This is a genomic window from Nocardia fusca NBRC 14340, from assembly GCF_001618425.1.
GTDB classification, from domain to species: domain Bacteria; phylum Actinomycetota; class Actinomycetes; order Mycobacteriales; family Mycobacteriaceae; genus Nocardia; species Nocardia fusca.
This window is the reverse complement of record NZ_BDCU01000017.1, coordinates 1-115,343: the sequence shown is the minus strand read 5'-3', so window position 1 is coordinate 115,343 and position 115,343 is coordinate 1. Positions and strand designations below refer to the sequence as shown.

The following is a 115,343-nucleotide window of genomic DNA, read 5'->3' as shown; positions in this document are numbered from 1 at the left end:
AGTTCTCCAGGATGCCGAGCGTGGCCGCCACCGTGATGCCGCCGGAGGACGGCCCGGGCATCCCGCAGATCTCGTGCGCGCGGTAGCCGGTGCACAACGGGGTGCGCTTCACCGCGCGGTAGGAGTCGAGGTCCGCGGCTTCCAGGAGCCCCGGGGTGCGCCCGCCCGCCCGTGCGGCGGCCGCGGCGACGATATCCTCGGCGATCGGCCCGGTGTAGAAGCCCTCCGCGCCCTCGGTGGCCACCGTGGTGAGGGTCTTCGACAGGGCGGGGTTGGTGAGGACCGTGCCCGCCGCCTTGGGAGAACCGTCCGGGTTCAGGAAGTACTCGGCCGCCGCCGGGTCCCGGGCCAGTTCGGCCGCGGAGTCCGCGATCTGCCCGGCCAGCCGGGGACTGATCTCGAACCCTTGGTCCGCCATCGCCACGGCGGGATCGAACAGTTCCCGCCACGGAATGTGGCCGTGCTCGGTATGCGCCAGCTCGAGCATCCGGACCACCCCCGGCACCCCGATGGAGCGCCCGCTGGCGCGGGTGTCCGGTTTCGGTTCGGTGCGGTCGGTATCGCTGATCCAGCGCAGGTAGTTCTCGGTGGCTGCGGCCGGTGCGGTCTCCCGGCCGTCGTAGGCGTCCAGCGTCTCGTGTTCCGCGTCGTAATAGAGCAGGAACGCGCCACCGCCCAGGCCCGACGCCTGCGGTTCGGTGAGCCCCAGCACGGTCTGCGCGGTGATCAGCGCGTCCGCCGCGGTGCCGCCGGCCCGGAGCACCTCGCAGGCGGCGCGCGTGGCGTGCGAGTTCGCGGTGGATACGGCGTAGCCGCTGGTGCGGACGGCGGTCATCTCGCTGCGGTAGCCCGAGGCGATCTCCGGGTTGGTCGCCAGGTCGCGCGAGGTGGGGGCAGCCGAACCCGCGGCCGGCGCGGCGGTCACCGGGGTGCCGTTCGGTGCCGGGGTACAGGGCCCCGCGGCCCCGGTGTTGTCCGAGCATCCGCTGAGCGAGCCTGCCACGAGCAGCGCCGTCACCGTCAGCGCGTACCGAATCCGTTGTATCGGGCGCATATTCGAACTGTAGCGGGACACGGCGACCGCGGCTGCCGAACTCGCCCCGCGTGGGGGAAGCGGGCCGTGCGGGGCCGGATGGCGGATACCGGCGGCGCCGGCGCACGAGGTGGGCCGCGGCGGGCCCGGCGGCGCCGCCGCGCCGGGTCGCCGGTGTGCGAGCGGCCCGTGCCGACCGGCGGCCGGATGTGTCCGACGCCGCTACTACGCTGGATACGTGGCAGATCCCGCGACGTACCGGCCGCAGCCCGGCTCCATTCCGCTCGAACCCGGTGTCTACAAGTTCCGGGACTCCTACGGCCGGGTCATCTATGTCGGCAAGGCGAAAAGCCTGCGCAATCGGCTCAACTCGTACTTCGCCGATATCGCCGCCCTGCATCCGCGTACCCGCCAGATGGTCACCACCGCCGCGAGCGTGGAATGGACCGTGGTCTCCACCGAGGTGGAAGCGCTGCAGCTCGAGTACAACTGGATCAAGGAGTTCGATCCGCGGTTCAACGTCCGCTATCGCGACGACAAGTCCTATCCCGTACTGGCGGTCACGCTGAACGAGGAGTACCCGCGGCTGTTCGTCTACCGGGGTGCCCGGAAGAAGGGGGTGCGCTATTTCGGCCCCTATGCCCACGCCTGGGCGATCCGGGAGACTCTCGATCTGCTGTTGCGTGTCTTCCCCGCCCGGACCTGCTCGGCCGGAGTGTTCAAACGGCACAGCCAGATGGGCCGCCCCTGTCTGCTCGGCTACATCGATAAGTGCTCGGCCCCGTGTGTGGGCCGCGTCTCCGCCGCCGAGCACCGGCAGATCGTCGACGATTTCTGCGATTTCCTGGCGGGCCGCACCGATCGGATGGTCAAGGACCTGGAACGCCGGATGCAGGCGGCCGCCGAGGACCTCGATTTCGAGAACGCCGCCCGGCTGCGCGACGATGTGCAGGCCCTGCGCCGGGCACTGGAGAAACAGGCCGTCGTGCTGGGCGACGGCACCGACGCCGATGTGATCGCCTTCGCCGGGGACGACCTGGAGGTCGCCGTGCAGATCTTCCATGTCCGAGACGGCCGGGTGCGCGGGCAGCGTGGCTGGGTGGTCGACAAATCCGGCGATGCGGCCGATACCCCGGAGCAGGGCGGTGAGCTGGCCGCGCTGGTGGAACAGTTCCTCACCCAGTTCTACGCGGAGCAGACCGCCGTGGCCGAGCAGACCGCGGGTGACCAGGCCGCGGCGGTGGTACCGCGCGAGGTGCTGGTCCCCGAACTCCCGGCCGATGCCGAGGAGGTCCAGCGCTGGCTGTCGACCCTGCGCGGCGCATCGGTGCGGTTGCGGGTACCGCAGCGCGGCGACAAGAAAGCCCTTGCCGAGACGGTGGCGCGTAACGCGAAGGAGGCGCTGGCCCAGCACAAACTCCGCCGCGCCGGCGACCTGACCTCGCGCTCGGTGGCGTTACAGGACATCCAGGACGCCCTCGACCTCGATACCGCGCCGCTGCGTATCGAATGTGTGGACATCAGCCATGTGCAGGGCACCGACGTGGTGGCCTCGCTGGTGGTCTTCGAGGACGGGCTGCCCAAGAAGTCCGACTATCGCCACTACGCGATCCGGGAGGCCGCCGGCGAGGGGCGCTCCGACGATGTGGCCAGTATCGCCGAGGTGACCCGGCGCCGGTTCGCCCGGCTGCGCCGGGAGCGCGATGCCACCGAGCAGGCCGATCTCGCGGGGTCGGCCCAGGTGCCCGAATTCGGTACGCCGCCGCCGGACGACGGCGCCGGCCCGGCCGGTGCGGAGGCCGACGCGGAGATCGTGACCCGGCCCGGTATCGACCCGAAGACCGGCCGGCCGCGCAGGTTCGCCTATCCGCCCAACCTCTACGTCGTCGACGGCGGCGCGCCGCAGGTGGCGGCCGCGGCGGAAGTGCTCGAGGAGTTCGGCATCACCGATATCGCCGTGGTGGGCCTGGCCAAACGGCTGGAAGAGGTGTGGGTTCCCGGCGAACCCGACCCGGTGGTGTTGCCGCGCACCAGCGAGGCCCTCTACCTGCTGCAGCGGGTGCGTGACGAAGCCCACCGCTTCGCTATCACCTTCCACCGCAGCAAACGGTCGCGGCGGATGACGGCGTCGGCGCTGGACGCGGTCCGCGGCCTCGGGGAGACCCGGCGGACCGCGCTGGTGACCCATTTCGGTTCGGTCGCGCGACTCAAAGAGGCCACCGTCGAGGAGATCATCGAGGTACCGGGTATCGGCCGCGCCACCGCGGAGGCGGTACTCGAGGCCCTGCACGAGCGATAGCCTCCGGCGCGGCGGCCGCGGCAACTGCGCGGCGACCGGCGCCGGTCACGTACGTTTGTTCCTGCGTCCCGCGACAGTTTCCGGGGCGCCGACCTACAGCTGGGTGACCGAAACGCAATTCCCGAACAAGATCCGGGTGGTACATGACTCGCGTCGAATCGAACAACAGTACGACAGTGGTGCCGGGTAGCGATTCCGGCTCGGGCACCCCGGTCGAAGTCGTGATGGTGACCGGCCTGTCCGGTGCGGGGCGGGGCACGGCCGCGCGGGTACTCGAGGACCTGGGCTGGTACGTCACCGACAATCTGCCGCCGGAACTGATCGGCCGCATGGTGGAACTGGGTTCCTCGGCCGATCCGCCCATCCTGCGGCTGGCGATCGTCATGGACGTGCGCAGCCGGTTCTTCACCGGGGACCTGTCCGCCGTCACCGAACAACTGCGCGCCCGCGGCGTCCCCACCCGCATCCTGTTCCTGGAGGCCTCAGACGATGTACTGATCCGCCGGTTCGGTTTCGCCCGGCGCCGCCATCCGCTGCAGAACGACAGCGCCGAGGGGACCTTGTCGGCCGGCATCGCCGCCGAACGGGTCCGGCTCGCGGGAGTGAAGGCCGCCGCCGATGTGGTCATCGACACCACCGAACTGTCCATCCACCAGTTGCACCGGAAACTGGAGGAGGTCTACGGCGGCGGCACGCCCGCTGCGCTGCAGTTGACCGTTCAATCCTTCGGATTCAAGTACGGTGTCCCGCTGGACGCGGACATGGTGCTGGATGTGCGTTTCCTGCCCAACCCGCACTGGGTACCAGAACTTCGGCAGCACAGTGGTCAGGAAACGGTGGTCAGCGACTATGTGCTGTCGCGTCCAGGCGCCGACGACTACCTGCGGACCTGTGATCACCTGATCGAGCTGACCACCCAGGGTTATCGCCAAGAGGGGAAGCGTTACATGACGGTCGCAGTGGGCTGCACCGGCGGTAGACATCGCAGCGTCGCGATCGCCGAGGCCCTCGGCAAGATCACCGGTAGCCGGATCGACGCGGGCGCGGACGGGCCGGTGGACGCGGTACGGGTACTGCACCGGGATCTGGGGCGCGAATGAGTCGCGCGGACAACGGGGCCGCCGACCCGTCCGGCCCCGCGGTCGCCGCGCTCGGTGGTGGCCACGGGCTGTACGCGACACTCACGGCGGTCCGGCGCATTACGCGCCGGATCAGTGCGGTGGTGACGGTTGCCGACGACGGCGGTTCCTCCGGCCGGCTGCGCGCCGAACTCGGGGTGCCACCGCCCGGTGACCTGCGGATGGCGCTGGCCGCGCTGGCCGCCGACGCCGATGGGGTACTCACCCGGACCGTGCAGCACCGGTTCGGCGGCACCGGCGCCCTGGCCGGGCATTCGGTGGGCAACCTGCTGCTCGCCGGGCTCACCGAGGTGCTCGGGGACCCGGTGGCCGCCCTCGACCAGGTGGGTGAGCTGCTCGGTATCAGCGGACGGGTGCTGCCCATGTCGAATATCCCGCTGGATATCGAGGCCGACGTATCCGGGCTGGAAGCCGATCCGCGGGTGAGCCGCTGCATCCGCGGCCAGGTCGCGGTCGCCACGACGCCGGGCAAGGTGCGGCGGGTACGACTGCTGCCCGCCGACCCACCGTCCTGCGCGGAGGCCACCGCCGCCATCGAACGCGCGGACGCGGTGATCCTGGGGCCGGGCTCCTGGTTCACCAGTGTCATACCGCATTTGCTCGTACCCGGGCTCCGTGACGCGCTGGTCCACACCCGGGCGCGTAAAGTGCTGATCCTGAACCTCGCCGCGCAGCCCGGTGAGACCGCGGGGTTCTCCGCCGAACGTCATCTCCATGTATTGTCCCAGCACGCACCGGATTTCGCGGTCGACGAGGTTCTGGTCGACTCCGGGTGCGTGCCGGAGGGGCGGGAGCGTGAGCATGTGGCCAGGGCTGCCGGCCAATTACGGGCGCGAGTAGTCTTTTCCGATGTCGCCGACGCGGGAACCGACCGGCACGACCCCGGAAAGCTCGCCGCCGCACTGGATCAACTGATCCACGGGCCTCGGCCACAGTTGCCGGGGCTTCGAGTCGAGGGACGGCACATGGGTCAGGATGTGCGGTCCGGGTTGGGTGGAAAGGAGCACGTCTCGTGGCGATGACAGCCGAAGTGAAAGACGAGCTGAGCCGGCTCGCCGTAACACAGGTGAGTGCGCGCAAAGCCGAACTGTCCGCCCTGCTGCGTTTCGCCGGCGGCCTCCATATCGTCGGTGGGCGGGTGATAGTCGAAGCCGAAGTCGATATGGGCTCCATCGCCCGGCGGCTACGGCGGGAGATCTTCGAACTCTATGGATACGGGTCGGATGTGCATGTGCTCAGCGCCGGTGGCCTGCGCAAATCCTCCCGCTATGTGGTCCGGGTCGCGAAAGAGGGCGAGGCCCTGGCCCGGCAGACCGGCCTGCTGGACGTCCGCGGCCGGCCGGTGCGCGGACTACCCGCCCAGGTCGTCGGCGGTAGCGTCGCGGACGCGGAAGCCGCGTGGCGCGGCGCCTTCCTGGCGCACGGCTCGCTCACCGAGCCCGGCCGTTCCTCGGCCCTCGAAGTGAGCTGCCCCGGACCCGAAGCCGCGCTGGCGCTGGTCGGTGCCGCCCGGCGGCTCGGGATCTCCGCCAAGGCCCGCGAAGTGCGCGGCACCGATCGGGTCGTGGTCCGCGACGGAGAGGCCATCGGCGCCCTGCTCACCCGGATGGGCGCCCAGGACACCCGGCTCACCTGGGAAGAGCGGCGGATGCGCCGCGAGGTCCGCGCCACCGCCAATCGGCTCGCCAACTTCGACGACGCGAACCTGCGCCGTTCCGCCCGTGCCGCCGTGGCTGCGGCCGCCCGGGTGGAGCGGGCCCTGGAACTGCTCGGCGAGGATGTGCCGGACCATCTGGCCGCGGCGGGGAAGCTGCGGGTGGAGCACCGGCAGGCTTCACTCGAGGAACTCGGTCAGCTCGCCGACCCCCCCATGACCAAGGACGCGGTGGCGGGCCGGATTCGACGATTGCTGTCGATGGCCGACCGGCGGGCGAAGGAGCTCGGGGTGCCGGATACGGAATCGGCGGTCACAGCGGAACTTCTCGACGACGCCTGAGGCAGGTGGCTGCCACGGCCGGACGGCCTGCACCGGTCCGTCCGGCCGGCGCGCGGCGGTGGCCGGGTGTGCGTAGTCGGCGGCCTCAGCGCAGCATGCACCAGGTGCGGGGACCGTTGTCCGGGATCTCCACCTCGGCGCTGACCCGGAATCCGAGATGTTCGTAGAAACGGACATTGGCCGCCGTGGAAGTCTCCAGGAAAACGGGGACTCCGTCGCGTTCCGCTGCGGCCAGGCCCGGTTCGATCACCGCGCGGCCCAGGCCGTGCCCCCGGCGTGCGGGATCGACGCCGACGGTACCCAGGAACCAGACGGGCCCGGCCGGGCGGTGCGGCGCCAGGGCCGCTTCCGCCGCGCTGTGCGCCGCCGCGCGATCTCCGGCCAGTTCGGTGAAGCGTGGCGCGAGTTCGGTGAACACCGCCTCGGCGTCGGTGGCCGGGGTGGTCCAGACGGCTACCGCGTCCCCGGCGTCGGCCACCCACACCCTGCCGTGCGGGAGGCCGATCCGGGTGAGGAAAAGCTCCTGTAAAGCGGCCAGGCGGCGCTCGTGGTCGTCGGCGGCGAGGGTGTGCCGGGTCCACGGATAGTCGGCGAAGGCGCGGGTGAGAGTCCGGACGGCGCGGGATGTGTCGGCGGCGGTGGCGGGGCGGATATGCGGGGTCACGGGAGTGGGTTCGTTCGGCATCTCCGCCATCATTCCGGACGGCCGGCGGAACTGCCGGAGTGTTCCGGCCGGGTGCCCGGATACCCGGTGCTCACCAATACCAGGTGCCTGTCGGGGAGGTGACCGCGAGGCATTAGGGTTGACAGGGCATCGGAACGATCCGCTTGACAGCTGAGGAGCGATAACGTGACTGTCCGGGTAGGTATCAACGGCTTCGGTCGTATCGGGCGTAACTTCTTCCGGGCGGTGGAGGCGCAGAAGGCGCTCGGCACCACCGATATCGAGATCGTGGCGGTCAACGACCTCACCGACAACGCGACCCTCGCCACGCTGCTGAAGTACGACTCCATCCTGGGCCGGCTGCCCGAGGATGTGTCGCTCGACGGTGAGGACACCATCGTGGTGGGCGATCAGCGCATCAAGGCGCTGGCCATCAAGGAGGGCCCGGCGGCGCTGCCGTGGGGTGATCTGGGCGTGGACGTCGTGGTCGAGTCCACCGGTATCTTCACCGACGCCACCAAGGCCAAGGGGCATCTGGCCGCGGGCGCGAAGAAGGTCATCATCTCCGCCCCGGCCAAGGGCGAGGACATCACCATCGTGATGGGTGTCAACGACGACAAGTACGACGGCAGCCAGAACATCATCTCCAACGCCTCCTGCACCACCAACTGCCTGGGCCCGCTGGCCAAGGTGCTGAACGACGAGTTCGGCATCGTCAAGGGCCTGATGACCACCATCCACGCCTACACGCAGGACCAGAACCTGCAGGACGGCCCGCACAAGGATCTGCGTCGTGCCCGCGCCGCCGCGGTGAACATCGTGCCGACGAGCACCGGTGCGGCCAAGGCCATCGGCCTGGTGCTGCCCGAACTCAACGGCAAGCTCGACGGTTACTCGCTGCGGGTGCCGATTCCTACCGGGTCGATCACCGACCTGACGGCCGATCTCGCCAAGAAGGCGACTGTCGACGAGATCAACGCGGCGTTCAAGGCGGCTGCCGAAGGGCCGCTGAAGGGCATCCTGAAGTACAGCGTCGATCCGATCGTGTCCAGCGATATCGTCACCGACCCGCACTCGTCGATCTACGATGCGCCGCTCACCAAGGTGATCGACGACCAGGTGAAGGTCTACTCCTGGTACGACAACGAGTGGGGCTACTCCAACCGCCTCGCCGACCTCATCGGCCTCGTCGGCAAATCCCTCTGAGGAACGGCGTGACTGTCAAAACTCTGGAAGATCTCCTCGCCGAGGGCGTCGCGGGGCGCGGGGTGCTGGTGCGCTCCGACCTCAATGTTCCGCTGGACAACGGGCAGATCACCGATCCGGGCCGCATCGTGGCATCGGTGCCGACCATCCGCGCGCTGGTGGAAGCCGGTGCGAAAGTGGTCGTGACCGCGCACCTCGGCCGTCCGAAGGGCGCTCCCGACCCGGCCCTGTCGCTGGCTCCGGTGGCGACCCGGCTCGCCGCCGAACTGGGCCGCAATGTGCAGCTCGCCGGTGATGTGGTGGGTCAGGATGCGCTGGCGCGGTCCGAGGGCCTGACCGACGGCGATGTGCTGCTGCTGGAGAACATCCGCTTCGATCCGCGCGAGACCAGCAAGGACGATGCCGAGCGCGCGAAACTGGCCGCCGCGCTGGTGGAGCTGGTCGGTGACGACGGCGCCTTCGTATCCGACGGGTTCGGTGTGGTGCATCGCAAGCAGGCGTCGGTGTACGACGTGGCGAAACTGCTGCCGCACTACGCGGGCACGCTCGTCGCGGCGGAGGCCGATGTGCTGGCCCGGCTCACCGAATCCACCGATCGTCCGTACGCGGTGGTGCTCGGCGGGTCCAAGGTGTCGGACAAGCTGGCGGTGATCGAGGCATTGGCCCCCAAGGTCGACACCCTGGTCATCGGTGGCGGGATGTGCTTCACCTTCCTTGCCGCCCAGGGTCTTTCGGTCGGTTCCTCGCTCCTGCAGGAGGAGATGATCGAGACCTGCAAGGGTCTGCTTGATCGCTACGCCGATGTCATCCATCTGCCGCGCGATATCGTCGTCGCCGATTCCTTCTCCGCCGACGCGGAGTCGAAGGTCGTGTCGGCGCACGAGATTCCGGACGGCTGGCTCGGCCTGGACATCGGGCCCGACTCGGTGCAGCGTTTCGCGGTGCTGCTCACCGAGGCGCGCACCGTGTTCTGGAACGGCCCGATGGGTGTGTTCGAGTTCGAGAAGTTCGCGGCCGGAACCCGCGGGGTCGCCGAGGCCATCGCCACGGCCACCGGTAAGGGCGCGTTCACCGTGGTCGGTGGTGGCGATTCCGCCGCGGCCGTGCGGGCGCTGGGTATCCCGGAGGGGGATTTCTCGCATATCTCGACCGGTGGCGGGGCGTCGCTGGAATACCTGGAAGGTAAGACGCTGCCCGGTATCAGCGTGCTCGAGGAAGCGGAGGGAGCGTAGATGGCCCGGAAACCGCTGATCGCGGGCAACTGGAAGATGAACCTCAATCACCTCGAGGCCATCGCTCTGGTACAGAAGATCGCGTTCGCGCTGCCCGACAAGTACTTCGACAAGGTCGACGTCACGGTGATTCCGCCGTTCGTCGATCTCCGCAGCGTGCAGACGCTGGTCGAGGGCGACAAACTGCGCATCACCTACGGTGCGCAGGATGTGTCGGTGCACGAATCGGGCGCCTACACCGGCGAGGTCAGCGCGGCGATGCTGGCGAAGCTGGGCTGCGCCTTCGCGGTGGTCGGGCATTCCGAGCGGCGTCAGTACCACAACGAGGACGACGCCACGGTGCTGGCGAAGGCCAAGCAGGCGCTGAAGCACGGCATCACGCCGATCGTCTGCATCGGCGAGGGACTGAACGTGCGCGACGCGGGCACCCATGTCGAATACAACCTCGAACAGTTGCGGGGTTCGCTGAAAGGCCTTTCCGCCGAGGAGATCGCGAAGGTGGTGATCGCCTACGAACCCGTGTGGGCGATCGGTACCGGCAAGGTCGCGACCCCCGCCGACGCGCAGGAGGTCTGCGGTGCGATCCGCGGCGAACTGGTGCAGCTGGCCGGCGAGCAGGTCGCCGAGACCGTCCGGGTGCTCTACGGCGGTTCGGTGAACGCGAAGAATGTCGGCGAGCTGACCAAGCAGACCGATATCGACGGGGCTCTGGTAGGTGGGGCGTCGCTCAAGGGAGACGAATTCGCCACCCTGTCCGCCATCGCGGCGGGCGGGCCGCTGCCCTGACCGATCGATAACCCGATGAGGCCCGCCGGTTCCCCACCGGCGGGCCGCATTGTTTCCGATCCGTAGAGCGAGGCCCGGCCGGGATCACGGAACGCCGGACGGAGACACCGGTATCGGCTGTGGTTTTTCCGGCGCTGGGACGAACTCGGCGCGGTGGGTGAGAGCCCGATAACTTCTCCGAACCTGACTCCGCCATAAGGTTTTCGGCGTCGACGGTGGGAACGGGTGCGAGTAGTGCCGAGGCCCGTGCGTGGTGTACTGCTGTCGGATGCGGTTCGGATCCACTCGGCAACGATCACGGGGCGTGACACCTGTGCGATGGGTACGGGGCGTTGGATCGGGCCGGTCGCCGACCCCCGCCCGCCGAATTCGATTCGGCGAACAGGCGCGCGGCGGTACCGCGACCGCGGCGGGCGGTACCGCACAGTACGCGAAGGTGTTCGGCCGGACTCCGGCGGCATCGAGCCGCCGGCGATCCCGCCGCGCGGCGGCGCGCGGACCGGTGATTCGACGATGAGATCCGCGTCCGCGCCCGTGGTGTTCGCCGGTCGGGGCGGCCGGTGATGAGGGCGGCGCCCGGTGACTTGCCGGATGAGTGGTTCCGGCGGATGCGGGACGGCATGGTCGAACTGCTCAGCCGGCGGACCGCGCCTCAACTGTCCGACACGCTGGGCGACCTGGCAGGCGAGGTCCGCGTGGCACGCACAAGCATCGGCGGCGCCGAGGAGCACGGCCGCCGACTTCTCGAACAGAGCCTGAGCAGGGTTGATGGAACCGGCCGCGAGTCGAGTGGATCGAACCGCGCGCGGGCTCACCCGTTCGACTCTCGTCGCACGGTCGAGGGTTCAGGTCTTCCGCAGGCTCAGCGCAGTTATCCCGTGGACGACTACATCGCGATGTGGGAGCGCCACCACGGCCGGGAGATGACCGCCGACGAACGGAAGGTGCTGGGCCAGGGGTGTATCGGCATCGTCAAGGTTCGTCTCGGGTTGCTGGAACTCGAGGCGGGACCGCCTGCGAATCTGGCGTTCGCGGATCCGGGTTCGCACGGTGCGATCCAGTCGGTGGAGAAAATTCTGGTGCCGGGAGAGATCGCGAACGCCCGAGTGAGGGGCTGGCAGAAACGGCTCAACAGGGCGGAGGCCCTCGTGGCGGGGCGTGGGACGAGCCGGTCCCACAAGAACAGAGACGGCACCGAGATAACCGCCTGGGAGAATATCGAGAACATCAAGAAGAATCTGAATAGAGCGCGAGCGCAAGCGAGGGAAATATGGTCCGATATCGCCAAGAGCGACATCGGGGATGTACTGGCCGCGCGGCGCGAGGCGAGGATCGAGAGCAACCAGCGCACCTTCGAAAGAGTTTCGAACTATGTACAAAGATTCGAAGCAATTCTTGCCACCGGCCCGAAGGATGTCGGCGAATTCATGCGCCTGGTGAAATCGGACCCCGGCCTGGCCCGATTACGGGACGTGGACCAGCACCTGCCGGCCGGCGATCCATCGGAATGGAAGCCGGAAATATATTCGAAGCACTTCTGGTCCGGTCAGGAAATAGTCCGGGACAGCAAAGGAAACCCGGTGGTGAAGGATGGGATAACCGGTGTCAGGGCCATGCGAACACCCGATCCCACTCTCTTCGAACCGAATCCTGCGACCGGTCAGGTCGATATGTCGGGAGACCACAACCGCGGCAAGCCCGGGTACGGAAACTTCGACTACGCACTGTACGATGCGCCGACCGGTAGTTGGTGGAATGCCAACCACGGAGACTGGAGGACGTATCCGGAATTGGGGAATCCTTTCACCGACCCGATGGCGGTGTATCAGAACACTCCGGAGAAGTTTTTCTCCGGACGTCCCGATTTCGACAGCTCGGTAATCTGTATCGGGTTTTCCGGGGCAGTTCGGTGATCGGGTGGAGGTCACCTGCACTTCGCTCGGCAGACCATCGCCGGGCCCTGGGTAGGATGTGAGCATGGACCTCGCCGACTATGTCGACGACACAGCGACCCTGTTCGGTATCGCCGAGAACGCCGCTCATGGAGCCATCCTTCGATGCGGTGGCGATGCTCATATATATATCGACGGTTTGTCCGTATGGGACGACAGCGAACAGTACGCAGCCTTCGAGGTGACCGGAACCCTCGTCGAGGAAGGCCGTGACGCCGATCTGCGGACGGGGGAGGGTGCTGTCGTGCACGGTATCGGCAGGCGCTACGTGATGAAAAATGCTACCTGGGAGCGTATCTCGTAGCGGCTCGGGCATGCGGGGCCTGCCGGTGGTGCACCGCGTCGACCGGGAAACTCCACCGGGCCCTGCGTGATCACCGATGGAAGGCTACCCGGCGCGCAGGGTCAGACCATGGCCATCGGGGGTGCGCAGGGTGAGGGTGTCGGCATCGACGGTGGCCCGGGCCGAACCCTTCAGGACGGCCATTACCGCGTGTTCGACCTCCATGATCTCGGGTGCGCACATCATTCGCGTCGTCGCCGCGCTGAACGAGATCTCGGCACTCGGCAGGGTATCGGTTACCACGGCGCGGCCGGTGAGACGGTTACATCCGGTGAAGCCGGTGAGCGAATCGTCGGAGCCGATGGTCAGGGTGGGCCGCACCTGGTCGACGGTCTGCGAGGAGATCCGGGCGTCCGGGGTGAGCAAGCCGGTCACCACCCATTCGGTGCCGCGGATCGGGCGGTCCGGTTGCAGCGCTTTCTTGTCGGTGAGGACGACAGTGGTGCCCTTCCCGGTCAGCGTCAGCCGATCCTGATCGAGCTGCCAGGTGGGGTCCGCGCGCAGTAGGTCGCCGACCCAGGTGTCGGAGCCGGCCCGATCGCCCGGACAGCCGACCAGCGTGCTCGCGAGCTCGGACACGTGCAGGATGTGGTCGCGGAGGTCCACCGCACCGCTGTGAGTGTTGCATCCGGCCTCCGCCGAGATCCGGTCGTCGGCGAAGGCGAGGGTGAGGGGGCCGCCGCCGGGGATGGGCGTGCCGGTGACCTCGGTGGATATATAGGTGTGGCCCATGGGAGTGGGTTCGGGTGCGGTCGGCGCCGGCTCGTTGTCCGAGCATGCTGTCGCGGCGAGCAGAAGCAGCGACAGGGCCGCACCGATTCGGAGCGCTGGTCCCGGCATGACGGCGATGCTACCCGGCCCGCGGCCGGGTCCTGTGCGCCGAAACCCGCCCGCTGCTCGAATCTTGCTGATTCCAACGCTTCCTACCTGCGCCGTTGTCCTCATATCCTCGCTCGGCGATCGACGCGGGAGCGAAGGGAACACGATGTCACTACTGGAAACAGGGTCGGCCGCGGCCCACCCGGACGATCGCGCCACAACGCCCGCCGACGGGCTCGGCGCCGCCGACACCAGGAAAGCGGTGGTGGCGAGCCTGATCGGCACCACCGTGGAGTGGTACGACTTCTTCCTCTACGCCACCGCGGCGGGTCTCGTCTTCGACAAACTCTTCTTCCCGAACAACAGCGCGTTCGTCGGAACCATGCTGTCGTTCGCGACCTTCGCCGTCGGCTTCGTGATGCGGCCGGTCGGCGGACTCGTCTTCGGCCATATCGGCGATCGGATCGGCCGCAAGAAGACGCTGGCCCTGACCATGGCGATCATGGGCGGATCCACCGCACTGATGGGGGTACTGCCCACCGCCGCCGCGATCGGCATCGCGGCCCCGATCCTGCTCCTGCTGCTGCGGATGCTGCAGGGGTTCGCACTGGGCGGTGAGTGGGCGGGCGCGGTGCTGCTCGCCGTCGAGCACAGCCCGCGCCGCAAGGTCGGCCTGTTCGGCAGCTATCCGCAGGTCGGACTGGCACTCGGGCTCGCCCTGGGGACCGGTGTGTTCGCGGTGCTGCGGACGACGCTGAGCGAAACGGCGTTCCTGGACTACGGCTGGCGGATCGCGTTCGGCGCCAGCCTGGTGCTGGTGCTGATCGGGTTGGTGGTGCGTCTGAAGATCGACGAGACACCCGCCTTCCGGGAGGTCGACCGGCTCAACCGGATCTCGAAAGTGCCCGTGGTCGAGCTGTTCGGCAAAGCCCGCTCCCGGCGCAACACCGTTCTCGGATTGCTGTCGCGCTGGGGTGAGGGCGCGGCGTTCAACACCTGGGGTGTTTTCGCGATCACGTTCGCGACCGGGCATCTCGGTTTCGAGCAGGTGCCGGTGCTGGTGGCGGTCACCGTCGCCGCGGTGGTGATGGCGGCGCTCATCCCGGTGTCCGGTCTGCTCGCCGACCGCTTCGGGCCGCGCCGGGTCTACATCGCCGGCATCGCGGCCTACGGCGTGCTGGTGTACCCGGTGTTCGCGCTCTTCGAGACCGGGAACATCGTGGTCTTCACCGGCGCGATCATCGCGGTGTTCGGTGTGGCGCACGCAGTGTTCTACGGAGCGCAGGGCACCTTGTACGCGGGACTGTATCCGGCCGAGGTCCGGTACACCGGGCTGTCCTTCGTCTACCAGTTCTCCGGGATCTACGCCTCGGGCCTGACTCCGATGATCGTCACGGCGCTGATCGCGGTAGGCGGTTCGACACCGTGGCTGGCCTGCGGTTACCTCGTGGCGACCGCGGTGGTGAGCGTGATCGCGACCTGGTTCATCAGCGAGGACGACCGGCTCACCGCGTGAGCCCGCGCCGCACCGGATCACGGTTGCGCGTGGAGCCGGTTCGCGGCCCGGCAGGCTCCGGCGCCGGGCCGATGCGGGCCGGCCCTGTGCCCCGCCGGGATACCGATCGCGGGTCCGTTCGCTCGGCGGACCGGTCAGAGCGCGACGCTATGCTGTCCCGAGTGACTACAGCCGCAGCGAAACCAGTTTCCACTTGGGCGCCATTGCGGTCGCGGGTCTATCGGGCGCTGTGGATCGCGCAACTGGTCTCCAATCTGGGCACCTGGATGCAGATGGTCGGGGCGCAGTGGGTGATGGTCGACGAACCCAATGCCGCCGCGCTGGTCTCCTTCGTGCAGACCGCGACGACACTGCCGGTGATGATCCTGGCCATCCCGTCCGGGGTACTGGCCGACCTGCTGGATCGCCGCCGCCTGCTGCTCGGCGCGCAAACCACTATGGCGGTGCTGGCGATCACGCTGGCGGTATCCACCGCCACCGGGCACACCACTCCCTCGGTACTGCTTACACTGCTGTTCCTGCTCGGCTGCGGCCAGGCGGTGGTGGGGCCCGCCTGGCAGGCGATCCAGCCCGAACTGGTGCCCCGGGATCAGATTCCCTCGGCCGCCGCGCTCGGCAGTATGAATATGAACATCGGCCGGGCGGTGGGACCGGCCATCGCCGGTGTCCTGGTCGCCCTGTCGGGTCCCGCACTGGTATTCGCGCTCAATGCCGTATCGTTCGCCGCGATCGTCGCGGCGCTGCTGTTCTGGCGGCGGCCGCGGGTGGCCAAGGAGCTGCCCAGTGAACGGCCGTTGGCGGCCCTGCAGGCGGGGACCCGCTTCATCAAATCCGCGCCCGCGATCCGGCGCGTTCTGCTGCGCACCGCCCTGTTCGTCGCGCCCGCCAGCGCGCTGTGGTCGCTGCTACCGGTAATCGCGCGCAACCAGCTCGGTCTCGGTTCCTCCGGGTACGGCCTCATGCTGGGCGCGCTCGGCGTGGGCGCGGTCCTCGGCGCGCTGGGCCTGGCCCGGGTGCGGGCCCTGCTGTCTCCGACCCAGCAGGTCGCGGTCGCCGCGGTGGTGTTCGGAATCGCCTGCTGCGGTACCGCGCTGCTGCGGGTGGAGGCGCTGGTGCTGCTTCTACTCGTCTTCGCGGGGGCGTCCTGGCTGCTGACCCTGGCCACGATGAACGCGACCATGCAGTTGCTGCTACCCGGCTGGGTCCGGGCCCGGGGACTATCGGTGTACCTGCTGGTGTTCATGGCCGGGCAGGCGATCGGCTCCGTGGTGTGGGGCCTGGTCGCCGGGGCCTACGGCGCGGTGACCGCACTGCTGGTGGCGGCGGTGCTGCTCGGGGGGTGCGCGGTCAGCACGATCTGGCTGCCGCTGCGGCAGTTCACGCCCGGATTCGATCTGACGCCGCACGCGTACTGGCCGGAACCGCAACTGGTGGTGGAACCGGACCCCGACGACGGCCCGGTACTGGTGCTCAAGGACTACGACGTCCCGGCGGACAAGGTGCCGGAATTCCTGGCGGCCATGAGCTTCGTGGGGCGGTCACGGCAGCGCACCGGCGCGATGGAATGGCGGGTGTACCGCGATGTGGGCAGTGCGGACCGCTATGTGGAGGCATTCGTGGTGCGGTCCTGGTCCGAGCACATGCAGCAGCACAAGGTGCGGCTGACGGCCCAGGATCTGATGCGTGAGCGCGCGGTGTCGGAGTTCGCGCACGATGAGACGCTCACCCACCTGGTATCGGTGGAACCGCGGCCATAGGCGTACCTCCGCATTCGCTCCGGCCGTGCGCGTCCTGCGTACCTCGGCATTCGCTCCGGCCGTGCGCGTCCTGCGTACCTCGGCATTCGCCTCCGGCCGTGCGCATGTGCGTAGCTTCGCGTTCGCGGCGGCCGTGCTCGGACGGCGAATGGGATTCGCTCCGTCGCACCCTCTAGACTGTCCGGCATGCGGATGTTCCTGGATATCCTCCTGATCGTCACCAGCCTGCTGCTGGTGCTGCTGGTGCTGCTGCACCGGGCCAAGGGCGGAGGTCTGTCCAGCCTGTTCGGTGGTGGGATGCAGTCGAGCCTGTCAGGGTCGACCGTCGCCGAGAAGAACCTCAACCGCATCACCATCTTCACCGGCATGGTCTGGTTCATCGCGATCCTGGGGATCGGGCTGGAGATCAAATTCGCCTGACCTGCCGGTCAGTCGTGGCGGGGGACTCTCCCGTCCACATCGGTGAACCCGTAGTCGCCGGCCAGATCGGCGACCTTCCAGGCCTGCCCGGATCGTTTCCCGCGTTCGGGGTCGGTGGCGAGGGCCACCACCGCACGGCCCGCGAACCGCGGGGTCTCCGCCTGGTTCAGGTCGAAACTGCCCTCTCCGGGAAGTGTCACCACCCGGTTGCCGTCCGCGTCGGCGGGCACCATCTGCAGTAGTTCGGTGTCGACGATGCCCGGCCAGATCGAGACCGCCGTCACCTCGGTGCCGGCGAGGTCGCGCGCGAAATCGGCGGTCATGCGGTCGAGTGCGGTCTTGGCGACTCCGTACACGGCGTTGTGCATATACCGCTGGGAACCCGGCGAAGAGACATTGACGATCAAGCCGGAGCCCTTCAGCAGCAGCGGCGCGGCGTAGACGGCGGCCGCGTAATGCGAGCGAACGCCCACCTCGAAGGTTTCGTCCCACGCCGCGGGTGGCACCTCCCAGAATTTGCGGCCGAGCCAGCGGGCGGCGGCGGGGGAGTTGTAGACGTTGTTCACCAGGATGTCGAGCCGGTCGTGGTCGTTGCCGATCCGTTCGAAGAGCGCGGCGGTCGCCTCGTCGTCGCGGTGATCGCAGACCACCGGCACGCCGGTGCCACCGAGTTCGTCGATCCGCGCGGCCGTTTCGCCCACGGTGCCCGGGAGCCTGCCCGGCCGCTCCGATCGTCCGGTCACGTAGACGGTCGCGCCGGCGGCGCCCAGCTCGAGGGCGATACCTTTGCCGATCCCGCGACTGGCGCCGGTGACGACCGCGATCCGGTTCTTCAGGGGGTGTGGTGTTCCGCTCACAGTCCCGGGACGTTACCGTGAAACTGTAACGCGTTCTAGTATTCGGGAGGTGCGGTGGAGCCGACACACCGGTTCGTCGACACCGGCGGCGTGCGGATGCATGTCGCCGAACAGGGCCGGGGCCACCCGGTGATCTTCTGCCACGGATTCCCGCACACCTGGTACGTCTGGCACCGCCAGCTCGCCGCGGCCGGCGCCGCCGGATACCGGGCCCTGGCCCCCGACTTGCGCGGCGCGGGCCGGACCGGCGCGCCGGAGTCGATCGACGACTACACCAACGAGGCCGTGGTCGGTGACCTGCTCGCGTTGCTCGACGATATCGACGCCGACCAGGCGGTTTTCGTGGGCGTCGATTTCGGCGCGGCCCTGCTGTGGGAGCTCGCGCTGCGCGCGCCGGAGCGGGTGCGCGGCCTGGTGATCCTGAACAACCCCTTCGCCCCGCGCGCCCCGAAACCGCCCGGGTACTACTGGGGGAAGATGGCCGAGCGGCATTTCCTGCACCTGCAGTATTTTCAGGAACCCGGCGTGGCCGACGCGCATCTGGCCGAACGGCCACGCGAATTCCTTTCCCGGGTCTACTTCGCGCTCAGCGGGGATTTCCACTATCTCGACGTGTGGAAGAACCCGCCGGGAACCCGCTATATCGATGCGCTGCCCGCGGCGCCGCAACTGCCCTGGTCATGGCTTTCGGAGGACGAATTCGACACCCTGGCCGGAGATTTCGAGCGCACCGGGTTCACCGGCGGCCTGAACTGGTACCGGGCCATCGATCGCAACTGGGAACTGACGGCCGAGTATGCCGAGGCGGTACCCACGGTCCCGGTGTACTTCGTCTACGGCGAGAACGACCCCGATATGGAAGGGTTCAGTGGCCGCGACCCGCTCGACACGATGCGCGCGCTGCTTCCGGATCTGCGTGCCGTGCACTCGGTGCCGAGCGCCGGTCATCTGGTGCAATTGGAGGCGACGGACGCAGTGAACGGATTCTTGCTGGGCGCGCTCGGGGAGCTCACCGGAAAGTAGCCATCGGAACGTCCGCCCTGGGGGCTGTGAGTTCGCCGGATAGGCCGGAACTACACCACGCCGTGCCGGATATCGCCGGTCGGTCGTTGTGGGCGGCTGTCGCCGGGCGCCGCGCGTCCGGCATCGTGCAGGACTTCGCGCAGCCGGGCCGTGAATGGGGCCGGATGGGTGGAAAGACTGGAAGGGTCCGGGGTCGGTAACCCGGGCTATCTCTACGACCAGCTGATATCGGCCGGCGCGTGGACCCCGTACCCGGATACGGCGGCCGCATTGAAGGTGGTGGCGGGTCTCGAGTTGCCGGTCGCGGTCCTCAGCAATATCGCCTGGGATATCCGGCCGGCTTTCGAACGCGCCGGAACGGCCGACTACGTGCGCGAATTCGTGCTCTCGTATCGCGAAGGCGCCGTGAAACCGGATCCGCGGCTGTTCGCGTTGGCCTGCGCACGCCTCGGTGTACCGCCGGGCGAGACGTTGATGATCGGGGACAGCGCCGAGGCCGACGGCGCCGCCGCCGAGATCGGCTGCCTGGTCGAACTCGTCGATCCACTACCGACCGATCAGCGGCCGCGCGCCCTGCTCGACGCCCTCGCCACCTACGGAATCGGCTGATCGCGAGCCCGCCGCCGCGCACCACGGCCGCGCCGAGCGATGAATTCCGGGCAGTCGCCGGGTCGGTATCACCACCGGCGAACGAAGGGATATCACATGGAGACACCAGAGGTAGTACTCGAGGGAGTCGTGTTCGGTGAATCGCCACGCTGGCACGAGGGCCGGCTGTGGTTCTCCGACTGGGGCGCGAACCAGGTGATCGCGGTGGACGGCCCGGGACATGGTGAGGTGATCGCCTCTGTGCCCTCGTTCCCGATGTGTATCGACTTCCTGCCCGACGGGCGGCTGCTGATCGTCGATTCGGGCCGGCGGCGCCTGCTGCGGCGCGAACCCGGCGGCAGCCTGGTGACCCATGCCGATCTCGCCGGTGAGACGGATGCACCGTGGAACGATATCGTCGTCGACGCCCGGGGCAACGCCTACGTCAACACCATCGGATTCGATTTCCCCGGCGGGGAGTTCGCGCCAGGGTTCGTCGTGCTGGTGACTCCGGCCGGTACGGTGCGCCGGGTCGCCGACGATCTCGCGTTCCCGAACGGTATGGCGATCACCGCGGACGGCGCCACCCTGATCGTCGCCGAATCCTATGCCGAGCGACTCACTGCCTACGACATCACGCCCTCGGGTGATCTCGCCGGCCGCCGGGTCTGGGCAGCCACGCCCGGCGACCATCCCGACGGTATCTGCCTCGATACCGACGGCGCGGCCTGGTACGCGGATGTGGGCAACCGGCACTGCGTCCGGGTGGCCGAAGGCGGCGCGGTCCTGGGCACCGTGGAATTCGACCGCGGTGCTTTCGCCTGTGTGCTCGACCGTGACCCCGACCGCCCCCGGCTCTTCGTGGTCGGCCAGGAGTACGGCGCGGAGACACCCGAACCCACCGGTCGGGTGGTGGCCTTCCCCGCGCCCGCGCCGGGGGCGGGCCGGCCCTGAGGGCGGAGCGTACTACCGCTGTGCGCAACAGGGTGAATGTCAACGGGCTGCGGCGGCCACCGTTCCCGGTGCGGCTCCCACTCGGACGAACGCGGCCCCGCGGTGGGATCGGTGGTGACAGGGCTCCGTCGCGGGGGCCGGGCGTCACGACCGGTCCGGTCGCGGGTGTGAACCCTCTCGGGTCACCAGGGCAGCGGCACCCACCGGCCGAGGAACCAGAAGCCGTGGCCGTTCGGATGGTTCGGCCCGGGTGTTCTGGTGCCGGTCCCGATGCGGCTGGTTCTGCTGCGGCTGGTTCCCGTGCTGGTCCGGGCCCGGCTGTGCGATCGGGCGGCAGGGCGACACTTATCTCGCGGCGTTCGATCTCGGTATCGACCGGTGACCTGTGGCGCGGTGGATCACCTCGGGGAGAGCGAACGGTCGGCGGCGGCCTCGATATCGGCCTCGCTCAGCAGGACGGTCGCGGCGGCGGGCCCCAGCGGTACGAAACTGTCCGCGCTGGTGACCCGGGCCAGTGTGCCGGTGAAACCGGCGTCCACCAGTGCCGTGCACACGGATTCGGAGACGCCGCCGCTGCGCCGGGTCTCGTCGGCGACCAGGACCCGCCCCGTGGCCTCGGCGTGCTGGATCAGGTCGGCGTGCGGGAGCGGGGCGAGCCAGCGCAGATCGAGGACGCGCGCGCCGATACCGCGCCGCGCCAGGCGGCGGGCCACGCGCAGGCTCATCGGTACCGTATTGGCGAAGGCGACGATCGTCAGATCCGTTCCGTCGCCGTAGACGCGGGCCCGGCCGATCGGCGCGGAGGCGGTTTCCGCGTCGGCCGCCGCCCACTGCCCGTCGTCGGGTTCGTACAGGTCTCGGGTGTGGTAGAGGGCGATGGGCTCCAGGAAAACACAGACCCGGCCGTTCGCGCGGGCGGCGGCGACGCAGGTGCGCAGCGCGGCCGCGGCATCGTCCGGCCGGGCCGGCGACGCCACGATCACGCCGGGTATATCGCACAGCGCGGCAACGGAATTGTCGTTGTGGAAGTGTCCGCCGAACCCGCGCTGGTAGGCGTAGCCGGCGATACGCACCACCATCGGGTTGCGGTAGCGGCCGGCCGAGAAGAAGGACAGGGTCGCCGCCTCGCCGCGCAGCTGGTCCAGCGCGTTGTGCACGTAGGCCAGGTACTGGATTTCCGGAATCGGCACGAACCCCGCGAGTCCGGCGCCCAGCGCCGTGCCGAGGATGCTCTGCTCGTCGAGGAGGGTATCGAACACCCGCCGGGGACCGAACCGTTTGCGCAGCCCTCTGGTCACGCCGTAGACGCCGCCTTTGCGGGCGACATCCTCGCCGAAGACGAGGACATCGGGCTCGCGGGCGAGCAGGTCGGCGAGGGTGCGGTTGATCGCCTGCGCCAGGGTCTGCCGGGGCATGTCCGGCGCGCTGTCCGCTTCGTCCTCGCCTTCCGTTGTGTCACGGGGCTCGTCTTCTGCCGGGTGGGGCGCGGTGGAGAGCCCGGCGGTCGCCGGCGGGCGGGGACTCCGGCGCGGTGTCTCGTCGTCCGGATGGTCCGGGGCCAGCGGTGCGAGTACCTCGTCCGCGGTGGTGAGTTTCGGTTCGCCAGACACTTCGTCTGCGGTTGCGGCCACTTGCTCGGCGAGGCGGTCGTAGTGGTCGAGCAGTTCGCACGGGGTACGGATACCGGCCGTGATCAGGAGTCGCGCCGTAGCGGTGACCGGATCGCGCGCCAGGCCGGCCTCGATCGCGGCGGTGTCGCGGTAGGCGCTCTCCACATCGGATCCGGCGTGCCCGAACAGTCGCACCGTACGCAGGTGCAGAAACGCCGGACGGCGGTGGGCGCGTACCCAGTCCACCGCCGCCACGGCGCCGGCCACCGCGTCGCGGAGATCGCAGCCGTCGGCCCCGAACCAGCGCAGTCCCGGCCGGTGCCCGTAGGCGTGCTCGATCCAATCGGGCGGGGTGGGCACACTGATCCCGATTCCGTTGTCCTCGCAGACGAACAGCACCGGGACGGGAACGCCGAGATGCGCGGTGTGGACGGCGGCGTTGATCGCGCCCGCCGCGGTCGAATGATTGGCCGAGGCATCCCCGAAACCGCAGAGCACCACCGCGTCCGACGGCCACGGACAGGGCACTCCGAGCCGGTCGGCGCGCTCGAGAGCGAACGCGAGCCCGACCGCACGCGGCAGCTGCGAGGCGATGGTGGAGGTCTGCGGGACGATATTGGCCACCGCGCTGCCGAACACCTTGTGCCGGCCCCCGGAAATGGGGTCGGTCGCGGCGGCCACCACGCCCAGCAGGATATCGCGCACCGGGTCCGGCACGCCGGCCCGGCGGGCGCGATGGACGAAGAAGGCGCCCGAACGATAGTGCGGCAGAGCGGGATCGGTGATCCGGCTCGCCGCCGACAGCGCGACATTGCCCTCGTGTCCCGACGAACCGATGCTGTAGAAACCCCGCCCGCTCGCACCCAACCGCCGCGCGGCGAAATCGGCCTGCCGGCTCAGCACCTGGGCCTCGAACAACTCCACGAAGTCCTGTCCGGTGAACCCCGGAGGCAGGGCCTGAACTGAGGGCGTCGGCGCGGGGGCGCGCAGCGCTGCGATCTCCGCGCGGAACCGCTGGTCGGGGTCCTGGATACTCACCGGGTCCTCACTACACCAGCCTAGGGCGCGAAGTCGGTGACCGGGTGGTTACCGGACCGCATCGTGTCGCACCGGCTCGGGTGCGCCGCCGCGGCGTTGCTGATCGTCTGTCCCCGGGCCGCCCGGGAACAGAAGGCTCCGCGGCCGCTGCGCGCCTGGTGCAGGCGTTTTCGCCGGCGCCCGCGCGGTGGGCGCTTCCGGTGACCCCGGCGCCGGGCGATGGCCGGCGCTCGGCCGTGGACTCAGGACGGGAGCATGAAGCCCTCGGGTGGGGTGCCCTCGGTGAACAGCAGTCGTATCCGCATCTTGCCCTCGCGGATCCGGCGGGCTTCGCGATACCCGGGGGAGTCGTACCACTCCCGGATCCGGTCCATATGGGGGAATTCGATGATCACCAGCCGGGGTAGATCCCAGCTGCCTTCGACGGTGCCGGATGTGGGTCCGGCGACCAGGTATCGGCCACCGTATTCGAGTATCGACTGCTGGGCGACGGGAGCGTAGGCCCGGCCTGCCTCCTCGTCGAGGACCTCCACATTGGCTATCACATAGGCGGGCATACCGTTCCGATCTGTGAGTACACGGCGTGTAGTAATGACACGGGTAAGAGTATTGATGCTCTGTATCCTGTCAAGGTGGTCGAGATCGATACGGGCGTGCCGAGCCGCCGGGCACGGCTGCGCGCGGAAACCACCCGGGAGATCGAATCCATCGCGCTGCGGCAGCTGGCCGAGGAAGGGCCGGGCGCGATTTCGCTACGCGGTATCGCCCGGGAGATGGGCATGACCGCACGTGCCATCTACAGCTACTTTCCGACCCGGGACGATCTGATCACCGCACTGATCCGGGGTATCGGCGAATCTTTGGCGGAGTCACTGCGGGTGGCGGTCGACGCCGTGCCCGAGAACGATCCGGCCGGCAGGCTGGTGGCCTGGGGTGGTGCGCTGCGCACCTGGGCGCTGGCGAACCCGGAAGGGTTCCGGCTGTTCTACGGGCAACCCGTCCCCGGCTACCGTCCGCCGGAGGACGGTCCGGTGGATCGCACCGCGCGCCGCGTCTGCCGCCAACTCACCCGGCTGGTGGCCGCCGCCGAACCGCCTCTGTCCGAGAGCAACTCCTGGGCCGAACTGCACCCCGACTATGTGGCGAAGGTTCGCGAGGACATCCCGGAGGTGACCCCGGCCGCGGCTGCGCTGGCGCTACGAGTGTGGGGTCGTATGCACGGTCTGGTGGCCCTGGAGGTCGACGGCCATATCCATCCGGTCGCGCGGGATCCCGCGGCGCTGCACCATGCCGAAATGCTGGACCTCGTGGCATCGCTGGGATTGCCCCGTCCGGGCGCTGCGCCGACCGACTGAGAGATGATCCCGGACCGACGCCCGGGTGCCGCCCGACTCCCGCAGTCGGCGCCCGGCTGCGGCCGCGGCTCGGCAGCTCCGCCATGGTCGCGACGCCCGGTGGCGCGAAACTCGGCGACAGGGTGCGCGGTGTGCTGTCGGCGAGCGATTCCCTTCGCGACCGGGGCGGCCGAAGCGATTCCGTTCGGGACCGGGGCGTCGGCAGCGTCCGGGTTGGCCGGCCGGACGTCGTGCCGAGGGGACGCCGGGCCGAGGTGTGGATTCCGGCGGTTCACGGTCGTGGCGACGGATCCTCGGCGAAGAGACCGGCGCGCGCGGCGGTGAGCGCCACCGCCGCCGCCCGGTCGGCGGTGCGGTCGTCCACCTTTTCGCCGGTGATCGCGACACGCAGGTAGATGGGCGCCACGAGGGCTTTGATCAATTCGGCGGGATCGGTGTGCGGCGGCAGCTCACCGCGCGCGACGGCCCGGGCGACCGGCGGGAGTGCTCGGCGGATGCGGTCCCGAAAGACGTGACGAACGGGATCCGACGGGGTCGGTGCGCCGGTGGGCCCGGTCGGCATCACCGCGAGGACCGCCCGGCCGGCCGGGCTGGTGATCCATTCGACCAGGCCGCGGGCCAGCGCAGGCAGATCGTCGTCAATCGAACCGGTGTCGGGAATGGGGAGTTCCGTGGCGACACTCTCGCTCAGTGCCTCGGCGATCAGGGTGTCGCGGTCGGGCCAGCGGCGGTAGACGGTGGTCTTGTGCACGCCGGTGCGCCGCGCGACGTTCTCGATGGTGAACGCGGCGTAGCCGTGCTCACCCAACTCGGCGACGGTTGCGGCCAGGACGGCGGCGCGAACCTTGGGCCCACGGCCGAGGGATGCGGCATTCATTGCAACTCCTTGTTGCGATATTTGCGAGAGGCGGGCATGCTGACGATAACGCAACTCGATGTTGCGATATCGAAAGGGAGTTCCGATGTGGTCGACACCCGCACGCGCGGCAGCGCTGCTGTTTCCCGGATTGCTGGCCGGGGCCTTCGGATACGGCGCGGTGAACGTGCTGTACGCGTTCCGAGCGGTCCCCCTCGACGTCCGTTTCACGTTCCACACCGCCCTGATGCAGGTGAACGGTCCGGTCGTGCAGTCGCTGATGGGTCTGGCCGTACTGAGCACGCTGGTGCCGGCCGTGCGCTCGCGAGGGCGGCTGCGCCTGCTCGCCGGCAGCGCGTCGGCGCTGGTGACCACCTCTTTCCTGGTGACCCGATTCGGGAACGTCCCGATCAACCAGCACATCAAGCAGTGGGCCGTGGGAACTCCACCGGCCGATTACGCCGAGATCCTGCACCGCTGGGAGATGTTCCACTTCCTCCGGACCGGTTGCGCACTGGCCGCGTTCATCCTGGCGATCGGCTTCGTCCTCACCACCGCCCGGGCCGAGAGCTCGAAGGCAGCCACCGCTCCCGCGGTTCGCGCGCAACCACCGGCGATCGGCGAGCCGCAGTCAGCCTAGTCCGGCGGCGGCGTCCTCATCGAGCAGCCAGGTGGTCGACTCCGCACCGTGCGCGCCCGCCGCCGGGATCTCCAAGGGGTCTGCCCCGTTCATCGCCGCCGCGACGGGCTCGGCCTTCCCGGAGCCGGAGACCACCAGGACCACGTGGCGGGAGCGGCGGATCGCCGGGTAGGTCAGCGTGACCCGCACCGGCGGTGGTTTGGGGGAATCGGTGACCGCGACGGCGTATTCGTGTTCCTCCCCGACCGTGTCGGTATGACCGGGGAACAGCGAATTGATGTGCCCGTCCGGGCCCATCCCGAGCAGGTGCAGATCGAACGCGCCGTGGGCGGCGAGATGGGCGCGTACGGCGGTGGCGTATTCGGCGGCGGCCTCGACGGGGTCGGGGTATTCGCCGTCGGAGGTGGCCACGGTGTGGATCCGGGCCGGGTCCACCGGGACGTGGTCCAGCAGGGCCCGGTGGGCCTGGAGTTCGTTGCGCTCCGGATCGCCGGCGGGCACGAAGCGTTCGTCGCCCCAGAACACATCGAGTTTCGACCAGTCGAGAGCGCCCGGAGCGTCCCGGACCTTCTCCAGCAGGGTGATACCGGTCCCGCCGCCGGTCACCACCACCGACGCCGAGCCGCGTTCGGCCTGCGCGGCCACCAGGATCTCGACGAACAGCCGGGCGGCGGCGGTGGTCAGAGCGTCACCGTCGGCATGGATTTCGACGGCGGCTGCGGAGCTAGTGGTCATAGGTAACCCCTTCGATTCCGGCCAGGGCCTCGGCATAGATCTCGTCCGCGTCCAGCCGGCGCAATTCCTCGGCCAGGCAGTCGCGGGTCTCACGGCGCGCCAGCGCGATTCGCTGCACCGGGTCACCGGTGCGGGTCAGGGTGGCGGTGACACCGGTCTGCGGGCGCGCGATGGCGATGGACACCGACTTCCGGCGCAATTCCACCCGCAGCTCCCCGGTCTGCCGATACACGGGGCAGCCCAGTCGCCGGGCGAGCCAGCCCGCGAGCATGTCCAGGGCGGGCTCGTCGCGCAGACCCGAGACGGATACCGACTGGACGGGTTCGAACGGTGGTTCGTCCATCGCGGCGGCCAGCAGCGCCCGCCAGTAGGTGATCCGGCTCCACGCCAGATCGGAATCACCGGGCGCGTAGGAGCCGCGACGTTTCTTGATCGTCGCCTGCGGGTCCGGGGCGAAGGTGGCGTCGGTGATCCGCCGGGTCGCCAACCGGCCCACCGAATCCCGTGACGGGAACTCCGGGGCGCCCCGCGGCCACCACGCCACCACCGGGGTATCGGGCAGCAGGAACGGGATCACCACACTGTTCTCGTGATTCACCAGCTGCCCCTGCAGGCGCAGCACGATCACCTCGGCGGCGCCGGCGTCCCCGCCGACGCGGATCTGCGCGTCCAACCGGGTCGGTGCCGACCGGTCACCGCGCGCGAGAACCACCACCCGGCAGGGGTGTTCGCGGCTGGCGTCGTTGGCGGCGTCGATGGCCTCCTCGGCCTCGGAACTATCCAGTGTGCACACCACCAGGGTCAGCACCCGGCCCATGGTGATCACACCGTTGCTCTCGCGCAGCTGCACCAGGCGTTTGGTGACCGCGCCGGTCGTGGTGTCGGGGATATCGATGATCACGGCCGCCGCCATTCCCGGCCGGTGCGGGCCAGCATCGCGTCGGCGGAATCCGGGCCCCAGGTCCCGGCCTCGTACTGTTCGGGTTTTCCGTCGGCGGCCCAGTGGGCCAGTACCGGATCCAGGATGCGCCAGGACAATTCGACCTCCGCGTTGACCGGGAACAGGGAGGGCTCGCCGAGCAGCACGTCCAGGATCAGCCGCTCGTAGGCCTCCGGGGACGATTCGGTGAACGCCTCGCCGTAGCTGAAGTCCATGTTCACATCGCGCACTTCCATCGACGACCCGGGCACCTTCGACCCGAACCGCATGGTGATGCCCTCGTCCGGCTGCACCCGGATGACGAGCGCGTTCTCGCCGAGCTCCGCGGTCATCGTCTGATCGAACGGCAGATGCGGGGCGCGTTTGAACACCACCGCGATCTCGGTGACCCGGCGGCCCAGGCGTTTCCCGGTGCGCAGATAGAACGGCACCCCCGCCCAGCGCCGGGTATCGACCTCGAGGGTCAGCGCGGCGTAGGTCTCGGTGCGCGACTGCGGATCGAAACCCTCCTCGTCCAGCAGGCCCACCACTTCCTGGCCGCCCTGCCAGCCGGCCGCGTACTGGCCGCGGGCGGTGGTCTCGTCGAGCGGTTCCACGAGTTTGGTGGCCGAGAGGACCTTGATCTTCTCGTTCTGCAACTGACGGGGTTCGAAGCTGATCGGCTCCTCCATGGCGGTGAGCGCGAGCAACTGCAGCAGGTGGTTCTGGATCACATCGCGGGCGGCGCCGATACCGTCGTAGTATCCGGCCCGGCCGCCCAGACCGATGTCCTCGGCCATGGTGATCTGGACGTGGTCGACGTAGTTGGCGTTCCAGATCGGATCGAACAGCTGGTTGGCGAAACGCAGCGCCAGGATGTTCTGCACCGTCTCCTTGCCGAGATAGTGGTCGATCCGGAAGACCGTCTCCTCGGGGAACACCCGGTTCACCAGGGCGTTCAACTCGCGTGCGCTGTCGAGATCGTGTCCGAACGGTTTCTCGATCACGACCCGCCGCCACGGCGCGCGGCCGAGCGCGGCCGCCGAACTGGTCAGCCGGTGGCGGTGCAGCTGATCCAGCACCACCGGGAAGGTGTTCGGCGGAATCGACAGGTAGAAGGCGTGGTTACCGCCGGTGCCGCGCTCGTCGTCGAGCCGGGCGAGGGTTTCGGCGAGGCGGCCGAACGCCTCGCCGTCCTCGAAGGTGCCCTGTACGAACCGGAATCCCTCGGCCAGATGGTCCCAGACCTCCTGGCGGAACGGGGTGCGCGCGTGTTCGCGGACGGCCTCGTGCACGATCTCGCCGAAATCCCGGTCCGACATCTCCCGGCGGGCGAATCCGACCAGCGCGAAACCCGGGGGCAGCAGCCCCCGGTTCGCCAGATCGTAGATGGCCGGCATGAGTTTGCGCCGGGACAGATCTCCGGTGACCCCGAAGATCACCATGCTGCACGGGCCCGCGATCCGCGGAATCCGTTTGTCCCGGCCGTCCCGCAGCGGGTTACGCCAGGGGGTGCCGGATGCCGTCTGTGTGCTCTCCGGAGCGCCGGCCATCTGAGTCAGTTACCTCCTGCGGCGGACTGGAGTTCGGCCGTGGTGGCCTCCAGCAGTTCCTCCCAGGACTTCTCGAACTTGTCCACGCCCTCGCGTTCGAGGACGGCGAAGACGTCGTCGAGATCGATACCGGCCGCCCGCAACCGATCGAAGACCTCGGCGGCCTCGGCGGCCCTGCCGGAGACGGTGTCCCCGCGGACCTCGCCGTGATCCGCGACGGCCTCGAGCGTCTTCTCCGGCAGCGTGTTCACCGTGTTCGCCGCGACCAGTTCGGTCACGTAGAGGGTGTCCGGGTAATCGGGGTTCTTCACGCCGGTCGACGCCCACAGCGGCCGCTGCCGATTGGCGCCGGCCGAGGCCAGCTGATCGTAGGTGGAGACGTGGTTGCCGCCGGGGGCGAAAACGTCCTCGTACTCGGCGTAGGCCAGGCGGGCGTTGGCCACGCCGGCCTTACCGCGCAAGGCCAGCGCCTCCGGGGTGCCGATCGCCTCGAGGCGTTTGTCGATCTCGGTATCCACCCGCGAGACGAAGAACGAGGCCACCGAATGGATCTTGGCCAGATCGTGCCCCGCGACCCGCGCCTTGCGCAGCCCGTCGAGGTAGGCGCCCATGACCGCGCGGTAGCGCTGCACCGAGAAGATCAGCGTGACGTTCACGCTGATGCCCTCCTCGAGCACCGCGGTGATGGCGGGCAGGCCCGCCTCGGTGGCCGGGATCTTGATGAACAGGTTCGGCCGGTCGACGATCTTCCACAGTTCGACCGCCTGGGCGACGGTCTTGTCGGCGTCGAAGGCCATCCGCGGATCCACCTCGATGGAGACCCGGCCGTCCACTCCGCCGGTCCGTTCGAACACGGGGGCCAGCACATCACAGGCCGCGCGGACGTCATCGGTGGTGATGGTGCGGATCGCGGCGTCGACATCGGCGCCGCGGGCGGCCAGCTCACGGACCTGTTCGTCGTAGGCGTGGCCCTTGCTGAGGGCGCCCTGGAAAATAGTGGGGTTGGTGGTGACTCCGACGACCCCGCGGGTAGCGATCATTTCGGCCAGGTTGCCGGAATTGATCCGATCGCGGGACAGATCGTCCAGCCACACCGATACCCCGGCCGCGGCCAGGGCGGCGATGTTCTCGTTCTGTGCCATGGGCCCTTATCCCTTCACATTGTCGAGCGTGCGCTGCGCAGCGGCGACGACAGCCTCCGGCGTGAAGCCGAACTCGCGGAACAGGGTCTTGTAATCGGCCGAGGCGCCGAAATGCTCGATCGAGACGATCTCGCCCGCGTCGCCGGTGAACCGGTACCACGGCATCGCGATACCGGCCTCGACGACGACTCGAGCGGCAACCGCCGGGGGCAGCACCTCGTCGCGATATGCCTTGTCCTGCGCGTCGAACCACTCCACGCACGGCATCGAGACCACCCGGGTACCGATGCCCTGCTCCTCCAGCGTAGTGCGGGCGGCGACGGCGAGCTGGAGCTCGGAGCCCGTACCGATGAGGATCACCTGCGGTACGCCGGTGGAGGCCTCGGCCAGGATGTAGCCGCCCTTGGCGACACCGTCGAGGCTGGTGCCCTCCAGTACCGGCAGGTCCTGGCGGGTCAGGGCGAGTGCGGCCGGGCCGCCGGTGCCCACGGCGTCGCTGGAGACGAACGGGGAATTGTGTTTACCGCTGTGCTTCTCGATCACGGTGCGCCAGGCGTACGCGGTTTCGTTGGCGTCGCCGGGACGGACCACCGAAAGGCCCGGGATGGCGCGCAGCGCGGCCAGGTGCTCGATGGGCTGGTGGGTCGGGCCGTCCTCGCCGAGACCGATCGAATCGTGGGTCCAGACATAGGTGACCGGCACCCGCATCAGCGCGGCCAGGCGGACGGCCGGGCGCATGTAATCGCTGAACACCAGGAAGGTGCCGCCGTAGGGCCGGGTGGGGCCGTGCAGGGCGATGCCGTTGAGGATGGAGCCCATGGCGTGCTCACGGACGCCGAAGTGCAGGGTCCGGCCGTAGGGGCTCGCCTTCCACATACCGGTCGAAATGGCCTCGGGGCCGAAGCTGAGCGAATCCGGGATGGTGGTGTTGTTCGATTCGGCGAGGTCGGCCGACCCGCCCCACAGCTCCGGCAGTACCGGACCCAGGGCGCTCAGCACCTTGGCCGAGGCCTTCCGGGTGGCCAGACCCTTGGCATCGGGTTCCCAGGTGGGCAGGCCTGCGTCCCAGCCCGCGGGCAGCTGCCCGTTGAACAGCCGGTCGAACAACGCCTTGGCCTCGGGCGCACGCTGGGCCCAGGCGTCGAATTCGACGGTCCAGTCCGCGTGCGCCCGCGCGCCGCGTTCGGCGGCCTTGCGGGTGTGCGCGATGACCTCGTCGGCGACCTGGAAGCTCTGTTCGGGATCGAAACCGAGGGCGCGCTTGGTGGCGGCCACTTCGTCGGGGCCGAGCGCGGCGCCGTGCGCGGCACCGGTGTTCATCTTGTTCGGGGCCGGATAGCCGATGATCGTGCGCAGCAGAATCAGCGACGGCTTACCGATCTCGGCCTTGGCCGCCGCCAGCGCCGACTCGATCGCGACGACGTCCTCGCCGCCCTCCACCACCTGCACATGCCAGCCGTAGGCCGCGTACCGGGCCGCCACGTCCTCGGTGAAGGCGATGGTGGTGTCGTCCTCGATGGAGATCTCGTTGTCGTCGTAGATCACCACCAGGTTGCCGAGCTGCTGGGTGCCCGCCAGGGAGGACGCCTCGGAGGTGACGCCCTCTTCCATATCGCCGTCGGAGGCGATCACGTAGATGTGGTGATCGAACGGGCTGGTCCCGGCCTCGGCGTCGGCGTCGAACAGGCCGCGCTCACGACGGGCGGCCATGGCCATACCCACCGCCGAGGCCAGGCCCTGGCCCAGTGGGCCGGTGGTGATCTCCACGCCCTTGGTGTGCCGGTACTCCGGGTGGCCGGGGGTCAGCGAGCCCCATTTGCGCAGGTTGCGCAGATCGTCGAGTTCCAGGCCGAAACCGGCCAGGTACAGCTGGATGTAGAGGGTCAGGCTGGAGTGTCCGCAGGACAGGACGAACCGGTCGCGGCCCACCCACTCGGGGTCGGCGGGGTCGTGCCGCATGGTCCGCTGGAACAGTGTGTAGGCCAGCGGAGCCAGGCTCATGGCGGTACCGGGGTGGCCGTTGCCCGCGGCCTGCACCGCGTCGGCGGCCAGAACCCGGACGGTGTCGACAGCTTTGGTGTCCAGATCCGTCCAGTCGTCCGGAAGGTTCGGCTGGGTGAGGGCGCGGATGTCGTCTGTCACTGACACGACCGTGTTTCTCCTGACATTTCGAGGCGTCGAAATTGGGGGCGGGCGGGGTGGCGAACCGGTGCGGCGCGGTGACTGTGGCGCCGCATACACCCCCTACCCTAATTGCGACCGGCCGCCCCCGTGCAGGCCCCCCGGCCAGTCGCGCGAGCCGGTCGTTCCCCCGATGGCCGCCGTGTCCGGCCGCGCCCCGGCGCACGGCGGAACGCGGCGCCCCGGTAAGCGCACAGGGGCGAGCGGCGGCGGGCACCGGGCGTGGGTCTACCATCGTGTGTAGTAGTAGCCGCGTCGCAGCCGCGCGCTGCTCCTTCCCAAACCGGATGCGAAGCACAGCGTGCGAGGAGAGATAGTGCGGATCGGTCATGACACGGGGGTCGGCGGCGCCCATGATTCCGCTCCGGCACCCGCGGACCGCGTCCTCGGCAGTGAGAAGCTCGCCCGCGTCGCCCGCCGCCCGCTCGCCTATATCGCGCTGACGAAACCGCGCGTCATCGAACTGTTGCTGGTGGCCACCATCCCCACGATGCTGCTGGCCGACCGCGGCGCGGTCGATATCCGGCTGATCCTGGCGACCCTGTTCGGCGGCTGGATGGGCGCGGCCAGCGCCAATACGCTCAACTGCGTCGCCGACGCCGATATCGACAAGGTGATGAAGCGGACCGCCAAACGGCCGCTGGCCCGGGACGCGGTCCCGACCTCGCACGCCTTCGTCTTCGGGTTCGTCCTGGGTATCGGCTCGTTCGCCTGGCTGTGGTGGCAGGCCAATCTGCTCAGCGGTGTGCTGGTCGTCGCGACCATCCTGTTCTACGTTTTCGTCTACACCCTCGGCCTCAAACGGCGTACCTCGCAGAACGTGGTCTGGGGTGGCGCGGCCGGGTGTATGCCCGCGCTCGTCGGCTGGTCGGCGGTCACCGGCACCATCGGCTGGCCCGCCCTGGCGCTGTTCGGCGTGATCTTCTTCTGGACGCCGCCGCACACCTGGGCGCTGGCCATGCGCTACAAGGAGGACTACCGCGCGGCCGGGGTGCCGATGCTGCCGGTGGTCGCCACCGAACAGACCGTCACCAAACAGATCGTCGTCTACACCTGGCTGACCGTGCTCACCACGCTGGCACTGGTCCCGGCCACCGGGGTGATCTACACGGCGGTGGCCCTGGTCGCCGGCGCCTGGTTCCTGCTGATGGCCCACCAGCTCTACGCCGGGGTGCGCCGGGGCGAATCGGTCAAACCGCTGCGGTTGTTCCTCCAGTCCAACAACTATCTCGCGGTGGTGTTCTGCGGCCTGGCCGTCGATTCGGTACTCGGCTGGACCACGCTGGGCGACGTCTTCTTCGGCTGAGCCCCCCGGCGCCACCCCGGTGGGCCACCCCGGGCGCGGTCAGATCTCGGACGACGAAGCGGTGGCAAGCCTGACACGCTTCGTCTACCGCGGCTTGACCGGGCGCGACTACTGAGACCGCGCCCGGGTCGAACGGATCAGGGCAGCAGCACGATCGAACCGGTGGTCTTACGGCTCTCCAGATCGCGATGTGCCTGCTCGGCCTCGGCCAGCGGGTAGGTGGCGCCGACCCGGACGGTGAGCGAGCCGTCGGCGACGGCCTCGAGGATATCGCCGGCCCGCCAGTCCAGTTCGGCGCGATCGCGGGTGTAGTGGGCGATATTGGGACGGGTCACGAACACCGACCCGGCCGCGTTGAGCCGCTGCAGGTCCACCGGCGGCACCGGGCCGCTGGCCGCGCCGAACAACGCCAGCGTGCCGCGGACCCGCAGTGCGGCGAGGCTGGCGTCGAAGGTGGCCGCGCCCACGCCGTCGTAGACCGCCGCGACACCCTCGCCGCCGGTCAGTTCACGGACCCGTTCGGCGAGATGGTCGCCGTAGCGCAGCACTTCCCAGGCGCCGGCGCCGCGCGACAGGGTCTCCTTCTCGTCGGTGGACACCGTGGTGATCACCCGGATATCGCGCGCCGCGGCCAGCTGGGTGAGCAGCAGCCCGACTCCACCCGCACCCGCGTGCACCAGGATCGTCTCGCCCGGTTCGGGGCGGTAGACCGATTCGATCAGATAGTGCGCCGTCATACCCTGCAGCAGGGCCGAGGCCGCCACCGCTGGGTCGATATCGCCGGGCACCGCCACGGCGACCGCCTCGTCCACCACCGCGCGCGGGGCGTAGCTGTTCGGCCCCGCCGCCCAGGCCACCCGGTCGCCGACCGCGAATCCGGTGACCTCGGAACCGATTTCGGCCACCACTCCGGTACCTTCGGAACCCGGAATGTAGGGCACCGGGCGCGGATAGGTCCCGGTGCGGAAATAGGTGTCGATGAAATTGACTCCCACGGCATCGATATCGACCAGTAGCTGATTCGGTCCGGGCTCCGGATCGGGAACCTCGACAAGGGTCAGCACTTCCGGACCGCCGTGCCGGTCTACCTGGATCGCGCGCATGGGTCCAGTTCTACACCGGTGCCCGCACCCGGAACACGGGGGTCCGCGGCAGCGGTGCCGAGTGCCGCCGCCATGGCGACCGGGTGGTTCGGACCGGGTCCGGGGGCGCCGACCTACTCGCCGGTAAACTCCTCGGCATGAGTGCAGATTCCGCCACCGCCACCGTCGCCGCTCCCCGGGAGATCGTCGAGTCGGTGCGCAAGTTCGTCGCCGCGCACGGAGGGTCGGCCGAGGCCGTGCCGCAGCCGGTGGGCCGCCGGGGCGTGCGGCTCACCCTGGTCGGTTCCGACGGTGTCCTCGGGGATCGGATGGTCGCCGATACCGCCACCGCGCAGGCCGTGATCGACGCGGTGGACGGGCTCACCGCCGCCGAGGGCTGGGAACGCGATCTGGTGGCCCGTACCACGCCGCGGACCGGGCACTGGGCGAAGATGGCCGGCTGGGTCGCCGGTCAGACGCGATTTCCGAAGGCTCGCAACGAGAACTGACACCTGTGGGTGCTCACAGGTCGCACGCCCCGGTCGCAGGTAGCTCGAACAGTTTCCCGACCAAAAACTACTGACGAGTAACCGGTTCGCGCTACCGTTAGTGCCTCGAGCGTCAGCCCCGGGGTAGAAGGAGCCGATATGACGGTCAGCAGTCCGACCCGTTCCAGACTCACGGTGTCCGGCCGTCCGATCTCGAACCACCTGCGGGACGTATCGACCCTGTCGCGTCAGATGGTCGGTCATTTCGTCGAGCACGTGGCACCGTGCGGGACGCTTCCGGGAGACGCGCTCCAGGGCGATGTCACCGCGGTCACCCGGCTCTGCCTGGAACTCACGGTGAGCCGGCTCGACGGCCGCGAGCTGCCGGAAAAGATCGAACAGGTCCGGGAAGCCGCCGCCGAATGGGCCCGCGAGGGCATCCCGATCGACACGATCAACCACGCCATCCACGAGGGTTTCAAACTCGGTTTCGACCGCATCATGGCCACCGCGGGGCCGGCCGATTCGGCGACCCTGGTCGACACCGCCCGCCGGATGCTGGAGATCCTGGACACGATCACCTCGGAGGTGGCGCTGGCCTATGTCGGCGAATACCGGGGGGTGGTCTCCGAACACCACACCGCGGTGCACACGCTGACCTCGGCGCTGCTCGGCGGGCACAGTACCGCCACCATGGCCCGGGAGTGCGGGATCGAGATCGCCGAGGCCTATCAGGTGCTGGCGCTGGCGCTGGCGCCGCATCCGGACGAATCCGCGCCGCAGGTCGACGGCCGGATCGTCGCCCGGCGCAAGCTGCGCCGGGTCCAGGCCGAGCTCGCCCGCAGCTGCGGGGAGAAGGCGCTGTCGCTGCTCAGTATCGACGGCGGCACGGTGCTGTTGCCCGCGGACGCTTTCCCCGAGGACACCTTGGACGAGTTGATCGCGCGCCTGGCGCAGGCGGCGCAGGTGCCCGTCACGGGCACCGTGGTCACCGCGGCCACCGCCGAGATCCCCGATGCCACCGACCGCGCCCACGAACTCCTCGACACCGTGCAGCGCATCACCGACGGCGGCGGCCTGCATCGGTTCACCGATCTGGCCCTGGAATTCCAGATCACCCGGCCGGGTCCGGCCCGCGAGCACTTGAGCGCCATCCTCGATCCGCTCGACGAACATCCCGAACTGCTGGAAACGCTGCGCCAGCACATCGCCAACAATTTCAATCGCCAGCGCACCGCCCGGCTGATGCATATGCACACCAATACGCTCGACTACCGGCTCAAACGGGTCCGGATGCTCACCGGATTCGATCCCGCGATCCCCACCGGGCTGTGGTATCTGACCTCGGCGCTGGTCGCGCGCAGCTATCAGAACGGGCCGAGCGCGACCTGAGTCGGGTCAGGCGGGCTGGGCGCTCGGTTCCACTACCTCGGCGGGCAGGGGTTCACGGCTACGCAGGGAGGCCCATAGCGCGGCGGTGGCGGCGGTGCACAGCGCCGCGCCGCCGACATGGATGGCGACCAGCGCCGCCGGGACGTCGGTGAAGTACTGGACGATGCCGACCAGCGACTGCGCGAGCACCAGCCCGAGCAGGACGAACAGGCGATCCCGCACCGGTTTGGTGATACCGGTCGCGAAGAGCCCGAAGGCGAGACCGACGAGCAGGGCGAGGTAGCCGACCAGCAGCTGCGAATGCAGATGCACCAGCGTGACGATCTCCACCTCGAGCCGGGCCACCGGACGTTCGATGCTCTTGTCGCCGGCATGGGGACCGGCGGCGGTCACCAGCGTGCCCGCGATGAGGACCCCGGCCAGGGCGACTCCGCTCAGCACGGTCAGCCACCGTAGGGGCGCGGGTGCGCGGACGGTGTCGACACCGTCGTCGGGGGAGGCGACCTTCGCGTACATCACCGCGGCCACCCACACCATGAGCATCGACGCCAGCAGATGGAGCGCGACGGTCCACCAGAGCAGGCCGGAAAGCACCGTGATACCGCCGATGCCCGCCTGAAGTACGGTGCCGGCGGGCATGAGCCAGGCGTAGATCAGCACTTCGCGCCGCCGCCGGGCCCGGGTGACGGCCAGGACGATGAGCGCCGCGCACAGCGTCACCACGAAGGTGAGCATGCGGTTGCCGAACTCCACCGCTTGATGGAGCACGGCCACTTCGGAGACCCCGATCGGGGTGAAACTGCCCGGGAAGCACTGCGGCCAGGTGGGGCAGCCCAGACCGGACGCGGTGACGCGGACGATCGCGCCGGTCACGGCGATGCCGGCCTGGGAGGCGATCACCGCCAGCGCGATCAGCAGCTGGGTGCGCCGCGAGGGTAGCGGCAGCCGGTCGACGAGTCGCAGGAATGCGCGATACAGCACGTCCCGATGGTAGCGGGCGGCCACCGCCGGCCCGCACCCGGACTACTACAACGTGTCGTGGAAGATCATTCGAAGCGGAACCAGCGGGCCGCGAGCAGGCCCGCGCCGGTACCCCAGACGATCAGCGCGCCCACGCCCAGCCAGTCGACGCCCCCGCTCAGCGCGTGTTCCAGCGCGACCGCCAGCGCACCCGAGGGGACCAGTCGCACCAGAGTGTGGACCGCGGCGGGCAGTTCCTCGGAGGCGAAGACCACGCTGGCGATACCGAGCATGACGAACCAGAGGATATTGGCCAGCGCCAGTACCACTTCGGCCTTGAGTGTGCCGCCGAGCAGTAGGCCCATCGCCGCGAACGTGGCGGTGCCCAGCGCGATCAGCACCGCGCCCAGCAGCAGCCCCAACGGTGTCGGCCGCCAGCCCAATGCCATCCCGATCAGGCCCAGCAGCACCGCCTGCAGGATCACCACCAGCAGGACTGCCCCGCTCTTACCCGCGATGATCCCCCAGCGTGGCAGGGGAGTGGCGCCCAGTCGCTTGAGCGCGCCGTAGCGGCGGTCGAATCCGATGGCGATGGCCTGACCGGTGAACGCGGTCGACATCACCGCCACCATCATCACGGCGGGCACGATCTTGTCGATCTTGTCCGGACCCATGTCGCCGAAGGGCAACAGCGCCAGCCCGATCAGCAGCGTCACCGGAATGAACATGGTGAGCAGCAGTTGTTCGCCGTTGCGCAGCAGCAGCACCAGATCGAGCCGGGTCTGCGCGAGCAACATGGCCACCCGTGGCGCCGGCCGGGGCGCGGGCGCGAAAGTACCCGGCTCGAACCGATTGGCCGTCAGTTCAGGCTTGGTCATCGAGCCTCCCTCGAAACTGATCGATGCGGTCCGCGGAGGGGGAGTGAAGGTGGAGGTATCGCATCACTCGGCCTTCCCGAAGTTGGCAGATGCGGTCCGCGGAGGCCGGAGCGAAGGCGGAGGTATCGCACCTCATGCGCGCAGATCCCGTCCGGTCAGTTCCAGGAAGACGTCCTCGAGCCGGCGCTGGTCGATCCGGATATCGGTCGCGAGCACGTCGACCCGGGCACACCAGGCGGTCACCGTGGCCAGTACCTGCGGGTTGATCTCGCCCTCCACCAGATACGAGCCGGGGCTGGTCTCCTTCGGCGCGAAACCCTCCGGCAGCGCCGACTGCAGCAGGTCCAGGTCCAGATGCGGTGGCGCGGCGAAACGCAACTGCCCGGCCGCACCGTGCGCGGTGACCTCGGCCGGCGTACCGGAGGCGACGATGCGTCCGTGGTCGATGATCACCAGGTGATCGGCCAATTCCTCGGCTTCGTCCATGAGATGGGTGGTGAGCAGGACGCTGACACCGTCGCGCCGTAGCGCGTCGATCAACTCCCACACCAGGATCCGGGCCTGCGCGTCCATCCCCGCGGTGGGTTCGTCGAGGAAGACGATCTCCGGGCGGCCGACCAGCGCGCACGCCAGCGACAGCCGCTGCTGCTGGCCACCGGAGAGCCGGCGATAGGGGGTGCGGCGGTGGTCGGCCAGGCCCAGCATGCCGAGCAGCCACGCGGGGTCCAGCGGGTTCGCCGAATAGGAGGCGACCAGATCCAGCATCTCCCCGGCACGTGCGCCCGGATAGGCGCCGCCGCCCTGCAACATCACTCCGATCCGCGGGCGCAGCCGCTCGGAGTCGGCGATCGGGTCCAGGCCCAGGACCCGCACCTGCCCCGAATCCGGGCGGACGAAGCCCTCGCACATCTCCACCGTGGTGGTTTTACCGGCGCCGTTCGGACCGAGCAGGGCGAAGACCTGTGCGGGTTCGACAGTGAAACCGATACCGTCCACCGCGGTCGTCTCGCCGTAGCGTTTGGCGACGTGGTCCACCTGTACGGCGGGCACCCGGGAAGCGGTCACGAGGTCCCACCGTAGGCCCCGGCCGGCTGTGACGGGGCCGACACCCCCTGCTGCGCCCGCCAGGGCAGTGAGTTCCGGGTGACCACGATGAACAGCAGCGACACGATCACGGTGGCCACCGCCGACCCCACGATCTGGAACACCTCGAGGTCCGCGCCGCGTGGCATGAGGATCACACTGACCACCGCGGAGATACCGATCGCCGGGCCGCGGAACACGGGCCGGGTGGCCCAGGCCGCCATCGGCACGATGGCCCACAGCAGATACCAGGGTTGGACGACCGGGAACAGCAGCACGATCGCGCCCAGCGAGACCCCCAGTGCGCCCACCGGATGCAGGCGCCCGGTCCAGGTGGCGACCAGCATTCGCACGGTGATGAAACCCGCCACCACGGCGGCGATGGGCCGGGTGATGCTGAGCAGCGCGGTGGTGTGGTCGCCGAGGCCGAGCAGGACGCCGCCGAATCCGGTGACGATGCCCAGGGCGGTGGGCAGCGACATCCAGCTGCGCACCGCGTTCGCCGTGTTCAAGGTGTAGAGCCAGCCGAAACCGAGGCCACTCGCCGTGCTGATCACCACGGTTACCACCACCGCGAGCAGGCCGAGCAGTCCGGCCGCGGCCAGGATCGGCCGCAGCCCCGGCCCCCAGCGGCGGGCCAGGGCCATTCCCGCGAAGCCCAGCGCGATGATCGAGGTGACCTTCACCGAGGACGACAGGCTGATCACCACCGCGCCGCCCACCAGCAGGGTCCAGCCGCGGCCGTCCAGCGGGGGTGGCCCGCCGTCACCGGGGACCCCGTGGATCGCGCGCAGCATGAACTCCAGCCCGGCCAGCATCAGGCCGAGCATGAGCGCGTCGTTGTGCACCCCGCCGATCAGGTGGAACAGCACGAGCGGATTCGCCACACCCAGCCACAGCGCGCTCACCGGTGCCACCCCGCAGCGCACGGACAGCCGCGGCAGCGCCCAGACGATCAGCGCCACCCCGGCAAGGGCCAGCAGCCGGTGCACCCAGACCCCGGCCAGAATGTTCTCCCCGGTGAGCCCGGCGATCCCGTGGCCTATCCACAGGAACAGCGGTCCGTAGGGCGCGGGTGTCTCGCGCCAGATATTGGGGACATTGTTGGTGAGCACATTGTCGATACCGAGCCCGGCGACGGGCCCCTCCTGGTACGGGTCGATCCCACGGGCGGCGATCTCGCTCTGTGCCAGATAGGAGTAGACGTCGTTGCTGAACATCGGCGGCGCCACGCACAGCGGGATGATCCACAGCAGCAGTGTCCGGTCGAATTGGCGCCGGGTGAGCCGGTGCCGCGGCGAACCGCCGATCCCGCCGACGGCGAACCGCCCCAGCAGCAGCCAGGCCAGCACCACGGTCACCGTGCCGACCATGCACATGGCCAGTGATCCGGTGTGCGCCCGCGCGAAAATACCCAGGACCCGCATGCCCGAGGTCGGATTCTGGTGCACCGGCTGCGCGCCGATACCGAGGGCGCTGATCGCCATGAGCACGGTGCCCGTGGCACCCATCAGCCGGATCCGGTCCAGTTGTGCCCGCTCCCGGCGGTCGAGCCCCGGAACCTCGGATTCGTCGCTGTGCAGAATGGCGATGGTGTGATCCGAGGGCGGGACATCGAGTCCGAGGGCGCGCCGCACCAGTTTCAGTGCGCGCTGCCCGCGCGACGCCACTGCGCCCGGGGCGCCTGCCTGTCCTGCCACGGTCACCGAGACTAGTTCGCCGGGGGCGCTGCCGGTGCCCGGGCCGTGGCATCGCGCGGCGGGCCGGAGGCGCAGCGACCGGTTGCCGGGGTGCCGGTTCCGGGCCGGACATCTTCTGGCTACCGTGGGTGTCCGGTGCCCGCGCGTGGTGTCCGACGACGGTGGATCCGCGAAGGGCTTCCGGGCGCGCGGTCCGGAGAGCCCGGCGGCTCGTCCGGCCGGCGGAGCGCCGGGCGTGGGTGCAGCCGGGCAGCAAATTCTCCGGCGCGAGGTCGCGTGATCGGCCCGGCCCTCCGGCGCAGTGAAGCACATCACTGCACTGATCCGGCAGGGGAGGCGCGAGCGCCACTTTCTCGCCCGAACAGGCGATTTCGGCGTTTTCGGCCGGATCGGGCGACCCGCCTGCTCAGGGCACCCTTATTAGATTTCGGGAACGAATTCCGCCACACTGATGTTGTGAAAACTATGGGTTTGCCGAATGTGGACGAAAGGGCTGGTCACCGGGCCGGTACCGGGTCCGTCGGCGTGCCCGCGACCGGCGGCGAAGGCCATACCCGCGCCGCCATCGTCCGGCTGCTGCTGGAGGAGGGACCGATCACCGCGACCGCGATAGGCAGTGCCCTGGGCCTGGCGCCCGCGGGGGTGCGCCGGCATCTGGACGCGCTCATCGAATCGGGTCAGGCACGCGCCGGGCGGTCGGCGCCCTGGCAGCAGAAGGGTCGCGGACGGCCGGCCAAGCAGTACCAGCTCACCGCGGCCGGGCGCGGCATGCTCGGCCACGCCTACGACGATCTCGCCGGTGCGGCCATCCGGCAGCTGCGCGAGATCGGCGGCGAGGAAGCGGTCACCGATTTCGCCCGTAAACGCGCACGCACCCTGGTCGACGGGATCGAACCGCTCCCGGGTCACCGCGCGGAGCCGGCGGCGGAAGAGCCCGACACCGCGGACGATTCCGGGCGATCGGGTACGGCGGCCAAGGCCGAGGAGATCGCCACGGCGCTATCGGACGCGGGGTTCGCCGCGAGTACCCGCCGCGTGGGCGCGGGTGTACAGATCTGCCAGCACCACTGCCCGGTCGCCCATGTGGCCGAGGAATTCCCCGAACTGTGCGAGGCCGAACTCGCGGCCTTCCGGGAGGTTCTCGGTACCCATGTGCAGCGCTTGGCCACCATCGCCAACGGGGACTGTGCCTGCACCACCCACGTACCACTGACGGTGCTGCCCACGGCGGCCGCCGATCGACCGAAGCACGCTTCACCTGCAACCGTTGCACAGCCCGCAACGGACGCACCGAACGACTCCGGAAGGAGCGCCGAATGACGACCACCACCGACCAGGTGCCACCGCTCACCCAGGAGGAGGCCATTGCCTCGCTGGGTAAATACGGTTACGGCTGGGCCGACTCGGATGCGGCCGGAGCCAGCGCGCAGCGTGGTCTCTCAGAGGAGGTCGTTCGCGATATCTCGGCCAAGAAGGACGAGCAGGCCTGGATGCTGGAGAACCGGCTCAAGGCGCTGCGCATCTTCGACCGCAAGCCCATGCCGAACTGGGGTTCCAACCTCGACGGTATCGACTTCGACAACATCAAGTACTTCGTGCGCTCGACCGAGAAGCAGGCCGAGAGCTGGGAGGACCTGCCCGAGGACATCCGTAACACCTACGACAAGCTGGGCATCCCGGAGGCGGAGAAGCAGCGGCTGGTCTCCGGTGTCGCGGCACAGTACGAGAGCGAAGTCGTGTACCACCAGATCCGCGAGGACCTGGAACAGCAGGGCGTCATCTTCCTCGACACCGATACCGCGTTGAAGGAGCACCCGGAGATCTTTCGCGAGTACTTCGGCACGGTCATCCCGGCCGGGGACAACAAGTTCTCCGCGCTGAACACCGCGGTGTGGTCGGGTGGCTCCTTCATCTATGTGCCGCCCGGCGTGCACGTCGACATCCCGCTGCAGGCCTACTTCCGGATCAACACCGAGAACATGGGCCAGTTCGAGCGGACCCTGATCATCGTCGACGAGGGCGCCTACGTGCACTATGTCGAGGGCTGCACCGCGCCGATCTACAAATCCGATTCGCTGCACTCGGCGGTCGTCGAAATCATCGTGAAGAAGGGCGGCCGCTGCCGTTACACGACCATCCAGAACTGGTCGAACAACGTCTACAACCTGGTCACCAAGCGGGCCAAGGCCGAGGCGGGCGCCACCATGGAGTGGATCGACGGCAATATCGGCTCCAAGGTCACCATGAAGTACCCGGCCGTCTGGATGACCGGTGAGCACGCCAAGGGCGAGGTGCTCTCGGTCGCCTTCGCCGGTGAGGGACAGCACCAGGACACCGGCGCCAAGATGTTGCACCTGGCCCCGCACACCTCCTCGACCATTGTGTCCAAATCGGTGGCTCGTGGCGGTGGCCGTGCCTCCTACCGCGGCCTGGTGCAGGTCAACAAGGGCGCGCACGGGTCCAGGTCGACGGTGAAATGCGATGCCCTGCTGGTCGACACGATCAGCCGCTCCGATACCTACCCTTACGTCGATATCCGCGAGGACGACGTGACCATGGGGCACGAGGCGACGGTGTCGAAGGTGTCCGAGGAGCAGCTGTTCTACCTCATGAGCCGCGGGATGACCGAGGACGAGGCGATGGCCATGGTGGTGCGCGGCTTCGTCGAGCCCATCGCCAAGGAGCTCCCGATGGAGTACGCCCTGGAACTCAACCGGCTGATCGAACTGCAGATGGAAGGAGCCGTCGGCTGATGGCATTGGACAACGTTGCCGAGGCCGCCGAGGCTCGCCAGCCGGCGATCAACAAGGGGGAGGTGTTCACCTCCTTCGATGTGAACGCCTTCGAAATCCCCTCCGGTAAGGACGAGGTGTGGCGGTTCACCCCGCTGCGCCGGCTGCGCGGCCTGCACAACGGCACCGCCACCGCCGACGGGCGGGCCGGGGTCGAGATCGGGCAGGTCACCGGTGTCACCGTGGAGACCGTGGGGCGCGACGATTCCCGCCTGGGGCAGGGCGGTACCCCGTCCGACCGGGTCGCCGCCCAGGCGTACTCCGGCTTCGAACAGGCGACGGTCATCTCGGTGGGTAAGGAGATCGAGGTCGCCGAACCCGTCGTCGTGCGGATCACCGGACCGGGTGAAGGGAAGACCGCCTACGGTCACCTGCAGGTGCGGTTGGCCGAATTCGCCGTGGCCACCGTCGTGATCGATCAGCGCGGTAGTGGAACCTACGCCGAGAACATCGAATTCGTGCTCGGCGACAGCGCCAAGCTGACCGTGGTGGCGGTCCAGGACTGGGCCGACGATGTCGTGCACGCCACCGCGCACCACGCCCTGGTGGGTCGCGACGCGGTACTGCGGCATACCGCGGTCACCCTCGGCGGCGAACTGGTCCGGCTCACCGGCAATGTCCGCTACGCGGGCCCGGGCGGTGACGCCGAACTGCTGGGCCTGTACTTCGCCGATGCCGGCCAGCATTTCGAACAGCGTCTGCTGATCGATCACGCGGTGCCGCACTGCAAATCGAACGTGCTGTACAAGGGCGCGCTCCAGGGTGATCCCGATTCACCCAAGGGGGACGCTCGCACGGTCTGGGTCGGCGATGTGCTGATCCGGGCCGCCGCCGAGGGAACCGATACGTTCGAGATCAACCGCAACCTGGTCCTCACCGACGGCGCCCGCGCCGATTCGGTGCCGAACCTGGAGATCGAGACCGGTGAGATCGTCGGCGCGGGCCACGCGTCGGCGACCGGCCGGTTCGACGACGAGCAGCTGTTCTATCTGCGTGCCCGCGGTATTCCGGAAGACGCCGCCCGCCGCCTGGTGGTGCGTGGTTTCTTCCACGAGATCATCCACAAGATCGGGGTCGGTGAGGTCGCCGAGCGGCTCGAGGCGGCCATCGAGGCCGAACTCGCCGCGATCGGCGTCTGACCGGACCACCCAGCCCACAGCCCACCGAAGGAATTCGACACCCTTATGACCACCCTGGAAATCAAGGATCTGCACGCCGAGGTCGCCACCCCCGACGGGGACACCGTCAAGATTCTCAACGGTGTGAATCTCACCGTGAAATCCGGCGAGACGCACGCCATCATGGGCCCGAACGGCTCCGGTAAGTCGACGCTGTCCTACGCCATCGCCGGGCATCCCAAGTACACCGTCACGTCGGGTTCGATCACCCTCGACGGTGAGAATGTGCTGGAGATGTCGGTGGACGAGCGGGCGCGCGCCGGACTGTTCCTGGCCATGCAGTATCCGGTGGAGGTCCCCGGCGTCTCGATGTCGAACTTCCTGCGTACGGCGGCGACCGCGGTCCGCGGTGAGGCGCCGAAGCTGCGGCACTGGGTCAAGGAGGTGAAGGAGTCGATGAACGAGCTCGATATCGACGCCGCCTTCGCCGATCGCAGCGTGAACGAGGGCTTCTCCGGTGGCGAGAAGAAGCGGCACGAGATCCTGCAGCTGGGTCTGCTCAAGCCGAAGATCGCCATCCTCGACGAAACCGACTCCGGCCTGGACGTAGACGCGCTGCGTATCGTCTCCGAGGGCGTGAACCGCTACAAGGAGCGGGAGAACGGCGGGGTCCTGCTGATCACCCACTACACCCGCATCCTGCGCTATATCCGGCCGGAGTTCGTGCACGTCTTCGTGGGCGGGCGCATCGTCGCCGAGGGCGGCCCCGAGTTGGCCGAGGAACTCGACGCAGGCGGCTATGTGAAGTTTACCCAGACCGCTGGAGCCGGAGCCTGAGATGACCGCGACCCTTCCCGCCTTCGACGTCGCCCGGATCCGGGCCGACTTCCCGATCCTGAACCGTACGGTCCGGGACGGGAAGCCGCTGGTGTACCTGGATTCCGGGGCTACCGCGCAGCGGCCGCTGGCGGTACTGGACGCCGAACGCGACTTCCTGCTGGCGAGCAATTCCGCCGTCCACCGCGGCGCGCATCAGCTGTCGGAGGAGGCCACCGATGCCTACGAGGACGCCCGGGCGCAGATCGCACGCTTCGTCGGCGCCGCCGCCGACGAGCTCGTGTTCACCAAGAACGCGACCGAATCGCTCAATCTGGTGACCTACGCGTTCTCCGACGACCGGTTCCCGTACCACGTGGGCCCGGGCGACGAGATCGTGATCACCGAACTCGAGCATCACGCGAATCTGGTGCCCTGGCAGGAACTCGCGCGCCGGACCGGCGCCACGCTGCGCTGGTACGGCGTCACCGACGACGGCCGTATCGATCTGGACTCGCTCGACCTGTCGCCGGCCACCAAGGTCGTGGCCTTCAGCCACCAGTCCAATGTCACCGGTGCGGTGGCGCCGGTCGCCGAGTTGGTGCGCCGGGCCCGCGCCGTGGGCGCGCTGGTGGTCCTCGACGCCTGCCAGTCGGTACCACACGCCCCGGTCGACTTCCGCGCCCTGGATATCGACTACGCGGCGTTTTCCGGACACAAGATGCTCGGTCCGTCCGGGGTCGGTGTGCTGTACGGAAAACGCGCGCTGCTCGACGAGACTCCGCCCTTCATCACCGGCGGTTCCATGATCGAGACCGTCACCATGGAGCAGACCACCTACGCGCCGCCGCCGCAGCGTTTCGAGGCCGGGGTGCCGATGACCTCGCAGGTCATCGGCCTGGGCGCCGCCGTGCGCTATCTGGAGGAGATCGGGATGGACGCGGTGGCCGCGCACGAGCACACCCTCGTCGACGCCGCGCTCGCCGGGCTGGACGCCGTACCGGGTGTGCGGATCATCGGCCCGACCGAGAACGTCGACCGCGGTGGCGCGGTCTCCTTCGTCGTGGAGGGGATCCACGCCCACGACCTGGGCCAGATCCTGGACGACGAGGGGGTGGCGATCCGGGTGGGTCACCACTGCGCCTGGCCGCTGCACCGGCGTTTCGGCGTCGCCGCGACCGCCCGCGCCTCGTTCGCGCTGTACAACACGGTGGACGAGGTGGACAAGATGGTCGCCGCGGTGCGGAAGGCCCAGAGCTTCTTCGGGGTTGCCTAGAACATGCGCATGGAGCAGATGTACCAGGAAGTGATCCTGGATCACTACAAGCATCCGCACAACCGCGGCCTGCGGGAACCGTTCGGCGCCGAGGTGCACCACGTCAACCCCACCTGCGGTGACGAGGTGACGCTGCGGGTGCGGCTCGGCGACAATGGCGAGGTCGAGGATGTGTCCTACGACGGCCAGGGCTGCTCGATCAGCCAGGCCTCGGTCTCGGTGCTGACCGATCAGGTGATCGGACTGCCGGTTCTGGAGGCGCTGGGTGTGGTCGATTCCTTCAACGAGATGATCGGCAGCCGGGGCACCGTCGAGGGCGACGAGGACGTTATCGGCGACGGGATCGCTTTCGCCGGTGTCGCCAAATACCCGGCCCGGGTGAAATGCGCGCTGCTGGGCTGGATGGCATTCAAGGACGCGGTGCTACGGGTCGACGGCGCGGCCGATTCCGCCGCGGGACCCGGTGCGTCCGCTACCGACCGCTCACGGAACGGGGAAACAGCATGACCGATACTTCTGCCACCGAGGCCACCACGCCGGAGCCGGCGGCCGGCCCCGACGCCGAACTCTCGGCCGAGGATCTGGCGCAGCTCGCCGATCTCGAGGAGGCCATGCGCGATGTGGTCGACCCGGAACTCGGTATCAATGTCGTGGATCTCGGCCTGGTCTACGGAATGCGGGTCGAGGAGACCACCGCGGTGCTGGATATGACGCTGACCTCGGCCGCCTGCCCGCTCACCGATGTGATCGAGGATCAGTCCCGTAATGCCCTGGTGCGCAGCGGGCTGGTCGACGATCTGAAGATCAACTGGGTCTGGATGCCGCCGTGGGGTCCGGACAAGATCACCGAGGACGGCCGGGAACAGTTGCGGGCGCTCGGCTTCACGGTCTGAGGCCCGCGCACCCACCGTGCGCAGTACTTCGCGACGGCGACCGACAGGGTCGCCGTCGCGTTCTGGTCTGTACCCGAATTGGTGCGGACGGAAGACCGGGGAGTGGGCCGCTGGTACGGACCGGTCGGCCGTTCCGGAGCCGCGGTCGCATTTCGCCCGGTAATGCCGGGGCTTTACTGGAATGCGGCTATTCCATGTCTCCGCGGTGATCGTCGCGCCGCCTGGCGGGAGGCGCGCATTGGGCATTTAGGCCCGGGCCGGGCGTCCGATTCGAGTGGGCGCGGGCAGTATTGGACCTGTCTTGATATCAATTTTCCGGGCCCGCCGCCAATCACCGACCGGTCGGTCTTCTTTCGGTGCTCCGCCCCTGGTGATAGGGGATGCGATCGCGGTGTGCCTTGGAGCACGCCCCGCCGCACGCGCAGTCCCCGCGGCGCCCCGCGGTCGTGATCTTCACGGTCGCAATACCTTTCCGCATTCTGCGAGGTCGCGGCCCTATCACGGAAAGGTGACAATCGATTATCGGCCGTTATTGAGAGAGTTCACCACAATGCTGCTACTGTGAGCGAGTCGTCGGGTTCCGGGCCATCGGAGGATGTGCTCCGATGGTCATCGATCGGCCGAATGACTTGTCCCTTAGTTACTTTCGGGTAGTCGAAAGTAACTAAGGGATATGTCACCGACCGTTACCGCGGTGCCCGGCACGGACCCTCATCCGGCCAGGGGCGAACATGGTCGGCGTCGCGAGGAAGGCGAGACGAAGCGCCGTGGCATGCCACGGCACCGCGTGGCGCACCTCGAGCCCCGTCAACGACGAGAAAGCTGATGAATCTGAATACCGCCGTGCTGCTTCCCTGGATACTCGCCCCCATATTGGTGCTCGGCGTGGCGTGGTACGCCGTTCGGGCTGTGCGAGACCAACAGAAACGACTCGATGTGCTCGAGCGGGAACTAGCCGTGCGCGAGGATGCGCTCGAGCATCTCGCGGCCAGCACGTTGCCCGCCCTCTCGGAGTCCGCCCGCCGGTTCGACCAGACCGCCGTGGCACCCGAAGTACCCCCCGGACTGGAGAATTCGCGCTTCGCCCAATGCCTGCGCTGGATCGTCGACCGGGTCACCGAGGACCTGCGGACCGTCCAGAGCGAAACCCGCGAAGCCGTCACCCGGGAGATGGAGGAGCAGGTCCGTACCGCCGTCTCGGCCGCCGAGCGGAACGTGCGCACCGAGGCCGACGCCGGCCGCGAACGCGCGGAAACCCTTGCCCGTGAGGCGACCAGCGCCGCGGTCCGCTCGTTCGGCACCTCCGTGGTGAGCCTGGGAGCCGACGTTTCCCAGGTCGTGAGCTCCGCGCTGCGCGAACACCGCGACGACCGCGTCTACGAGACCCTCATCCGTATCGACCACACCGTGCAGCAGATGATCCGCCAGGCGCAGTCCTACGTGATCGTCTGTGGTGGTCTGCCCGGCCGCCGCTGGCCCGCCCAGTCGCTCACCGACGTCGTCGGCGGCGCGACCGGTCGTGTCCGTGACTACCTGCGGGTGCGCCCGTCCCAGCTCGACCGCATCGTCATCAGTCGTGCGGTGGAACCGCTGGTGCACACGCTGGCCTCGCTCATCGACAACGCGCTGCGCTACTCGCCGCCGACCTCCTTCGTGGATGTGACCTTCCAGGAAGGTCATCACGGCGTGACCGTGATCGTCGACGACGCCGGTGTCCGGATGAACGCCGAGCAGATGGAAGAGGCCCGGCAAGTCCTGGCCAACGAACGCTCGATCGACATCCACCAGCTCGGCCCGGCCCCCAAGGTCGGTTTCCCCGGTATCGCCGCGCTCGCCCGTCGCTACGGGTTCACCGTCTACATCGACGGACCCAACGCCTACGGCGGTATGCGCGCCATGGTCTACATCCCGGAGGCACTGCTGGTCGCACCGAAGGCCAACCAGGACAACGACGCCGTGTCACCGGCCGGCGTCCCGGCGCCGCGGGAACTCGCCGCGGTCCCCGGCGGCCAGACCTCGTCGGTATCGGGAAGCTCCGGTAACGCTCTGGTCGGTAACGCCGTATCGTCCGGTATCGGAGCGCATTCGGCGACGAGCACCGGCGCGCACGCCGCGATCCCGGTCGTGTCCGAGAGCTCCCGGCCTGTCGAGCGGACTTCGGCGGCAGGTGGCATCGACGAGACCGAGAGCGAGCAGCGTACGACAGTCCACGACATCACCAGCGGCGGTCTGCCCCGGCGCCGGCGCCGTGCCGCGGCCGTCCCTGATGACATCAACGATCGCGTGTCCGGACAGGACAGGACCGAACCGGGGCAGCCCCGCCCCGATATCGCCGCTGCCTGGCAGAGCGGCTCCAAGAGCGGCCGTGCCGCCGCATCCGAACACACCGAAGGGATGACATCCTGATGGGTTCACCGAGGACAGTGGTATCCGACAGCACCAACAAACTGGGCTGGTTACTGGACGATCTCGAGGTTCCCGGCGTCCGATTCGCCGTCCTGTTGTCCGAGGACGGGCTGCGTATCGCCCATTCGGCGGGTATTGCGAAAGACGATGCCGAGCGGTTCGCCGCCGCCGCCTCCGGCCTGCGTTCGCTCGGTAAGGCGCTCGGCGAGTTCTGCGGTAGCAACGGAAACGATGTGCGGCAGAACATGACCGAATACGACCAGGGCATGATCATGATCACCGCGGCGGGCGAGGGCGCGCTCCTGGGTGTGGCGACCATGACCGATATCGATGTGGGCCTGATCGCCCACCGGATGAACGAGCTCGCCGGCCGGGTCGGCCACGAGCTCGGGAGCGAACCTCGCAGAGGCGCACACGGCGGCGATCTGCAATGAGCCGGTCGCGGCGTGATCCAGACCTGGTCCGCGCGTATGTGCGGACCGGCGGACGCTCCCGTCCGACCCGTGAGCTCGGCCTGGTCACCCTGGTCGTCGCCGTCGGAGATCCGGCGCCGGGCTCCACACCGGATGCGCGCCGGGTGGTCGATGTCTGCGCCCGCGGCGCCCTGTCGATCGCGGAGGTCGCCGCCTATCTCGACCTCCCGCCTTCGGTGGTGACGATCGTCGTGTCCGACCTGCTGGACAGCGGACATCTGAATATCCCGACCCCGGCGGAAATAATGCCGGAGATCGCCCTGCTCGAGGAGGTACTCAATGGGCTCCGTGCTCTCCCGGCCTGATCGGTCCGCGGAATACGGCCGCGCGGTCGACTATGTGCCGGAGACGGTGACCCGCTCGGTGAAATTGCTGGTAGCCGGTAATTTCGGCGTCGGCAAGACCACCTTCGTGAGCAGTATTTCCGAGATCAAACCGCTGCGTACCGAGGAGACCATCACCGAGGCCAGCGTCGGTATCGACGATCTGGGCGGACTGGGATCGAAGACGCAGACCACGGTCGCGATGGACTTCGGCCGTATCACGCTCAACCCCGAACTGGCCCTGTACCTCTTCGGTACGCCGGGCCAGCAGCGGTTCATCCCGCTGTGGGAGGAACTGGCCAAGGGCGCACTCGGTGCCCTGGTCCTGGTGGATACCCGGCGTATCGAGAAGGCCGACGAGGTACTGGCCGTACTCGAGGAGCGCGGTGTGCCGTACGCGGTCGGGGTGAACGAGTTCGAGGGTTCGAACCGCTTCCCGCTGTCGGAAGTGCGCGAGGCACTCGACCTGACCGACGACACTCCGCTCATCGCCCTCGACGCCCGTGATCGACGCACCTGCCTGCAGTCGCTGATCACGCTCGTCGAATTTCTGTTCCACCGATTGGAGTCTCGTCTTTGACCACGCAGTTCTCTCCGGTTCCGCAACAGCAACCTCCGTTCACCGGCTGCCCGGTCGTTCACGGAGAACCCACCGGAGGCGTCGGTGATCGCTTCAGCCTCTTCTCCGAGGAATTCGCCGGTGATCCGCATCGCGCCTATGCCGCGATGCGGAGCCGGTACGGATCGCTGGTTCCCATCGACCTGGCCCCGGATGTGCCCGCCACCCTGGTGATCGGCTATGACGCGGCCGTGCGGATCCTCAACGATCCCGACCGGTTCCCGGCCGATCCGCGGACCTGGCAGACGAGTATCCCGCCCGATTCACCGGTCAAGCCGATGATGGAGTGGTACCCGAACGCCCTGCGTAACAGCGGTGAGCTTCATCAGCGCTACCGCCAGGTGTATGTGCACGCGATCGATGGCATCGACCTGCACGAACTGCACCAGACGGTGGAGCGGCTCGCGGTTCCACTGATCAACTCCTTCTGCGAGACGGGTAAAGCCGACCTGGTCACGCAGTACGCGTTTCCGCTGGTGTTCGAGGTGATCAACCAGATGGTCGGTTGTTCACTGGAACTGGGAGAGCGCGTCGCCAACGGGATGGCCGCGCTGTTCGACACGGTCAACGCCGAATGGGGAATGACGCATCTCAGCGAAGCGCTGATGGAGCTCGTCTTCCTGAAGCGCTCCGATCCGGCCGACGATGTGACCTCCCGGCTGGTGCACCATCCGGCGAAACTCGACGACGAGGAGCTGCTGTCCAATCTGATCAGCTTCTACGGCGCCGGGGTGGAGCCGCAGCAGAACCTGATCAACAACACACTGCTGCTGATGATGACCGACGAGCGGTTCGGCGGGAACATGCTCGGCGGTGCGCTGTCCACCCGCGACGCGCTGGACGAGGTGCTGTTCAACGACCCGCCGATGGCCAACTTCTGCACCACCTATCCGCGGCAGCCGATTCTCGTCGAGAACACCTGGTTGCCCGCCCACCAGCCGGTGGTGATCAGCCTCTCGGCGTGCAACAACGATCCGGCCATCCGGGGCGCCGACCACACGGGCAACCGCTCCCATCTGGCCTGGAGTATCGGACCGCATACGTGCCCCGCGCAGTCGCCGGCGTTTGTTGTGGTCCAGGGGGCGATCGACCTGCTGCTCGACGCGCTGCCCGAACTGGAACTCGCGGTGGCACCCGAAGAACTCGTCTGGCGTCCAGGGCCGTTCCACCGGGCCCTGGCCGCCCTGCCGGTCGTTTTCCCGCCTTCTCCTCCGTTGCGTCTTGTCTAAGGAGTCAGTCGTTGGAACGCCAACCCATCGTCCTGGATATGGCCGGTGCCGATACCCAAGGGGAAGCGGCGAGGTTGCGTGCGCAGGGGCCCGCCGCACTGATCGAGTTGCCGGGTAATGTGCCCGCCTGGTCGGTCACCGACGCGACGGTCCTGAAGAGCCTGCTGGCCGATCCGCGGGTGTCCAAGGATCCGCGCCAGCACTGGACGGCGTTCGTGAACGGTGAGATCACCGAGGACTGGCCGCTGCTGCCGTGGATCGCGGTGGAGAACATGTTCACCACCTATGGGGCCGACCATCGCCGGCTGCGCCGGCTGGTGTCCCCGGCGTTCACCCACCGGCGGACCGTGGCGCTGCGCCCGCGGGTGGAAGCGCTCATCGCCGACCTGCTCGACCGGCTGGCCGCCGTACCCGCGGGCCGGGTCGTCGACCTGCGCGAGGGCTACGCCTATCCGGTGCCGATCCAGGTGATCACCGAACTGCTGGGGGTTCCGGAATCCCTCGGCGTGGGTCTGCGCGTCTGTGTGGACCGGTATTTCGACACCACGATCGATCAGGCGGGGGCGCAGGCCAACTTCGTCGAGATGTACGGTCTGGTGACCGAATTGGTCGCCTATCGGCGCGACAATCCCGGGGACGACATCACCAGCGTGATGATCGGCAGTCGCGACGAGGACGGTTCGCAGCTCACCGAGAAGCAGATCGTCGAAACCCTGATGCTGGTCATCAATGCCGGTCATGAGACGACGGTCAACCTGCTCGACCAGGCCATCGTCGCGCTGCTCACCCATCCGGAGCAGCGCGCGGCCGCCCTGGCGGGTGAGGTGAGCTGGTCGGAGGTGGTGGAGGAGACCCTGCGCTACCAGGCTCCGGTGGCACATCTGCCGCTGCGGTACGCCGTGGAGGACATCGAGATCGAGGGGCTGCGGATCGGCAAGGGCGAAGCCATCCTGGCTTCCTATGCCGCGGCCGGCCGCGACCCGAAGATCCACGGCGCCACCGCCGATCTCTTCGACGTGACCCGGGCGGTCAAGGATCATGTGTCCTTCGGCCACGGGGCGCACCACTGCATCGGTGCGCCGCTGGCCCGGATGGAGGGCGAGCTGGCGCTGCCCGCGCTGTTCCGGCGGTTCCCGGACATCCGGCTGGCCGTGGAGGTCTCCGAATTGAAGCCGGTGGTGAGCTTCGTTTCCAACGGTCACCAGGAATTGCCTGTGTACCTGGGCTGAAGCCGGTAGCGTAAAAGGTTCTGGTTACTACAACTTCATGCTGATGGCTCGTCGCGGACGTCGCTGAGCGGGATGTTGGGTCGGCGGATAGGTCTGCGAGAACGCACTATTCGCCGATTCATACGAACCTCGGAGTGTGATGTCTTGACCACAGCACAACATGATCAGTACCGCGTTTCCGATCCACACCTCGTAATCCACGGCTCCCCGGTGGATCCCATCGGCCCGTACGTTCCCCTGTACTCGGAGGAGTTCGCCGCCGATCCGCACAAGGTGTACCGGGAGATGCGGCAGCGTTTCGGGTCGCTGGCTCCGGTAGAGCTGGCCCCGGGCGTCCCGGCCACCCTGGTGATCGGCTACCACACCGCCCTGCGAATCCTCCACGACCCCGACCATTTTCCCGCCGACCCACGGGTATGGCAGCGCGGCGTAGCCGAGGACTGCCCGGTGCTGCCCATGATGGAGTACCGGCCCAATCCGATGCGCACCGTCGGCCAGGAGCAGATCCGTTACCGGTCGGCCGCGGTCTCGGCAATCGGCGAGATCGATATGCACAAATTGCGTCCCACCATCGAGCAGATCGCGGTCACGCTGATCAACTCGTTCTGTGCCGACGGCTACTGCGATGTGGTCGGGCAGTACGCCTCCCCGCTGATCTTCGCCACTCTCAACGCGATGCTCGGCTGCCCGCCCGAACTCGGGCACCGCGCGGCCCGCGGCCTGGCAGCCATGTTCGATACGGTGGACGCGGCCGAGGGCAATGCCACCCAGGCCGACGCGCTGCTGGAACTGGCCCGGCTCAAACGGGTGCAGCCGGGTGACGACATCACCACGCGGCTGGTCCGGCATCCGGTGCAGTTGAGCGACGAGGAGGCCCGGCAACAGCTGGCGCTGCTGTACGGCGCGGGTACCGAGCCGCCGCAGAATCTGATCGCGAACACGCTCCTGCTGATGCTGACCGATGAGCGCTTCGCGGCCAATGTGCTGGACGGCAGCCTCTCCACCCGTGACGCTCTCGACGAGGTGCTGTTCAACGATCCGCCGCTGTCCAACTACTGCATCAGCTATCCGCGGCAGCCGATGCTGATCGACGGTATCTGGTTGCCGGCACACCAGCCGGTGCTGATCAGTATGACCGCCTGCAACAACGATCCCGCCATCAAAGCCGATGGGCCGACGGTCAACCGGTCGCATCTGGCCTTCAGTGCGGGCCAGCACAGCTGTCCGGCCCGTTCGGTGGCGCTGCTGATCGTCCAGGACGCCCTCGACCAGTTGCTGGACGCGGTGCCGGAGATGGAACTGGCGGTACCGCAGGCAGATCTGCGATGGCGGCCCGGCCCGTTCCATCGGGCGCTGGTATCGCTGCCGGTCACCTTCCCCGAGTCCCCGCCGATCCGGTAAGCGGGCGCTGAACGTCGCACGATCATGCATGTGCTCGCCCACCTGTGGCGCTGCGAAACCCGGTCGCCCGCGCTGGGTTCCCGGTAGAGTCGCGAACTCAGCCCGGCGGCCGGATCTCCGGCCGCGAGACCCTTCGCGCAGGAACCACAGACGGTGAACAACGACAGCACACTTCTATCGCCCGCGGGACCCCGGGATTTCGACGGTCCGCGAGTTCCGCTGTACTCGGCGGAGTACGCAGCCGATCCGCACCGGGTCTACCGGGAGATGCGGCGACGTTTCGGCGCCTTGGCTCCGGTGGAGCTGGCGCCGGGCGTCCCCGCCACCCTGGTGATCGGCTACCACGCCGCCCTGCAGATCCTGCACGATCCGGACCATTTCCCGGCCGATCCGCGTGTCTGGGAACAGAATATCCCCGCCGACTGCCCCATCCGCCCGATGATGGAGTGGCGGCCCAACCCGATCCGCAGCGCCGGCAGTGAACACACGCGGTATCGTTCGGCGGCCGCGGCGGCGCTCGGCAAGATCGATCTGCACCGCCTGCACACCACTGTGGAACAGGTCGCGGTCCCACTGATCAATTCGTTCTGCGAAGTCGGTTACTGCGATGTGGTCGGCCAATACGCTTTGCCCCTCGCCTTCTCCACCCTCAATGCCACGCTCGGCTGCCCGCCCGAGATCAGCCGGCGCGCGGCCACCGGGATGGCGGCGATGTTCGATACCGTCGATGCCGAACGCGGCAATCAGATGCTGTCCGAAGCGCTCTTGGAGCTGATCCGGCTCAAACGTGCCGAACCCGGCGACGATGTCACCAGCCGGCTGGTCGAACACCCGGTGCGACTGGACGACGAAGAAATGATGCACCAGTTGGTGACGCTGTACGGGGCGGCGATCGAACCACCGCAGAATCTCATCGCCAACACCCTGCTGCTCATGCTGACCGATGAGCGGTTCGCGGCGAATGTGCTGGACGGCAGCCTGTCGACCCGGGATGCGCTGGACGAGGTGCTGTTCAACGATCCGCCGATGGCCAACTACTGCATCAGCTATCCGCGGCAGCCGATCCTGATCGACAATGTGTGGTTGCCCGCGCATCAGCCGGTGGTGATCAGTATGGCGGCCTGTAACAACGATCCGGCGATCCGCACCGGGAACGTGACCGACAACCGCTCCCATCTGGCCTTCGGTACGGGCCCGCATGCCTGTCCGGCGCAGCCGGTGGCGGTGCTGATCGTGCAGGACGCGATCGAGCAGCTGCTCGATGCCCTCCCGGAGATGGAGCTGGCGGTGCCGGCCGCGGAGTTGCAGTGGCGGCCGGGCCCGTTCCACCGGGCACTGTCCGCACTTCCGGTCACCTTTCCGAAGAGCCCACCGATCAGCGTGGCCGGTTTTCACTAGTTCGGCCGTTCAGTCAGGAGTTTCCGATGCAGGACCCCACCGCCCCGTTCGTCCTGGATCCAGGTGGTTCGGATATCCAGGGTGAGATCGCCCGTATCCGCGCGCAGGGCCCGGTCTCCGCGGTGGAACTTCCGGGTGGTGTGCGCGCCTGGTCGGTGACCGACGCGGCCCTGCTCGAGGAGATCCTGGCCGGGCCACAGGTTTCCAAGGACGCCCGGCAACACTGGCCCGCGTTCCGCAACGGCGAGATCTCCGCCGAGTGGCCGCTGCTGCCCTGGGTGGCGGGTTTCGTGCTCGGTGAGATCGAGATCAGCAAGGGCGATGCGATCCTTGCCGGGTACGCCGGTGCGAGCCGGGACCCGAAGATCCACGGTGCCACGGCCGACGAGTTCGATCCCACGCGCGCGGTGAAGGACCATCTGGCGTTCGGATACGGCGCGCATCACTGCCTCGGCGCATCGCTGGCCCGGCTGGAGGCGGTAGTGGCCCTGCCCGCGATCTTCCGCCGATTCCCGGATATGGAACTCGCCGCGGCACCGGAGGAACTCGGTGTGGTGCCCAGTTTCATCTCCAACGGCCACCACCGCCTGCCGGTGTACCTGAACGGGAAATGAACCGCGCGCCCGCCCGGTCGGTATGCCGAGCCGGGTGCGCCCGAGAATGTTCCGGCGGTCGCGGACCACTCAGCCGCCGCGATGCAGTTCCAGGAAATCGGTGACGGTGCGCCGTGGTGTCGGCGGTTGTGCCGCCGCGGTGGGCGCGGTGCCCACCCGGATGACGACCTGCGGAATCGCGGGCTCGGGCAGGAGATTCGCAATGGCGCGCCGGCTCACCGGGACCTCGGTGATATGGGTCAGCGGACAGGTCGCCAGCCCGGCGACCGTGCAGTCCAGCAGTACCGCGGACAGCGCTTCCCCGGCTCGCAGCCAGTCCAGGGGATTGTCGGTGGCCGAACCGAGCACCAGCAGCCGTGACGCGTCGGTCAGCTCACCGCGCCGCAGCGAGGGCGGCGCGGTAGGAAAGGCCCGGCCCACCCCGACCTGCGCCGCTTCCGCCGCCGAGATCAGCGCGGAGATCGGCACCCCGTCGGCGGGGGAGTTGTTACCCGCCCACCAGTGCAGCTCGTTCAGATATTGCGGATCGTATTCGCGCAGCGCCGCCGATCGAGCCGACGCGGCGGCCAGGCGCAGCCGGGCGGAATCGCCCAGTATCTCGAGCTGCGCCCCGCGGGCGCCGGCCGCCGCGCGCAGGCCCGGCTCGACCCGGTCCCAGTCGCGGGGCGGCAGCATCGGCAGCCGGTCGGTGTAGCGCTGCTCGATGGCCGCGGCGCGGGCCCGGACGGTATCGGAGACCTCGGTGGCCGGCGCGAAGTCGACGGTGGCGAGATGGTCGGGCGCGGTATCGGGCAGCCGGATCACCTCGGTGTTCCAGCCCGCCGCCTCGAACGCGGTCCGGGTGTGGTCGAGGATGGCCCCGCAGCTGATGGTCAGCTGTCTGCCCTGCGGATCGGCCGAGAACAGTTGCCGGCTGGTGTCGCGGTGCAGATGCAGCCGGTGACCGTCGAACACCCAGCGCCATGGTTGCGTATTGTGCACCGACGGCGCCCGCCGGGCGAGGGACAGCGCGGCCTGCACTGTCGGATGATCGGGCACCCGGGCCGTACCGATGGCGTCCATCTTCCGAGTCTGCGCCTCGGGAGGGCGCCGGACCACCTCGTTCGCCGATCCCGGCCGAATCGTGGCACTCAGGGCATGGGGCCGATACCGGTGATCAAGGTCCGGTCACCGATTCGCATCGTCGTGACCAGCTGCGGGTTGTATCCCAGCGGCGCCGATCCGGGCCGGTACTCGGTGACGGTGACGGTGTACTGGCCGACGAACGCGCCGGGAGCGATCCGGACGCAGTAGGTGGTTCCCTCCGGGATGGTGTCGATACCGCGCTGGATATCGGCGGCCGGCGGGACGGCGGCGTCCGCCGCGACCAGCGCGCGGGCCTGCTCCCCGGACCGGGCGACGTAGTAGGCGTGCTGGAATCCGAAGATGGCCGAGGGTCCCGAATCGGTGCCGCCCGGTTCGTTGCCCTGCACGGTGTTGCCGACCCGCTCGGCGACGCAGTGCGGGTCGGTGCCGGGGGCGGCGGGCACCGTGACGCCGGGCGCCGCAGTGGGGGCGTGCGGTTCGTCCCCACCGACGATCGCGAACTGCACATACGCGGCCGCGCCGAGAGCCGCGACCCCCGCGACCCCCAGCAGCACCGGAAGCACGCGGCTCCGGCCGGAAGTGGGGGCCGTGGCGCGGAGTGGCGGCGCGGTGGTGTGGTCGGGTGGCGTCAACCGCCGACGCAGGCGTTCCCGGGCGCCCGCGGGAGAGGTGTCCGCGGTGGGCGCCACCGGCTCGGCCTCGGTCGCGACGGTGGCCTCGGCCGCCGCGGCGGCTCCGGACGAGGGCCGGGTATCGACGGCGGGAGGCGGGACCACACCGGGATCCTCCGCCGCGGCGCCCTCGGACTCGGCCGCGTCGGCGCTCGCCCGCGCGACCCAGTCCGACCACGAGCCCTCGTAGCGGGCGTTACCGCTGTCCCACCCCGGCAGCCGGAGCACCGGTATGGGTTCGGTGGGCGTCGAATCGGCCGGTACCGCCGGATCGCCGTGGTGCGGGCGGTAGAGGTCGGCGCGCGGGGCAGCGGGATCCTGGTTGGCGTATCCGGGTGCGGGTGACGGGTACGGGGGCCACGGCCCGGGTGGGTCGGTGTGGCCCCGGGGCGGGTCCGGATTCGCGTATCCGGGTTCCGGTGACGTGCGTGGGTCCCGCTCCCCGGGTGAGCCGGTGTGGTCCCGGGGATACTGCTCCCCGGCGGCGGGACCCGAGGGCGGTCGATCCATGGCGCGGCCCCCTTCATCGGTTCACGACGCGCGATCGCTCTTCATTGTTCTAGTGGATCGGCGGCCGGACCGCAGCGCGGGGGCGGGCACCGGGCGCGGCAGGCGCGCCCGGTGGCCCGATCACCAGTGGATGTTCACGGGATCGCCGATACCGACGTTCTCGTAGTACCACGAGGCGTCGCCGGGAGCCAGATTGATACAACCGTGACTCACATTGGAGTTGCCCTGCTGATCGACCGACCAGGGCGCGGAATGGACGAAGACACCGCCCCAGGTGAGCCGCTCGGCCCATTCCCCGTCGATCAGGTAGCCCTCCGGGGAATCCAGGGGGATACCGATGGTCCGGGAATCGAAGATGATGTTGCGGAACTTCTCCAGCACCGGGTACGTGCCGGTGGGCGTCTCGTAACCGGGTTTGCCCATGGACGCGGGCATGATCCGTACCACCACACCACCCATGCTGACGGTGAAGGTGTGGGTGGACATGTTCGCGTCGGCGATCACCCCGCCGTTGGTCTGGAACTGGGTACGGCGGTCACCGAAATTCACGGTGAGCGTGCTGTTCGCCGGCAGGTATCCAGTGGGCGTCCAGGTCAGTTCCCGGTCACCGCGCCAGGTGTAGGAACCGGGCAGCCGATCGCCGGCGGTGACCGATAGCGACTGCTCGGCGCGGGCCCGATCTGTGACCGCGTCGGAGAACCGGACGGTAACCGGATGGGCGATGCCGACGAGAGCACCGTCGGAGGGAGTTACCGAGGCCACGGGTGCGGGGCCGGGCGGATCGATTGTCATGGCGTTCGCCCCCGCGGGGGCGACGGCCAGCGAGAGCGCGATCGCGATCGCTAGAAAAAGATGCCGGGCAACGATATTCATGGTTCCACCCCTTACGGACGACTGGTGGACAGACGTCCATCCTAAGGGGCCATGATCAACTCAACCACCCAAGATATCGTCCCGGCACCCGTTCGCGATGTAGACACACCGCGCGATTGCTATTCGGTGACGAGTTTCCAGTCGTCGGGCAGCCCGTGGACGTGCATGGTGGAGCCCTCGGCGTGGATGCTCACCGTGGCAGAGCCCAGTCTCAGGTCCGTCAGGCCCACCTTGCCCCATTCCCGGGGCAACTGCGGGGTCACCCGCAGGACACGATGCGGTACACACGGCGAGAGTCCGAGGAAGGAGCGCACCAGCAGCAGCGGTGCCGCGCTCGCCCACGCCTGCGGGGAGCAGGAGGTGGGGTAGGGCACCGGCGAGCGGAACTCGGTCCGGGCGAAACCGCAGAACAGTTCCGGCAGCCTGCCGCCGAAGTCGATGGCCGCGTCGAGTAGCCCGGTGGTGAGGCGCTCGGCCAGGTCGGAGGCGCCGGCGATATGCCGGTACCGCAGCAGTCCGGCGACCGCGATCGCGGTGTCGTGTGGCCACACCGAGCCGTTGTGATAGCTCATCGGGTTGTAGGCGCCCATTCCGGCAGCGAGGGTGCGCAGGCCGAAACCGCTGTCCATACACGCATCGGCCAGTCGTTCGATGAGTTCGGCGGCGCGCTCGTCGGATACGATGCCGGACCACAGGCATTGAGCGGCGTTGCTGGTCAGCGCGTCGACCTGGTTCTTCTGGCCGTCCAGGGCCACGGCGTACCAGCCGTTCTTGGCGACCCAGAACGCCTCGTCGAACCGGTCCTTGAGGTTTTCGGCCTGTTCGCGCAGCCGGGCGGCGGTGCCGGTATCGCCGAAATGATCGGCGAGCTGGGCACGGGCCATGCGGGCCGCATACACATAGCCCTGGACCTCGCACAGTGCGATGGACGGTTCGGCCGGGTGGCCGGAGGCGTCGTTGATCGCGTCGAAACTGTCCTTCCAGCCCTGGTTGCTCAGGCCCCGATCGGTTTTCCGGCGGTATTCGACGAACCCGTCGCCGTCGGCGTCGCCGTATTCATCGATCCAGGCCAGGGCCGCGTCGGCGGCCGGGAGCAGTTCGCGGACCACCTGGTCACCCGCCCCCCAGCGCCAGCATTCGGCGAGCAGCATCACGAACAGCGGCGTCGCGTCGACCGAACCGTAGTAGACGGTCCCCCCGAGTACCTGGCCGCTGGCCGGGCCGTGCCGCATCTCGTGCATGATGCGCCCGGGCTCCTCCTCGGTGATCGGGTTGACCTTCGTACCCTGCAGATCCGCCAGCCGGCGCAGGGTGCCGACGGCGAGCGCCGAATCCAGCGGCAGCGCCATCCACGACGTGAGCAGACTGTCCCGGCCGAACAGCGCCATGAACCAGGGGGCGCCCGCGGCCACATACGCCGGAGCGCCGTCGGTGCTGCCGTCGATGCGCAGCGCGCCGAGATCGCTCTCGGTGCGCTGCAGGACCTCCGACAGGGCCGGATCGGTGGCGGTGAGGTCGGTGGCGGTGGCCCGCCACGCCTTCAACCGGCTGATCGGGCTGTCCTCGTCGTCGCCGAACGCCATCGGCACCCGGCGGTGCGACATGACCGGATGGGCCAGGATCTCGGTATCCCAGCGCCCGCGGGCCGGCACCACCACCTGCCAGGTGATGGTGCCGGGCAGCATGACCGCCCCGGCGGTGGCGCTGATGGTCAGGCCGCGTCCGGGTTCGGCATGGTCGGTCAGGTGCAGATCGCCGTCGACGGCATTGTGCTCGGCGCCGCCGCCGTGGTTACGGCCCTCCTTGACCGCGAACAGATCCGCGAAATCGGAATCGACGAACAGGGTGATGGTCATCGCCGTGTCCTCGTGCCCGAGGTTGCGCACGGTGATCGTTTCTTTGAGCCCGTTGCCGATGAGCCGCCGGCGCACCACCAGCACGGTGCTGTCGGCGACTCCGGCGCGCGGGGGTTTGCGCAGGATGAAGCGGCCCTTGAAGGCTTCCGGTGTGAGCACCGTCAGGTGTTCGGCCGGTTGCCCGTCCAGGCGCAGCTCCCACCGTGAGATCACCCGGGAGTCCCGGTAGAACAGGCCCTGCGAGGTGCCGGAATGGATATCGCCGAGGGGGTCGGACAAGCAGAAAGTGCTCGCCTCGACCAGGGTCACGGTCCCCCCGCCGCCATTGATGGCGGCGGGTTGGCCGGAGTTGAGAATTCTCGGCGGTGCGTTCATGCCCTACTCCATACCGGTGTCGTGCCTGGGCGCTGCTGTGGGCTTCGTCCCACGCATCGAGTATGCGGTAGTAGGCCGTCTCGTACCCGGCACCCAGCTGATCCACGCCGAAATAATCTTCGACGCGGCGCCGGCACGCGTGCGGGTCCAGCTCGCCGGCGCGGGCGATGGCCGCGGGCAGTTCGTCGGGGTGATCGCAGATGAAGCCGGTGACACCGTGCTCGATCACTTCCTCGACCGCGCCGCCGCGCAGCGCCACCACCGGGGTGCCGCAGGCCATGGCCTCGATCATCACGATGCCGAACGGCTCTTCCCAGCGGATGGGGAACAGCAGGCAGCGGGCGCCCGCGAGCAGTTCCCGTTTGGCGACCGCGTCGGCTTCCCCGAAGACGTGGTCGGTATCGGTGAGCAGGGGCTCGATCTCCTGGGCGAAGAACGCCTTCTCCGGCGGCTCGTTGCATTTACCGGCGAGGATCAGCTTGATCCCGGCCTCGTGCGCGGCGCGTAAGGCGAGATGGGGGCCCTTGTAGGAGGCGTAGCGGCCGAGGAACAGCGCATAGTCCTCCTTCTCGGTCCGGAAGGGCCATTCGCTGGGCCGCAGCGCATTGTGCACCCGGCCGATCCAGTTGAAACTCGGCGCCAGTTCACGCTGCCGGTCGCTGATCGCGACGAGGCGGGTGTGTTCGTCGAGGGCACCGTAGTACTCCCACATATCGTTGTCGACCGGTCCGTGCACGGTGACCGCGGTCGGAATGCCCAGCGCCTCGTAGGCGGGGGCGTTCAACGGGCCGGCGAAAGTATGGTCGTGGATGATGTCGATATGCCGGGAGCGGGCCAGTTTCTCCACCACGCGCCGCACCTTGAGCGCGTTGACCACTTCCGGGAAGGGGTCGCCCAGCCGCTCGGCCTGCGTACTCTCCCAGACCGGGACGAATTCGGCCTCGGTACCGGGCTTTCCGGCGCCCAGTAGCGTCACCCGGTGACCACGGGCGATCAGGGTATCGGCGAGTTCGGCGACCACGGCCTCGACGCCGCCGTAACCGGCCGGGGGGACATCGAAATAGGGCGGGGCCACCAACACGATGTTCAGCGGGTGGTTCCGGCCGTTACCACCGAAGCGGGCGCGCCGCGGTTTTCGTGCCGGAGTATCCGATTCGGATTCCGCATTCGTGAATATGGTGCTCAACTCTTCCTCCTCTACTAGTGGCCGCGCGGCATACGCCAATCGCCACCCGGCCAATGGGTGGAGCTGCTAGAGAACCATTCGGTGCGAGTTCGTACCGCTATCGAAAGCGCGCCGGAATACCCGGCGCCGGAAGAGGCGTGACGGGCAGCTGTTTCCACCCGTCACGCGGGAATCAATCGCCGTAGTGCGCGGACCGCCCGGGCGAAATGCCGAACGTGGGGCGATCCGGGGCGGCCGAAGCGATGGCCAAGGTGAGACGGGCCCGTCTGCGGACCTGACATTCGGGAGAACAGAGCCGGTGGATATCGTGTGCGCGCCGGGCCTGGCCGAGCGTCAACACTCCTGGATCCGCCGAACAGTCGGCGATATTGGATACGACTCCGTGTTCGGTGATGACATCGATACCTGGGTCGGGGAGTTCCGCCGCGACCGGAGCCGATGTGTACCCGATCCTCACCGTTACCTCCTGCACTCGTCGAGCTGGGGCAAACAGTTCCCCGGCCGCCGGTGCCCCGCCGGCCGGTCTAGCTGCTCGAGCCTGGGTCGAGCGGTGGAGCAGTGTGAATATCAGGAACGAAGCCCATTCTACGCGTGCTCCGTTCTGCACTTGATCTCGAAAAATCCCAGTTCGGCATAAACCTGGTTAATTCCCGCGTGCTGATATGAGTACCCGAATCATCCGCCACGAACCGCCTGAAGCACCTCCTGGTGCAGTGTTTCGGCGCGGTCGGTGATTTCCTCGATCCGCGCCGGCACCTCCGTGAAAGCGGCGGCGTGTTCTTCCGGAAGCGAGACGACATTGATCTCGATATTCAGTTGGGAGGTCACCACGGCGGCTCGCGCCGCCGCGGCGGCCGCGCCGATATCGGTGACCACGTTCGGGTTTCCGATCGGCAGCAGTTCGGTTGCCAACGCGAGGATTTCGTCGGCCGCGTCGATCACCGCGGCGGGGACCCGGGCGGCCTCCAGCAGCGCGTCGTGGATCGCCGCCGTCCGTGTGGTGGCTTCGCTGTCGCTGCCCTTCGGGAGCTTGTAGGCGGCACCGACGGCGGTGAAGGCGGCGGCGTCGGCGTCGGCCAGTGCCAGCGCGCCCTCGCGGGCGATGTCGGCGGCCGCGATGATGCGGTCGATCACCGGCCGGTGGTCGGCGTCCTTGGCCCGGGTGGTGTAGCGCGCGACCATGGCGACCAGGGCGGCCGCCTGCGCCGCGTGCAGCGCGGCTACCGCGCCGCCACCCGGCGCCGGTATCTTCGCCGCGAGTTCGCCCAGGTAGTCGCCGATCGGCGAACCCGCGAAACCGCTGGCGGTGTGCTGTGGCGATTGGGTGGGCTCCGACACGATTCGGCCTTTCTCGATCAAATTTGCCAAAAGTTAGCTGCAGTGTTCGCTGTGCTATCGGGTTCAACCTACCGCGTCGCCCGGCGTGGCCGGTGCGTGGCCACCCCGTAGCCGGGATTATGTTGAGGGCATGCGGATCGGATTGAGCATCAACTACTCGGGTGGCTTCACCGAGGCGGCGGCCGAAGTGGCCGATCTGGAGCGCGCCGGGCTGGACATCGTGTTCGTGCCCGAGGCGTACTCCTTCGACGCGGTGAGCGCGCTGGGCTATCTCGCCGCCAAGACCTCCCGGCTGCAGCTGGCATCGGGGATCCTGCAGCTCTACACCCGGACCCCTACGCTGACCGCGATGACCGCGGCGGGGTTGGATTTCGTCTCCGACGGCCGGTTCGTGCTCGGCCTGGGTGCCTCCGGACCGCAGGTCATCGAAGGTTTCCACGGCGTCCCCTACGATGCGCCGATCGGACGGACCCGCGAGCTCGTGGAGATCTGCCGTAAGGTCTGGCGCCGGGAACGGCTGGACTACCAGGGCAAGTACTACCAGATTCCGCTACCCGAAGGGACCGGCACCGGTCTGGGCAAACCGCTGAAGCTGATCAATCATCCGGTGCGCGAACGTATCCCGGTGCTGCTCGCCGCACTGGGTCCCAAGAACGTGGCACTGGCCGCCGAGGTCGCCGAGGGCTGGCAGCCGATCTTCTTCCTGCCCGAACGCGCCGACGCGGTCTTCGGTGACGCGCTGCGGGCCGGAAAGGATCGGCGCGACCCCGAACTCGGGCCGCTCGACATCTACGCCGGACCGGCTCTGGCCATCGGTGAGGACGTGGAGCCGCTGCTGGGCTTCGTGAAGCCCATGCTGGCGCTCTACATCGGCGGAATGGGCGCCAAGGGCAAGAATTTCTACCACACCCTCGCCACCCGCTACGGCTACGGCGCGGAGGCCGACCGGATCCAGGAGCTGTACCTGGCGGGCAAGAAAGAGGAAGCGACACAGGTGGTTCCGGACGCGCTGGTCCGCGATATCTCGCTGATCGGTCCGGCCGGATATGTGAAGGAACGGGTCGCCGCGTTCGCCGAAGCGGGCGTCACCGTGCTCAATGTCGCGCCGCTGGCCGCGACACCCGCCGACCGGGTCAAGCTGATCGAACAGTTCCGCGCGATCTGCGACTGATCCCGCCCCGGAAACGGCTCGGGCCGGGCCGGCGGAGCGCTCCGCCGGCCCGGCCCGAGCCGTTTCCGGGTTCAGCCCGCCCGGAGGCCGGCCAGAGCCGCTTCCAGCGTCGTATGCAGGGCGAAGACCTGGTCCAGAGCCGTCATCTTGAGCTGCCGACTGGTGGCGGGCCCGTCGGCCACCAAGGCGATCGTGGTCTTGTCGCCGGCCCGCTGATGGGCGGCGACCAGCGCGGCCATGCCGGCCGACGCCAGGAAGCTCACGGCGGCCAGGTCGACGACCAGGCCCGCCGGTTCGGCGTCGAGGGCGGCGTCGATCGCGGTCTCCAGGGCAGGAGCCGTGGCGAGATCGACCTCTCCGGTCACCGTGAGCACGGTGACACCGTCGTGGTCGGCGACCGCGGTCGTCATCGTATCCGTGAGCGGGTTCGCGTCTGGAGGAGTATTGGTCACATCATCACAATCTGCCATGAGTCTCTCGATCTCGCTGCATCGTATCCCCGCCGGACCGATTACCGGTCCCGCGCAGGGCGCTGGCCACCGGGAACGTGATCGCCGGAAGCGTGACCGACATCCGTACCCGGGTTCCGGGTCCCAGGTGGTGATCTATTTCGAGTTCTTCGGTGAGCGCCCGCATCATATCGATGCCGCGACCTCGCGGTCCCGGATCGGCCGGACGCGGACGCCAGGTCCCGGTATCGGTGGTCTCGATGACCACCCGGTCGCCTACGCATTCGGCGGTGAGCACCACCCGTTCGGCGTCACCGCCGCCGTTGCGATAGGCGTGCTCGATACTGTTGCTGCACGCCTCGTTGGTGGCGGCCACCAGATCCGAGGTGAGGTTGTGCGGTACCGCCGCGGACGACAGCCATGCTGTCAGCGTACGACGCAGCATGGCCAGCCGGTCCGGGCGGGCCGGTACATCCAGCCGGAGCGGGGCGGGCGGCTGCCGGTAGACCACCATGGCGATATCGTCGTCGTATCCGCCCTCGGGCCGCAGCGCCGACAGCACCGAGTCGGCGACCTGGCGCGGCAACTTCTCCGCGGTATCGGCCAGGATGGTGGCGATCTTGGTGAAACCCTCGTCGATATCCTCCCCGCGGCGTTCCACCAGACCGTCGGTGAACAACACCAGGGTCGATCCGGGCGGCAGCGGTGTGGTGGCCTCCGGCCGGCGCGGAATCTCGAAGGTCGCCAGCGGTACCGACCGGCCGCCCTCCAGCATCCGCCCGGTCTTGTCCACATCGGCCAGGATGGGCGGCATATGGCCGGCGTTGCTGTACCGCACCAACCCGCGCACCGGATCCAGCACCGCCGCGCAGACGGTGGTGCACAGCGCCCCCGGAATCCGGGCCGCCACCGGGTCGAGTTCGGTGAGCAGCTGGGCCGGCCCGGCGCCGCGCAGCAACAGCGCGCGGGCGGCGGTACGCAACTGACCCATCACCACGGCCGCGGACAGGCCACGGCCCACACAGTCGCCGACCACCACGCCGATGGTGCCGTCGGGTAGCGGGACCACGTCGTACCAGTCGCCGCCGATCTCGAGCGGCGGCAGAGCCGGTTCGTAGTGCACCGAGAACCGCGGCGGGAGTTCGATGGGACCGAGCATGGCGCGCTGCAGGGTCAGTGAGGTGGAGCGCGCCTGATCGAAGTTGCGGGCGCGCTGGACGGCCAGGCTGAGATGGCCGATGAGCAGCGAGAACAGCGTCCAGTCGGCGGCGTCGACGACCCGCGGGACGGCGAAGCGCAGCCACAGCGCGGCATCGCTCTTCTCGCCGAGCGGCGCCACGATGCCCTGTGCGCTGCCCGCGCCCTCCGGGACTGCGATGAGCGTGCGGCCTGGCCGCACCCGGGCACGTTTGAGAATCGCCTCCGTCGCCGGTTCGAGCCGGGAACCGGTCGCGGCGGCCGGGGGATTGCCGGAAATATAGACCTCCGGCGGGGTGAGACCGGCCCAGACCGCCACCACCGCGGTCTCCGCGCCGACCGTGCGCCGCAACTCGTCCAGCCCCACCTCGAGGACCTCGGCGACCGTGGTGGCTGCGGCCAGCGCGGTCGCCAGCCGGTTCGCGGCCTGGTCGCGCGCCTGGGCGTCGTGTTCGGCGGTGACATCCCGGACGGTGCCGACGAAGATGTGCTCCTCGCCGTCGGGTTTGACCAGCGCGCTGGTACTCACCGCGATCCAGCGGCGGCGACCGTCCCGATGCTGGACCGGTACCACGAAACGGGACGCCTCGGTACCCAGGTCGGGGTAGCGCGGGCCCTCCGGGATCGACCAGGGATGCGGCAGCGGATAGGGCACACCGGCCGCGCCGTAGCCGGTGAGCTCGCCGAACGCCTTGTTCACTTCGATGATGGTGCCGCGGGCGTCGGCGACGAAGAACCCGTCCTGCAGCGATTCGACCAGGGCGGTGCGGAATTCGTCGCGCCCGGCCAGATCGTCGGCCCGGGACCGCTGCTGCTCGTACCGGCGGGTGCCGTCGAGGTAGCCGCGGGTGGCGACATCCAGCGTGATCAGGGTCTGCAGCAGGAATTCGAGCGCGTTCTCGGCGAGCAGATTCTCCGTATGGCCGGCATCCTGCGGCCCGGCCGTCTCACCGGCCTCGGCCTGTACCTGTTTCGCCACCCGGAAGTGGTGCTCGGTGAGATCGAGCAGGCTGATGCCCTCGACCAGCGCCCGGCGGCCCAGCTCGTGCCCCTCGGCCAGGCCGTCGCCCTCCGGGTCGGCGAGATGGCGGCGCAGCGCGTCGGCGTAGGCGTCGAGGAACGCCGCGAGCACGGTGCTCATCGCCGGCCTCGCCGGATCACGACTCTTCCCGCTGGGCGGGTCCGTTCGACACGCCCCGCACCCGTGCCGCGAGCACCAGGGCGTCGTCGGTGTCCTTGGCGTGCCGGCTCAGCAGCTCCTGGACGATATCGGCGGTCGATTTCGCGAGGTCCACACCATGGCCCGGTTCCGCCTCCACCCCGTCGGTGGACATCAGCAGCAGATCGCCGGGCCGGACCGGAACGGTGTGCGGTTGCAGGGTGGACGGCAGCCGGTATCCGACGATCCCCCCGCTCTGTAGCGCGGTGGCGCTGACCTGCGGGCCGGTGGGGCCCGCGGTCAGCACGATCGATTCGATATTCCCGACACCCAGCCACTGCGTTTCCTCCGCGCCGAACAAAGCCAGGGTGACCGCGGCACCACGAGTATCGGACATGGCCCGATGACACAGCACCATCAGCACATCCAGTGGCTCGGCACGGTTCTCGGCGAGTACCCGGGTCGCGCGATCCACCGCGGCGGCCGCGGCCGCTCCGTGGCCGAGACCGTCGAGTACAGCGAACAATACGGTGCCGGTACCGGTGTCCAGGACGACACACCGATCCCCGGACACATCCTGTCCGGGGAGGGGGCGGCCGGCCATCGCCCATTCGATCCGGCCGATGAACCCGTCCTCATGCACCGTGGGGTACCCACTTCCACATCTCCACCAATGTGCCTCGGCCGGGCGCGGATTCGATGGCCATACCGTCCATCAGCCGTTTGGCACCGGGGAGACCGAGCCCCAGGCCCAGTCCGGTCGAATAACCGTCCTCCATGGCCCGCGCGATATCGATGATCCCGGGACCCTGATCCTTGGCCTGGACCACCAGGGCGCGGCGGCCGTCGCGCTCGTCGACCTGCAGCCGGATCTCGCCGCTACCGGCGTAACTGGTGATATTTCGCGCGACCTCCGAGATGGCCGTGGAGATCATGGTCCGGTCGGTGAGCGTGAAGCCGAGTTCCTCGGCCAGCTCGCGCCCGGCCTGACGTGCGGTCACGATGTCGTTCGACATCTTCACCGCGATAACCACCTGTTCAGCGGGCACTGTCACGACCATCTCGGTGCTGGCGCCGCGAAGCCTTGTGGTTCAGCCAGGCCAGGCCTTCCTCGAGATCCAGTGCGGTGTGCATGTCCTCGAAGGTGAGGCCGAGCTGCACCATGGCGAACGCGACCTCGGGTTGCAGGCCCACGATGACGGTCTCGGCACCGCGCAGCTGGGTCATATGCGCGATGGTGCGCAGTGATCTGGCCGCGAAGGAATCCATCACATCGATGGCCGTCACGTCGACGATGATGCCCTGCGCGCGGTATTTGCTGACCTGCTTCATCAGGTCGTCCTGCAATCGCTCGGTATCGGCATCGGTCAGCGCCGACTGCACCGACGCGATCAGATAGGTGCCCTGTTTGAGTATCGGTACTGGCATAGTAGTTTCCGGTCAGCGCGAATCGCGTTCGCTGCGCTCGGTCACTCTGGACACTTCGTAGCCCAGTAACCGCTCCGCTTCCTCGATACCGCCCTGCAGATCGCCGACCGCGTTCATCTTCGACAGGTCCAGACCGATGGTGACCAGTGTCAGCGCGATCTCCGAGGACAGGCCTGTCATGATGACGCTGGCGCCCATCAGGCCCGACGCGTCGACCGTCTGGACCAGGTGGTTGGCCACCGTGGAGTCGATATCGGGCACACCGGTGATATCGATGACCACGACCTTGGCGCGATTGTTGCGGATGGCGCGCAGCAGTTGTTCGGTGAGCTGCCGGGCCCGCTGACTGTCCAGTACGCCGATTATCGGCAGGATCAGCAGTTGTTCGCGCACCTGGAGCACCGGAGTGGACAGCTCTCGAATGGCTTCCTGCTGCTGTCGGATGACGCGCTCGCGTTCCTGCACGAACGAGATGGCCACGGTGTTGGCGATCCGATTCGCTGCCGGTTCGTACGCGTCGAGGACGGCATTGAGGAGATCGAAATTGGATTGGTACTTCTCGAACAGCGAACGGGCCAGCACGTCGCGCAGGAGCAGCACCATGCCGAGGACCTCGTCGGTCTCCACCCCCCGCGGAATGATGCGTTCGGAGAGATCGCGGGCGTAGGCCTGCAGCGCCTCGACGCTACCGGTTTCCAGCACCTCGACGTAGTTGTCGTACACCGACGTCGCCTCGGAGAAGACCTCGTCGGGTGTCATCGCGGTGAGCAGGCGGGCCTCGGTGATCCGGCGGGCCCATTCCTCTCGGAGCGCAGTGCGGTTCTGGCGTAGATGTTCGACAAGCTGTGGGAGCAGATTGTCAACGGCTCCCGCCGCCAATGAGTCCGCCGAAAGGCCCATGGACACCTCGGACATGTAACTTGTGCCCCTTTCGACGGCGGTCGGATACATCATAGATTTTCCGGCGGTCGTGCCGATACCGAGCCTAGTCATACCCCCGCGCCCATACTGGTGAAACCTGCCGGTCCGGTTCTACCGCGCCGGTGTGAGCGGCGTCGCGCCGGGGGTGGCGAAACCCCGTTCCAGCGCCGCCAGCGCCCGATCGAGGTACGCGGTGAGATCCGCGTCCGCCCGGGCCAGCCACGCGTCGAAGGCCGCACGGGCGGCGGCCAGCGTGGTGCGGCCGACCGCCATCGGGAGCAGCGAATCGGCGGGTTCCCCGAGCCGGCCGGCGGCGAACTCGCCCACCGCTCGCTCCCACGCGTCGTAATGGGTGCCGGCGGTGGCGGCCAGCGCCGGCACATCGGCGACCAGTTTCATCCGCATGCGCAACTCGGGGACATCCTCGGCGCGGTACCGGTTGGCGTTCACCACCACCCGCCGGACCGCCGCCATCATGGGTTCGGCGTCGGGCACGGTGGCGAACGCGGCACGGAGCGCGGCGACCTCGTCGTCGAACGAGTACCAGAGCACCTCCGCCTTCCCCGGGAAATAACGGAAGAAGGTGCGACCGCTGATTCCGGCCGCGGCGGCGATCTGCTCCACGGTGGTCTCGTCGAAACCCTGCTCACTGAACAACCGCATCGCGATCAGCTCGAGCTCGCGTTTGGTGGTTCCCCGCGGGCGGCCGCGGGAGTGCTGTGGTGTCACGCGGTAATACTGCGCTGCTGCCACCGTGTTCGGGGGCGGTACCCCTATGTTTTTCGGCCCCGCCGGCGGCGTCGCGGGGCCGGGCCTCGGGTTCCGCCGACTCGTACGGGTTGCGCCGGTACCCGATCCCCGGCCGGGCGCGGCCCTCGCGGTCCGGGACGCGGGCCGCGGCGAGCGGCCCCGCCGGGAGCGGACCTCTCACTTCCGGGTGGCCGGTCGGAGTCGTACTCTGCGGGCCACTCCCGAGTGCGGGCCTATTGATTATGTCAGTGACTGACGTTAATCTCGGCCCATGATGGTGGCGGACCTCACATCGCCCGACGTGGACGCGCTGCGCGCCGCCGCGCCGGTGCTGGTGGTGCCGGTGGGCGCGACCGAGCAGCACGGACCGCATCTGCCGCTGTCCACCGACACCGATCTCGCCGCCGCGCTGTGCGCGGGTGTGGCCGCGCGACGGCCCGATGTGCTCGTCGCCCCCGCGATCGCCTACGGCGCCAGCGGGGAGCACGCCGGATTCCCCGGCACGCTGTCGATCGGGCTGGCGGCCCTGGAACTGCTGATCGTGGAACTGTGCCGTTCGGCGACCGCGACCTTCGAGCGGATCGTGCTGGTCAACGGGCATGGCGGCAATATCGAGGCGCTGCGCCGGGCAGTGGACCTGCTGCGGCGCGAATCCCGCGATATCCGGCTGTTCCTGCCACGCCACGACGGCGACGCGCATGCCGGACGAACCGAAACCTCGCTGCAGTTGGCCCTGGACCCGGACCGCGTGCGCGCCGACCGCGCCGAACCCGGTGATACCCGGCCGCTCGCCGAGATCCTGCCGCGGCTGCGGGCCGGCGGGGTCGCGGCGGTGAGCGCCAACGGTGTGCTCGGCGATCCCACCGGTGCCACCGCAGCCGAGGGCGCCCGGTTGCTCGACCTGCTCATCTCCCAGTTGTACGACCAGATCCGGCAGTGGTGGCCGGAACCAGTGGAAAGGATCCGACCATGAATCCGTGGTTCGAAACCGTCGCCGAGGCGCATCGGCGGGCGAAGAAACGGCTGCCGAAATCGGTGTACGGCGCGCTGGTGGCCGGTTCGGAACGCGGGCTGACCATCGACGACAACCAGGCCGCCTTCGGCGAACTCGGCTTCGCCCCGCATGTCGCCGGGCCCATCGGCGAACGCGACCAGTCGACCACCGTGCTGGGTCAGCGGATCTCCATGCCGGTGATCATCTCGCCCACCGGCGTCCAGGCGGTACATCCCGACGGTGAGGTCGCGGTGGCCCGTGCCGCGGCGGCCCGCGGCACCGCCATGGGGCTCTCCTCGTTCGCCAGCAAATCGGTCGAGGAGGTCGTCGCCGCCAACCCGGCCACGTTCTTCCAGCTCTACTGGTGCGGCAGCAAGGACGATATCGCCGGGCGGATGGCGCGCGCGAAGGCAGCGGGCGCGGTGGGCCTGATCCTCACCCTCGACTGGTCGTTCTCGCACGGCCGCGACTGGGGCAGCCCGGTGATTCCGGAGAAACTGGACCTGAAGACGATGGCGAGTTTCGCGCCGCAGGTGGTGGCCAAACCGCGCTGGCTGACCCGCTACCTGAAGTCGGGCTCGCTGCCCGACCTGACCGCACCCAATATGGCGCTGGGCGAGGCGCCCGCGCCGGGTTTCTTCGGCGCCTACGGGGAGTGGATGGGTACGCCCCCGCCGGACTGGGCCGATGTCGCCTGGGTCTGTGAACAGTGGGACGGGCCGGTCATGCTCAAGGGTGTGATGCGCGTGGACGACGCGCGGCGCGCGGTCGACGCCGGTGTGGCCGCCATCTCGGTGTCCAACCACGGCGGGAACAACCTCGACGGCACCCCGGCCTCCATCCGGGCTCTCCCGGTGGTGGCGGATGCGGTGGGCCACGAGATCGAGATCCTGCTCGACGGCGGGATCCGCCGCGGCAGTGATGTGGTGAAGGCCGTGGCGCTCGGGGCGCGGGCGGTGATGATCGGCCGCGCGTACCTGTGGGGTCTGGCCGCCAACGGACAGGCCGGGGTGGAGAACGTGCTCGATATCCTGCGCGGTGGAATCGATTCCGCGCTGCTCGGGCTGCGCAAGACCACGGTCACCGACCTGGACCGGTCCGACATCGTGATCCCGGAGGGTTTCGAGCGCCGGCTGGGCGTCGACGCGGCGGCGCAGCTCCGGGTTCCGGAATCGGCCTCGGAAGCGGTGTAGCGCTGTCGCCGTGCGTTTCGTGGTCTGGGTGCGCTGGATTCGGACGGTCGCCCACCGGAGCGGCCGCCGGGTTACGATTTAGGTTTGCCTAACTCCAGGTGGGGCGGCCGCCGGTCGCTACGCTCGCTGTGCCAGACCCCCGGCGCAGTGGCCTTCACCGGCGGCTGCGTCGTGTTCGACCCGCAGCCCACTTCCAAAGGAGTGCGATCGGTGACCGCGCCCGAGTTCCGCTATTCAGACCTGCTCCCGATCGGCGCCGACGACACCCCGTACCGGCTGCTCACCACCGAGGGTGTCAGCACCTTCGAATCCGGCGGCCGGACCTTCCTGCAGGTCGACCCCGAGGTCCTGCGATTGCTGACCGCCGAGGCGATGCACGACATCAGCCATTACCTGCGGCCCGCGCATCTGGCCCAGCTACGCCGGATCATCGACGATCCGGAGGCCAGCGGTAACGACCGTTTCGTCGCGCTGGACCTGCTCAAGAACGTGAACATCTCGGCCGGCGGCATCCTGCCCATGTGCCAGGACACCGGTACCGCCATCGTGATGGGTAAGAAATCGGAGGGCGTGCTCACTGGTGTCGACGATGCCGAATGGATCAGCCGCGGCGTGTTCGACGCCTATACGAAGCTGAACCTGCGGTACTCCCAGCTCGCGCCCCTCACCATGTGGGACGAGAAGAACACCGGCTCCAATCTGCCCGCGCAGGTCGAGCTGTACTCCACGCCCGGCGATCCCGCGCAGCCGTCCTACAAGTTCCTGTATATGGCCAAGGGCGGGGGTTCGGCCAACAAGTCGTTCCTGTACCAGGAGACCAAGGCCATCCTGAACCCCACCCGGATGCTGGAGTTCCTCGACGAGAAGATCCGCTCGCTGGGTACCGCGGCCTGCCCGCCCTACCACCTCGCCGTGGTGATCGGCGGTACCAGCGCCGAATTCGCGCTCAAGACCGCCAAGTACGCGTCCGCGCACTACCTGGACAACCTGCCCACCGAAGGGTCGATGACCGGGCACGCCTTCCGCGATCTCGAACTCGAGCAGGAGGTCTTCAAACTGACCCAGTCCTTCGGGATCGGCGCCCAGTTCGGCGGTAAGTACTTCTGCCACGACGTCCGCGTGGTCCGGCTGCCCCGGCACGGCGCGAGTTGCCCGGTGGCGCTCGCGGTGTCGTGCTCCGCGGACCGGCAGGCGCTGGCCAAGATCGCCCCCGAGGGTGTGTTCCTGGAGCAGCTCGAACGCGAACCCGCGCAGTATCTGCCCGAGCAGACCGACGAGATCCTCGGCGGCGATGTGGTGCAGGTCGATCTGAACCGGCCGATGGCCGAGATCCGCGCGGAACTGTCGAAATACCCGGTGAAGACCCGGCTCTCGCTGTCGGGTCCGCTGGTGGTTGCCCGCGACATCGCGCACGCCAAGATCAAGGAGCGGCTGGACGCGGGCGAGGAGATGCCGCAGTACCTGCGCGATATGGCCGTGTACTACGCGGGGCCGGCCAAAACCCCCGACGGCTACGCTTCGGGTTCCTTCGGCCCGACCACCGCGGGCCGGATGGACTCCTACGTCGACCAGTTCCAGGCGGCCGGTGGGTCGTTCGTGATGCTGGCCAAGGGCAACCGGTCGGCTCAGGTCACCAAGGCGTGCAAGGAACACGGCGGCTTCTACCTCGGCTCCATCGGCGGTCCCGCCGCCCGGCTCGCCCTGGACTGCATCAAATCGGTGGAGGTCCTGGAGTACCCCGAACTGGGTATGGAAGCGGTCTGGAAGATCGAGGTGGAGGACTTCCCGGCGTTCATCGTGGTGGACGACAAGGGCAACGATTTCTTCGCCGAAACCCAGAAGCCGATCGCGCTGCGGGTGCGCACCAGGTCCAAAGAGCGCGTCTGAGCCCTCGGGCACCGAGTGCGCCGCGACCGGCGTGGAATATCGCGGCTTCGAGCGCGGGCCTACGGAGTGTCGAGTTCGTAGGCCTGGGCCGCCCCGAATCTCACTCGTCCGGCCGGGACAGGATCTCGACGTACCCGTCCGTCCCGTTCACCCGGATCCGCTGTCCGTCCCGGATCAGCCGGGTGGCATGCTCCACACCCACCACGGCGGGCAGGCCGTACTCGCGGGCGATCACCGCGCCGTGGGTCATCAGCCCGCCCACCTCCGTCACCAGGCCCGTGATCGCGACGAACAGGGGAGTCCAGCTGGGATCGGTATAGGCGGTGACCAGGATATCGCCCGGTTCGAGATCGGCCTGCGCCATATCCGGGACGACCCGGGCGCGCCCTTCGACGGTCCCGGCGGACACCGGCATTCCGGGTAGCGCGCCGTCCGGTACATCCGCGCGCCGATACGCACCCGTGACGGCCTCGCCGTCCGAGGTGAGCACGCGGGGCGGCGTGAGCGCCCCGTACGAGCGGAATGCGTCCCGCCGCTCGCGGATGAGTTCCGCACTCACCCGGTGCGTGCGCACGACCTCGCGGAGTTCCTCGAATGTCAGGAAGAAGATATCGTCGGGCTCGTGCAGCACCCGGGCCCGCACGAGACGCTCGGCCTCGCGCGACAGAGCTTGTTTGTAGACCCAGTAACGGCTGACCATGCCGTATTTCGGATACTCCCGGTACCCGGAGAAGGTGCGGACCCGGTCGATCATCCGCGTGGTCTCCTCGGCCTTCCGGTCCCCGTCCGGTAGGGCGCGCAGCCGCTCCAGCAGTTCATATGCTTTCCGCTCGGCCTGGAGCCGGCCGTCCTCGAAGCGTCGTGCGCCGGCGCCCGGTTCGAAACTCCTGATGTTGTTGACAATCGTCGGCACGAGCGCGGCGGGGTGTTCGCTCCAGCGCGGCCGCGTGATGTCGATTTCGCCGGCGCAGCGCATGCCGTACCGGTCGAGATAGGCGTCGATGGCCGCGCGTGCCGCACGACCGCCCGGCAGCTGTGCCAGTTCGTCCAGGAAACCGGTTCCTTCGGCACCCGTATCCTCGATGTGCCGTAGGAAGGCCACCACCTCCGGGTGCGGCCGGATCACATCGGCGACATCGAGCAGCGCCAGACCCATCTCCGCGGTGACGTTGTGCGGAACCGATTGCGCGAGGATGTCGGCCGCGTTCTTCTCACCCAGCCATTCCTGCAACTGATCGTTGAGCCACCAGGTGGCCTCCATCCCCGCCTTGATGGCCTGCTGGCTGCGTGGGTGGAACAGTACCCGGCGCAGCTCTTGGATATCGGCCAGGACGAAGTCGACCAGCTCCGGCCCGGATTTGGTTCCGATATCGCGTTTCAGGGTCTCGAGGGAGGCCTCGCTGTCCGCGATCAGCTCGGCGACCACGGCCGGATCGGCCTCGATCAGGGTGGAGCCGGCGCCGGCCAGCGGACCGCCGGGCTCCTCGTCCGGGGTCGGCGGGAGGAAGTCGTCACGCTCGAGGACGGTCCGCAGCGCGTCCCCGGTCAGCGGATCGGATTTGCCGAAACCCTCGACCATGGCCGCGCGGGTCGCGGGCGTCGCCAGCCCCCTGGTGGCATCGACGAACAACCGGCCACCCGCGTGCCGCATGGGCGCCGGGCTGGTCAGCTGCCATACGGAGATTCCCAGTGGCTTCATGGGGTCGGTCATCATCTGCTGATGACCGACGGAGATGTATACGTGGTTTTCGTCGTCGTCGGCCTCGGGAATCGGGAACAGTGTGGTGATCGGCCGGCTCTGCACGATGCGGAACCCGTCGTCCACCAGGCACCATTCGATATCCTGCGGACTGCCGAAATGCGCTTCGATGCGGCGGCCCAGCTGCGCGAGGCGCACGATCTGTGCGTGGGTGAGCACCGGCCGGTTCTGCCGTTCCGGCTCGATCTCCTCGACCCGCGTGCCGCCCTCCGGTGCGGCCTCGACAGCGACCCGTTTCGTGGCGACCGTCTCGGAAACGACTTCGCCGTCCCGCACCGTGTAGACATCCGGGTTCACCAGGCCGGAAACCAGGGCTTCGCCGAGGCCGAACCCGGCGTCCACGGAAACGACCTTCCGGTTGGACGTGAGGGGGTCCGCGGTGACCAGAATGCCGGCCGCCTGCGGAAACACCATCCGCTGCACGACCACCCCCATCCGCACTTTCCGCTGATCGAAGCCGTTGCGCAGGCGGTAGGTGACGGCTCGCTCGGTGAACAGCGACCCCCAGCACCGGCCGACGTGCCGCAGCACCGCCTCCGGTCCCACGATGTTCAGGAAGGTGTCCTGCTGCCCGGCGAACGATGCGGTCGGCAGATCCTCGGCCGTCGCGCTGGATCGGACGGCACAGGCGTCCTGCGCCCCGAGCCGGGCGAGTGCGCCGGTGATCGCCACCGCCACATCGCCGGGAACAGCGCATTCTTCGATCGCCGCGCGGATCTCCGCACTCAGCACCCGGATCGACTCCCGGTCCTCCGGTTCGAGCTGCGACAACCGGTCGATCCGGTCGTCGATCGCCGGCACTTCGGCAACGACTCGCTGGAAGGCGGCCGTCGTCACGCAGAAACCCTCCGGTACCGCGGTACCTTCGATCCGCGACAGCTCGGCGAGGTTCGCGCCCTTGCCGCCGACGGTCGCGATCTGCGTCCGGTCGATCTCTTCGAAGCCCAGCACATAACTCATCCGCCGCTCCTCACCTGGTGGTTTGCGCATCAGTGGGCGATTATGGACCACAATTCGGCGTCTCATGAGGGCCGCGGATCGTGTATAACGTGGAAGGGGGATGGGGCAAGCCGGCTGGGCCTGCGCCCATCGGCCGGGATCTACTGAACACTCTCGAGCAGCTACCGCGGTCGGGGGCCCGTCAACTCTTCCGCCACCGCGGTCACGGCGGCCAGGCCGGCGGCGACGAGGGGATGTCCGCGGCCCCGCGGCGTGTGGCGGCGATGATCACGCGGGTGGGTCGCGTGGCTCCGTGCAGCGGTATCCGTACCACCCGATGGTGGTCCGGAACGGGCACCATGCGCGGCAGCAGGCACACACCGAAACCGTGTGCGACGGCGGCGGATACGGCGAACCACTCCTCGAGGTGGTGGGTGATGCGCGGCGTGAAACCGGCCGCGGCGCACGCGGCGACGAGCACCTCGTGGAGTCGTTGTGTTCGGGTTTCACGATCCAGGTCTCGGTGGCCGCGTCGGCCAGTTCGACCGCGTCGCGCCGGGTGAGCGGGTGTTCTTCGGGGACGAGCAGGTCCTGGGCATCGTCGAAGACCACCGTCTGCTCGAATCCGGGGATCGTCGACCACCCTCGGGCATTCGGCCCTGGGGATCGCCCTGCCGGTGGCCGCGTGCCTCGGGTTCCCCGCCGGGGTCGCGAGCAACGGCATCACCGTGTTCCAACCGCAGATCCTGGTCCTGGGCGCGACGGTCGCGATCCTGTCCGCCGTGATCCCGTACTCCTTGGAAATGACCGCGCTGAAGCGTATTCCGGCCGGTACCGCGGGAATCCTGCTGAGTCTGGAACCCGGCGTCGCGGCGCTGGCCGGTCTACTCGTTCTCGGGCCCGTCGAGCTGATCGCGACCCGGGTCTGTCACGAGTCGTTCGCGTCGCGCTGTTCTCCGAGTCGATCTCACCGGCCGTCGCCATCAGAGCGACGCCTCCGGAAAGTCTTGCTTACAGGCCATTCACCGGCTTGCCGGGTCGGTAGGTAAGAGGCTGAAGAGCACTGAGTCGCGACGGCCTCCCTTGAACGGGAGGTGGGACCTCAGGAGCCCTTCGCGCGTGAATCCACTTCGTTCAGCGACCTGTTGCGAGGCCGAGTTGTCCGGGCCGCAGGTCAGCTCCAGTCGCGCGACGGCGAGGTCGTCGAAAGCCCAGCGGGCCAGCAGCCGCACGGTTCGTGTGGCACTGCCACGGCCGCGTGCGTGGCCGGCGAGCCAGTATCCGACCGCGGCCCGCCCTTCAGCGACCGCGACGTCGTAGATGCCCCACCCCACACCCGGCCGGGGTCGCCGGCGTCGACGATCGCGAAACCGATCGCCTCGCCGCGCAACCGAGCCGATTCTTCCCCGCCTCCTGCCAGCTCAGCTGGTGCTGTTCGGTGAAGGGCTCGCTCGATCCCCATGAGAACCGCTGACACAGGGGGTCGGAGAAACCGGCGAATCTCTGTGCGTGATCGCTCGGACGCCAGGCGCGCAGGCTCACGACTCCGTCGGTGAGTTCGGGATCGGGAAACAGCAACTCGGGCATGGACGAAAACTACGAGACGATCCACGAGGGTGTCGCTTCGTTTTCGGCCGGCGCCGACGCCGGAGTTCGCCGCAGAGACCCGGCTGTCGAGGACCTGCCGTCTTCGAAATCACCCCCGCTGAGCGTGCGCTACCTCACCCTTTCGGGAGCGGCGGCCGATCTATGGCATGCTGGTAGGCGAGCACGGGTTGTTGAAGTGATCGCTCGGCTCGCAACAGGAAGTAAAATAACAGTATGTCGCAAGGCAGTGTGAAGTGGTTCAACGGCGAAAAGGGCTTCGGGTTCATCGCGCAAGACGGTGGCGGTCCTGACGTTTTCGTCCACTACTCCGCGATTTCCGGCTCCGGCTTCAAGTCCCTCGACGAGGGACAGCGTGTCGAGTTCGAGATCGAGCAGGGCCAGAAGGGCCCGCAGGCTCAGAGCGTCCGCGCCATCTAGGAGCCGACCAACAAAGAAACCCGCGCCACGGCGCGGGTTTCTTGCTGTCCGGGCACCGTGCCGGGGCTGCGGTTCGGCCGGTCACCGGCGAGGATTCGACCGATGAGCAGTCCGGCCGGGCCCGTTCCGTGCACACCCGACGAGTCGGTGTCGCCGGTGGCGCGGCCGCCGGGATTTCGCCGAACCATGCTCTGGAAGTCACCGGGCACCGGGCCGACCGCGACGAACGGAGTCCCCGGCGCGGCCGTGTGGTTTCCGCCGGGTGGTGGCGGGTAAGCGGGGCTCAGTTGGAGCGGCCGCGGGTAGGGGGCTCGCTGGAGCGGGAGGAGAGCCGCAGTGAGTGTGATGACACCGGATCCGGAGCGGAGCGGTGATGGACCGGATGGTCTGTTTATCGAAATGGATCTCCGGACGGCGCCGGCGGCGCGGGTGCGGGCCGAGGTGCGCCACCTGGTGGGTCGTTGCCCTGGTATCGAGGTCTGCGACGCGGTGCAGGTGAGCGATGAATTGGTGAGCAACGCCCGCTGCCACGCCCGCTCGCCGCGCAGCTGCCGGCTGATGGTCGACGGCCGCGGTGGGTTCCGTATCGAGGTGGACGACGCCTCGCCCGCCCCGGCGCGGTTCCGGCGGCCCGACCACACGGGCGGGCGCGGGCTGCTGCTGGTGGCCCAGCTCGCGACCCGGTGGGGGACCGACTACCGCGACGGCGGCAAAACCGTGTGGGCCGAACTCGACCGGTCCGGCGGCAACTGATCCAGCGGCGACCGGCCGCGGAGGGGGGGCCGACCGCTCCGAGGCGCTACGGCCACGATCCGCGCGGGGCGGGAGATTGTCCTGGCATCGCCGGTCCGCGATCCGGCTCACGGCCACGTCCACCGGCGGTAGTGCGCGCCACTTCGGCCCTGGCGGGTCCCGTGGCGCCGGGGAACGTCTCACGAAGCGCCCTCGCGCCGCCGATTCACGCGGGATCCCGACCATGTCCGCGGCCGGGCGATCGAGTCACGATTCGGGGCCGGGGCTCGCAGACTCCGGCATCGCGGTAACAGCACGCTCACAAGCGCTGATATCGGCGGCCGAACCCTTCCGGGGGCGGACCGGCCGGTCTAATCTTCAACGTCATGACCGCCTTCACCGGAAAGGTCGTACTCATCACCGGCGCCGCCCGCGGTATCGGGGCGGAGCTCGCCCGGATGCTGCGGGCGCGTGACGCGCGGCTGGTACTCACCGATATCGATCCACCCCCGCTGGGGGAACTCGCCAGGGAACTCGGCGGCGACGAGTACGTCGTGGCGGTCACCGCGGATGTACGCGATCTCGCCGCGATGGAGGCCGCGGTCGCGCGGGGAATCGAAAGGTTCGGCGGAATCGATGTCGTCGTGGCCAACGCCGGTATCGGCAGCTACGGATCGGTTCTGGGGGTGGACCCCGCTGCCTTCCGGCGGGTGGTCGACGTGAACTTCGTCGGATGTTTCCATACCGTGCGCGCCGCTCTACCCGCGGTCATCGAACGGCGCGGCTACGTGCTGGTCGTATCCTCCGTCGCCGCCTACGTGGCGATGCCGGGCCTGGCGGGTTACGCCGCGACGAAGGCCGGGGTCGAGCATTTCGCCAACGCTGTGCGAGCGGAGGTCGGCTACCGTGGCGTCGCGGTCGGGTCGGCGCATATGTTGTGGATCGACACCGCGCTGGTGCGGGAAACGTTCACCGATCTGCCGGCGGCCGTGCGGGCGCTCGCCTCGTTGCCGGGCCTGTTCCAGAAAACCGTCTCGGTGCGGGAGTGCGCCGCCGCGTTCGAGCGGGGCATCGAGCGGCGCGCCGAGCGGATCAATGTGCCCGGGTGGTCGGGCGTGCTGCGCTGGCTGAAACCGGTGCTGCAGACTCCACTGATCGAGCGATTCGTCGGCACCGCCACCCGGACCTGGCTGCCCGAGATGGATGCGGAGGTGAGCGAGCTCGGCCGTTCGCTGAGCGCTCGCACCCAGGCGCTCGTCGAGGACAACTAGGGCAGGCGTCGACTCCGGCCGTCGTAGCGCGAGTGCTTACCCGTGGACGCAGTGGCCAACTCGACGGTCGGCGCGTTGACACACTCTTGGACAACAAATAGCCCGGGATCAGGTCACCGAGTTCGGCATGGGTCGAGCCGTCCGGCGTGGTGAGTGACCCGAAGACTCCGACCGAGCTGCCGGCCCGGCGCGAAGCGGGTATCGAGTCGGTCCCGTCGGCGTTCCGCTGATCGAGCCGAAGAGCAAGCCGGGGCGCACGGGTGCGTCGGCCGGATGCGGAAACGACTCGGTCGCCGTCACGACCCCTTCTCGAGGCACCTGCGGCGACCGGGCGACCGGCCTCACGCCGGTGTTTCGTTGGTCAAGGGCTACGGCCGGTCGAACCCTCCGGACCTCTCGGCCGCCAGGAAGACGTCCCACTCACCAGGTGTGAAGATCAGAGCCGGGCCGGTCGGGTTCTTGGAATCGCGCACGCCCACATGCCCGTTTTCCAGATGTGCCGCCTCTACGCAGTCTTTACCGCCATGGCTGCGGCTGCTTTTGAACCACTTCGCGGCCGTCTGGTCGATCACGGTTGCCACTCCTTCAATGCCTTCAGCATCAGTTCTCTGGATGCTGACCTGGGCAACGCTACCTGCCGGATGCATTCTGCCTCTCGGGAGAACCGCTTCACTTCGGCCTCACGTTCCAGATACAGGTCGCCGGCCAGACCTTCGACGTAGGCAACTGGGGGTTCCTGGAGCTTGGATGTCAGTAGCGGCGGAAACGAGAACAGTACGAATGGGGAAGCGATGAGGCCGCTCGGGTTCTTGGCCCGGAACGGGACTATGCGAATCTCGACTCGCTCGGATCTGTTGACCAGGGTTTGGATCTGCGTTGCCATGATCTGCGGGTTTCCGACCTGGTAATGGAGTACGCCTTCGGCCAGCAATGCCTCGAAACGGAAGTCTCGCTGGTCGAGCATGGCCTGTCGCTTGGCGGCCATGTCCAACATGTGGTCGACCTCTTCCGCAGGGGTGTCATGAGACGTCGCCCATGTGATGGCGCGTCGGTACTCGCGGGTCTGGAGGAGCCCGGGCACCAGGGTCGTCTGCCAGGAAGTCACCCAGTCGGCCGCATCCTCGAGTGACAGGTAGTGGTCGAAGTTGGTGGCCAACGAGTCCGCGTAGGCACGCCACCAACCACCACCAGTTGCTGCTGAGGTGCGGATCTCCTGTGCCAGTGCGAGTAGCAGCCGACGTTCCGAATCGGTGGCTCGATAGGCGTTGGCCAACGTATTCAGCAGCATGTCGGTGACTTTGGTGATGCGCCCGTCTTCGAGCCGACCGTAGGTCTGGGGACTCGTTTCGGCGATGCGGGAGGCCGCGGCCGCCGTAAAGCCGGACCGCTCGCGGAGTTTTCTCAGCTGTCGGCCCAACGCTCGCCGCGGAAGGGTGGATCCAGAGGGCATCTCTTTACCTTTGCTAACCGGATCGACGAAATATGGAGGCGTCCATGGAGAAATACTGTGGGTTCTGCCATGGAAGTTCCACGGTAGCTCTTCCGAACTCGTTGTGGCGGCGGTCTACTGAGGACGCACCCGGCGCAGGCCACCCCCTCGGAATCGCCGGGGGACACCAGGTCAACGCCAGGAGCGCCGCGAACTGGTGGTCCATCGTTCACAGTGTGGTCGCTGATGCCCTGTTGGACCCTGCGCCGGGTGCTCTCCAAGACTAGCCAGGAGCAGGGGATTGCCCATGTATGCCAAAGAATTACGGTGCGGTCGGCCGAGCGAATTCCCTTCGGGGCGGCTACCCGCTCGTACGCCCGTGGTCACGCGGATACCGGATGGACCGGCGGCGGTGCTGCCGTCGATCGAACGGCTGGAGTTCATCGCTCACGCGATGCGGCGCTGGTGTGCCGACGCGGGAGGTCCGCGTGGTCACGGCTGAGAGTCCTGCCGCGATCGGGCAGGTCAGGCGGGATGTTCCCATGTCCGGCGTGGACCTGCACGAGCTGGCGCGTCGGCACGGGTATCGGCTCGTGTACACCGTGTACACCGACGCACGTCCACTGGTGACCGTACTGGCGCTGGCCCGGCACGCGAGCGAGTTCGACGCGCGAGCAGTGGTCGTACCCGGTTTCGAACACGCCGAATCGGTGCGGCAGCTGGTGACCGAGCATGCGGCACTGATCACTCCGATGCGGCTCTACCCGCGCGGTCACCGCTGGGCCACGTCCGAGGGGTCGCCGGGGCGGCCGGGAGATGGCTGATCTGGCGCTGATGCACCTGGCGCTGGGCCTGCTCGGGCTCACGGTCGCGCTCTGGTGGCCCGGGCCCTGAAACCGGGGATACCCCCACCTTGGCTCCGCGCAGGTGGGGGTATCCCCGATTACGGCCGAACGGGCTGATGGCCCGCTGAGGCGTATCTCAGGCCTCGCCGTTGCGGTAGGCGTCGAGGCGGATGGTCGCGGTCGCCTCGTGAGCGGCCATACCTTCGTACTGTGAGATGGTTTCGACGGCCCCGGCCGCCTCTGGGTGGCCGACCGCTCCACGCGCCGGTAGGTGAGCGGTTCGAGGAAGCGGGAAACCGAGAGGCCCGCACTGTGTTTGGCGCCACCGGCGGTCGGCAGTACGTGGTTGGTGCCCGAACTCGCGCGGTCCGGCGGGCGCGACCGCAGTGCGGCCGACGAACATGACCAGATGATCGGCGTGCAGCAAGGTACCGTGCGCGCTGGCGATCTCCACGATTGCGCTACTCGCCCCCGCGGCGGTGGTGCCGGGTGCCGGGACCGTGGCTACCCATGATGGAGACCTTCCGAGTCGAGCAGGATCCGAAAACAGTCACACGTAGCCCGTTCAGGATTTCCGCCTGCGCTTCCGCTTCTGCTTCCGTTTTCGGGGCAGATCGCCCGGGTTGTACCTCGCGGCGGGGTCGCCGGTGTCGGCAGCCTTCCGCCACCGGGTTTCCACTTCCGCGACCTTATCGCGCTCCCAGAACAGTTTACCGAGTTCGAATCTCGCAGCGAGATACCCGGCGGCGGCAGCCTTCCGCCACCAGGTTTCCGCTTCCGCGTCCGCGCTCCGCTCACGGAGCAGAACACCCAGGTTGTACATCGCGACGGGGGCGCCCGTCCCGGCGGCCTTGCGGTACCAGGTTTCCGCTTCCGCGACCTCGCCCCGGTTCCAGAGCAGAACACCCAGATTCACCATCGCGGCGGGGTCGTCGGTGGCGGCGGCTTTCCGGTACCAGGTTTCTGCTTCCGCGTCTTCGCCCCGGTCGCGGAGCAGAACGCCCAGGTTGTACATCGCAGGGGTGTACCCGGTGGCGGCGGCTTTCCGGTACCAGGTTTCTGCTTCCGCGTCTTCGCCCCGGTCGCGGAGCACAACACCCAGGTTGTACATCGCGACGGGGGCGCCCGTCCCGGCGGCTTTCCGGTACCAGGTTTCCGCTTCCGCGTCGTCGCCTCGCTTCCGAAGCAGATCACCCAGATTCACCATCGCGGCGGGGTCGTCGGTGGCGGCTTTCCGGTACCAGGTTTCCGCTTCCGCGTCTTCGCCCCGGTCGCGGAGCAGAACGCCCAGGTTGTACATCGCGGGGGTGTACCCGGTGGTGGCGGCTTTCCGGTACCAGGTTTCTGCTTCCGCGACCTCGCCTCGCTTCCGGAGCAGAACACCGAGATTCACCATCGCGGCGGGGTCGTCGGTGGCGGCGGCTTTCCGGTACCAGGTTTCCGCTTCCACATCCGCGCCCCGGTCGCCGAGCAGAACACCCAGGCTGAACATCGCCCTGGAGTCGTCGGCGGCGGCGGCTCTCCGGTACCAGGTTTCCGCTTCCGCGTACTCGCCCCGGTCGCGGAGCAGAACACCCATGTTGTACAACGCGGGCGGGGACCCGGTGGCGGCGGCTGTCCGCCACCAGAATTCCGCTTCCGGGACCTCGTCCCGCTCGCGGAGCAGAACACCCAGGTTGTACATGGCATCGGAGTTGCCGGCGATGGCGGCTTTCCGGTACCAGGTTTCCGCTTCCGCGTACTCGCCCCGCTCGTAGAGCAGAACTCCCAGGTTGGCCATCGCGCCGAGATGGCCGATAATCGCCGCACGACGCAGCAGCGCGAGCGCGCTGGTTGTATTGGCGCGCGTGTAGGCAGTGTCCGCGACCGATATCAGCACGCCGAGGTCGGCATCCTGAGTCGCGTCCTCCCAGAAGGTGTCCGGAATGAAGCGCGGGGGGCGGTGATCTTGTCCGTCGTCGGCGGCAACGAGATAGTCGAAGGGCCGGTATCCACGGGTTCCCTCGCCATCGAGGAAGCCGGTGTGCAGCGCAGCGGCACGCCCGGCCCCGGTTGGCGGTGTACGGGCAGCGGCGATCGCCGCACGGACCGTCTCGCCGGTGATGTCGATCTCCGGCCGGTTCACTCGGATTCTGCGCATAGTGAGATCGGTGAGAACGGGCTCGGTGATCGGATCCGGTCGTCCGATACGCGCCCAGTCGACCGCGACCGCGATCACGCTGTGCTGTACCGGGTCTGTGGCTTTGGCGTCGTCATAGCGTGCCAGCAGCTCCGGCGCCCCCGCCAGTGCTTCCCCCAGGCCGTATCCGGCCGAGATCTGGCCGGGGTAGGCGAGGATGGCAGCGGCCTGCTCGTCGGGGTCCTCACTGGTGGATACCAAGTCGATCAACAGTGCCTGATCGAGCAGCAAGCGGGTGTCGCGCCGCAGTTCTCCCTCGCCTTTGAGCTGGGCGCGCATCTCCGACCGCAACGTCGCCACCACCACCGTGCGTCCGGCGCGCGCGGTCAACCGCGATAGAACCGCCGGGGTGAGTGGCCGGGCACCTGTCAGGTACTCGTGCAGGTCGTCCAGCCACACTACTACGGTGTCATCGGTGCTGTTCACTCGCTCGTGGGCGACCAGATCTTCCAGGCCGTCGAGAACCGGCCACAGCACCCGGGCCGTTGGCTCGAACGCATGGACTGCTTCGAACAGGGTGCGGGTCTTGCCCGCCTTCGACGGGCCGACCACAAGCACCATCCGGGTACCTGTCAGCGCTCGGGCGAGCCGGGCATCGACCTGGTTGGCAGTGCGCGCCAGATATCGGTCCCGCCCACCGTAGGTGTCGGGACCGCCGAACGCCGAACTCGTTGCCCCCATCAGGTACGGGTTCACAGCCGCGACCTCGGGGAGGTCGGTGTCGCCGAAAATCCGGACCAGGTCACGCAACGACCGCCGTGGCTCATCACGTGGCTCGATCGAGATGTTGAGGTCGCGGAATTTGTTCCCGGTGAGGGCGATGTGTCCACCACCCATGGATGCCGGAGCATCAGGCGCGGGAGTGCCGGGGTTCAGGCCCGCGCCGATTCGGGGTCCTGCGGCTCGCCGAGTTTCGCGCGCACGCCCCGTATCTCCGCCGTACCGGCAATACGGCTGTTCTTTACCCGCACACCGTCACCAGCGGATTCGACATCGGAGATATGCAACGCCGCGGCCACCAGGCCTTCCACGTCGACACCGATTACCGCCTGCGGAGCATGCTGCCGCACGGCCTCCAGCAGTACCACCGCAGCTTCACCGAGCTCTGAATCACCGGCCGCGCCGGCGTCTTCGAGGTCTTCGGCCAGCGATGCTCGCTTCGACTCCGAGTCGGGCTTGCGCTCAACGCCCGATACGTCCACATCGCCGTACTTACGCGAGATCAGACTCTTCAACCCCGCGTACGCATCCTTCACCGCTTGCGCCCCGGTCTCGGTCAGCCCCGTCGCTGCACCCAGCGCGACTGCGGTAACCACCACCGTTATCGGATCCATTCGTGGACCTCCCGTTTCCGACGTCCCGGCTACCGCCGGTGAACCCACAAAGCTAGCTGAAAACCCAGCGCTGGACAGCTGTTCCGGCTCACGACGATCGGGAAAACACGCAATAAGAAACGCTTACCGGAATCGGATTCGGCACTCTGAAATCGGGACGCGACCAGCCGGATCGCGCGGCCGTCGCTGGGCCGAGAGCTCGCGGGGCCGCCGCCGGATGGCTGATCTCGCGCTGGTGCACCTGATGCTGGGTCTGCTGGGACTCACGGTCGCGCTCTGGTGGCCTGGGCACTGAAAGCGGAACTGCCCCCGCTGCGTCCGCGCAGGTGGGGCAGTTCCGGTTGGCGCCGGGCGAGCTCAGAGGGCGAGCGCCGCGGGGATCGTCAGTACCGCGACGTAGTAACCCATGAACAACACTCCGGCGTGGATCTTGAAGAACCGGCACAGCAGGCCGCCCACGAGACCGACCGTGAGCGTCACGGCGAGTCCCAGAATCCCGCCCTCCCACACGCTGATCACCACGACGAGTCCGGCGAAGGCGGCGATGATGGCTTCGTGGCTTACGAACCGCACGACGACGGTCGCGGCCCGATGGGCGAAGTTCATCGCGAAGGGGTAGGCGATGAGGCCGGCCACCGCGACGGCAGCGAGTCCGTACAGCAGGAATTCGGTGCTGGTGAGTGCGGTGGACAGGTTGTCGATATTGCCGTTGCCGTCGTCGGTGGTGAAAACCGGTGGTGCGTTGAACAAGGGGGCGGCGGGCCCGGCGGCGACCGGGCTCAGCGGCAGTCCGAAGGCGATGAGGGGGATCAGGGCTTCGGCGATATAGGTGGATTCGGTCGTGCCGTTGCGGGCGGCGATCACCGAAGTGAGCCGGCGGTAACCGTGTTTGATGCGGCTCCCGACCACTTCGCCCATCAGGACCGTCATGGCGACCGGGCTGAAAACGAAGGTGGCGCTGGAAACGGTGGCGGTGGCCGCGACATAGCCGGTCTGTCCACGGTCGAGGATCCGGAAGGGATTGGGAAAGTAGCCCTTCCAGGTCTTGACGTCGGGTGCGAGCCATACCGTCGCCGGCTCCTTGCGCGCCATCTCGGCACGTCCCTGTGGCCCCAAGGACAAGAAGAGGTCGGCGATGAGCGGTCCGACGGCGATGCCGAGGAAATAACTGATGTTGAGTGAGACATCGTAGGACGCCGTGAGCTGTTTGAGACCGAGGATGAGGACCACGAACGGTACGAGCGCGAGCACGCCCGCCCATTTCCCGGGCGACGCGTAGGCGATGCCGATGGCGGCCAGCAGGAACAACCACGGGGCGGCGGACTGGACCGTATCGGCGACCGGGGCCAGCAGCACGGCGAACAGCACGGCGGCGGGGACGGCTATCACAGCGGCGATGAGAGCGGCGGAGATCGCTTTGCGGAGCGCGATATGGGGCACGCCCAGTGCGCGCAGCATCCGCGCTTCGCGCATGAGTGGGACCGCCATCGTATCCCCGGGTATGCCGAGGAGTGTGGTCGGCGCCGCATGCGTCATATGTTTGGCCACGGCTCCGGCGAGGAAAAATGTGAACACGCCTGCCGGGGGAGCACCGAGCAGAATCACCAGCAGGGTCAGCGGGGCGATGGTCGCGGTTTCGTCGGTACCCGAAACCATTCCGATCAACGAGAAGACGATTGCGCCGACCACGGCGAGCATGATGGCCAGCGCGATATCGCTGGTGAGGATCGAACTCATGACACTGTCCCGGTGGTGGAGTGTTCGGCTTCGGTGAACCGCCGGCTCAACCCGAGTTCGTCGAGTTCACGCCGGGTGTGTGCGGGCAGATCGTCCAGCGAGCCCAGCCCCTGTCGTTCCTCGCGCAGTGCGGCGATGACCTCGCCGACGGCCGCGTCTTCGGACACCTCGGTGACCACGATCCGCTTCGGACGGAAAAGTCGCCCGCAGATCAGACCGGCGATCACACATCCGGCGATCCCCACGAGGAGCGCGTAGGCGTCGGCGAGCGAATCGTTCGCCACGAACGAAGAGAATGCTCGCTCCGACAGCAGAAGTGCGGACAGGCTCACGCAGATGCCTATGACCACGGATACGGCCAGGTGGCGACCGACGACGGTATCACCCCATACCTCGAGGTACTGCGGATGTTCGCGGCCGGAGGCCGGCTCTGCGGTGGGCGGGTCGACCGGTGGCACTGCCGCGGTCAGCGGGGGTTGGGTGGGCATGGGTACTCCGTCGGCGTCGAGGGGGTCGGGCAGGTCAGGATGTCGAGGCGGTGAGGGCGCGGACCACTCGCGAAGGGCTGGGCCGACCGATGACGGTGGACATCCACCGGGAAGTCGCGGTGAGCGTGTCCAGATCGATACCGGTGGCGATTCCGAGGCCGTGCAGCATCCACACCAGGTCCTCGGTGGCCAGATTTCCGGTGGCTCCGGCGGCATACGGGCAGCGACCCAGGCCGCCGGCGGCGCTGTCGAACTCGGTGATCCCGGCGCTCAGGGCGGCATAGACGTTCGCGAGCGCCTGGCCGTAGGTGTCGTGGAAATGCATCGCCGTGATCTCCGGGCGGATACCGCGGTCGAACAGGGCTTCCAGCAGGTCGAGGACGTGTCCGGGCGTGGCGACCCCAATGGTGTCGCCCAGCGAGATCGAGGCCACCCCCATGTCGAGGAGGCGTTCGGCGATATCGGCGACGGCCGAAGTGTCGACAGCGCCCTCCCAGGGGTCCCCGAAACACATCGAGATGTATCCGCGCGTGGCAAGCCCCTGTGCTCCGGCACCGCGCACTACGGGGCGTGCGGATTCGAGCGCGCCGTCGATGGTGGTGTGCAGGTTCTTGTCCGCGAAGGTCTCGGTCGCGCTCACGAATACGGCGAGTTCCGCGGCGCCGGCGGCCAACGCCCTGTCGAGCCCGCGGCGGTTCGGTGCCAGCACCACCCGGCGGATATCGCTGGGCAGGTCCAGGACGGCCAGCAGCTGCTCGGCATCGGACAGCTGTGGGATCCATCGCGGTGAGACGAAGCTCGTGAGCTCGAGCGCCGGCACCCCCGCGGCGGCGAGCCGCCGGCAGAATTCGGCTTTGACCGGTGTCGGAACCACAGTGGCTTCCGCCTGGAGACCGTCGCGGGGGCCGACTTCGTAGACCCGGACCGCGGCCGGCAGATCCGGCCTGCGGTGGACGTGCGGTGCGGGCCGGCGGACGGCCCCGGTGTCGGGCGCCACCTCAGCTCCGGTTCCGCAGGTCGGCGAGCACCCTTTCGGCGTGCTCGACGCGAATGTTCCTGTCCTGGATGAGCTGTGCGACGACAGCGTCGAGCTCCGCGGTGCGCGCTCCGGCGGTGACCGCGACGGTACGGGCGTGCAGGCTCATATGGCCACGCTGGATGCCTTCGGCCGCGAGGGCGCGGCAGGCGCCGAGATTCTGGGCCAGTCCCACCGCGACCACGACCTCCGCGAATTCGGTGGCCGACTCCACGCCGAGGATCTTGATCGCTGCCCGCGCGACGGGATGGGCCTTGGTGGCTCCGCCCACCAGACCGACCGCCATCGGCACCTCCAGCGTGCCGGACAGATGTCCATCGGCGGTCTTCTCGAAGTGCGAAAGAGCCGTGTACCGCCCATCGGGACCGACGGCGTGGGAGTGACAGCCCGCTTCGACGGCGCGGGTGTCGTTGCCGGAGGCCAGTACCGCGGCGGTAATGCCGTTCATGATGCCCTTGTTGTGCGTGGCGGCACGGTATGGGTCGGCTTCGGCGAGCGCGGAGGCGTGCACGATATCGTCGACGACCTGCTCGCCGCCCAGCAGATCACGGTCGAAGACGGCGCGGGCCCGCACGATTCGCCGGTCGGCCATATTGGTGAGGATGCGGAGCAGGGGCCGCCCGCCGGCGATGGCCGCGAGCCGGGGCGCGATGGCCTCGGCCATGGTGTTGACCGCGTTGGCCCCCATCGCATCGCGCACATCGACCACCAGATGCGTGACGACATGTGTGCCGGTTCGCGTCGGCACCAGGCGCACCTGTAGGTCCGTCGCGCCGCCGCCGAACCGGACCAGGGTCGGGTCCTGCTCGTTGGCGAGGTCCACGACGGTCGAGCGTTGTTCCAGAATGCGCAGGCGCGCGGTCTCGGGATCGGGTAGGTCCAGCAACTGGATCTGCGCCTGCATCATCGGACCGGTGCCGGAGGTGAAGAATCCGCCTCGCTCGCGGGCCATGCGTGCGGCATTGCTCGCCGCGGCGACGACCGACGGCTCCTCGGTGGCCATGGGGACCAGATAATCTCGGCCGTTGATCCGGAAGTTGGTGGCGATGCCGACGGGAATGCCCAGCACCCCGATCACATTTTCGATCATGTGATCGGCATGCTCGGTGTCCAGGCCCTGCGCAGGTTCGAGAACGTCCAGCTCCGCGACAGCTACCCCGGTCCGTTCGGAAACCACCGAGCGGCGCTGCTCGACGGACGAGTCCTTGAATCCCGGAATCCTGCTGTTCACGGTCACTGCGCCGCCCTCCACATCGCGGGGCGCGGTATCCGCGGCCCCGATGAACATTTGCCGGGTCCGACGGTACGACCGCGTTGTAACCCGCGACATGTGGGATGACCACATGAACCGGCGGTTTGAGTGTGTTGAGGACACATTTTGCTGTTCATGGCCGGGATACCGAACGCAACTCGTCCAGCCGAGTGGCGAGCGAGATACGGAATAGGTGTTCGTCCTGGCGCCAATCCGCTCCGAGCAGGGCTTTGAGGCGGTCGAGGCGTTGCAGGATCGTATTGGGGTGGTAGTTCAGCGCTCGCGCGGTCTTCGTCGGGCTTGCCTCGTGCCGCACGAAGGTGCGCAGCGTGGTGAGCAGATCGGTGCCGTGCCGGGTGTCGTAGTCGACGACCGGCCCGATGGTGAGATCGAGGAAGGACTGCAGGGCTTGCGGGTTGGCGCCGAACAGGACGGTGTACGGGGCGTAGGCGTCGGTGGCGACCGCGCGGTCGTCGATGCCCAGCCCGGTCAACAGGCGCACTGTCTGTTGCGCTGTGCGGAACAGGTCCGGGAGCTCGTCGGGCGCGGCGGCCCGCGGCGGGGCCACGACCAGCACCGGGGCCCCCAGTGTGCCGGTGAGATGCCTTCGCAGATCGTTCGCGAAGGCCATCGGATCGACAGCCGATCCGATCACCGTGATGGTGGTCGCGTGCTCACCCACCAACCCGGCGCGGCCGAGGAAACCCGCGGCAGCCCGTTCGGCCCCGGCCCGCCGGGCCGGCGGCACATCGACGATGAGCAGCGTGCGCAGTTCGGACAACGTCAGGCGGTGGTTGCGCGCCCGCTGGTCCAGACCGCGACGTCGCTCCCGCGATGAATGCAGCAGGTCGGCGATGAGCTCGCCGCGCTCACGGCGGGATGCGTCGGTGACCGCCCGCTGTTGCAGGGCCAGCAGAGCGGCGACCTGAGCCGCCCGTTCGATCGTGCGTCGCTCCACCGGACCGAGTTCCACGCTGCCCGGGCTGAGCAGCAGGGCCCCGAAGTGGAGTTCGCCGGCGGTGACGGCGGCAACCACCTCGACCGATCTGTTCTTGGCGACAGACCGGCAGTGCCCGCTCGAACGACTCAGCGCTATCGCGGCACGCACATCCGGGGACAGGCTCACCGCCGTATGCTCCTGGTCCGCGGCCGCGGAGGCGGCGAGCGCGAAGGAATCGGCGTCGATGATCGTCACCCGCCGGTCCAGCGCCGCCGCCAAGGTGTGCGCGACCTGTGTGAAGCCGCCGCCGGACAGGACGGCGTGGACGAGTTCCTGGTGGACCGCGCTCGACCGATCGCGCGCTTCCAGGTGCGCGGTCAATTTCTCCAGGGCGCCGCGAGTGCGGTCCTGCGACTCCCGGAGTTGCGTGAGGATGTTCGCGGTCTGCAACACCACCGAGGCGTGGTCGGCCAGAGCCGAGAGCAGCGCGATCTCTTCGGGGGTGAACTGGTGTTCCTGCCGGGTCGCGGCGAAGAGCACGCCGAGTACGGTGCCGTCGGAGAGCATGGGCACGCCGAGGATGGAGATGATCCCCTCGGCGAAGACGGCATCGTCGATGGTGTGCTCATGGGTGCCTCCCGCGTACTCGCTGTACCGTGGCACCCACTGCGCCGACCGGGTATCGGCGATCCGGCTCGCCAGTCCCGTCCCGGCGGGGACATGCAGGTCCTGGAATTGCGGGGTCACCGCCCCCATCGTCTTGCGAACGTGCAGGTCGCGGGTGGTGGCGTCGAACTCCGACAAATAGGTCACATCGGTGCCCATCATCTCGTGGGCGCGCGCCACCAACCTGGCCAGCAGCGCATCGATATCACGCACCTCGGCCAGATCGCGGGCACTGGAGAACAGCGCGGTGAGCTCCTGTTCGCGGCGCCGTAGGCGGGTGACCTCGGCCCGGTCGCGACGCGCGTGGTCGACGATATCGCCGACCGTGCCGGTATCGAGTCCCAGTTCGGTCAGCGAGGCCGCCAGCGTGGTGACATCCGGTTCGCCGCGGGTGACGGCCCGAAGAACCTCGTGAACGATATGGGCGAGGTCACTGCTGTTCATGGTTACAGACTGCCCGTGTCCACCGGCCCGGTTCGATGCGCTCCCCATGACCGCTGCCCAGCACGACACCAGGGTGCCGAGGTGTTCCACGGCGGTAATCTCCGGAACCTCGGCGGCGAGCTTGGAGAACAATGCCTACTTCCCGACCCGTGGTGGCACGACCGGCTACGCCGCAACCGCCTCCAGCACCGAAGCGACCGCCAGTGCGCGGGCGTCCTCTGGGCGCGGCATCAATGGGTCAGCGCGATTTTGACGATCACGACGAGGGCGGCGGCGAGAGTGAGCAGTAGCGCGGTGACCACGGTGGCGCGGGTGGGCCGCCGGCCGCGGAGTCTGCCGATGACGAAGACGATCCCGCCGATACGCACGAGGATGACGAGTTCCGCGAGGATCTGCGCGGTGCGGGGTGCGAGCCAGTCAAGCCATCCGGCGGCGAGGATGGCACAGGGTAGGGCCGCGGAGGTGAGGATCGGTGCGGAGTTGCGCAGTGCGCGGACCCGGTCGCCGAGGGTAGGGGTGTGTTGTTCGCGGACGGTGCGGGCCACGGTCTCGGCGAAGCTGTGGGCGATGAACGTGGACAGGGCCGTGCCGAGGACGACGAGGATGCCGAGGTGTTTCTCGGTGGTGACGATGGGCACGAGTGCGGTGAGGACGAGGATGTTGCCGTAGATGTAGGCACTGATCCGGCTGGCCGCGTTATCGCGGTCCAGTGGGTTCCGGGCGGAGAACAGCGGGCCGTGCAGCAGGCCGGCCGGGTCGGCTTCCATGGGATCAGTCGGCGAAGACCTCGCGCAACTTCGCTTCCTGCTCATGGGACAGGTTGGTGGAGACCAGCTCCGCCGACTGGCCGTGGAATGCCTCGTGCACCTTGTCCACCGTGGCATCGGAGGTCAACGCGAACAGTGCGGAGGTGCCGGGGGTGAGCTTGTCGCGCACCTCCTTGATGAAGTCGTCGTCGATACCGATATCGGCCAGCGACCCCGACATCGCGCCCAGACCCGCACCCATCGCGGCACCGATCAGTGGGATGAAGAACAACAACCCGAACAGCAGGCCCCAGAACGCGCCACCCAGTGCACCGAGCCCGGTCAAGCTGTGCAGCTGGCGGGTCTTGGGTTTCTTCGCGTCCGCCGGCCAGCTGACCACGGCCGCGTCCTGCACAGTGATCAATTCCCGGCGTTGCAGATCCTCCAATGTCGAGACGGCGGTATCGGCACCGGTGGCAGTGGGGAACTTCCAGACGGTCAACGTACCGGCCATCTCGGCTCCTTCATCAGGGTGAGTACGCTTCCGGGTCGACCCTAAGGCCGGTCGCATACCGGTTCCTCACCCGTTGGGGGTGAGAGTCCATGTCACCGGGGCCGGGGACGTACCACTCGTCCGTCGCGCTCGTGGGCCACCCGCCGGGAAGACAACAGTTACGTCGTTCGCGAGGTTGCGGTCGGTGCGTTGAGCGGAGTGCGACAAGGGGGTTCGCCGCCGCGGGGACCCGGTTGGGCGACAGATGACAGGAACATGGCTGCGGGGTCACGTTTGTGCAGCTCAGCTCATATTTCAGCGGAATCGGTGGAGCGTCGCCGATAGGATCGTCGCCATGATCGACTCCGCGCGCGTCCTGTCCCGTCGCACCGGTGTGACGGCCGCGATCCTGGCCGCCGCGGCCACCGGACTGATACTGGGCGCCGCGCCCGCCACCGCCGCGCCCGCGTTCCCGGTCCCGCCGCTCACCGAGGTGGCGGCGGCGGGCACCGAAGGCCTGGACCCGCTGCTGGCCCTGGCCTACACCATGGCTGAACAGGAGGCACACGCTCGTGGGGTGCCGATGACGATCAACTCCGGTTACCGCTCGCCCGAGGAGCAGCGGGCGATGTGGGAGGAGGGGCTGCGCACCTACGGGAGCCCGGCGGAGACCCGGCGTTGGGTGCTGCCCCCGGAGGAATCCACCCATGTCACCGGCCGGGCCGTCGATATCGCGCCCCGGGAGGGCGCCGCATGGCTGGAGGCCAACGGCAACCGCTGGGGGCTGTGCCGGACCTTCGACAACGAATGGTGGCATTTCGAACTCGCCACCCTCCCGGGGGCCGCGTGCCCGGCCCGGGTCCCCGATGCCGCGCACCGGTGACGCGGGGGCCTGCGGACTGTGCTGGCCCTTCGACCACCAGTGGTGGCATGTCGAGCCGGTGAGTGGGCGGCCCACGTAGCTCAGACGCCCGACAGCGACCGGAGCTCGTCCAGGAAGGCGCGGGTTCGCGGATCACCGGGGAAGTTCTCCACCAGTTCCTGCGCCACCTCGCTGCCGATGCACAGCAGCGAGGGCAGGGACCGCCGTTTCGCCTCGAATGCCCGCCGCCCCTGCGCCACCGCCAGTTCCAGATCGCGCCCGCGGGCGGCGACCACGGCCAGGGTGAGGTGCGCTTCGGCGACCCGCATCGGATTGCGCACCGAACCGTCCAGAGCGACCGAGTCGGCCAGTACCGCCTGCGCGTACATCTCGGCGCGCGCGTCGTCCCCGACGACCCGGGAGCAGTCCATGGCATAGAAGTCGAACTTCTGCGGATCCACGACGAAATGATTCTCGAGATCGTCGGGGTGGCCGAGCCGGTTCAGCAGGGTGCGGCCCTCGGCCAGCGCCGCGTCCACGGCCGTGCGATCGCCCAGCCGCGCCCACGCCTTCGCCCGCTGGGCGGCCAGTTGCACACCGACCCCGCTGGCCGTGCATTCCGCCGGTACCGCCTCGGCCGCCTGGATCACCCCGCGATGATTGCCCTGGGTCAGCGCGAACCAGGCCGCCAGTTCCGAACTCCAGCCGATGATCTCGGCATGCCCGGCCTCCTGACCCAGCGACCGGGCCGCCCGTCGGGTGGCCTCGGCGCTGCTGCGCCGGCCGAGATCGTATTCGAGACAGCCGAGTAGCAGCGCCACCCACCCGGCCAGCTCCAGGACCTCTTTGTGCTGGGCCAGGGTGAGCCGGCCGTCGAGCAGCGCGGCGATCCGGCGCAGCCAGCCCGCGGCCTCGAGATGGAGTTCGTGCGGATCGGTGGAGGCGTAGTCACAGCACAGCCGCTGCGCGGTGATCCGCACCGCGTCCAGGGTGGCCGTCGAAATATCGGACATGCGAAGGCGTCCCATGAATTCGAGCGTGTCCATGCCGGTGGCGGTGAGCAATTCGTCATCGCGGCTCGGCCGGGCCTTCGGGAAGAACGCCGCGGCCACCGAGTCGAAGGTGGCCGCGATGAGGGGCGCGTAGAAATCGTCGGGTCGTGATTCACCGGATTCCCAACGCCGCCAATTGCGTAGCAGTGTGCTGTCGGTCGGGAGATTGTGGGACGACTTGGCGCGCAGGGCGCGGACGGCGTCCACCTGTGACCACCCACGCGCATCGCGTTCCGAGCGCATCCGGATGGCCCACAGCGGACGATCTTCAGCAGCAGTCACGCGGCCAGTATTGCACCAGCAAACTTTCCGTGGACCCCAGAGGGCATTCAGATGTCCCCGCATGACCTCTTCTGTCGTTGTCGCGGTTGGGTCATCCTCGAATAGGACCGGCTTCGTACCGGTTCAAGCAACACCCCCGCGAATGCGGGGAGGAGATCCCGGAGCAGGAAATGGTTCCCCGCCCCCGTGTGGGGAAGGATTCAGGAGGTTCGGGTGGAAGCGTTGGTATACGGGTATTTACGCGACGATCTGGCCGCGGGTGACGGTGACGATATGGAGGCCGCGCTACGTGAGCTGGCCGAGGCCCGAGGACTGTGCTTCGCCGCGACGTTCCATGAATCGAGTCCCGGTGACGGGACGGCGTTCGCCGAACTGACCCGGGAACTCCAGCGGGCGGACGCCCATCACGTGGTGGTTCCGTCGCTCGATCACCTCACCGGCCAGACGATTCCACGCGAGCTGCTCATCGCGAAACTGGCCAGTGACGCCGCCGCCCGCATCTGGTCGGTGGCCGGCTGAACCGAGGACCCGGCGGCCCGGCGTACCCCCTCAGCGCCCGAAGCCGCCGGGTCCTCGTCTGCGCAGGTACTTCTCGAATTCGGCGGCCAGAGCGTCGCCGTCGATCTTGGCCATCGCCTCGTTCACATCGATCGCGGCGTCGCCGCGCTCCTCCAGCGAACGCACGTATTCGGCGATCTCGTCGTCGGCGACGGTCATCTCGTTCACCGTCGACTCCCACTCCTCGGCCTGCTGCGGCAGCTCCCGCAGCGGTACCTCGATATCGAGGACATCCTCGACCCGATGCAGCAGCGCGATCGTCGCCTTCGGGTTCGGCGGCTGCGACACGTAGTGCGGTACCGCGGCCCAGAACGACACCGCCGGGACCCCGGCCTTCACACACTGGTCCTGGAGCACCCCGGTGATACCGGTGGGCCCCTCGTAGCGGGTCTGCTCGAGGCCGAACTGCTCGGCCGCGTCCTTGCTGTAGGCCGAACCCGTGACCGGCACCGGCCGGGTGTGCGGGGTATCGGCGAGCAGCGCCCCGAGGATCACCACGGTCTGCACGCCGAGCTGATCGATGAACTCCAGCAGATCCGCGCAGAAGCGCCGCCACCGCATATTCGGTTCGATACCGCGTAACAGCACCACATCGCGGTCGCTACCGGGCGGGGAGCACACCGACAGGACGGTCGCCGGCCAGACGATCTCCCGGGTGACGCCCTCCACCTGCCGGACCATCGGCCGGTTCACCTGGTAGTCGTAATAGTCCTCGGAATCGAGTTCGGCCAGCGGCCGCGCATCCCAGATCAACTCCAGATGCTCCACCGCGCCGCTTGCGGCGTCACCAGCGTCGTTCCAGCCCTCGAAGGCCGCAACGAGCACCGGGTCACGCAGTGCGGGCAGTTCCCGATCCACCGGAGATTCACTCGAGCTCACCCCTGCCAGCCTACGGGGCGGGGCCGCCACCGGCGCGCAGTATCGGTCCCCTCGCGCCTGTCGGTGGCGTCGCCGGTTGTGGTCGCCCGCACAGGGCAGGAAGCAGGGCGACACCGTGACAGAGGCGCGCACTAGTCTGGAATCCATGTCTGCCTCCCGCTCCGCCGAGTTCGATACCACGTTGCTCGACACTCTCACCAGGCGTGTCGTGATCGGTGACGGCGCGATGGGCACGATGCTGCAGGCCGTGGACCTGACGCTCGATGATTTCCGCGGGCTGGAGGGTTGCAACGAGATCCTCAACGACACCCGTCCCGAGGTGCTGCGGCATATCCATCGTTCCTATTTCGAGGCCGGCGCCGATGCCGTGGAGACCAATACCTTCGGCTGTAATCTGCCCAATCTGGGCGACTACGGGATCGCCGACCGGATTCGGGATCTCTCGGAGAAGGGGACGCGGCTGGCCCGCGAGGTCGCCGACGAGATGGGGCCGGGCCCCGACGGCGTGCCGCGGTACGTGCTGGGCTCCATGGGCCCCGGTACCAAACTGCCCACCCTCGGCCACGCGCCGTACGCGGCCCTGCGCGACGCCTACACCGAGGCCGCGCTCGGCATGCTCGACGGCGGCGCCGACGCGGTACTGATCGAAACCTGCCAGGACCTGCTCCAGGTCAAGGCCGCCATCACCGGCACCCACCGGGCGATGGAGCGGGCCGGTCGCCGGATCCCGATCATCACCCACGTCACGGTGGAGACCACCGGCACCATGCTGGTCGGCAGTGAGATCGGCGCGGCGCTGACCGCACTCGAACCGCTGGGTATCGACCTGATCGGCCTCAACTGCGCCACCGGGCCGGACGAGATGAGCGAACATCTGCGCTACCTGTCCCAGCACGCGCGCATCCCGGTATCGGTGATGCCCAACGCGGGCCTGCCGGTGCTCGGCGCGCACGGCGCCGAGTACCCACTGACCCCGGAAGAGCTGGCCGCCGCGCTGCGCGGGTTCGTCGCCGACTACGGCCTGGCCCTCGTCGGCGGCTGCTGCGGGACCACCCCGGAACATATCCGCCAGGTGGCCGAGGCGGTCCGTGAGGTCGAGACCGGGCTGGCGCCGATCGGGCAGCGCCGCACTCCCGACCCCGAGCCCAGCATCTCGAGTATGTACACCGCGGTGCCGTTCCGGCAGGACGCGAGCGTGCTGATGATCGGGGAACGCACCAACGCCAACGGTTCGAAGGCGTTCCGGGAGGCGATGCTCGCCCAGGACTGGGCGAAATGCCTGGATATCGCCAAGGACCAGACCCGCGACGGCGCCCATATGCTCGACCTCTGCGTCGACTACGTCGGCCGCGACGGCACCGCCGATATGTCGGAGCTGGCGTCCCGGCTGGCCACCGCCTCCACCCTGCCGATCATGCTCGACTCCACCGAGACGCCGGTGCTGCGCGCGGGCCTGGAACATCTGGGTGGGCGCTGCGCGGTGAACTCGGTGAACTACGAGGACGGTGACGGCCCGGATTCCCGGTTCCAGCAGACCATGGCCCTGGTCGCCGAACACGGCGCCGCGGTGGTCGCCCTGACCATCGACGAGGAGGGGCAGGCCCGCACCGCCGAGCACAAGGTCGCCATCGCCGAGCGACTCATCGCCGACATCACCGGTAACTGGGGTCTGCGCGAGAGCGACATCATCATCGACACCCTCACCTTCACCCTGGGCACCGGGCAGGAGGAGTCGCGCCGCGACGGCCTGGAGACCATCGAGGCCATCCGGGAGCTCAAACGCCGGCACCCCGAGGTGCAGACCACGCTGGGCCTGTCGAATATCTCCTTCGGACTCAGCCCCGCCGCGCGCCAGGTGCTGAACTCGGTGTTCATGCACGAATGCGTGCAGGCCGGCCTGGACAGCGCCATCGTGCACGCCTCGAAGATCCTGCCGATGAGCCGGATTCCGGACGAGCAGCGCGAGACGGCCCTGGACCTGGTCTACGACCGTCGTCGCGAGGGCTACGACCCGCTGCAGAAACTCATGCAGCTGTTCGAAGGGGTGTCCACGGCCGACTCCCGCGCCTCCCGGGCCGACGAACTGGCCGCGCTGCCGCTGTTCGATCGGCTCGAGCGGCGCATCGTCGACGGTGAGCGGGCCGGGATGGAGGCCGATCTCGATGAGGCCATGCGGGAAGTGCCGCCGCTGAAGATCATCAACGAGACCCTGCTCTCGGGGATGAAAACCGTCGGCGAGCTGTTCGGGTCCGGGCAGATGCAGTTGCCGTTCGTGCTGCAGTCGGCCGAGGTCATGAAAGCCGCGGTCGCCCACCTGGAACCGCATATGGAGGCCACCGACGACAGCGGTAAGGGCCGCGTCGTCCTCGCCACGGTCAAGGGCGATGTGCACGATATCGGCAAGAACCTGGTGGACATCATCCTGTCCAACAACGGCTACGAGGTGGTGAACCTCGGCATCAAACAGCCCATCGCGACCATTCTCGACGCCGCCCTGGACAAGAAGGCCGATGTGATCGGGATGTCGGGGCTGCTGGTGAAATCCACCGTGGTGATGAAGGAGAACCTGGAGGAACTCAACTCCCGCGGCGTCGCCGACCAGTTCCCGGTGCTGCTCGGCGGGGCCGCGCTCACCCGGTCGTATGTGGAGAACGACCTCACCGACGTCTACGAGGGCGATGTGCATTACGCCCGGGACGCCTTCGAGGGCCTGCGGCTGATGGACGAGATCATGTCGCAGAAACGCGGTGACGGTCCCGATCCGGACAGCCCGGAGGCGGTGGCCGCGCGCGAGAAGGCGGCCGAACGCAAAGCGCGGCACGAGCGCTCGCGCCGGATCGCCGAACAGCGGCGGGCGGCCGAGACGCCGGTCGAGGTGCCCGCCCGGTCGGATGTGGCCGCCGATCTGCCGGTCCCGGTGCCGCCGTTCTGGGGTACCCGGGTGATCAAAGGCCTCCCGGTACACGAGTACTCCGGGTTGCTGGACGAACGGGCGCTGTTCCTCGGTCAGTGGGGGCTGCGCGGCCAGCGCGGCGGTGACGGCCCCAGTTATGAGGAACTGGTGGAATCCGACGGCCGGCCCCGCCTGCGGGCCTGGCTCGACGAGCTCAGTACTCAGGGCGTGCTCCAGCACGCCGCGGTGGTGTACGGCTATTTCCCGGCGGTGTCCGAGGGGGACGACGTCGTGGTGCTCACCGAACCGGAACCCGATGCGCCGCAACGTCACCGGTTCACCTTCCCGCGCCAGCAGCGCGACCGGTTCCTGTGCGTCGCCGATTTCATCCGCTCGCGCGAGCGTGCCCGCGAGACCGGGCAGGTGGACGTCCTGCCGTTCCAGTTGGTCACCATGGGACAGCCGATCGCCGATTACGCCAACCAGCTCTTCGCCGACAACAACTACCGGGACTATCTGGAGGTGCACGGCATCGGGGTGCAGCTCACCGAGGCGCTCGCCGAGTACTGGCATCGGCGTATCCGCGAGGAACTCACCCTGGAGGGCCACGCGATCGCCGATTCCGATCCGGCCGATATCGCCGACTACTTCTCGCTCGGTTACCGCGGCGCCCGTTATTCGTTCGGGTACGGCGCGTGCCCCGATCTCGAGGATCGCGCCAAACTGGTGGACCTGCTCGACGCCGGGCGGCTCGGGGTGACACTGTCGGAGGAACTGCAGCTGCATCCCGAGCAGTCCACCGACGCGTTCGTCCTGTTGCATCCGGAGGCGAAGTACTTCAATGTCTGAGCCCGGATAAACCTGCGGGCAATGTGATTGTCGTCACTTGCGGGGCGGTCCGGGCGCTCCGGACCGCCGTCGGAGACCGAAAACGCAGGTGATCGAGGTATAACGGGGTCGGTAAACCCCTACTGCCCGCGCGGCTTCCGGGTGCCGGAGCGTAGGATTTCCGGGACTTTCCGCTGAGGTTACCGCCGAATCAGAAGCCGCGACAATGTTGTCGGGCAGTTCGGGCGCGCCGGGCCGGAGCGGAGCCGTAGGCAGCCGCCTGTGACGCGCGGAGTGCTGGAAGACTCGGCGGCGAACAGAAGGGGCCACGACAGAGATGACCAAGGATCGGCTGATCGCCGGACGGTATCGGCTCACGGATCCCATCGGCACCGGCGCCATGGGTGTGGTGTGGCGGGCACTCGATATCCGGCTCCAGCGCACCGTCGCGGTCAAACAGGTGCTGCTCGGACCCAACCTGACCGAACAGCAGACCTCGGAAGCGCGCAAACGCGCACTGCGCGAAGGCCGGATCGCCGCGCGCCTGCACCACCCCAACGCCATCTCGGTGTTCGACGTCGCCGAGGAGGACGGCCAGCCGTGGCTGGTCATGGAATACATGAACGCGCCGAGCCTGGCGAGCCGGTTGAACCTCGACGGCACCATGGGCCCGCTCGAGGTCGCCAAACTCGGCGCCCAGGCGGCCGCCGCGCTCGCCGCCGCGCACGACGCCGGTATCGTGCACCGCGATGTGAAACCGGCGAATCTGCTGGTGGGCGACGACGGTACGGTGAAGATCACCGATTTCGGCATCTCGCGCGCCACCGGGGATGTGACGGTGACGGCCACGGGTTTCCTGGCCGGCACCCCCGCGTATCTGGCCCCCGAGGTCGCCCGCGGTGAGCAGCCGATACCCGCCTCCGATGTCTTCGCCCTGGGATCCACGCTCTACCACGCCCATACCGGCCGCCCGCCGTTCGGCGACGGTGACAATCCGCTGGCGGTTCTGCACGCGGTGGCCGGCGGCCAGGTCGAACCGCCCGCCGGCGCGGGCGCTCTGGGACCGGTGCTGATGCGCCTGCTGGCGACCGAGGTCGCCATCCGTCCCACCATGCACGAGGCGCAGGTCATGCTCGAGGAGGTGGCCGCCGGGCGGGCACCGGAACCGGTCGATCCGGTAGCACCCGCCGCCACGAAGATCCTGCCCGCCGATGCGGCCGCGACCACCCCGCGGCCGCCGGATGATCCCGCCCCGGTGCCGGTGCCGCCGCCGGGCGCAACCCCGCCGGCCTTCCGCGGTCCGCGACAGGCCGCCCCGGCGAGTGGCACCGGCGCCGCCCCGCCCGCGTCCGGGCCCACTCCGGCAGGGACCGGGGGCTCCCGGAAACGCACCGGTGTGGCGTTGCTGGCGGCTGTCTCCGCGCTGATGCTGGTGGTGGTTGTGGGGCTGGTGCTGGCGGATGTCCTCGGCGGTGACAACACCGACGATCCGGCCGCGCTCGCCCCGGGCACGTCACAGGCGCTCGCCCCCGAAACCGCCGAATCCGACACCGAAACCACCGCCCGGCCGTCGAACACGACACCGCCGCCGACCACCGAAACCGGTCCGCCGTCGGCAGCCCGGGTCGAACAGTTCGTCCGCGGGTACTACGGCCTGCTGCCCGGCAATCCGTCCGCCGCCTGGTCCCAGCTCTCGCCCGCGTATCAGGCCACCACCGGCGGCTACGCCGAGTACACGCGCTTCTGGTCGACCATCTCCGCCGTCAGCATCGGCGCGGTGACACCGTCGGGCACCGGCTCGGCCGTCGCCACCATCACCTACACGATGAGCAACGGTTCGGTGCAGTCGGAGAACCGGTCGTTCCAGGTGGTGCCCGAGGGTGGACAGCTGGTGATCACCGCCTCCCAACTGCAGTGAGCCGCCGCCCGGGACCTTCCCGCCGTCCGGGCTGCGGATAGGGTCGGCCGGGGTGCCGGGTCGTCTCCCGGGCACAGGCATGTGATCGACCGCGACGAAAGGCCGTACCTATGAACCGGGTTGCCGGAGTGCTGTGGGATATGGACGGCACCCTCCTCGATTCGGAGAAGCTCTGGGATATCGGTGTGCGGGAGCTGGCGCGCGAACTGGGCCGGGAGATGACCCAGGAGATCCGGCACGCACTCATCGGGGCGTCCGGGGCGAACGCGCTGCGGATCATGTTCACCGAACTCGGTCTGCCCCCGGAGCCCGAGGCCGTGGCGGCGGCCGGACATTTCCTGGAACAGCGCGTGACGGAACTGATGAGCGGGCCGATCCCGTGGCGTCCGGGCGCGGTGGAGGCGCTGGAGATGGTGCGTGCCGCGGGTCTGCCCACCGCGCTGGTGACCAACACCAAACGGTCGCTGACCGAGCTGGCTCTGGAGACCCTGGGCCGCGATCGCTTCGATGTCTCGGTCTGCGGCGACGAGGTCCCGCACGGGAAACCGGATCCCGCCGTGTACCTGCGGGCGGCGGAGCTGCTCGGTCTCGAGCCCGGCGATTGTGTGGCCGTCGAGGATTCCGTCACCGGAGTGGCCGCCGCGGCGGCCGCGGGTTGCGGGGTGCTGGTGGTGCCCTGCGAGATCCCCGTCCCGGTGCACCCGTCGCGGGTGCACCGCGACAGTCTGATCGGGCTGTCGCCTACCGACCTCGACGAGGTGCTGCGGACCTGCCGCGCGGTTGCCGTCAGTGATCCTGGGGCGTCCTGAGTTCCGCCGGCTTCCGGTCGTCGACGACCGACCCGTGGCGCGGGTCACCGTCTCGCGGCGAGACGGTGAGCTCGGGCTCGGGCAGTATCAGCGTGGCGCTCGACGGTGGTCCTGCGCGGGGAGCCGGATACCGGCGGTCCGGAGCCTGTTCTCGAAGAGCACGCCCAGCCGCCTCACCGCCGGCGTCTGCTCTTCGCCGTGGTGTGCGATGAGGGTGTATCGCGCCGCGGTATCGGTGCGTGCCTGCAGGGCGGTGACGATCTTCAGGTGTTCGGGGTGAGTGAGGTAGTGGTCGGCCACGGCGGTGGCGAGTTCGGCGACGCGGGGGTCGTCCGGTTCCCAGGCCGCGGCCGCGGCGGCGCGCTGGATCAGGGCGACGTAGCGGGGGTCGTCGAGGGCGAGCTCGACGTGGCCGAGGTAGTCGTCGAAGCCGTCGGGTACCAGGGCCTTCGCCAGCACCCAGCCTTCACGGGCGGTCGCCACCTCGTCCGCGGGAAAGCCGAGGCGGGTCATCCTCTCCAGCAACGTCACCGCGCGGTCGCCCAGCAGCGCCCGGTCACCGTCGGCGAGCCGGTGCAGCGTGTCACGCCGCGTGACCAGCTCCTCGATCCGTTCGGTGAGTTGCCGCTCGACGCCGGCCAGCGCGGTGACGAAGCCCGCGGGGTCGGCTTCGAGCAGCGGCCCGATCTCGGCCAGCGGCACCCCGGCGGCGGCCAGCGTCCGGGCCTGCACCAGCCGCAACAGCTCCGCGGATCCGTACCGCCGGAAACCGGAGCTGTCGCGTTCCGGCTCTGCCACCAGCCCGATCTTGTGGTAGTGCCGCACCGTCTTCACCGTGACGCCGACGAAGGCGGCCGCCTGCCCGATCGTGACTCCGTTCCTCATCCGTTCAGCCTTCCTTGTCGTGGAGCCCGCAGTGGCGGTCGCCCGGGAGCCGCTCGACCGTGCTCCCGGGGCCGGTGTCCTCAGCGCCGGGCGGGCTCGGAATTCCCCGGCCCGCCGAAGACCTCGTCGACGAGCCGGAGCCGGGCGTTCGAAAACGCTGTCGCAATGGAGAGGCCGGGGTCGTCCACGCAGTTCAGCGCGGCGGTGAGGATTCTGGTGCCGTCGGGTGTGCTGTACATCAGCGCCGCGTGCCCGACGGCGGCGCCGTTGTGGGTGATGAGGGTGCCGCCGCCCTCCGTGTCCTGGACGAATACTCCCAGGCCGTAGGCCATCCCGGGGATACCCGTCGGACGCGGGGTGCACATCTCGGCCAGCAGCGTGGGCGGCAGGAGTTCACCGTTCATCAGCGCGGCGATGAAGGTGTGCAGGTCGCCGGTGGTGGAGATCATGTCACCGCCGGTGGAGACCCAGGTCGGGTTCTGCCGCGTGACATCGATCGTCCGTTCCGCTCCGGCGTCCGCATAGCGGTAGTAGGCGTGCGCGTGCGGCTCGGGGATCTCCGGCGAGGCGTCCGGTACCACAGTGCCCGACAATCCCAGTGGTCCCAGGATCCGCCGCTGCATCTCCGCGGCGAGCGAGCGTCCGGTGACCTTCTCGATCAGCAGCCGCGCCGCCACGTAATTGGTATTCGAATAACTCCAGCCCGCCCCCGGCTCGAACCGCGCCGGCTTCGACAGCGCCAGTTCCACCAGATTCTGCGGTCGATAGATCCCGAACCGGTTTTCCGGCCACGCCGGGCCCGAGGGTCCGTAGGGGATCGGAATTCCCGGCACGACCGTTCCGTCGTCGTGGACTTCGCCGGTGAAGTTGAACAGGCCACTGGTGTGCTGCAACAGCATCCGCACCGTGATCCGCGCGTCGAACCCGAACTCCGGCAGATACTCCACCACCGGGACATCCAGCCCGATCCTGCCCTCACCCACCAGCTGCAACACCAGCGTCGCGGTGAAAGTCTTGGTATTGCTGCCGATCCGGACGTGCCCGTCGATCGGCGGCGGCACCGAACCACCCAGCTCGGCCAACCCCGCGCTGCCGGCCCACTCGCCCCGCTCATCGTGCACCCGCACCGTGATCCCGGTGAAACCGGACGCCACGATCTCCTCCAGCGCTTTCCGCAACCCCGGACGATCGGGTCCGCCGGTCGCCGATCCGGCCTCGTCGCCCGCGGTGGCGGCGGCGTGCGCGCCGGTCCGCGTAGTGCTCTCGTTCTGGTTCGAAAAGGTGATGGACATGGTGGTTCGGTCCTTCGACTCGGTGGTATTCCCTCGGCGTGGTGCCGCTGCGACGAGCTTCCACCCTGACCCGAGGTCAACTTCAACGGTGATCTGCATCACCTCCGCGTGGCCGGCCGGATGCGGGACAGTTCCCGGAACAGGACACCCGCCGGTTTTCCGGCAGCCGCGGTCCGGTAGCCGGGCGACCACCGCGACGGGCCCGGTCCGGCGGCGAGACCGCTTCGTGTCCTTCGGGTTCGGCGGTTTCCGATGCGACGCCGATTGCGTCCGTGCGCCAAACATCCGATGATGGGCTGCATTTCGCGGCCGTTTCCCGTCGTCACCGCTGTGATCAGGGACGACCGGCGATTGCGAACGATGTTGCGGAACAACAAGACCGAACGGTCCGTGACCGGACTCACCCGCTATCTCCGGCAAACACCGGGCGTGTCGCAGACAGTCCGATAACAATATCGCTATGGCCGCCACGGTGACCTTGGACGCAATCGTCGACACATCCCGCTACCCGCTCGCGGAGCCCGGCGCTCCCGGTTGGCGTGCCGCGGTGGCGGCGGCCCGGGCCGATCTCGCCGCGGACGGCTGCACTGTCCTGCGCGAGTTCATCCGGCCCGAATTGCACGCCCTGCTCGCCGAGCAGGGGGAGCGGATGGCGCCGCACGCCTACTACCGCACCGAGCAGGTCAACGCCTACAACATCCCGCTCGACAGCGAATTGCCCGAGGGCCATCCCGGCCGGATCGTATTCGAACGCGGTAACGCCTTCGTGCCGCGCGACCGCATACCCGCCGATGCGCTGATCCACCGGCTCTACACCGACGAGTTGTTCCAGCGTTTCCTGGCCGACTGCTTCGACCGGGATCGGCTGCACGAATTCGCCGACCCCCTGGCGGGGCTGGTCCTGAACGTGGTTTCCCCGGGACAATCGCATCCCTGGCATTTCGACACCAACGAGTTCACCGTCAGCATGCTGACCGCCACCCCCGACGCGGGCGGCGTCTTCGAATACTGTCCCGGGATCCGTTCCCCGCAGGCCGAGAACCTGCCGGATGTGCACGCGGTTCTGTCCGGATCGGGCGAGCACCTCATCCGGCGCCTGGTACTGCGCCCGGGGGATCTGCAACTCTTCCAGGGCCGCTTCTCGCTGCACCGGGTCTCCCCGGTGGCGGGTGCGGCCGCGCGGCATACGGCGATCTTCGCCTACAGCGACCGTCCCGGTGTCATCGGCACCGTGGAACGCACCCGTCAACTGTTCGGACGGGTGCTCCCCGATCATCTCGCCGCGGCCGACGCCGTCCGGGGTGACCGGCTGCTCGATTGATCGACGCGATCGAGTGGATACCGCCCGAGGAGAGGAACACACCGTGCCAGTTCCGTTGCACACCACCGGGAAAGCATCCTTCGACGACATCTACTCGAGGCCCGATCCACGCGGCTACTATGCGCGGATGTCGGAGCTGGACTATCGCATTCCGGAACTGGCGAAACCGCATCTGCGGGGGCAGATCGCCGAATGCGGCGCGGCGAAGGGAGCAGCCCCCAGCGTGCTGGACATCGGGTGCTCCTACGGCGTGAACGCGGCCCTGCTGCGCTGGGACACCACCCTCGCCGAGTTGGCCGGCTCGTATGCGGACCCCGAGGCGGGTACGGAGGAGTTGATCACGCGCGACCGCGCCCGGCTGGCCGGCGCCGACGCGCTGCCCGGGGTGCGGTTCCTCGGTATGGACGCCTCCGCGCCCGCACTGGACTACGCCCGCGCGGCGGGCTTGCTCGATGCCGTGGTGCACGCCGACCTCGAGGCCACCGATCCCAGTGACGAGCAACGCGCGATTCTCGCCTCCGCGGACCTGGTCGTCTCGACCGGCTGTATCGGATACGTCACCGAGAAGACGATTGTGCGGATCGCCACCGCCCATCCCGACCGACGCCCCTGGATGGCCCATTTCGTGCTGCGTATGTACGGTTTCGCACCCATCGAGGCGGAACTGGCGGCCCTGGGCTACCACACCCGGCGGATGCCCGGTGAGTTCGCCCAGCGTCGGTTCGCCTCGCTGGCCGAGCGCGAGCAGGTGCTGAGTACGCTGGCCGGTAACGGCATCGATACCACCGGCCTGGAGAACGAGGGTTGGCTGTATGCCAATCTCTATGTGTCCCGGCCACTTTCGGCGCCCATATCCATCGCTTGACCGCCGGGCGCAACCCGCCGACCGACGACCGAACCGGAGAACGACTTGACCGAACCCACCTTCGCCGCCGAGGACCAGCTCCCGAGGGTCCCGTTGCCGACCCTCGAGGACAGCTGCGCGCGTTTCATCCAGTGGTGCACACCGCTGCTGACCGCCGAGCAGCTGGCCGCCACCGAGGCGGCCGTGGCCGATCTGCTACGCCCCGGCGGCCCCGGCCGCGTGCTGCACGACGCGCTGCGCGAATACGATGAGACACCGGGCGTGGGCAGCTGGCTCGACCGGTTCTGGCCCTCGCGCTACCTGGGCCGGCGGGACCGGATCGCGTTGAACGCCAACTTCTTCTTCCTGTTCCGCGACGATACGGCGCTGGCGAGTTCCACCGCGGCCGACCAGGCCGAGCGCGCCGCCGCGCTGGTCGCCGCCGCGGTCGACTACAAGCTGGCCCTGGACCGGGAGGAGATCCCGCCGGTCACCCAGCGGGGGCAGCGCCTGTCCATGTGGCAGAACAAGTACCTGTTCTCCGAGACCCGGATCCCCGGTCTCGAACAGGACACCGTGCGGGTGCCCTACAGCGAGGCCGAACCGGGCCCGTCCACCGCGCGCCACATCCTCGTACTGCACCGCGGAGCCATGTTCCGGCTGGACGTTCTCGGACCCGACGGCGACCCGTACGCCTTCGAGGATGTGACTGCGGGTCTGCGCTCGATCCTGAAATCGGCCACCGAGCCGGCCCCGGCCGGGACCTCGGTGGGACAGCTGACCACCGCGGCGCGCGCCGACTGGGCCCGCGCCCGCGCCCGGCTGCTGACCGATCCACACAATGCCGAAGCGCTCGACACCGTCGAAACGGCGCTGTTCGCCGTCTGCCTCGAGGATTTCGCCCCGCGCGACGACCTGCACGCCGCCGACACCCTCCTGCACGGTGACAGCGCCAACCGGTGGTTCGACAAATCGGTCTCGTTCATCGTCTTCGCCGACGGCCGGGCCGGCATCAATGTCGAACACTGCGGCCTGGACGGCACCACCATTTTGTCCTTCGTCGACACCCTGCTGGAGACGCCCGTCGGCGAACACCTCCAGCGGTCCGGGGCGCGGGGGCAGGGGCTGCCGCCGGCCGAGCAGATCGAGTTCCGGCTCGACGCGGAGCAGCAGGCCGAAGTGGTCGCGGCCGGGGTGGCGTTCGCGCAGTACGCCGCCGACAATGCCACCACGGTCGTCTCGTTCTCCGATTTCGGCACCGCCCGGGCCAAGCAGCTCGGTATCTCCCCGGACGCCTTCGCGCAGCTCAGCTACCAGCTCGCGCACCGGCGCAGCAAAGGCCTCACCGGCGCGACCTACGAATCCATCGCCACCCGGCAGTACCGCAACGGCCGTACCGAGGCGATGCGTGTGGTGACCCCGGAGATGGTGACCTTCGCCGACACCATGACGGACCCGGCGGCCGATACCGCCGCGAAACTGGCCGCTGCCCGCGCCGCCGCCACCGCGCACGTGGAACGGGCGAAACAGTGCCAGTCCGGTGCGGCGCCGGAACAGCATCTGTGGGAACTCGAATGGATCCAGCGGCGCCGCGGCGCCGAACTCGGCGTCACCGACCCGATCCCGCTGTACTCCAGCCCCGGCTGGACCGTCCTGCGCGACGACTATCTGAGCACCAGCTCCGCACCGTCGGTGAACATCAGCTACTTCGGTTTCGGCTCCACCAGCCCGAAGTGCATCGGTATCGCCTACGTACTGCTGCCCGACCGGTGGAACCTCTACCTGGCCACCCCGGCGGCCGTCGCCGACCAGATGCACGCGTTCGCCGGGCACCTGCGCACCGCCGTCGCCGAACTGGAGACCCTGCTCTCCGGAGCATGAGCGGTACTCGTGTGATCGCCCGAGTGGGTGCCACGACACAGTGGCGCCCACTCGGGCGGAGTCGCGCGGCGGTGGTCTGAAACAATGACCTGCCGTGAAGACTTTCGAGGCCCTGTTCGCCGAGCTCCAGGATCGCGCAGCTACCCGCCCCGCCGGGTCGGGCACCGTCGCCGCGCTGGACGCGGGCGTCCATACCCAGGGCAAGAAGGTGCTGGAGGAGGCCGGTGAGGTGTGGCTGGCCGCCGAACACGAGGGCGACGAGGCGCTCGCCGAGGAGATCTCCCAGCTCCTCTACTGGGTACAGGTTCTGATGGTGGGCCGCGGGCTGCGGCTGGAGGACGTCTACCGACATCTGTAGACGCCCCGACCGTTCCCCCGACCGAAAGGACCATCATGCTGCGCGTCGCAGTGCCCAACAAGGGCGCACTCTCCGAATCCGCGGTCGCCATCCTCACCGAGGCCGGCTACCGCAAACGCACCGACTCCCGCGACCTCACCGTGCTCGATCCGGCCAACCAGGTGGAGTTCTTCTTCCTGCGGCCCAAGGACATCGCCATCTACGTCGGCTCCGGCGAACTCGACCTGGGGATCACCGGCCGCGATCTGTCGCTGGATTCGGGCGCGCCCGTGCACGAACGACTCTCGCTCGGATTCGGCGGTTCGACCTTCCGCTACGCCGCCCCGCAGGGCCAGGACTGGAAGGTCGAGGATCTGCAGGACAAGCGGATCGCCACCTCCTATCCCAACCTCGTACTGGCCGATCTGTCGCGCCGCGGGATCGAAGCCGAGGTGATCCGGCTCGACGGGGCCGTCGAGATCTCCATCCAGCTCGGGGTGGCCGACGCGATCGCCGATGTGGTCGGCTCCGGCCGGACTCTGCGCCAGCACAATCTGGTCGCCTTCGGCGAATCGCTGTGTGATTCCGAGGCCGTGCTGATCGAACGGGCCGGCTCCGACCAGCGCGAGCGGGCGCGTAACCAGCTGGTCGCCAGGGTCAAGGGTGTGGTGTTCGCTCAGCAGTATCTGATGCTCGATTACGACTGCCCGAAGAACCTGCTGGCACGCGCCGCCGAACTCACTCCGGGGCTGGAATCCCCGACGGTCGCTCCGCTGGCCGACCCCGGCTGGGTGGCGGTCCGGGCACTGGTGCCGCGGAAGAAGGGCAACGAGCTGATGGATCAATTGGCGGAACTGGGCGCCCGGGCCATCCTGGCCACCGATATCCGCTCCTGCCGCGCGTTCTGAATCAGCCGGCGTAACGCGGTCTGTCCCCGCCTCGGCGCCGAGGTCCGCATCTCGGCGCCGAGAGGCCCGGTGACCTGCGTGGTGGCCCTGATCACGCTGCTATGAGCTACGCAGGCCGGGCAGGGTGCACATCTGTACGCACCCTTTCTGTCTTCCTCGAATGGTCGGCCTCAGTGGTCGGGCCCGCCCCATTCTGGACCGACGCAGCGACTGAGCGCGCGTGCCGTTGGTCCGTCCATGGATCGGTGGCCATTGAGCACTGACAGTGATGTGAGCCTCCCCAGGTGGGTCGAGGCGCATGACAGCGTGCACCTTCTGTCTATTTCTGATGGTCTGCCTCAGTGGT

Annotated in this window: 102 protein-coding genes and 3 pseudogenes (1 of these 105 running past the window's edge); 55 read left to right on the top strand and 50 right to left on the bottom strand. The window is 68.5% G+C overall.

Annotated elements, in window-relative coordinates:
- Window positions 1–1,054, bottom strand: partial view of a gamma-glutamyltransferase family protein gene (locus NF4_RS06960; RefSeq protein ID WP_063126473.1) — the 5' portion only. Its footprint begins 899 nt before the window's first position; 1,054 of the gene's 1,953 nt are visible here — the first part of the coding sequence; the start codon lies at window positions 1,052–1,054; its stop codon lies off the left edge, out of view.
- 217 nt (window positions 1,055–1,271) lie between these two features.
- Between NF4_RS06960 and uvrC the strand changes: the two genes are divergently transcribed.
- The 4 genes from uvrC (at window position 1,272) to whiA (ending at window position 6,467) form a co-directional block, all read left to right on the top strand.
- Entirely contained in the window at window positions 1,272–3,332 is a 2,061-nt protein-coding gene (uvrC, locus tag NF4_RS06955) for an excinuclease ABC subunit UvrC (RefSeq protein ID WP_063126472.1), read from the top strand.
- Between the two features lie 224 nt (window positions 3,333–3,556).
- Window positions 3,557–4,432, top strand: coding sequence for an RNase adapter RapZ (gene rapZ, locus NF4_RS06950; RefSeq protein WP_051714600.1), 876 nt, complete (start codon window positions 3,557–3,559; stop codon window positions 4,430–4,432).
- Entirely contained in the window at window positions 4,429–5,493 is a 1,065-nt protein-coding gene (locus NF4_RS06945) for a gluconeogenesis factor YvcK family protein (RefSeq protein WP_063126471.1), read from the top strand. The genes rapZ and NF4_RS06945 overlap by 4 nt, the downstream gene beginning before the upstream one ends.
- Window positions 5,490–6,467, top strand: coding sequence for a DNA-binding protein WhiA (gene whiA, locus NF4_RS06940; RefSeq protein WP_174372421.1), 978 nt, complete (start codon window positions 5,490–5,492; stop codon window positions 6,465–6,467). Before NF4_RS06945 ends, whiA begins: the two co-directional genes overlap by 4 nt.
- Window positions 6,468–6,552: 85 nt before the next feature.
- Here whiA and NF4_RS06935 read toward each other — a convergent pair whose 3' ends face one another.
- A complete protein-coding gene (locus NF4_RS06935; RefSeq protein WP_063126817.1) occupies window positions 6,553–7,152 on the bottom strand; it encodes a GNAT family N-acetyltransferase in 600 nt (199 codons plus the stop codon).
- Window positions 7,153–7,317: 165 nt separating this feature from the next.
- Between NF4_RS06935 and gap the strand changes: the two genes are divergently transcribed.
- The 5 genes from gap to NF4_RS06905 all read left to right on the top strand — a co-directional run bounded on the left by gap (window position 7,318) and on the right by NF4_RS06905 (window position 12,611).
- Entirely contained in the window at window positions 7,318–8,337 is a 1,020-nt protein-coding gene (gene gap, locus NF4_RS06930; RefSeq protein ID WP_030521448.1) for a type I glyceraldehyde-3-phosphate dehydrogenase, read from the top strand.
- Between the two features lie 8 nt (window positions 8,338–8,345).
- The gene (locus NF4_RS06925; RefSeq protein WP_063126470.1) at window positions 8,346–9,569 is read left to right on the top strand and encodes a phosphoglycerate kinase; all 1,224 of its coding nucleotides are present in this window, start codon (window positions 8,346–8,348) and stop codon (window positions 9,567–9,569) included.
- On the top strand, window positions 9,570–10,355 hold the full coding sequence (tpiA, locus tag NF4_RS06920; RefSeq protein ID WP_030521446.1) for a triose-phosphate isomerase: 786 nt from the start codon (window positions 9,570–9,572) through the stop codon (window positions 10,353–10,355).
- Window positions 10,356–11,278: 923 nt separating this feature from the next.
- On the top strand, window positions 11,279–12,268 hold the full coding sequence (locus tag NF4_RS06910) for a hypothetical protein (protein ID WP_232330343.1): 990 nt from the start codon (window positions 11,279–11,281) through the stop codon (window positions 12,266–12,268).
- A 64-nt stretch (window positions 12,269–12,332) separates the two neighbouring features.
- Window positions 12,333–12,611, top strand: a complete 279-nt coding sequence (locus NF4_RS06905; RefSeq protein ID WP_063126467.1) for a hypothetical protein — start codon at window positions 12,333–12,335, stop codon at window positions 12,609–12,611.
- 84 nt (window positions 12,612–12,695) lie between these two features.
- Here NF4_RS06905 and NF4_RS06900 read toward each other — a convergent pair whose 3' ends face one another.
- A complete protein-coding gene (locus tag NF4_RS06900) occupies window positions 12,696–13,490 on the bottom strand; it encodes an META domain-containing protein (protein WP_063126466.1) in 795 nt (264 codons plus the stop codon).
- 145 nt (window positions 13,491–13,635) lie between these two features.
- On the opposite strand from NF4_RS06900, the gene NF4_RS06895 reads away from it, so the two are divergent.
- The 3 genes from NF4_RS06895 to secG all read left to right on the top strand — a co-directional run bounded on the left by NF4_RS06895 (window position 13,636) and on the right by secG (window position 17,162).
- Window positions 13,636–14,985 carry an MFS transporter gene (locus NF4_RS06895; protein ID WP_084532917.1) on the top strand — a complete coding sequence of 450 codons (1,350 nt, stop codon included), beginning with the start codon at window positions 13,636–13,638 and terminating at the stop codon, window positions 14,983–14,985.
- A 149-nt stretch (window positions 14,986–15,134) separates the two neighbouring features.
- Window positions 15,135–16,742 carry an MFS transporter gene (locus NF4_RS06890; protein ID WP_157120037.1) on the top strand — a complete coding sequence of 536 codons (1,608 nt, stop codon included), beginning with the start codon at window positions 15,135–15,137 and terminating at the stop codon, window positions 16,740–16,742.
- 186 nt (window positions 16,743–16,928) lie between these two features.
- Window positions 16,929–17,162: a preprotein translocase subunit SecG gene (gene secG / locus NF4_RS06885; protein WP_030521441.1), complete on the top strand. Its 234-nt coding sequence runs from the start codon at window positions 16,929–16,931 to the stop codon at window positions 17,160–17,162.
- 8 nt (window positions 17,163–17,170) lie between these two features.
- Here the strand turns inward: secG and NF4_RS06880 are convergent, their stop codons facing one another.
- Window positions 17,171–18,019, bottom strand: coding sequence for an SDR family NAD(P)-dependent oxidoreductase (locus NF4_RS06880; RefSeq protein WP_063126465.1), 849 nt, complete (start codon window positions 18,017–18,019; stop codon window positions 17,171–17,173).
- 96 nt (window positions 18,020–18,115) lie between these two features.
- Here NF4_RS06880 and NF4_RS06875 point away from each other — a divergent pair, with 96 nt between their 5' ends.
- The 3 genes from NF4_RS06875 (at window position 18,116) to NF4_RS06865 (ending at window position 20,584) form a co-directional block, all read left to right on the top strand.
- On the top strand, window positions 18,116–19,042 hold the full coding sequence (locus NF4_RS06875; protein WP_063126814.1) for an alpha/beta fold hydrolase: 927 nt from the start codon (window positions 18,116–18,118) through the stop codon (window positions 19,040–19,042).
- A gap of 168 nt (window positions 19,043–19,210) precedes the next feature.
- Window positions 19,211–19,651, top strand: a complete 441-nt coding sequence (locus NF4_RS06870) for an HAD family hydrolase (RefSeq protein ID WP_063126464.1) — start codon at window positions 19,211–19,213, stop codon at window positions 19,649–19,651.
- Window positions 19,652–19,747: 96 nt separating this feature from the next.
- Complete coding sequence (locus tag NF4_RS06865) at window positions 19,748–20,584, top strand: SMP-30/gluconolactonase/LRE family protein (RefSeq protein ID WP_063126463.1); 837 nt, start codon at window positions 19,748–19,750, stop codon at window positions 20,582–20,584.
- Between the two features lie 398 nt (window positions 20,585–20,982).
- On the opposite strand, the gene NF4_RS06860 is transcribed toward NF4_RS06865, so the two are convergent.
- Window positions 20,983–23,232, bottom strand: coding sequence for a thiamine pyrophosphate-dependent enzyme (locus NF4_RS06860; protein ID WP_063126462.1), 2,250 nt, complete (start codon window positions 23,230–23,232; stop codon window positions 20,983–20,985).
- A 242-nt stretch (window positions 23,233–23,474) separates the two neighbouring features.
- Window positions 23,475–23,789: a DUF1330 domain-containing protein gene (locus NF4_RS06855; RefSeq protein ID WP_063126461.1), complete on the bottom strand. Its 315-nt coding sequence runs from the start codon at window positions 23,787–23,789 to the stop codon at window positions 23,475–23,477.
- Between the two features lie 75 nt (window positions 23,790–23,864).
- Between NF4_RS06855 and NF4_RS06850 the strand changes: the two genes are divergently transcribed.
- Window positions 23,865–24,587 carry a TetR/AcrR family transcriptional regulator gene (locus tag NF4_RS06850; protein WP_232330341.1) on the top strand — a complete coding sequence of 241 codons (723 nt, stop codon included), beginning with the start codon at window positions 23,865–23,867 and terminating at the stop codon, window positions 24,585–24,587.
- 271 nt (window positions 24,588–24,858) lie between these two features.
- On the opposite strand, the gene NF4_RS06845 is transcribed toward NF4_RS06850, so the two are convergent.
- On the bottom strand, window positions 24,859–25,464 hold the full coding sequence (locus tag NF4_RS06845) for a TetR/AcrR family transcriptional regulator (protein ID WP_063126459.1): 606 nt from the start codon (window positions 25,462–25,464) through the stop codon (window positions 24,859–24,861).
- Between the two features lie 85 nt (window positions 25,465–25,549).
- Here NF4_RS06845 and NF4_RS06840 point away from each other — a divergent pair, with 85 nt between their 5' ends.
- Complete coding sequence (locus NF4_RS06840) at window positions 25,550–26,083, top strand: anthrone oxygenase family protein (protein ID WP_063126458.1); 534 nt, start codon at window positions 25,550–25,552, stop codon at window positions 26,081–26,083.
- Here the strand turns inward: NF4_RS06840 and pgl are convergent.
- Genes pgl through tkt form a run of 5 tightly spaced genes read right to left on the bottom strand, consistent with a single transcriptional unit; the run spans window position 26,075 to window position 32,580 of the window.
- On the bottom strand, window positions 26,075–26,818 hold the full coding sequence (pgl, locus tag NF4_RS06835; RefSeq protein ID WP_063126457.1) for a 6-phosphogluconolactonase: 744 nt from the start codon (window positions 26,816–26,818) through the stop codon (window positions 26,075–26,077). The two genes, NF4_RS06840 and pgl, sit on opposite strands and share 9 nt — an antisense overlap.
- Window positions 26,808–27,719, bottom strand: a complete 912-nt coding sequence (opcA, locus tag NF4_RS06830) for a glucose-6-phosphate dehydrogenase assembly protein OpcA (RefSeq protein ID WP_198165246.1) — start codon at window positions 27,717–27,719, stop codon at window positions 26,808–26,810. Before opcA ends, pgl begins: the two co-directional genes overlap by 11 nt.
- Complete coding sequence (zwf, locus tag NF4_RS06825) at window positions 27,716–29,290, bottom strand: glucose-6-phosphate dehydrogenase (protein WP_063126455.1); 1,575 nt, start codon at window positions 29,288–29,290, stop codon at window positions 27,716–27,718. Before zwf ends, opcA begins: the two co-directional genes overlap by 4 nt.
- Before the next feature lie 5 nt (window positions 29,291–29,295).
- Window positions 29,296–30,432, bottom strand: a complete 1,137-nt coding sequence (gene tal, locus NF4_RS06820; RefSeq protein WP_063126454.1) for a transaldolase — start codon at window positions 30,430–30,432, stop codon at window positions 29,296–29,298.
- 6 nt (window positions 30,433–30,438) lie between these two features.
- Window positions 30,439–32,580, bottom strand: coding sequence for a transketolase (tkt, locus tag NF4_RS06815; protein ID WP_063126453.1), 2,142 nt, complete (start codon window positions 32,578–32,580; stop codon window positions 30,439–30,441).
- A gap of 349 nt (window positions 32,581–32,929) precedes the next feature.
- On the opposite strand from tkt, the gene NF4_RS06810 reads away from it, so the two are divergent.
- The gene (locus tag NF4_RS06810; RefSeq protein WP_063126452.1) at window positions 32,930–33,919 is read left to right on the top strand and encodes a heme o synthase; all 990 of its coding nucleotides are present in this window, start codon (window positions 32,930–32,932) and stop codon (window positions 33,917–33,919) included.
- Window positions 33,920–34,056: 137 nt separating this feature from the next.
- On the opposite strand, the gene NF4_RS06805 is transcribed toward NF4_RS06810, so the two are convergent.
- On the bottom strand, window positions 34,057–35,022 hold the full coding sequence (locus NF4_RS06805; RefSeq protein WP_063126451.1) for a quinone oxidoreductase family protein: 966 nt from the start codon (window positions 35,020–35,022) through the stop codon (window positions 34,057–34,059).
- A gap of 137 nt (window positions 35,023–35,159) precedes the next feature.
- Here NF4_RS06805 and NF4_RS06800 point away from each other — a divergent pair, with 137 nt between their 5' ends.
- Window positions 35,160–35,510: a hypothetical protein gene (locus tag NF4_RS06800; RefSeq protein ID WP_063126813.1), complete on the top strand. Its 351-nt coding sequence runs from the start codon at window positions 35,160–35,162 to the stop codon at window positions 35,508–35,510.
- A gap of 138 nt (window positions 35,511–35,648) precedes the next feature.
- Window positions 35,649–36,881 carry a PucR family transcriptional regulator gene (locus NF4_RS06795; RefSeq protein WP_063126450.1) on the top strand — a complete coding sequence of 411 codons (1,233 nt, stop codon included), beginning with the start codon at window positions 35,649–35,651 and terminating at the stop codon, window positions 36,879–36,881.
- A 6-nt stretch (window positions 36,882–36,887) separates the two neighbouring features.
- On the opposite strand, the gene NF4_RS06790 is transcribed toward NF4_RS06795, so the two are convergent.
- The 4 genes from NF4_RS06790 to mptB all read right to left on the bottom strand — a co-directional run bounded on the left by NF4_RS06790 (window position 36,888) and on the right by mptB (window position 41,502).
- Window positions 36,888–37,862 (bottom strand): COX15/CtaA family protein, encoded by a 975-nt coding sequence (locus NF4_RS06790; RefSeq protein WP_063126812.1) that lies wholly within the window; start codon window positions 37,860–37,862, stop codon window positions 36,888–36,890.
- A gap of 65 nt (window positions 37,863–37,927) precedes the next feature.
- Complete coding sequence (locus NF4_RS06785) at window positions 37,928–38,719, bottom strand: ABC transporter permease (RefSeq protein WP_063126449.1); 792 nt, start codon at window positions 38,717–38,719, stop codon at window positions 37,928–37,930.
- 132 nt (window positions 38,720–38,851) lie between these two features.
- Window positions 38,852–39,784: an ABC transporter ATP-binding protein gene (locus NF4_RS06780; protein WP_063126448.1), complete on the bottom strand. Its 933-nt coding sequence runs from the start codon at window positions 39,782–39,784 to the stop codon at window positions 38,852–38,854.
- The gene (mptB, locus tag NF4_RS06775) at window positions 39,781–41,502 is read right to left on the bottom strand and encodes a polyprenol phosphomannose-dependent alpha 1,6 mannosyltransferase MptB (protein ID WP_435829470.1); all 1,722 of its coding nucleotides are present in this window, start codon (window positions 41,500–41,502) and stop codon (window positions 39,781–39,783) included. Before mptB ends, NF4_RS06780 begins: the two co-directional genes overlap by 4 nt.
- A gap of 465 nt (window positions 41,503–41,967) precedes the next feature.
- On the opposite strand from mptB, the gene NF4_RS06770 reads away from it, so the two are divergent.
- The 16 genes from NF4_RS06770 (at window position 41,968) to NF4_RS06695 (ending at window position 58,089) form a co-directional block, all read left to right on the top strand.
- On the top strand, window positions 41,968–42,822 hold the full coding sequence (locus NF4_RS06770) for a helix-turn-helix transcriptional regulator (protein ID WP_063126446.1): 855 nt from the start codon (window positions 41,968–41,970) through the stop codon (window positions 42,820–42,822).
- The gene (gene sufB, locus NF4_RS06765; RefSeq protein ID WP_030521409.1) at window positions 42,819–44,255 is read left to right on the top strand and encodes a Fe-S cluster assembly protein SufB; all 1,437 of its coding nucleotides are present in this window, start codon (window positions 42,819–42,821) and stop codon (window positions 44,253–44,255) included. The genes NF4_RS06770 and sufB overlap by 4 nt, the downstream gene beginning before the upstream one ends.
- Window positions 44,255–45,433, top strand: coding sequence for a Fe-S cluster assembly protein SufD (gene sufD / locus NF4_RS06760; protein WP_063126445.1), 1,179 nt, complete (start codon window positions 44,255–44,257; stop codon window positions 45,431–45,433). The genes sufB and sufD overlap by 1 nt, the downstream gene beginning before the upstream one ends.
- 45 nt (window positions 45,434–45,478) lie before the next feature.
- Window positions 45,479–46,249, top strand: coding sequence for a Fe-S cluster assembly ATPase SufC (sufC, locus tag NF4_RS06755; protein WP_063126444.1), 771 nt, complete (start codon window positions 45,479–45,481; stop codon window positions 46,247–46,249).
- Window position 46,250: 1 nt separating this feature from the next.
- Entirely contained in the window at window positions 46,251–47,504 is a 1,254-nt protein-coding gene (locus NF4_RS06750) for a cysteine desulfurase (protein WP_063126443.1), read from the top strand.
- Window positions 47,505–47,507: 3 nt separating this feature from the next.
- A complete protein-coding gene (gene sufU / locus NF4_RS06745; protein WP_063126442.1) occupies window positions 47,508–48,011 on the top strand; it encodes a Fe-S cluster assembly sulfur transfer protein SufU in 504 nt (167 codons plus the stop codon).
- On the top strand, window positions 48,008–48,397 hold the full coding sequence (locus NF4_RS06740; protein WP_063126441.1) for a metal-sulfur cluster assembly factor: 390 nt from the start codon (window positions 48,008–48,010) through the stop codon (window positions 48,395–48,397). The genes sufU and NF4_RS06740 overlap by 4 nt, the downstream gene beginning before the upstream one ends.
- An 825-nt stretch (window positions 48,398–49,222) precedes the next feature.
- The gene (locus tag NF4_RS06735) at window positions 49,223–50,803 is read left to right on the top strand and encodes an ATP-binding protein (RefSeq protein ID WP_063126440.1); all 1,581 of its coding nucleotides are present in this window, start codon (window positions 49,223–49,225) and stop codon (window positions 50,801–50,803) included.
- Complete coding sequence (locus tag NF4_RS06730) at window positions 50,803–51,237, top strand: roadblock/LC7 domain-containing protein (protein WP_030521402.1); 435 nt, start codon at window positions 50,803–50,805, stop codon at window positions 51,235–51,237. Before NF4_RS06735 ends, NF4_RS06730 begins: the two co-directional genes overlap by 1 nt.
- Complete coding sequence (locus tag NF4_RS06725) at window positions 51,234–51,581, top strand: DUF742 domain-containing protein (RefSeq protein ID WP_030521401.1); 348 nt, start codon at window positions 51,234–51,236, stop codon at window positions 51,579–51,581. The genes NF4_RS06730 and NF4_RS06725 overlap by 4 nt, the downstream gene beginning before the upstream one ends.
- The gene (locus NF4_RS06720) at window positions 51,556–52,179 is read left to right on the top strand and encodes a GTP-binding protein (RefSeq protein ID WP_051164821.1); all 624 of its coding nucleotides are present in this window, start codon (window positions 51,556–51,558) and stop codon (window positions 52,177–52,179) included. The genes NF4_RS06725 and NF4_RS06720 overlap by 26 nt, the downstream gene beginning before the upstream one ends.
- On the top strand, window positions 52,176–53,447 hold the full coding sequence (locus NF4_RS06715; protein WP_063126439.1) for a cytochrome P450: 1,272 nt from the start codon (window positions 52,176–52,178) through the stop codon (window positions 53,445–53,447). Before NF4_RS06720 ends, NF4_RS06715 begins: the two co-directional genes overlap by 4 nt.
- Window positions 53,448–53,458: 11 nt before the next feature.
- Entirely contained in the window at window positions 53,459–54,676 is a 1,218-nt protein-coding gene (locus NF4_RS06710; protein WP_063126438.1) for a cytochrome P450 family protein, read from the top strand.
- 144 nt (window positions 54,677–54,820) lie between these two features.
- Entirely contained in the window at window positions 54,821–56,077 is a 1,257-nt protein-coding gene (locus NF4_RS06705) for a cytochrome P450 family protein (RefSeq protein ID WP_232330340.1), read from the top strand.
- A 153-nt stretch (window positions 56,078–56,230) separates the two neighbouring features.
- Entirely contained in the window at window positions 56,231–57,475 is a 1,245-nt protein-coding gene (locus NF4_RS06700; RefSeq protein WP_063126437.1) for a cytochrome P450, read from the top strand.
- Between the two features lie 26 nt (window positions 57,476–57,501).
- The gene (locus NF4_RS06695; protein WP_063126436.1) at window positions 57,502–58,089 is read left to right on the top strand and encodes a cytochrome P450; all 588 of its coding nucleotides are present in this window, start codon (window positions 57,502–57,504) and stop codon (window positions 58,087–58,089) included.
- A gap of 69 nt (window positions 58,090–58,158) precedes the next feature.
- Here NF4_RS06695 and NF4_RS06690 read toward each other — a convergent pair whose 3' ends face one another.
- The 7 genes and pseudogenes from NF4_RS06690 to NF4_RS06660 form a co-directional block, all read right to left on the bottom strand.
- A complete protein-coding gene (locus NF4_RS06690) occupies window positions 58,159–59,151 on the bottom strand; it encodes an Acg family FMN-binding oxidoreductase (protein ID WP_063126435.1) in 993 nt (330 codons plus the stop codon).
- Window positions 59,152–59,219: 68 nt separating this feature from the next.
- A complete protein-coding gene (locus tag NF4_RS37550) occupies window positions 59,220–60,356 on the bottom strand; it encodes a DUF8176 domain-containing protein (protein ID WP_063126434.1) in 1,137 nt (378 codons plus the stop codon).
- Window positions 60,357–60,476: 120 nt separating this feature from the next.
- Window positions 60,477–61,229: a L,D-transpeptidase gene (locus tag NF4_RS06680; RefSeq protein ID WP_063126433.1), complete on the bottom strand. Its 753-nt coding sequence runs from the start codon at window positions 61,227–61,229 to the stop codon at window positions 60,477–60,479.
- Between the two features lie 119 nt (window positions 61,230–61,348).
- Entirely contained in the window at window positions 61,349–63,460 is a 2,112-nt protein-coding gene (locus NF4_RS06675) for an amylo-alpha-1,6-glucosidase (protein WP_063126432.1), read from the bottom strand.
- Window positions 63,461–63,529: 69 nt separating this feature from the next.
- Window positions 63,530–64,550: pseudogene (locus NF4_RS06670) on the bottom strand (glycosyltransferase family 4 protein); the annotation flags it as partial.
- Window positions 64,551–64,818: 268 nt separating this feature from the next.
- Window positions 64,819–65,103: a hypothetical protein gene (locus tag NF4_RS06665; protein WP_063045284.1), complete on the bottom strand. Its 285-nt coding sequence runs from the start codon at window positions 65,101–65,103 to the stop codon at window positions 64,819–64,821.
- A 218-nt stretch (window positions 65,104–65,321) separates the two neighbouring features.
- Window positions 65,322–65,984, bottom strand: a complete 663-nt coding sequence (locus NF4_RS06660; protein WP_063126810.1) for a cyclodeaminase/cyclohydrolase family protein — start codon at window positions 65,982–65,984, stop codon at window positions 65,322–65,324.
- A 130-nt stretch (window positions 65,985–66,114) separates the two neighbouring features.
- Between NF4_RS06660 and NF4_RS06655 the strand changes: the two genes are divergently transcribed.
- Window positions 66,115–67,155 carry an LLM class F420-dependent oxidoreductase gene (locus NF4_RS06655; RefSeq protein WP_063126431.1) on the top strand — a complete coding sequence of 347 codons (1,041 nt, stop codon included), beginning with the start codon at window positions 66,115–66,117 and terminating at the stop codon, window positions 67,153–67,155.
- A 71-nt stretch (window positions 67,156–67,226) separates the two neighbouring features.
- Here the strand turns inward: NF4_RS06655 and NF4_RS06650 are convergent, their stop codons facing one another.
- From NF4_RS06650 to mftR, 7 genes are all read right to left on the bottom strand, one after another.
- On the bottom strand, window positions 67,227–67,565 hold the full coding sequence (locus NF4_RS06650; RefSeq protein WP_063126809.1) for an STAS domain-containing protein: 339 nt from the start codon (window positions 67,563–67,565) through the stop codon (window positions 67,227–67,229).
- Between the two features lie 46 nt (window positions 67,566–67,611).
- On the bottom strand, window positions 67,612–69,942 hold the full coding sequence (locus tag NF4_RS06645) for a SpoIIE family protein phosphatase (protein ID WP_063126430.1): 2,331 nt from the start codon (window positions 69,940–69,942) through the stop codon (window positions 67,612–67,614).
- Between the two features lie 16 nt (window positions 69,943–69,958).
- Window positions 69,959–70,603: a SpoIIE family protein phosphatase gene (locus NF4_RS06640; RefSeq protein WP_063814519.1), complete on the bottom strand. Its 645-nt coding sequence runs from the start codon at window positions 70,601–70,603 to the stop codon at window positions 69,959–69,961.
- The gene (locus tag NF4_RS06635) at window positions 70,596–71,021 is read right to left on the bottom strand and encodes an anti-sigma regulatory factor (RefSeq protein WP_036513668.1); all 426 of its coding nucleotides are present in this window, start codon (window positions 71,019–71,021) and stop codon (window positions 70,596–70,598) included. Before NF4_RS06635 ends, NF4_RS06640 begins: the two co-directional genes overlap by 8 nt.
- Window positions 70,999–71,388, bottom strand: a complete 390-nt coding sequence (locus NF4_RS06630; RefSeq protein WP_030521383.1) for an STAS domain-containing protein — start codon at window positions 71,386–71,388, stop codon at window positions 70,999–71,001. The genes NF4_RS06635 and NF4_RS06630 overlap by 23 nt, the downstream gene beginning before the upstream one ends.
- A gap of 12 nt (window positions 71,389–71,400) precedes the next feature.
- Window positions 71,401–72,303: an STAS domain-containing protein gene (locus NF4_RS06625; protein ID WP_063061185.1), complete on the bottom strand. Its 903-nt coding sequence runs from the start codon at window positions 72,301–72,303 to the stop codon at window positions 71,401–71,403.
- 117 nt (window positions 72,304–72,420) lie between these two features.
- Window positions 72,421–73,038 carry a mycofactocin system transcriptional regulator MftR gene (gene mftR / locus NF4_RS06620; RefSeq protein WP_063126429.1) on the bottom strand — a complete coding sequence of 206 codons (618 nt, stop codon included), beginning with the start codon at window positions 73,036–73,038 and terminating at the stop codon, window positions 72,421–72,423.
- Window positions 73,039–73,333: 295 nt separating this feature from the next.
- Between mftR and mftE the strand changes: the two genes are divergently transcribed.
- The 3 genes from mftE to NF4_RS06605 all read left to right on the top strand — a co-directional run bounded on the left by mftE (window position 73,334) and on the right by NF4_RS06605 (window position 77,133).
- Window positions 73,334–74,032, top strand: coding sequence for a mycofactocin biosynthesis peptidyl-dipeptidase MftE (gene mftE / locus NF4_RS06615; RefSeq protein ID WP_084532976.1), 699 nt, complete (start codon window positions 73,334–73,336; stop codon window positions 74,030–74,032).
- A complete protein-coding gene (gene mftD, locus NF4_RS06610; protein ID WP_063126427.1) occupies window positions 74,029–75,246 on the top strand; it encodes a pre-mycofactocin synthase MftD in 1,218 nt (405 codons plus the stop codon). The genes mftE and mftD overlap by 4 nt, the downstream gene beginning before the upstream one ends.
- A gap of 210 nt (window positions 75,247–75,456) precedes the next feature.
- Window positions 75,457–77,133 carry a fumarate hydratase gene (locus NF4_RS06605; protein ID WP_063126807.1) on the top strand — a complete coding sequence of 559 codons (1,677 nt, stop codon included), beginning with the start codon at window positions 75,457–75,459 and terminating at the stop codon, window positions 77,131–77,133.
- Between the two features lie 100 nt (window positions 77,134–77,233).
- Here NF4_RS06605 and rph read toward each other — a convergent pair whose 3' ends face one another.
- Both rph and NF4_RS39765 read right to left on the bottom strand, forming a co-directional pair.
- Window positions 77,234–79,852, bottom strand: coding sequence for a rifamycin-inactivating phosphotransferase (rph, locus tag NF4_RS06600; protein ID WP_063126426.1), 2,619 nt, complete (start codon window positions 79,850–79,852; stop codon window positions 77,234–77,236).
- Window positions 79,853–80,054: 202 nt separating this feature from the next.
- Window positions 80,055–80,443, bottom strand: a pseudogene (locus NF4_RS39765) (LysR substrate-binding domain-containing protein).
- A 65-nt stretch (window positions 80,444–80,508) separates the two neighbouring features.
- On the opposite strand from NF4_RS39765, the gene NF4_RS39085 reads away from it, so the two are divergent.
- Window positions 80,509–80,880: a DMT family transporter gene (locus NF4_RS39085; protein ID WP_063126424.1), complete on the top strand. Its 372-nt coding sequence runs from the start codon at window positions 80,509–80,511 to the stop codon at window positions 80,878–80,880.
- Here NF4_RS39085 and NF4_RS39965 read toward each other — a convergent pair.
- A complete protein-coding gene (locus tag NF4_RS39965; protein WP_198165245.1) occupies window positions 80,854–81,165 on the bottom strand; it encodes a GNAT family N-acetyltransferase in 312 nt (103 codons plus the stop codon). The two genes, NF4_RS39085 and NF4_RS39965, sit on opposite strands and share 27 nt — an antisense overlap.
- 487 nt (window positions 81,166–81,652) lie before the next feature.
- Here NF4_RS39965 and NF4_RS06585 point away from each other — a divergent pair, with 487 nt between their 5' ends.
- From NF4_RS06585 to NF4_RS06570, 3 genes are all read left to right on the top strand, one after another.
- Complete coding sequence (locus tag NF4_RS06585; protein WP_039825274.1) at window positions 81,653–81,856, top strand: cold-shock protein; 204 nt, start codon at window positions 81,653–81,655, stop codon at window positions 81,854–81,856.
- Window positions 81,857–82,192: 336 nt separating this feature from the next.
- A complete protein-coding gene (locus NF4_RS06575; protein WP_198165244.1) occupies window positions 82,193–82,609 on the top strand; it encodes an ATP-binding protein in 417 nt (138 codons plus the stop codon).
- Window positions 82,610–82,974: 365 nt separating this feature from the next.
- A complete protein-coding gene (locus tag NF4_RS06570) occupies window positions 82,975–83,859 on the top strand; it encodes an SDR family oxidoreductase (RefSeq protein WP_063126421.1) in 885 nt (294 codons plus the stop codon).
- Window positions 83,860–84,227: 368 nt separating this feature from the next.
- On the opposite strand, the gene NF4_RS06565 is transcribed toward NF4_RS06570, so the two are convergent.
- Complete coding sequence (locus NF4_RS06565; protein ID WP_232330339.1) at window positions 84,228–84,431, bottom strand: DUF397 domain-containing protein; 204 nt, start codon at window positions 84,429–84,431, stop codon at window positions 84,228–84,230.
- Entirely contained in the window at window positions 84,428–85,309 is an 882-nt protein-coding gene (locus tag NF4_RS06560) for a helix-turn-helix domain-containing protein (protein ID WP_084532910.1), read from the bottom strand. Before NF4_RS06560 ends, NF4_RS06565 begins: the two co-directional genes overlap by 4 nt.
- 521 nt (window positions 85,310–85,830) lie before the next feature.
- Between NF4_RS06560 and NF4_RS06555 the strand changes: the two genes are divergently transcribed.
- The gene (locus NF4_RS06555) at window positions 85,831–86,112 is read left to right on the top strand and encodes a hypothetical protein (protein ID WP_063126418.1); all 282 of its coding nucleotides are present in this window, start codon (window positions 85,831–85,833) and stop codon (window positions 86,110–86,112) included.
- 315 nt (window positions 86,113–86,427) lie between these two features.
- On the opposite strand, the pseudogene NF4_RS39080 reads toward NF4_RS06555, so the two are convergent.
- The 10 genes and pseudogenes from NF4_RS39080 to NF4_RS06505 form a co-directional block, all read right to left on the bottom strand.
- Window positions 86,428–86,472 (bottom strand): annotated as a pseudogene (locus NF4_RS39080) (hypothetical protein); the annotation flags it as partial.
- 226 nt (window positions 86,473–86,698) lie between these two features.
- Window positions 86,699–89,149 carry a tetratricopeptide repeat protein gene (locus NF4_RS06545; protein WP_063126416.1) on the bottom strand — a complete coding sequence of 817 codons (2,451 nt, stop codon included), beginning with the start codon at window positions 89,147–89,149 and terminating at the stop codon, window positions 86,699–86,701.
- 35 nt (window positions 89,150–89,184) lie between these two features.
- Window positions 89,185–89,646 carry a Het-E N-terminal domain-containing protein gene (locus tag NF4_RS06540; RefSeq protein WP_063126415.1) on the bottom strand — a complete coding sequence of 154 codons (462 nt, stop codon included), beginning with the start codon at window positions 89,644–89,646 and terminating at the stop codon, window positions 89,185–89,187.
- 357 nt (window positions 89,647–90,003) lie between these two features.
- Complete coding sequence (locus tag NF4_RS06535) at window positions 90,004–91,383, bottom strand: tripartite tricarboxylate transporter permease (RefSeq protein WP_063126414.1); 1,380 nt, start codon at window positions 91,381–91,383, stop codon at window positions 90,004–90,006.
- Window positions 91,380–91,871 (bottom strand): hypothetical protein, encoded by a 492-nt coding sequence (locus tag NF4_RS06530; RefSeq protein WP_063126413.1) that lies wholly within the window; start codon window positions 91,869–91,871, stop codon window positions 91,380–91,382. Before NF4_RS06530 ends, NF4_RS06535 begins: the two co-directional genes overlap by 4 nt.
- Window positions 91,872–91,905: 34 nt before the next feature.
- On the bottom strand, window positions 91,906–92,868 hold the full coding sequence (locus tag NF4_RS06525; RefSeq protein ID WP_063126412.1) for a hydroxymethylglutaryl-CoA lyase: 963 nt from the start codon (window positions 92,866–92,868) through the stop codon (window positions 91,906–91,908).
- A 1-nt stretch (window position 92,869) separates the two neighbouring features.
- Window positions 92,870–94,195: a hydroxymethylglutaryl-CoA reductase, degradative gene (locus NF4_RS06520; protein ID WP_084532909.1), complete on the bottom strand. Its 1,326-nt coding sequence runs from the start codon at window positions 94,193–94,195 to the stop codon at window positions 92,870–92,872.
- 97 nt (window positions 94,196–94,292) lie between these two features.
- The gene (locus tag NF4_RS06515) at window positions 94,293–96,209 is read right to left on the bottom strand and encodes a helix-turn-helix domain-containing protein (protein ID WP_063126411.1); all 1,917 of its coding nucleotides are present in this window, start codon (window positions 96,207–96,209) and stop codon (window positions 94,293–94,295) included.
- 230 nt (window positions 96,210–96,439) lie between these two features.
- Window positions 96,440–96,976: a hypothetical protein gene (locus NF4_RS06510; protein WP_063126410.1), complete on the bottom strand. Its 537-nt coding sequence runs from the start codon at window positions 96,974–96,976 to the stop codon at window positions 96,440–96,442.
- A gap of 4 nt (window positions 96,977–96,980) precedes the next feature.
- Window positions 96,981–97,469 carry a DUF1269 domain-containing protein gene (locus NF4_RS06505; RefSeq protein WP_063126409.1) on the bottom strand — a complete coding sequence of 163 codons (489 nt, stop codon included), beginning with the start codon at window positions 97,467–97,469 and terminating at the stop codon, window positions 96,981–96,983.
- Between the two features lie 334 nt (window positions 97,470–97,803).
- On the opposite strand from NF4_RS06505, the gene NF4_RS06500 reads away from it, so the two are divergent.
- Window positions 97,804–98,331: a M15 family metallopeptidase gene (locus NF4_RS06500; protein WP_084532908.1), complete on the top strand. Its 528-nt coding sequence runs from the start codon at window positions 97,804–97,806 to the stop codon at window positions 98,329–98,331.
- Between the two features lie 80 nt (window positions 98,332–98,411).
- Here the strand turns inward: NF4_RS06500 and NF4_RS06495 are convergent, their stop codons facing one another.
- Window positions 98,412–99,644, bottom strand: coding sequence for an XRE family transcriptional regulator (locus NF4_RS06495; RefSeq protein WP_232330338.1), 1,233 nt, complete (start codon window positions 99,642–99,644; stop codon window positions 98,412–98,414).
- A 213-nt stretch (window positions 99,645–99,857) separates the two neighbouring features.
- On the opposite strand from NF4_RS06495, the gene NF4_RS06490 reads away from it, so the two are divergent.
- Window positions 99,858–100,163, top strand: coding sequence for a hypothetical protein (locus tag NF4_RS06490; protein ID WP_063126408.1), 306 nt, complete (start codon window positions 99,858–99,860; stop codon window positions 100,161–100,163).
- A 30-nt stretch (window positions 100,164–100,193) separates the two neighbouring features.
- On the opposite strand, the gene NF4_RS06485 is transcribed toward NF4_RS06490, so the two are convergent.
- On the bottom strand, window positions 100,194–101,081 hold the full coding sequence (locus tag NF4_RS06485; protein ID WP_063126407.1) for a PAC2 family protein: 888 nt from the start codon (window positions 101,079–101,081) through the stop codon (window positions 100,194–100,196).
- A gap of 145 nt (window positions 101,082–101,226) precedes the next feature.
- Here NF4_RS06485 and metH point away from each other — a divergent pair, with 145 nt between their 5' ends.
- From metH to NF4_RS06470, 3 genes are all read left to right on the top strand, one after another.
- Window positions 101,227–104,823, top strand: coding sequence for a methionine synthase (metH, locus tag NF4_RS06480; RefSeq protein WP_063126406.1), 3,597 nt, complete (start codon window positions 101,227–101,229; stop codon window positions 104,821–104,823).
- A gap of 316 nt (window positions 104,824–105,139) precedes the next feature.
- Window positions 105,140–106,720, top strand: a complete 1,581-nt coding sequence (locus NF4_RS06475) for a serine/threonine-protein kinase (protein WP_063126405.1) — start codon at window positions 105,140–105,142, stop codon at window positions 106,718–106,720.
- Between the two features lie 110 nt (window positions 106,721–106,830).
- Window positions 106,831–107,529, top strand: a complete 699-nt coding sequence (locus NF4_RS06470; protein WP_063126404.1) for an HAD family hydrolase — start codon at window positions 106,831–106,833, stop codon at window positions 107,527–107,529.
- Window positions 107,530–107,616: 87 nt separating this feature from the next.
- Here NF4_RS06470 and NF4_RS06465 read toward each other — a convergent pair whose 3' ends face one another.
- Window positions 107,617–108,414, bottom strand: a complete 798-nt coding sequence (locus NF4_RS06465; protein ID WP_063126403.1) for a MerR family transcriptional regulator — start codon at window positions 108,412–108,414, stop codon at window positions 107,617–107,619.
- 80 nt (window positions 108,415–108,494) lie between these two features.
- Window positions 108,495–109,706 (bottom strand): serine hydrolase domain-containing protein, encoded by a 1,212-nt coding sequence (locus NF4_RS06460; RefSeq protein ID WP_063126402.1) that lies wholly within the window; start codon window positions 109,704–109,706, stop codon window positions 108,495–108,497.
- A 460-nt stretch (window positions 109,707–110,166) separates the two neighbouring features.
- Here NF4_RS06460 and NF4_RS06455 point away from each other — a divergent pair, with 460 nt between their 5' ends.
- The 5 genes from NF4_RS06455 (at window position 110,167) to hisG (ending at window position 114,997) form a co-directional block, all read left to right on the top strand.
- Window positions 110,167–111,027 carry a HalD/BesD family halogenase gene (locus tag NF4_RS06455; RefSeq protein WP_063126401.1) on the top strand — a complete coding sequence of 287 codons (861 nt, stop codon included), beginning with the start codon at window positions 110,167–110,169 and terminating at the stop codon, window positions 111,025–111,027.
- Between the two features lie 43 nt (window positions 111,028–111,070).
- Window positions 111,071–111,892 (top strand): class I SAM-dependent methyltransferase, encoded by an 822-nt coding sequence (locus tag NF4_RS06450; RefSeq protein ID WP_063126803.1) that lies wholly within the window; start codon window positions 111,071–111,073, stop codon window positions 111,890–111,892.
- Window positions 111,893–111,937: 45 nt separating this feature from the next.
- On the top strand, window positions 111,938–113,752 hold the full coding sequence (locus NF4_RS06445) for a choline/carnitine O-acyltransferase (protein WP_063126400.1): 1,815 nt from the start codon (window positions 111,938–111,940) through the stop codon (window positions 113,750–113,752).
- A 94-nt stretch (window positions 113,753–113,846) separates the two neighbouring features.
- A complete protein-coding gene (locus tag NF4_RS06440) occupies window positions 113,847–114,110 on the top strand; it encodes a phosphoribosyl-ATP diphosphatase (protein WP_030521337.1) in 264 nt (87 codons plus the stop codon).
- 35 nt (window positions 114,111–114,145) lie between these two features.
- On the top strand, window positions 114,146–114,997 hold the full coding sequence (gene hisG, locus NF4_RS06435) for an ATP phosphoribosyltransferase (RefSeq protein ID WP_063126399.1): 852 nt from the start codon (window positions 114,146–114,148) through the stop codon (window positions 114,995–114,997).
- The last annotated feature ends 346 nt before the right edge of the window (window positions 114,998–115,343 follow it).

Coding starts and splice junctions, on each gene's coding strand:
- rapZ (WP_051714600.1), top strand. CDS start 3,557: ATGGTGACCGGCCTGTCCGGTGCGGGGCGGGGCACGGCCGCGCGGGTA.
- NF4_RS06945 (WP_063126471.1), top strand. CDS start 4,429: ATGAGTCGCGCGGACAACGGGGCCGCCGACCCGTCCGGCCCCGCGGTC.
- whiA (WP_174372421.1), top strand. CDS start 5,490: ATGACAGCCGAAGTGAAAGACGAGCTGAGCCGGCTCGCCGTAACACAG.
- NF4_RS06935 (WP_063126817.1), bottom strand. CDS start 7,152: ATGCCGAACGAACCCACTCCCGTGACCCCGCATATCCGCCCCGCCACC.
- tpiA (WP_030521446.1), top strand. CDS start 9,570: ATGGCCCGGAAACCGCTGATCGCGGGCAACTGGAAGATGAACCTCAAT.
- NF4_RS06910 (WP_232330343.1), top strand. CDS start 11,279: ATGACCGCCGACGAACGGAAGGTGCTGGGCCAGGGGTGTATCGGCATC.
- NF4_RS06905 (WP_063126467.1), top strand. CDS start 12,333: ATGGACCTCGCCGACTATGTCGACGACACAGCGACCCTGTTCGGTATC.
- NF4_RS06900 (WP_063126466.1), bottom strand. CDS start 13,490: ATGCCGGGACCAGCGCTCCGAATCGGTGCGGCCCTGTCGCTGCTTCTG.
- NF4_RS06895 (WP_084532917.1), top strand. CDS start 13,636: ATGTCACTACTGGAAACAGGGTCGGCCGCGGCCCACCCGGACGATCGC.
- NF4_RS06890 (WP_157120037.1), top strand. CDS start 15,135: ATGCTGTCCCGAGTGACTACAGCCGCAGCGAAACCAGTTTCCACTTGG.
- secG (WP_030521441.1), top strand. CDS start 16,929: ATGCGGATGTTCCTGGATATCCTCCTGATCGTCACCAGCCTGCTGCTG.
- NF4_RS06875 (WP_063126814.1), top strand. CDS start 18,116: ATGCATGTCGCCGAACAGGGCCGGGGCCACCCGGTGATCTTCTGCCAC.
- NF4_RS06865 (WP_063126463.1), top strand. CDS start 19,748: ATGGAGACACCAGAGGTAGTACTCGAGGGAGTCGTGTTCGGTGAATCG.
- NF4_RS06855 (WP_063126461.1), bottom strand. CDS start 23,789: ATGCCCGCCTATGTGATAGCCAATGTGGAGGTCCTCGACGAGGAGGCA.
- NF4_RS06845 (WP_063126459.1), bottom strand. CDS start 25,464: ATGAATGCCGCATCCCTCGGCCGTGGGCCCAAGGTTCGCGCCGCCGTC.
- NF4_RS06840 (WP_063126458.1), top strand. CDS start 25,550: ATGTGGTCGACACCCGCACGCGCGGCAGCGCTGCTGTTTCCCGGATTG.
- pgl (WP_063126457.1), bottom strand. CDS start 26,818: ATGACCACTAGCTCCGCAGCCGCCGTCGAAATCCATGCCGACGGTGAC.
- zwf (WP_063126455.1), bottom strand. CDS start 29,290: ATGGCCGGCGCTCCGGAGAGCACACAGACGGCATCCGGCACCCCCTGG.
- tal (WP_063126454.1), bottom strand. CDS start 30,432: ATGGCACAGAACGAGAACATCGCCGCCCTGGCCGCGGCCGGGGTATCG.
- NF4_RS06805 (WP_063126451.1), bottom strand. CDS start 35,022: ATGCGCGCGATCCAGGTAGACCGGCACGGCGGTCCGGAAGTGCTGACC.
- NF4_RS06800 (WP_063126813.1), top strand. CDS start 35,160: ATGAGTGCAGATTCCGCCACCGCCACCGTCGCCGCTCCCCGGGAGATC.
- NF4_RS06795 (WP_063126450.1), top strand. CDS start 35,649: ATGACGGTCAGCAGTCCGACCCGTTCCAGACTCACGGTGTCCGGCCGT.
- NF4_RS06785 (WP_063126449.1), bottom strand. CDS start 38,719: ATGACCAAGCCTGAACTGACGGCCAATCGGTTCGAGCCGGGTACTTTC.
- NF4_RS06770 (WP_063126446.1), top strand. CDS start 41,968: ATGGGTTTGCCGAATGTGGACGAAAGGGCTGGTCACCGGGCCGGTACC.
- sufB (WP_030521409.1), top strand. CDS start 42,819: ATGACGACCACCACCGACCAGGTGCCACCGCTCACCCAGGAGGAGGCC.
- sufD (WP_063126445.1), top strand. CDS start 44,255: ATGGCATTGGACAACGTTGCCGAGGCCGCCGAGGCTCGCCAGCCGGCG.
- sufC (WP_063126444.1), top strand. CDS start 45,479: ATGACCACCCTGGAAATCAAGGATCTGCACGCCGAGGTCGCCACCCCC.
- NF4_RS06750 (WP_063126443.1), top strand. CDS start 46,251: ATGACCGCGACCCTTCCCGCCTTCGACGTCGCCCGGATCCGGGCCGAC.
- sufU (WP_063126442.1), top strand. CDS start 47,508: ATGCGCATGGAGCAGATGTACCAGGAAGTGATCCTGGATCACTACAAG.
- NF4_RS06740 (WP_063126441.1), top strand. CDS start 48,008: ATGACCGATACTTCTGCCACCGAGGCCACCACGCCGGAGCCGGCGGCC.
- NF4_RS06735 (WP_063126440.1), top strand. CDS start 49,223: ATGAATCTGAATACCGCCGTGCTGCTTCCCTGGATACTCGCCCCCATA.
- NF4_RS06730 (WP_030521402.1), top strand. CDS start 50,803: ATGGGTTCACCGAGGACAGTGGTATCCGACAGCACCAACAAACTGGGC.
- NF4_RS06725 (WP_030521401.1), top strand. CDS start 51,234: ATGAGCCGGTCGCGGCGTGATCCAGACCTGGTCCGCGCGTATGTGCGG.
- NF4_RS06720 (WP_051164821.1), top strand. CDS start 51,556: ATGGGCTCCGTGCTCTCCCGGCCTGATCGGTCCGCGGAATACGGCCGC.
- NF4_RS06695 (WP_063126436.1), top strand. CDS start 57,502: ATGCAGGACCCCACCGCCCCGTTCGTCCTGGATCCAGGTGGTTCGGAT.
- NF4_RS06690 (WP_063126435.1), bottom strand. CDS start 59,151: ATGGACGCCATCGGTACGGCCCGGGTGCCCGATCATCCGACAGTGCAG.
- NF4_RS37550 (WP_063126434.1), bottom strand. CDS start 60,356: ATGGATCGACCGCCCTCGGGTCCCGCCGCCGGGGAGCAGTATCCCCGG.
- NF4_RS06680 (WP_063126433.1), bottom strand. CDS start 61,229: ATGAATATCGTTGCCCGGCATCTTTTTCTAGCGATCGCGATCGCGCTC.
- NF4_RS06675 (WP_063126432.1), bottom strand. CDS start 63,460: ATGAACGCACCGCCGAGAATTCTCAACTCCGGCCAACCCGCCGCCATC.
- NF4_RS06655 (WP_063126431.1), top strand. CDS start 66,115: ATGCGGATCGGATTGAGCATCAACTACTCGGGTGGCTTCACCGAGGCG.
- NF4_RS06650 (WP_063126809.1), bottom strand. CDS start 67,565: ATGACGACCGCGGTCGCCGACCACGACGGTGTCACCGTGCTCACGGTG.
- NF4_RS06645 (WP_063126430.1), bottom strand. CDS start 69,942: ATGAGCACCGTGCTCGCGGCGTTCCTCGACGCCTACGCCGACGCGCTG.
- NF4_RS06635 (WP_036513668.1), bottom strand. CDS start 71,021: ATGGTCGTGACAGTGCCCGCTGAACAGGTGGTTATCGCGGTGAAGATG.
- NF4_RS06630 (WP_030521383.1), bottom strand. CDS start 71,388: ATGCCAGTACCGATACTCAAACAGGGCACCTATCTGATCGCGTCGGTG.
- NF4_RS06625 (WP_063061185.1), bottom strand. CDS start 72,303: ATGTCCGAGGTGTCCATGGGCCTTTCGGCGGACTCATTGGCGGCGGGA.
- mftE (WP_084532976.1), top strand. CDS start 73,334: ATGGTGGCGGACCTCACATCGCCCGACGTGGACGCGCTGCGCGCCGCC.
- mftD (WP_063126427.1), top strand. CDS start 74,029: ATGAATCCGTGGTTCGAAACCGTCGCCGAGGCGCATCGGCGGGCGAAG.
- rph (WP_063126426.1), bottom strand. CDS start 79,852: ATGAGTTATGTGCTGGGCTTCGAAGAGATCGACCGGACGCAGATCGCG.
- NF4_RS06585 (WP_039825274.1), top strand. CDS start 81,653: ATGTCGCAAGGCAGTGTGAAGTGGTTCAACGGCGAAAAGGGCTTCGGG.
- NF4_RS06570 (WP_063126421.1), top strand. CDS start 82,975: ATGACCGCCTTCACCGGAAAGGTCGTACTCATCACCGGCGCCGCCCGC.
- NF4_RS06560 (WP_084532910.1), bottom strand. CDS start 85,309: ATGCCCTCTGGATCCACCCTTCCGCGGCGAGCGTTGGGCCGACAGCTG.
- NF4_RS06555 (WP_063126418.1), top strand. CDS start 85,831: ATGTCCGGCGTGGACCTGCACGAGCTGGCGCGTCGGCACGGGTATCGG.
- NF4_RS06545 (WP_063126416.1), bottom strand. CDS start 89,149: ATGGGTGGTGGACACATCGCCCTCACCGGGAACAAATTCCGCGACCTC.
- NF4_RS06540 (WP_063126415.1), bottom strand. CDS start 89,646: ATGGATCCGATAACGGTGGTGGTTACCGCAGTCGCGCTGGGTGCAGCG.
- NF4_RS06535 (WP_063126414.1), bottom strand. CDS start 91,383: ATGAGTTCGATCCTCACCAGCGATATCGCGCTGGCCATCATGCTCGCC.
- NF4_RS06530 (WP_063126413.1), bottom strand. CDS start 91,871: ATGCCCACCCAACCCCCGCTGACCGCGGCAGTGCCACCGGTCGACCCG.
- NF4_RS06520 (WP_084532909.1), bottom strand. CDS start 94,195: ATGTTCATCGGGGCCGCGGATACCGCGCCCCGCGATGTGGAGGGCGGC.
- NF4_RS06515 (WP_063126411.1), bottom strand. CDS start 96,209: ATGAACAGCAGTGACCTCGCCCATATCGTTCACGAGGTTCTTCGGGCC.
- NF4_RS06510 (WP_063126410.1), bottom strand. CDS start 96,976: ATGGAAGCCGACCCGGCCGGCCTGCTGCACGGCCCGCTGTTCTCCGCC.
- NF4_RS06505 (WP_063126409.1), bottom strand. CDS start 97,469: ATGGCCGGTACGTTGACCGTCTGGAAGTTCCCCACTGCCACCGGTGCC.
- NF4_RS06500 (WP_084532908.1), top strand. CDS start 97,804: ATGATCGACTCCGCGCGCGTCCTGTCCCGTCGCACCGGTGTGACGGCC.
- metH (WP_063126406.1), top strand. CDS start 101,227: ATGTCTGCCTCCCGCTCCGCCGAGTTCGATACCACGTTGCTCGACACT.
- NF4_RS06475 (WP_063126405.1), top strand. CDS start 105,140: ATGACCAAGGATCGGCTGATCGCCGGACGGTATCGGCTCACGGATCCC.
- NF4_RS06470 (WP_063126404.1), top strand. CDS start 106,831: ATGAACCGGGTTGCCGGAGTGCTGTGGGATATGGACGGCACCCTCCTC.
- NF4_RS06465 (WP_063126403.1), bottom strand. CDS start 108,414: ATGAGGAACGGAGTCACGATCGGGCAGGCGGCCGCCTTCGTCGGCGTC.
- NF4_RS06460 (WP_063126402.1), bottom strand. CDS start 109,706: ATGTCCATCACCTTTTCGAACCAGAACGAGAGCACTACGCGGACCGGC.
- NF4_RS06455 (WP_063126401.1), top strand. CDS start 110,167: ATGGCCGCCACGGTGACCTTGGACGCAATCGTCGACACATCCCGCTAC.
- hisG (WP_063126399.1), top strand. CDS start 114,146: ATGCTGCGCGTCGCAGTGCCCAACAAGGGCGCACTCTCCGAATCCGCG.